Here is a 115,343-nt window from a genome sequence, read left to right as displayed (position 1 = left end):
ACCGGCATCAGAACCAGCTTCAGGGCTAGTTAAAGCGAAACAGGGAATTTCTTCACCGGTCGCTAATCTTGGTAAATAATGGTCTTGTTGTTCCTTAGTACCGTAATGCTGCAATAATTCTCCAGGTCCTAATGAGTTAGGTACACCAACGGTACTTGCTAAAACAATTGAACAGCCACTTAACTTTTGTAAAACACGCGATTGTGCATAGGCGCTAAATTCGAGGCCACCATATTGCTTTTTAATAATCATGGCGAAGAATTTATTATCTTTAAGGTACTGCCATACCTCTGGTGACAAGTCTGCTAGTTCGTGAGTTGTTTGCCAGTCGTCACATAATCGACAAACTTCTTCGACTGGGCCGTTAAGGAAGTCTTGCTCTTCTTTACTGAGTCTAGGTTGTGGATATTTGTGCAGCTTATCCCAGTTTGGGTCGCCTTTAAATAATTCTGCTTCAAACCAAGTTGTACCTGCGTTAAGAGCTTCTCGTTCTGTGCTCGACATTTGTGGCATTATTTTTTGAAATGCTCTAAGTAACTTTTCACTGATTAATTGCTGACGAAGGCTCGAAACATTGAGCGGAAGGGCAATTAAAAGAAAAATAATCCAACTAAATAAGCCGGTAAAATCAAAAAATGTACCGAGCAACATTAGCGCTGTATATACGGTAGTAAATACGCCTAAAGATGTGCGGTGATACGCTAAATAAAATGTCGCAGCTATCGATATAGCTAACCAAATTGAAAACTCCATAACTACTTCCTCGTACTACTTAAATCTTACAGGTCTGACCACTTAGTTAAAGCATAGACTGATACGGGTACAAATTCAATTAAAATTTTAACGAATTGTTTACATTAATTACCGACATAAATTATAGTTCAGCTATAGAATGTGTTACTTACTAATTTGCGTTAAGGATATGAAATGTGTGAACTGTTGGCGATGAGTGCCAATGTACCAACTGATATATGTTTTAGTTTTGCTGGATTGATGCAACGAGGCGGGAATACCGGGCCGCATAAAGACGGTTGGGGGATAACTTTTTATGAAGGTAAAGGTTGTCGAACATTTAAGGATCCGCAGCCTAGTCATCAATCTGAAATTGCTGATTTGGTTAGTAACTATCCAATAAAAAGCAAGGCGGTTGTTTGTCATATTCGCCAGGCAAATGCCGGTGCAGTTTGTCTAGAAAATACCCATCCTTTTACTCGCGAATTATGGGGAAGGAACTTTACCTATGCACATAATGGTCAGTTAGCGGGGTATAAAGAAGCATTATCGACCCACAAATTATTGTCGATTGGCAGCACGGACTCAGAACAAGCATTTGTTTGGATTTTAGAGCAGTTAAGGCTTAATTTTGGCGATCAAAGACCTGATGATTCCGCGCTATATCGATATTTAGGACAACTATCGCAACGTGTTGCCCGGTTTGGCGTGTTTAATTTGATTTTATCTGATGGTGAGTTTATTTTCGCTTATTGTGCGACTAAATTGCATTGGATAACCCGTCGAGCACCATTTGGACCTGCCAAGTTACTTGACGCTGATGTCGCCATAGATTTTAAGAAAGAAACTACAGAAAACGATATAGTGACAGTTATTGCCACCGAGCCATTAACCATAGATGAGCAATGGTTCAAAATGCAGCAAGGTAACTGGTTAGCTTTTGTCGGTGGTGAAATAGTAGGGCAGCCAGAAGCGATTATTTAACCTCAGATGTTGGTTCGACTTCGGCTTTAATCGTGTCATCTGTTACTGAAACTAGCTCGGCATGAAATTGCTTAAAGTCGCTCTCGTATAGATATAACTTTACCATTAAATAATTAAGTGACGGCGCGAACCAGACATAAGTCACTTGTTTACTGTCTGGTTTTTTTCGTTTAAGTTTGATTGCTTCAATATTGCCATAAGGCAACATTAAATCTTCTTTACCAATATATTCAAAATTATAATTTTTGATTTTTCCGTTGGTACTGATCACTTCAAAATTAAAGTTTTTGCGATTATTGATTAGATTAAAACGTGATTGAAGATGAAAGCTTAATTTACTTTGTAATCCTTCAGGCCATTCTACCTCTTGAGGTTTTGGTTTTTTCTTTTTTAAATTAGTTGCGGTTTTTTTAGCGTAATCGTAAGACCAGCCATAATACTTGTCTGAGCCAGTGCCTTCTCGACTTGAGATATAAAGTTTTGGAATAACAACACCGTCAACTACTTGATTGACCGTTTCTTCATTGCGGTGATCACTAAATATCATCCATTCAATATCAGTACGATAACTAAATTCGATATCGCCATTGTCTCTGGTTTTGAGTTTTCTGACCGCTTTACCTTTTATATCACCGCCATGGACAATGTTATATTTTGCGGTAAAGTCGTCAATTGCATTAACTACAGGAGCAGACTCAGCATGGGCAGTTAGAGCGAATGCGCTAACAATAATAAGGATTTTTTTAATAAATAATTTAGCCATAATATTCCTAGTATGGCTAAGATTTTGAATAAAACCATACTTAAGTTGCAAAAACAGTTATAAAAACTAAGTATGGTTTATTTAGTTAATTCAATTAACTAGCTAATTAATTGCTTTAACTGTCACTCGCATAGCCGTGCATTGGTAAACGCTTGTTGTCTAGCATGGCAGATTCTTCTGTCATCGTTAAGCGGTCTGAACAAAACCATTTAACCACCAAAGGGTATATTCTATGTTCTTGTTCATGCACTCGCATTGCTAAATCATCAGCGTTATCATTTTCGAATACAGGCACTTTTGCCTGTAAGATAACCGGTCCACCATCAAGTTCTTCTGTGACAAAGTGCACGCTAACACCGTGTTCGGTGTCGCCAGCGTCAATTGCTCGTTGATGAGTGTTTAAACCTTGATACTTAGGCAACAAAGAAGGGTGAATGTTCAATAATTTTCCTTCAAAATGTTGCACGAAGCTCGCTGTAAGTATTCGCATAAAGCCTGCAAGTACTACTAAATCTGGCTTGTAGCTATCGATAACGCTAATTAATTCTTGATCATAATCTTCACGGCTAGCAAACTCTTTGTGTGATAAAACACTCGAAGCAATATCATCATTCGCTGCTCTTTGCAGGCCGTATACGTCGGCCTTATTTGAAACAACGCCAACTACATTACCAGGAATTTGTTTGTCTTTGCAGGCATCGATAATCGCCTGCAAATTACTACCGTTTCCAGAAATTAATACAACAATTCGTTTGTCATTAGCCATGTTAGTTGATAACCACTTGTTCTTCATCATCGCTAGCTGCTTGGATTTCACCGATGTTCCAAGCTTTTTCGCCGTGGCTTGTTAAAATGTCGATACATTGCTGCGCTTTGTCTGCTGGAACAGCGATGATCATACCAACACCACAGTTAAAGGTACGGTACATTTCATGAGTAGTAATATTACCTTTCTCTTGTAACCAGTTGAAAATTTCAGGCCACTGCCAGCTATTACCATCAATTACTGCTTTGCTACCTTTCGGAAGTACACGTGGAATGTTTTCCCAAAAACCGCCACCAGTAATGTGAGATAAAGCATGTGCTTTCACTTCTTTCAACATTGCAAGTGTAGATTTTACGTAAATCTTAGTCGGCTCAAGTAAATGCTCGCCGATAGACTTATCACCTAACATTTCATTAGTGTCGGTATTGTTTACTTCTAATACTTTACGAATTAGTGAAAAACCGTTTGAATGAGGACCTGATGATGCAAGAGCAATTAGCACGTCGCCTTCACCAACTTGTGAACCATCAATTAGATTAGATTTTTCCGCTACGCCAGTACAGAAACCTGCGATGTCATAGTCACCTTGGTGATACATGCCTGGCATTTCAGCGGTTTCTCCACCAACAAGCGCACAACCTGATTGAATACAACCTTCAGCGATACCTTCGACAACAGACGAAGCTACATCAACATCAAGTTTTGCAGTTGCGTAATAGTCAAGAAAGTACAATGGCTCAGCACCAAGTACTAATAAATCATTTACACACATCGCAACTAAATCAATACCTACAGTGTCGTGCTTTTTAAGGTCAATTGCTAAACGTAGCTTAGTACCAACACCATCAGTACCAGAAATTAGAACTGGTTCTTTATAACCTGCTGGAATTTGACAAATAGCACCAAAGCCACCAATGCCACCCATAACCTCTGGACGAGTTGTTCTTTTTACAGCGCCTTTAATGTTTTCTACTAATGCATTACCTGCATCGATATCAACACCTGCATCTTTGTAACTTAGAGATTGTTTTTGCTCGCTCACGTTGAACCCTTAAAAATGTTTTGCGTATCTGAAATTGAAGATTTAATTCAAGTTTAGCTACTATACTAATAAAAATTGCGCCTATTCTAACAGCGCTGAGTCTGATATAAAATCTTTGTGAGAAAATATTTTCTTTTCTTGGTTAAATTCTTAACCTTTATGATAATATTTGCGTATGAATTATAAAAAATTACTCAAAAAAGCAGTTTTCTGCTGTGCATTAACTCTGAACCTTATTAGTTTTCAGACGGTCGCTGTAGAAGTGGCTAATTTATATACAGCGGAAGTTGTTCTTGATGACAGCAAGAATGCCAAAAGTAAGGCGAATCAAGTAGCACTTAAACGAGTGTTAATCAGATTGGCCGGAAGTGAGTTTGTTAATAGCAATGAACAGCTAAAAAAGGCATTGAAAAAACCGAATAGCTATTTAACTCAATTTAGTTATGGTGAGAAAAATGGCAATGCGGTGTTATTTGCTCAATTTGAAGAAGCAAAAATAAACCAACTTTTGCAAAGCGCCAAGGCTAGTATTTGGGGCAAACATCGTCCTATGATAACCATGTGGATGGTCGAAGAAAATGGGCTAGAAAGAGATATTGTTGCAGATTCATCGCAGGGCATAGCGAAACAGGTGATTGTAGAAGTTGCCAAACGCAGAGGGTTGCCACTTAATTTACCATTGATGGACTTATCCGATTCTATGGCGATCACGGTTGGTGATGTTTGGGGCCGTTTTGAAGAAAATATAAAAAAAGCGTCTAAACGTTATCAAGCGGAAGCCATCGCTGTAATTCGATTATCGAATACGAGTTTAGTGAATAATACGAATGAACAATGTGGATCAAATCCTGGATGTCAAAAAAGCGAATATGCAATCGATTGGCATGTCTTTAACAACGGTGAAATGTATACCAATAGTTTTTCAGGTAATGATCGCCAAAAGTTGATATCTAAAGCCATGACAGATATGGCGGAATCTTTGCACCAGAAAAACTCCTATGTTTTTGATGGCAGTGCAGAAAATGTATTTGATGTGGAAATTGTTAATATAGATTCGATGATTAAGTTTGTTGAGATCAAGCAGTTTTTGAATGATTTGACCTTAGTTAGTGATGTGAAGTTAATTAAAGTTGCTGGCACGAAAATGGTGTTTAGATTGGAGTTGCTTGCGAGTGTTAATGCAATTAAGCAAGCATTACAATTGGAAAAATCACTAGATACAAATAACGATTACTTTGACAGTTCATCAGAAGTACGTTTAATCGATGGTGATAATGCGCAAAGCTATACCTGGAAAGGTTAATGACTAAAATTTCTCAACTGCCATTGGCAGTTCATCTACCTGATGATGAAACATTTGAAAGCTTTTATAGCATTGATAGCGGGGCTATCTCTGGTCAGCTAAAAGCATTTATTAATAAACCAGCGGTTACTACCAATGGTTTTTATTTGTTTGGTCAACAGGGCGTCGGTAAGTCACATTTATTGCATGCAAGCTGTGCTTATGCTTCGGAAATGAAACTGACGTCTCTATGTCTGTCTTTCTCTGAATTAAAACAATTATCAGTCGAATTACTTGATGGGTTGGAACAGTTTGATCTGATCTGCTTAGACGATTTGCAATTAATTGCAGGAAATAACGAGTGGCAGCAGGCGGTATTTGATTTGTATAATAGGGTGATTGAACAAGACAAAAAGCTCATTATTGCAGGTAACAACCCTTCAAATAGTTTGCTTATCACCTTACCAGACCTTGAATCAAGAATTGGCTGGGGTTTTACTGAGCAAATTAAGCCATTAGCAGATGAAGATAAAATTAAAGCAATTCAAGTTCGGTCAAAATTACGTGGTATAGAACTAAATGATGAAACTGCTAAGTTTTTGTTAAATCGGTTATCTCGAGATATGAATAGCTTAATCAAAGGATTAGATACACTAGATAAAGCGTCGATTACAGCTCAACGAAAAATTACCATTCCTTTTATTAAAGACGTTCTGTTTTAACATGACATAGGGTTAAAAAGAATTTTAGAGTTGAAAAAGACTTTATTGTATAAAAGCAAAAGCCGGCTAAATGAGCCGGCTTTTATTTTCTAGTTCACTAATTTAATGAAACATTTAGTGAAACTTAGGTAAAGCGATTTGGTGATGCGCTTGTTTACGAACTCTAGGAATGCGCTTATTAATAAACTCCGGGTTGGTTGGTTTAGCCTGTAATGAATTTGTTCCTGAGTTCATTATCTCAAGAGTATCAACCCATCGTAAGTCTGTGTCTAATAATTGTGGTGTCGGTAGGTTGGCACTGTCAGCGTTTGCTTCATTCAATAGCTCCATCGCTGTGAAGTTTGCTCTAACACGTATGCCATCAACTTCAACACGACCTCGTTGACCCCAGTCAACAATATAACCAGTATCAGCGGTTCCTGTAACGGCTACATCACGAAAGATAGAGTAACGGTAAGACATCATCAGTTCTTCAAATAACATTGCTAAATCTTCGCGCTCTGAACTATAGCTGTAAAATTCGTTCGCAACATCACTTAAAAAGAAACCTGTGATGTCTGCTGGCAAGTAAGCTTTTTGAGTGCTTGATGGGTCTTCACCACGATAACGTACATCAGCAATTTCATCTAATTCTGTGCTCGATTTAGGGTACATTCGAGTGAGTTCATCCGAAATTTCATCTTCTTCAACTGCAGCTTGGAAGAAAATGAAACTGTCAGGGTATGTTCCCCATTCAGCACTTGGTAAATAGTCATTAGCATGAGCTAATTCATGATAAAGCAAGCTTGCTAGGTCAACATTAATATCTTCTAAGTTTCGATTTAGGCGATATTCAGGAGGGTAATAGAATGAAGCCCAATCGTTGTCTTTAACGTAGCGCCAGCGCGTTGAAAATTGCAATTCATTGCCAAAATTCGAACGATAATCAGGTGCTTCATTAATGGTGTCGCGTTCGTCTGCCGTTAACCATAAATCATTTGGATCAAGGTAGATTGCTCCTGTACCAGGCCAATAGAAGGAAGGTCTTATATCATAAGAGATAACGATAGCAGTAGTCGCGCGAAGCATGTTTTTGAAGTCATCATTATTATCAAATGCTTGTAAATACTCTCTAAATCGAGCACCCATCCAATCATGAGATACAACCACGCGGTCCATTACTTGATCTATTGTCGGTGTTTCGCCCGATGTTTCCGCACCAAGTGACGGTAAGGTGCTGAGACGGCATAAATTTGTACTATTGTTTTCGTCCCAAGTTAACCCCATTGAATATACACAAAAAGCGATGTTATCGGCATACTGCGAGTCATTGTTGTAAGCATAAACAGTTGCTAGTGCATTATCATCTAAAACGTCTTCAAATAAAGAGTCTGATGGCACGGGGTCAGTATCTTCAACTAATATGGTGACAATATCAGTAATTGTTTCGCCATTGTCAGTAGCACTAACTTCAATTTCGATAACTTCATCTTGAAATACTTCAGGCGCATCAAATATAACGATTTCTGAGGTTATGTTTTCATTATCAAAGTCTACACTAGGACCTGAAATTTGTTGCCACTGTATGGTGTCAACATCAATATCATCAGCGACAAAGGCACGTAAAGAAACACCATTATTTTCAACGACTGCGTGACCTAACTTACCAATGATTCTCGGTGTTGCTCCACTGGCACTAAAGTTAATTTCTTGTGATGATTGACTGCCGCCGTCTAAATAATTAACGGTAAAGCTATAATCTCCTGAGTCAGGAACAGTAAATGAAATAACTTTTGTTTTTGCCGTTAATAATTCAACGGCAGGGCCAGACGTTTGTTGCCATTGTATATCAGAGATGTCAGCGCTTGGATCGTGAAGAACTAGATCTACAGAGCCACCAGGAGCATACGTTTGATCAGGAGTACTTATAGTACCATCAGGAGAACTACCTCCACAGCCTGTTAATAACAAGGCCGACAGGCTTAGAGCGATTAAATTGTATTTCATTGTTTCTTACCTTAATACAGCTAATTTTAACGTTTTTATTTTTATATTATTTATGTATCTTTATTTTTCGTCTTTCTTTTTTTCAAACCTAAGCCGAGCTCTTGACCTCGGTACTTCGAATAATATGACCCGGCGAAGAACATTAAACTTGCAAAAATCAATTCTACGATAGCATAAATTCTTTCGTCAGCTGAGACCCAAAGCGTTGTAAGCGAGTGTAGAAAGTAAATCATCACAACAAAATTTGCCCAGGCAAATGTATAGGGATTACCTTTGATTATGCCTCTTAATGGAAATAATAAAGGTAAGGTAAACATGACTAACGAGAGAGTAGGCGATAGACCTTCACTTGGATGTAAAACCAAAAGCCATAACGGCATGAAAATTAATAAACCTAGGTAGCCTACTTGCGCCATTTTTCGCAAGGTTTGTGTACTAAATGTTTGCTCTTTCATTGAGATTTTATTTACCCTAAAAGTGCAAGTACATTTTCTGGCGGACGGCCAATACACGCTTTGCCACTGCCAACCACAATCGGTCGCTCGATAAGTTTAGGTGTCGCTATCATGGCGGCAACTAATTGTTCTCGGGTTAATGACTCATCTGCTAAATTCTGTTCTTTATACTCTGTTTCTTTAACTCGCATTAATTGACGAGGCTCAATCGATAGCAGTGTCAAAATATTTTCTATTGTTGCAGCCGTAGGCGGAGTTTTTAAATACTCAATAATCGTTACATCACAACTTTTCTCTTCAATCAGTTGCAATGTTTGTCGGCTCTTTGAGCAACGAGGATTATGGTAAATCGTTAATTCAGTCATTAAGTGTTCCTATATTATTTCTTTTTGAGTTGTGCGTCGTCATTGATTAAAGGCGCTTTAACTCATCCTCTTTTTCTTGAAATTGTAAAATTCTTGCTTTAATACGCTTTTGCATTAACGATTTTTTAGGCGAAAAGTTATAAGCGGTTTGCAGTTCATCGATAGCTTGTGAATATAACCCTAAGAGTGCATATACTTCAGCTTTTTGTGAATGCATTGGTGCCATTTTCTTCTGCCCTTCGTAAGCATCAGTCAGCAATTGGTTGGCTAAGAAATGATCTTTATGAACGATAATGAAGTCCATCAATAAGTCAGCCGACAATTTGTATTCTTTCGCTTCCAATGCAGCGTTTGCATAATTTAATGTGATTACCTGATTATTTGGCATGATGGTATTGAGGTCGCCAAGCTTAGCCAATATTTCTTTAAATCTTTTTTGTCCTATATAAACATCAGTTAGGCCATCAAGATAAAACAAGTTGCGGCTATCTTGCGCCAATAATTCTTTTAGTATTAATTCTGATTCTTGGTATTGCTTATCGTCAAGCAACGCTAAAGCTAAACCATATTGTGCTGCCTGCTTAATCTTATATTGCTTCTTACGAAGCATGCTGCGATAAACCGTTATTATATCGCCTTTTTGATTACCATAACGAACACTTATACGAGCTTTTGCTAATTCAAATGATAAATTTGCTGGTAATAGTCGAGCAGGGTACATTTGTGCTCGGTTACGTATGTCTGTAATACGAGATTCTGGTAATGGGTGAGTTAACAGCATCGCAGGTGGCTTCGATGTATAGCGATATTGGTCTGCCATTTTTCGAAAGAAGTTTGGTGCGCCGTTTGGATCGTAGCCACTATTAACCAAGATAGACATGCCAACTCGGTCAGCTTCTTTTTCGTTGCTGCGGGTGTAGTTGATAGAGGCTTGTTGACCAGCAGCCATAGTTGTACTTAGTGCTGCAAACCCAGCTTGCGGATTTACTAAGGCTAATAGTACGCCGGTGACCATTCCTGCTACGGTCAATGGCGAATTGTTAGCTTGCGCTTCCATCTTTCTCGCCAAGTGACGTTGGGTAACGTGAGCAATCTCATGGGATAAAACTGACGCTAATTCACTTTCCGTTTCAGCACTCATTATTAAGCCAGAATGTACACCGATATGACCGGCAAAGAATGCGAAAGCGTTTAATTCTGAATTATTAAGCATAAAGAAGTGAAACTTATAGTTTACATCATCAGCACCCAATAATAGATTGTTGCCCAAATTATTAAGATACTCAGCTAACACCGGATCTTGAATGATAGGTTGCGAGGCTCGAACTGAGCGCATCATAGCATCGCCATATAGTCTTTCTTTATCGAGTGATAACGTACTTACCGCAGCGGTACCTATATCGGGTAGTTGGTTTTTCTGTTCCGCCATCATTTCGGCGGCCGTGGCCGTAACGTTAATGTAAAATGCGCAAAAAGTGAATGTAAGAGCTTTAAAAAGGGAATGCTTCATGTAACGTATAAATACCTGAAATAAAAATAAAGAATAATCTATTGTTATAAGAGTGCGTTATAAAGCAAAAGTTGCATTTTTACTTTATAAAAAAAACGCCGCAAATATAAAACTATAGTTTGCTTGATACACATGATTTTTACAAGTTGATAAACTAGGTATTTATTTAAAGTTATGTTGTTGGTAGAATTTCGCTCAGACCTCGGAGCCGAGCGTGATAAAATCAATGGTTATTTCTAAAGAATATGATGCAAGGCATGAAAAATGTCCTCTACCACTAATAAAAACCAAGTTGTTGTTAAAGCAACTTGAAGATGGTCAGCTTATGCGTGTTTTGATTGGCGATAGCGGTTCTTATACTGACATACCAAAATTCTTATCATCCAAAAACATACAGTTCAAACTGGGAGTTTTAAAAGATGATAGCACTGAAATAATAATAACTAAGAGTGAACTTTAATGATTCAATATATAGTCAACTGGTATAAAGAAAAGTTTTCAGACCCACATGTTGTAAGTCTCTCTCTGATTATACTTGTCCTCTTTCTGGTTATTTTCTTTTTTGGCAACTTATTAATGCCGGTGATTGTTGCCACTGTATTGGCATTTTTATTAGAAAAACCCGTTCAAAGCGTGGCAAATATGGGCTTAAGTCGTTCCAAATCAGTAATGATTGTTATGCTTATTTTTGTCACAGTTTGTATGGTGTTAATTCTTGGTGTATTACCAGTGTTATGGCAACAAACGTCAACGTTGATCAGTGAAGTGCCTAACATGTTGTCTAAAGGTAATGAGTTTTTATTAACCCTGCCAGAACGTTACCCGGAGTTGATTCAAGGTGAACAGATAGTTTCGATTATCGAATCTATAAAAGCGAAATTATTAGAATGGGGCGAGCTGATCTTAGCAGGTTCACTTAATTCGATTTCAAATATAGTGGCATTACTCATCTATCTTATTTTAGTGCCGCTAATGGTGTTCTTTTTCTTAAAAGATAAAGAAGACATGCTCAATAATGCCAAAACATTTTTACCAAAGGAAAGCCGTTTAACTCGTCAAGTCGGTTCGGAAATGTATCTGCAAATACACAATTACATTCGCGGTAAAGTTATAGAGATATTGATCATTGGACTTGCCAGCACAATTGCGTTTGTGGCGTTAGATTTACGCTATGCGGTATTACTCGGTGCATTAGTTGGTTTGTCGGTGCTAGTACCTTATGTTGGTGCGGCAATTGTAACAGTACCTGTCGTACTAGTTGGCTTATTCCAATGGGGATTAAGTGCTGAATTTGGCTATGTCATGCTTGCCTACGGTATTATTCAAGTAATTGACGGCAATATATTAGTCCCACTATTATTCTCTGAGGCGGTTAACTTACATCCGGTTGCAATCATCATAGCGGTGATTATATTTGGCGGATTGTGGGGCTTTTGGGGAGTGTTTTTTGCCATTCCTTTAGCAACACTGGTTAAAGCCGTTGTTAATGCATGGCCAGAGAGTAGAGAAGTTGAAGCAGTTTAAACTGTAGACCGTTTATTAATCGATATTGCTTTGCTTTTTAAGTCAAAGGTGCAATATAAAAAAATGTTATTTGCTAATTAAGCAAATAACATCTTAATGAGTTCATTAGAATTAAAATTCCAACTATAGTTGGGCGTTTAATTCAGTAAGTGCTTCAATGACCACTTCATGATGATTTTTAGTTTTAAATTTATTAAATACTTTACTAATTTTTCCATCTAAACCAACCAAAAAGCTTAAACGGTGTATACCGTCATACTCTCTACCCATAAACTTTTTCAGGCCCCAAACGCCAAAGTCGTCTGCAACGCTGTGGTCAACATCCGATAATAAATCAAAATTTAGTTCATCTCGTAAACAAAATTTATCCAATCGCTTTACTTCGTCTGGACTAATGCCAAAAACAACAGTGTTGAGTTGCTCAAGCTCAGCTTTACTGTCTCTCAAACCTTGAGCTTGTATGGTACAACCCGGTGTCATAGCTTTAGGATAGAAGTAAACTAATACCTGTTTTTTGCCAATATAATCCGCTAATGAAATATCTTTTCCATCTTGGTTTTGTAATGTAAATAAAGGTGCTTTATCACCAACGTTTAAAGTATTCATATGTAACCTTTAATGTTATTTTTTAGTCGGCCAAAGCATACTGTTTTGAACCGATACGAGCGTGCTAATATTATTTACCATTGCTTTAGTAACTTTACCTATTGCGGTAGAGGCTAAAGAATGTGTCATTGCTTATCTGTGATATTTTCAGAGTTATTTTTGCGGTTATTGTAATCAGAAAATTGAGGGATTGACAGTTGATTGCAATATTTTCAATTAAATGTCCAATTAATGCCTTTTAATATGGGGTAAACCTTGTGTTTATAATTGATGACAAGTACCATTAAACGCATTTTTAAAATTAGCAAAATATGATTGCAAGCTTGAAACTTATTGGCTCAAAACGAGTCGTAATTATTAAGCTGAGATTTTGGTTAAAATAAACACCAAAACAATCTATAAAAATAATTTAAACCAATTACAAAATTGGTATTGGCTATATTTCTCTGGAGTTTTAATGAGTCGCCGTATTTTTTTCTATTCTTTATTAGCACTTTCGCTTTGTGCTTGTAGTAATGTTGGAACACGTAAGCAAGCTAAAGGTAGCTTTGACTATGTTGATTTACAACCTCAAAAACCATTTAACGTACCTAGTGATTTAACAAAGCCAGCTGAGCAAGAGCTATACAAAATTCCTGAAGTTACTGGCGAAGCAGGGCCGATTGGCGATAAAGTTGATGTTAGAGCACCCGCGCTAGTATTACCACTTGCATCAGGTAGTCGACTCGATGAGTTTGATAAAACCGCTGCGATTTGGTATGACAAAATTGATGACGATCGAGATCTACGTGAACAAGTAATCAAGGCTATAACTGATTACTTGGCGACTGAAAACGTAGGATTTGTCAATGCAAACCCAGAGCAAAACACTTGGGAATCGGATTGGTTCCATATTGAACAAGAAAGCGGTTATTTGTTTTGGAAGAGTATCGATATGACAGAAAGCTGGCGATTTAAATACTCTTTCGTCACTAAGCCCCATGGTCGCAGCATCGGTTTAAATGTTGAACTTGTGGATTACATGTTTACTGATGAAAAAGGTTCAACTAAGAAGATCGACCCGATTGAGCAACAACGTGTCGAAATGGGCATGATTAATGCTATTACTGCGCAACTAGATTATCAATATCGCGTTAATAACAAAGCTGATAGAGATGCAAGAGCTAGCATGGTTATAGTTACTGTTGGTGAATCGCCTAGTCAACAGCCTGCGTATATTATTGAATACCCAATTGATGACTTATGGGAATACATCCCAGGATTCTTTGAAGAATATAATTTTGAAGTGACTGATTTAAATAGAGATAGAAACTTCTTTGAAGTGAATTATACTCGAGTTGATTCAAGCCTTTGGGATGAAATCTGGGGCGATGCTGCGCCAGTAGTTGCGCTAGATTCTGGTGTATATAAGTTCAAACTAATAAAAATTAGTGACGAACAAACTGCGCTAGTAATTACTGATGATCAAGGTACATTGGTCACTAAAGAACAGCTTGAAGAGAACTTTGACGTGATGGGCGAGGCTCTTTCATTTAGATAAGAGCTCGATTAATTGTTAATTGCTATCTAGTTTTATCACTAATTAATAAAAAGATGCACCAGTTGGTGCATCTTTTTTTATGGCACTATTTCGTTAGTGATTCGAAAACTTGTTAGACAATTAATGAAGAAAGTTGAGACTAAGCTTGTTGTCTTTTTTTGCGAGCAAGAAATTTATCTATTGAACGAGCAACAGCAAAGAAACCAAAGCTTGCGGTAACATGCGTTGCCGCACCAAAACCACCACTGCAATCTAAACGAACGCCACCACTATTACTTTGCTTAGCATGGCAAACACTGCCATCGCTATTGGGATATATTAATTGCTCGGTTGAAAACACCGCATCGATAGAAAATTTACGTTTCACATTTCTTGGGAAATTATGGTCACGTCTCAATTGATTTTTAACTTTTGCTAGCAATGGATCTTGATAGGTTTTGCTAAGATCTGTGATTTCTATCTTAGTTGGATCGATTTGACCACCAGCACCGCCTATGACCATTAATGGAATTTTGTTACGGCGACAATGTGCAATTAAAGCTGTTTTAACCTGAACTGAATCAATCGCGTCAATGACATAATCAAAATTATTTGCCATTAATTCTGCTAAGTTTTCTAAGGTAATAAAGTCTTCAACTTGGTTAACCTTACAATCTGGATTGATTTGTAAGATCCTATTGTTCATTACTTCAACTTTGGATTCACCAATAGTATCGGTCAATGCATGGATTTGTCGATTAATATTACTAACGCAAATATCATCTAAATCAATCAGCGTAATTTCGCCAACGCCATTGCGAGCTAATGCTTCAGCTACCCAAGAGCCGACACCTCCGATACCAATCACACAATAATGACTGTTTTTTAAGTGTTGGGCACCAACAACGCCATAAAGACGCTCAATACCGCCAAACCGTAATTGATAATCGGACATAGAATTAGAACTTAATTGAATAACGAATAATAGGCGGCATTATAAAGCCGAAATAGGCACGATGCTAGTTGGGAAAAGCAATTGGCCTAAATTATTGAGTTAAAAGCGTTAAGTAAACTACTTAGTAGGCCGGCATAGTCACCGTAAACTCAGTATATTTTTCGTCTATGATTTTAAAACTGATCTGTCCCTTTTGCACGTCAGTCATCAGCTTAGCCGAGTATGCGCCTAAACCTGAGCCTCTAATGTGGTTTGAAGTAGAGTATTTTTCAAATAATGTATCGCGCAATTCTTTAGGGATAACACCGGTATTGGTTAACTTGAACTCAATTTGTTCGCCTATTTCGCTAATACTAATATGTATATCTTCGTTATCTGGTGATGCTTCTACAGAGTTTTTTATTAAATTATTAAAAATCGATAAACAAAGTAATTCTTCAGCATCCATATAAGTGTTTTGATGTGCAGATTCTAACTTAAACGTAATGTTCTTTTTCGTTGCCAGCGAATGTACGGCCTTCATTGCTTTATCGACTAAATTATTTAAGTCGACCATATCTGGGTTTATTGGATAGGTGCCGTTTTCTATTTTAAATATGTCTAAGGTATTGTTGATCATATTCAATACGTTGGTAACCGATTCTTCAATTGATTTTGACGCCTGTTTGTCGGCTATTTTAGGTAACTCAAACAAAATAACACCTAACGGTCCTTTTAAATCGTGATGAGTTAACTTTTCAATATCTTCACGAAGTTGTGCATTTTCGACCAACGTTGCGACTTGCTTGGTTAGTGCTTGTCTGTTTTGGCGCAATGTCACATGGGTTAAAACACGTGCTTTAAGGATCTCTGGTTGCAAAGGTTTAGTGATATAGTCTACCGCGCCTAAGTTAAAGCCTTTGGTGATATCAGCAACCTCTGCTTTAGCGGTTAAAAATATAACAGGTATATCCTTTGTGTTTTCGTTTCGTTTTAATTCTGCACAGGTTTCATAACCATCAAGCTCAGGCATCATAATATCAAGTAAAATAAGGTCGATATTACTATCGGCTTGAGCTATTTTTATGGCAATCTTGCCGTTAGTTGCTGCTTTTACTTTATAATTTTCTTTTAGTAAAGCCGACGCTAAATCAATATTTCCGGGTTCATCATCAACGACTAAAATTGTAGGCTTGTTTTCATTATTCATAAAAGTGAACGTATCCGCTTTATTGCTTATTAGATGGTGGTAATTAGCTGCGTTTATTACGACTATATAATTACCGATACTTTAATTTATTGCTAAATCACTGATAAAGCAAACATTTGATTACTTTATCAATGATTAAGTTATGCTATTAACCAATCCGAAACATAAAGGCTTATGATTTAACCTTTCACTTACTTATTTCTAGCCAATTGTGCTTTATAAAACTATCTAATACTGGATCAGTACTGGATATTTTAAATATTGTTTATCGTAATAGTTTGAACGCTCATAAATCCAACGCATTTTGTCGTTACGTTGCTCTTTAAACAAATCTCTTTGTTCGTTTTGGTCAGAGCTTTTTGTCGCGGAACTAGGAAATGCTTGTTTGAATTCAGCTAATAGCTTGTCATCTGCTAGCATTTTTTGCGCTAGTGGCACAATGACATAGGTTTCGATATATTCAGTGCGCTGAAACATTTGATTAAATGAACCCCAAGAAAATAACGAATCAGTTCCATGAGGGTCTAGTAAGGTAACGGCAAATTTACCTAGATCTTGATCTGTATTTATTCTTACCCATCGACTGTCGATTTTTTGTTCCAGTTCTTTTTCGAGAAATGTTGAACTTACGGTTTGGCGACCTTCAAATGCAGTATCATTGAACTTATGATCGACTGCGGTTAATTGTGTAAGCTTTAATCGCGTAGATTGGTCAATTTGTTCAACTTTGATGCCTTGTAATTTTAATAACTTGATCACCTCGGTATGTTCAGTACCAAGATAATACGCCTTAGGTACCTTGACTATTGTCTTTGGCTTTTTCTGCCAATATGTTGGCATGTTTTTATAGAGCTTTTTCTTACCATTCCAGTTTACATACTCAATGCCAGTTAAGTCATCGATAGCGACAGTATAATCTATCCCATGAAAGTCTTCTCGGGTTGGATTATCCATATCAAGGACAAAATCAACTACCAAATTCTTGGGGCGGTGTTTTTTATCTTTTTCAGTCGCAACTATTAGTTCTTGGCCATTGCCATTTAGCGTTACCAGCATCTGTTGCAAAAATATATAGGTACCTAATACGCGTTGTTTATAAGGTTTAAGCGAATGGTTTTCGACTAAAATAGTCGGTAGATGGCGGGCATCTCCCCAACCATTGCTAAAACGTGGACTAGCAGTCCAACCGTATATACCTTTCGAAAAATTCATACTATCAAGACCGAAAACTAACGCCGATGCTAAATGGCCATTATCTTTTAACGCATCGTCAATAGCAGGGCGTAACTTTTGCTGTAAGTATCGACTGATATTTGGCGAATAACCATGCTCTCCATTAAATCCGTAGGTGATATCATATTGATAATCTTCACCATCGGTAACGTGAATATCAATATATAAGTCTGCTGACGTTTTCTCTAGCGCTGTAATGACAGCACGCATTTCTACAGCATCAGCTTTTGCGTAGTCGCGGTTTAAGTTTAGGTTTTGGGCAGTAGTTCGCCAACCCATATTTGTTGGACCACGCTGGTTTACCCGGTTAAATTCACTACTACGTTCATGGCCATCAACATTTAATATCGGTAGGAATACGACATTGACATTATCAAGGAGTTCTTGCTGATCACCATGGATAATATCCCTCAGCAGCATCAAGCCAGCATCTTTGCCGTCGATTTCTCCTGAGTGAATTCCTGCTTGAATAAACACCGTAAATTTTGGACTTGAGGCAATGCTTTCTAGTGTCGATAGCCCATCTGATGTGGCTAAGACAACTTTAATTGCTCTATTTTGAGGGCTGTGACCTAGCTCCAATTGAACCAGTTTTGAAGATGAGTCGACTAACCTGTCGATATATTCAAACGTTTCAACGTAATTCGGTGTACTGTTCAAGCCAAATCGTTCGGCAGGTGTTTGCCATGGGTGTGACGAGTCTTTAATTAATAGTTCACTCTTACCGGTAAACTTTTCAATTGGCGGTAATAACGTTTGATCAGCATTTGCAATGTTTGTCATGAAACACGTCACACTTAACGTAAACAGAAAATTTTTAATCAAGTTTTATTCCTTCAGCGAATTTTCAAGGCATTTTGAACTAAAACTATAAGACAAACTTATAAAACATAGCAACAAAGTGAATTATTATTCATTTTGAAAAAAATTGTTTAATAGATTTTAGTGATTTTAAAGGCAATAAAAAAGGAGCATCTAGCTCCTTTTTATTTCAATGTTTTTACAAGTCAATTTTACTTATGACGTGCCAACGGCGTAAACTCTTTATTTAACTGTCCTGTGTAATTTTGACGAGGACGGCCAATTTTTTGACCAGGTTGAGTAAGCATCTCATCCCAATGTGCACACCAACCAACGGTACGAGACATGGCAAAGATAACAGTAAACATACTAGTTGGGATACCGATTGCTTTTAAAATAATACCTGAGTAGAAATCTACGTTAGGGTATAACTTCTTCTCAATGAAGTAAGGGTCTTCTAAAGCAACTTTTTCTAATGCCATAGCAACATCTAACAATGGATCTTTAATACCAAGTTCACCAAGTACTTCGTGACAGGTTTCACGCATAACTGTTGCACGTGGATCGAAGTTTTTGTATACACGATGACCAAAGCCCATTAGACGGAACGGGTCATTTTTGTCTTTCGCACGAGCGACGAACTCATCTACATTTTCTAAACTGCCGATTTCTTCAAGCATTGTTAGACAAGCTTCGTTTGCGCCGCCGTGGGCAGGGCCCCAAAGTGAAGCAACACCTGCAGCAATACAGGCGTATGGATTAGCGCCAGATGAACCAGCTAAACGCACAGTAGAAGTCGATGCATTTTGTTCGTGATCTGCATGAAGAGTGAAGATACGATCCATTGCTTTAGCTAGGATAGGGCTTACCTTATACTCTTCTGCTGGTACAGAGAACATCATGTGTAAAAAGTTTTCAGCGTAAGATAAATCGTTACGAGGGTATACGAACGGCTGACCAATGCTGTATTTATAAGCCATCGCAGCAATTGTTGGCATCTTAGCAATTAAACGGTGAGCACAACGTTTACGAGCTGCTGGGTTGTTAATGTCTAAATCTGAGTGATAGAAAGAAGACAACGCTCCAACCACACCACAAACCATTGCCATTGGGTGGGCATCGTGCATAAAACCACGGAAGAAGTTCGCTAATTTTTCATGTACTAACGTATGGTTAGTAATGATGTTTACGAATTCATCGTATTGTTCTTGATTAGGCGCTTGACCGTTTAATAGGATATAACAAACTTCTAAATAATCAGCTTTGTTGGCTAAATCGTCAATAGCATAGCCGCGGTGTTGAAGAATACCTTTACCACCGTCGATAAATGTAATTTCAGATTCACATGATGCAGTGGCTAAAAATCCTGGGTCGTAGGTGAAATAACCAGCACTTCCTAATGTACGGATATCAATTACATCATTACCAGCAGTACCACTTAAAATTGGTAATTCTGCAATATCTTGACCTGCAATGCTTAGCGTGGCTTTATTGTCAGCCATAGTTATTCCTCTATTTTTCAGTTAGTGATGATTTTGTATTGTTATTAGAGATAACAGAGAAACAAAATCTCCGCAATATTGACTTTAGTCTAATCGTTTTTAGATTTAGTTAACGTTAAGATTACAAAAGTGTAACAAAAAAGAGCTAAATGCTTATTGATGAAAAGTAAGTCAATATTCATGAATATAAATTTGGTGCGTATTTTACTCTGATTTAGGGGTAGAAAGTCAATTCAAAACTGCATCTAAAAGCATTTTTATGCAAATTTTTTTATTGGCTGGCTAAAAATACAGCAAAAAGCAATAAAAGTGGTGTTAAAATTGTAATTCAAATATTACATCTATATAATTCGACTCGTCTATTTCAGGCTATTTACATTAATCACTAAAATTGCTTGAAATGACCATTAATAATGAATGGCTATTATTAAAGTATTGTTTTGTTTACTACAATTAGTAACCGAATGGTTAGAAAAATAATGGAACTTCATTAACTAAATATTAGTTAAATACAATTTAGGCAATAACTGTGAATAAAAATAGACCTGTAAATCTTGGTTTAAGCACAATCAAGTTTCCGCCAGCGGCACTCGCATCAATACTGCATCGTGTTAGTGGTGTAATGATGTTCTTCGCTATCGGTATCCTAATCTGGGCACTTTCAGTCTCACTATCATCTGCAGAAGGTTTTGCTTCTGTTAAAGAATGTTTAAATGGGGCATTCTTTAAATTTATTATGTGGGGCATTCTTACTGCTCTGGCATATCACTTTGTCGGCGGTATTCGTCACTTAATTATGGACCTAGGTCATCTTGAAGAAAAAGGTTCAGGTCAAACAAGTGCCAAGTTTGTTATCGCTCTTTGGTTAATTATATCTGTGCTAGCAGGAGTTTGGTTATGGTAAATAACGCAGCTACATTAGGTCGCAGTGGTGTTCATGATTTTATTTTGATCCGTGCTAGCGCAATCGTTTTAGCTTTATACAGTGTATTTATGATGTGTTGGTTTATCTGCACACCAGAAGTAACTTATGAAGCTTGGTCTGGTTTGTTCTCAAACTTAGCCATGAAGATTTTCACAATACTTGCAGTTATTGCAGTACTTTTCCACGCTTGGATTGGTATTTGGCAGGTATTAACAGACTACGTAAAGAACACTATGTTACGTGGTTTACTTCAATTTTTATTCACTATTACCCTGTTCGTTTATGTTGCAGCGGTACTATTAACTGTGTGGGGTGTGTAAGTGAGCGTTCCTGTTCGTGAATTTGATGCCATTGTAATTGGCGCTGGTGGTGCGGGTATGCGCGCTGCTTTAGCAATCTCTGAATCAGGCCAGTCATGTGCCTTGATTTCAAAAGTATTCCCAACTCGTTCTCATACGGTATCAGCGCAAGGTGGTATCACTGTTGCTCTTGGTAACGCCCATGAAGATCACTGGGAACAACATATGTACGATACCGTAAAAGGTTCTGATTTCATCGGTGACCAAGACGCTATCGAATACATGTGTAAAACTGGTCCTGAAGCAATTATTGAACTTGAGAATATGGGCTTACCATTCTCTCGTACTGAAGAAGGTAAAATTTACCAACGTCCTTTTGGCGGCCAATCTAAGAATTTTGGTGGTGAACAAGCGGCTCGTACAGCGGCTGCCGCCGACCGTACTGGTCATGCACTTCTTCATTGTTTGTACCAACAAAACGTTAAAAATAAAACCAACGTTTACTCTGAATGGTACGCATTAGATTTAGTTAAAAACTCTGATGGTAATGTTGTAGGTTGTACTGCAGTTTGTATCGAAACTGGTGAAGTTGTTTACTTTAAAGCTCGTGCAACAGTATTAGCAACCGGTGGTGCTGGGCGTATCTTCGCATCAACAACTAATGCTCACATTAATACTGGTGACGGTGTTGGTATGTCACTACGTGCTGGCGTTCAAATGCAAGACATGGAAATGTGGCAGTTCCACCCAACGGGTATCGCTGGTGCTGGTGTTCTTGTTACAGAAGGTTGTCGTGGTGAAGGTGGTTACCTTCTTAATAAAGACGGCGAACGTTTCATGGAACGTTATGCGCCAAACGCAAAAGATCTTGCTGGTCGTGACGTTGTTGCTCGTTCAATGATGACGGAAATTCGTGAAGGTCGCGGTTGTGACGGTCCTTGGGGTCCACACATTAAACTTAAGCTTGATCACTTAGGTCGCGAAACATTAGAAAAACGTTTACCAGGTGTTTGTGATTTATCTAAAACATTTGCTCACGTAGATCCTGCTGAAGAACCGATTCCAGTAATTCCTACATGTCACTACCAAATGGGTGGTGTACCTTGTAACGTAAACGGTCAAGCACTAACGATTGGCGCAGATGGCCAAGAGAAAGTTGTTGAAGGTTTATTCGCTGTTGGTGAGATTGCTTGTGTATCTGTACACGGCGCTAACCGCTTAGGTGGTAACTCATTACTTGATTTAGTTGTATTTGGCCGTGCTGCTGGTAATTTCCTAGGCAAGTACTTGCATAATACTGAAAACGGTAAAGATGCTTCACAATCTGATTTGGACGCAGCACTTGCTCGTTACAATCGTTGGGAAAGCAGTGATAAGGGTGAATGCCCAACTCAAATCCGTAAAGACCTACAAAGCTGTATGCAATTAAACTTCTCGGTATTCCGTGAAGGTGAAGCAATGGCTCAAGGTATGAAAGAACTTGAAGAAATTCGTGAACGTTTACAAAATGCTCGCTTAGACGACAAGTCTTCTGAATTTAACACCCAACGTATCGAGTGTTTAGAATTAGATAACTTGATGGAAACAGCGTTTTGTTCAGCAAAAGCTGCGAACTTCCGTACTGAATCTCGTGGTGCTCATGCCCGTCAAGATTTTACAGAACGTGATGATGCAAACTGGTTATGCCATTCAATTTACACACCGGGCACAGAAGAAATGTCTAAGCGTGATGTAAATATGGAACCAGTACACCGCGAAGCTTTCCCTCCGAAAGCACGTACATACTAAGGAGTTGTCGAGATGAACCAGAAGTTTTCAATCTATCGCTACAACCCAGATGTTGACGCGAAACCATACATGAAAGAGTACACATTAGAGATCCCTGAAGGATCTGACATGATGGTACTTGATGCACTTATTTTATTAAAAGAACAAGATCCTACATTATCTTTCCGTCGTTCATGTCGTGAAGGTGTTTGTGGTAGTGACGGTTTAAACATGAACGGTAAAAATGGTTTAGCTTGTGTTACACCATTATCTGATGTTAAAGCTAAAACGATTGTTCTTCGTCCATTACCAGGTTTACCGGTAGTACGTGACTTAATTATTGATATGACTCAGTTCTACAATCAATATGAAAAAATTAAGCCTTATTTAATTAATGACGGCCAAAATCCTCCAGCTCGTGAACATCTTCAATCAATTGAAGAACGCGACAAGCTAGATGGTTTATACGAGTGTATTTTATGTGCTTGTTGTTCAACGTCTTGTCCATCATTTTGGTGGAATCCTGATAAATTTATCGGTCCAGCAGGCTTATTACATGCGTATCGTTTCTTAATCGATAGTCGTGATACAGCAACTGACGAACGTTTAGATGGTTTACAGGACGCGTATAGCGTATTCCGTTGTCATGGCATTATGAACTGTGTTGACGTATGTCCTAAAGGGTTGAACCCGACTAAGGCTATTGGGTCAATCAAATCAATGTTGTTACAAAGAGCGGTATAACTAAGCATACTTAACAACGTGTTTTGTTGTTAAATAGTATATCGCCGGGCCTATGAAAATAGGCCTGGCATTTTAGTTTTAAAGGGGCTGAATAACGCTTTTTATTTGATCAAACCTTCTTTGCTATAAGAAGATGATATAAGAAGTTGATATTTAGCAGATAAATTAATAACTGTTCGTGATAAATTACGATTAGTTTTATTTCAAAGAGGAATAACAGGCAATGCCAGAAGGTGTTATGAAGGCCTGGTTAGAGTCTTCCCATTTCAGCGGTAATAACGCTGAATACATTGAAGAATTGTACGAAATGTACCTTGAGAATGCTCATTCGGTATCCGATGAGTGGCGCAAGGTTTTCGATGATCTTCCAAAATTAGACGGCGTAACGACAGAAACCAATCATTCGATTGTTCGTGACGAATTTCGCCAATTAGCCAAAGAAGGCGTAAAGCACGTAGCGGTGAGTTCAGATGCTGATGCTAAGCAAGTTCGCGTTCTTCAGTTAATCAACTCATATCGTTTCCGTGGCCACCAGAATGCTCGTCTAGACCCATTAGGTCTATGGAAACGTGAACGTGTACGTGATCTAGAATTAGCTCACCACGAACTTTCCAAATCTGAGTTTGATAAAGAATTTAACGTTGGTTCTTTAGCCGTAGGGCAAGAATCAATGAAACTAGGGGACATCTATAAAACCCTAGAGCAAACGTATTGTGGTGCTATCGGCGCTGAATACATGCACATCACCTCAACGACTGAAAAACGTTGGTTACAACAACGTTTTGAATCAGTACGTTCAAAAGCAGAGTTTTCTAAAGAATTAAAAACAGAAATTCTTAAAGATTTAATTGCTGCTGATGGCCTAGAAAAATATTTAGGCGCTAAGTTCCCTGGTGCAAAACGCTTCTCATTAGAGGGCGGTGATGCATTGGTGCCTATGCTTAAACAACTGATCACTCGTGCCGGTGAGCATGGTACTAAAGAAGTTGTATTAGGTATGGCTCACCGTGGTCGCTTAAACGTTTTAGTTAATGTTATGGGTAAAAACCCAAGCAAATTATTTGATGAATTCGCCGGTAAGGTAGATCAAATTGGCTCTGGTGACGTTAAATACCACCAAGGTTACTCATCAGATTTTGTAACTCCAGGTGGCAACGTGCATTTAGCACTAGCGTTTAACCCATCTCACTTAGAGATTGTTAATCCGGTTGTTATCGGCAGTGTAAGAGCGAGACTTGACCGTCGTGATTGTGATAAAGGTGACTTAGTATTACCAATTACTATTCATGGTGATTCAGCTGTTGCCGGTCAAGGTGTGGTACAAGAGACCTTTAATATGTCGCAAGCACGTGCATATAAGGTTGGTGGTACGATCCGAATCGTAGTGAATAACCAAGTTGGTTTTACTACTTCGAAACCTGAAGATACTCGTTCAACAGAATACTGTACGGATATTGCAAAAATGGTTCAGGCACCAATTCTTCATGTTAATGGTGATGATCCTGAAGCCGTAATTTTGGCAACACAAATAGCGTTAGACTTTAGAAATAAATTTAAACGTGATGTTGTAATCGATTTAGTTTGTTATCGTCGCCATGGTCACAACGAAGCCGATGAGCCAAATGCAACTCAGCCGTTGATGTATCAAAAAATTAAGAAACATCCTACGCCGCGTCAACTTTATGCCGAACAGCTAGACGCTGAACGTGTATTAACATCTGCGCAATCTAAAGAATTAGTCGATGTTTACCGTAAGTTACTTGATGAAGGTCAATGTACGGTAGAACAATGGCGCCCAATGACAGAACACTCGGTAGATTGGACACCTTATTTAGGTCACGATTGGGATGATGCGTACGATCATGAAATCTCGGTCGACAAACTTAAGCAATTAGCTGAGTCAATTTCAACTTACCCAGAAGATCACAAATTACAGTCACGTGTTAAGAAAATCTACGATGACCGTAAGAAAATGGCCGCTGGCGAAAAAAATCTTGATTGGGGCTTTGCTGAAAACTTAGCTTATGCAAGTATTGTTGATGGCGGTGATCGCGTTCGTATTACCGGCCAAGATGCTGGTCGTGGTACGTTTTTCCATCGTCACTCGGTATTACATAACCAAGAAGATGCTTCAACGTACATGCCATTGCAACATATCTCGAAAGACCAAGGGCCTTTTGAAGTATACGACTCAGTACTATCTGAAGTCGCGGTGTTAGCGTTTGAATATGGTTACACAACGGCTGAACCAAGTGGTTTAACTATTTGGGAAGCTCAATTTGGTGATTTCGCCAATGGCGCGCAAGTAGTATTTGATCAGTTTTTATCAAGTGGCGAGCAAAAGTGGGGCCGTTTATGTGGTCTAACTGTATTGCTTCCACATGGTTATGAAGGTCAAGGTCCAGAGCATTCATCTGCTCGTCTTGAACGTTTCTTGCAACTTTGTGCTGATCACAATATGCAAGTATGTGTGCCTTCAACACCAGCGCAAGTATTCAATATGTTACGTCGTCAAGTTGTACGTCCTATGCGTCGTCCTCTTATCGTAATGTCACCGAAATCATTATTACGTCATCCTTTAGCTGTTTCTTCATTAGAAGAATTAGCAAGCGGTGAGTACAAAAATGTGATTGGTGAAATTGATGAGTTAAACAACAAAGATGTAACTCGTGTTGTAATGTGTTCGGGTAAAGTTTACTACGAATTATTAGAACAACGCCGTAAGAATGAACAGAAGAATGTTGCTATTGTTCGTATTGAGCAATTGTATCCATTCCCTGAAGCAGAATTAAAAGACGTTATCTCACAATATCCAAACGCGAAAGATTTCGTTTGGTGTCAAGAAGAGCCTCAAAACCAAGGCGCATGGTACTGTTCACAGCACCATTTCCGCAGTGTAATTGATAATGACTCTACCTTGACTTACGCAGGTCGCACAGCGTCAGCAGCACCTGCATGTGGCTATATGTCTTTGCATGTAAAAGAACAGCAAGCATTAGTAAATGATGCGTTAACGTTTGATAAATAATCAAATAAAAGAATTTGTGATTAAGGAATAAAAATGACGACTGAAATTAAGGTTCCAGTTTTACCAGAATCAGTTGCTGATGCAACGGTAGCTACATGGCACGTACAAGTAGGTGACAGTGTCACTCGTGACCAAGTATTAGTAGAAATTGAAACTGACAAAGTAGTACTAGAAGTACCTGCAACATCTGACGGTATTATTACTTCTATCAGTGAAGAAGAAGGCGCAACTGTACTAGGCGAGCAAGTAATTGCAATCCTAACTGAAGGCGAAGCCGCAGCTGCTGCACCAACAACAAGCACTGAATCTGCAGCACCTACAGCCGCAGCTTCAGTAATTGATATTAACGTACCTGTATTACCTGAATCGGTAGCCGATGCAACCGTGTCTACTTGGCACGTAAGCGAAGGTGAAGTGGTAACACGTGATCAAAACCTTGTTGATATTGAAACGGATAAAGTTGTTTTAGAAGTTGTTGCTCAACAAGACGGCGTGATTGGTAAAATCATTCACGCTGAAGGCGACACGGTTTTAGGCGACCAAAAAATTGGTGAATTAAACGCCGGTGCTACATCTGCACCAACATCAGCTGCAGCGCCTGTAGCTGAAGAAGCTGGTGATGACATTGCATCGCCATCAGTGCGACGTTTACTTACTGAAAGTGGTTTAACTGCTTCGCAAGTTAAAGGTACAGGTAAGGGCGGTCGTATTTCGAAAGAAGATGTTGCTGCACACTTAGCCGCTGCAAAAGCTCCTAAAGCTGAAGCACCAAAAGCAGCCGCTGCTCCAGCAGTATCGGTTGGTGAGCGTAGCCAAAAACGTGTTCCAATGACTCGTTTACGTAAAACAATTGCAAACCGTTTATTAGAAGCGAAAAACTCTACAGCCATGCTTACGACGTTTAACGAAGTAAACATGAAGCCAATTATGGACTTACGTTCACAATATAAAGACTTATTTGAGAAAACTCATAACACTCGTTTAGGTTTTATGTCGTTCTACGTAAAAGCTGTTACTGAAGCGCTTAAGCGTTACCCAGCGGTAAATGCTTCAATTGATGGCGATGATATTGTTTACCACAATTTCTTCGATATCTCGATTGCTGTATCAACACCACGTGGTCTAGTAACTCCTGTTCTTCGTGATGCAGACCAACTAGGAATGGCTGGTATTGAAAACGGTATCCGTGATTTAGCGATTAAAGGCCGAGACGGCAAGCTTACTATGGATGAAATGATGGGCGGTAACTTCACTATCACTAACGGTGGTGTATTTGGTTCATTAATTTCAACGCCAATCCTTAACTTGCCACAAGCGGCAATTTTAGGAATGCACAAAATCCAAGACAGACCGATGGCCGTTAACGGTAAAGTTGAAATCTTACCTATGATGTACTTAGCGTTATCATACGATCACCGCTTGATCGATGGTAAAGAGTCAGTTGGTTTCTTAGTAACAATTAAAGAGTTACTAGAAGACCCAGCTCGCTTATTATTAGATATCTAATCTAAAAACAAAGTTTAATAGAAAGCCGCTTTTTTATAGCGGCTTTTTAATGTCTGGATTTTGACAAATCCAAGGCAGAACTCATATAGGCTGTTAACGGTAAAGTTGAAATCTTACCTATGATGTACTTAGCGTTATCATACGATCACCGCTTGATCGATGGTAAGAGTCTGTTGGTTTCCTTGTAACGATTAAAGAGTTACTTGAAGATCCAGCTCGTCTACTTTTAGATATCTAATCTAAAAACAAAGTTTAATAGAAAGCCGCTTTTTTATAGCGGCTTTTTTATGTCTAAATTTCAGCAAATAGTTTGAAAAATGGCACTGTCATTGCGGCGTGCTTTTGGTTTTAACCTCCTGACGAATGCTGTGACTTAATTTTGTTAACCATGCAGTCGTCGTTGGCCGGGATTACGTTGTTAATCTCTGTCTGAGCTTTTAGAACCATAAGCCAATTGACAGAAACCAATTAGGTGTTTCTATGGTGTTATCATATTCACTATTAAAAGCTTTCAGGCCAAATGCTTGATGCCTATATCCAGCACTCACACTGAAATTATTACCAATTAACACTCCTGTTTCTGCAGAGAATTCATACATAATATGGCCTTCGCCACGCTCATCTTCATAATATGGTGAATCTTCATTATAGTTGATTGAAGCAAGACCAATCCCAGTATTTAAAACGAATAAAAATTGTATATCATCATTTAGATAAAATTCATTTTCGAGCCCTATATCTATAATGAACGGTAGGCTAAATCCTACAGAATATGTCGATAATTGTTCGAAGTTTTGGCTATCACCCTCTATCTGGTAATAATCAAAATACATAGGAAATTTTGTACCACCTGATAAACGCATTCCTAATGCTGAATCCCCTTCAAAAGACGCATTATAATCAACGTTTTCAAATTCACTGCTTGTCGTATAAACGCTGAAAGACATATATTTGTCTTCGGCACAAAGCCCTGTACTAAAAAGTGTCAGTAGTAGTAAATAAACTCTCATTTTACGTCCTTACATATTTTAATATTGTGAAAGATTTCGACATTATAAAAGCACAGCAATTATTGAAGTTCAGCAAGTTTTAAAAACGTATCGCTATTTGCGACCAAGGGGCTAATTATTTAATCCTTTATTAGTTTTTTGTTGTTAATTAGGATTATTGAGTCAGTATGCTTTATTAATGCGTGGTATTGCTGCAAGCGGGAACTAGTCATAAAGAAACGTGCACTTTGATAACGCATTATTGCAAGGTTTTAGAGCGAAATATGATCTCTCAATTAATGACGAATGGTAAGTGGTTGATAAATAAAGATATAATATTTGGCATAATCATTGAATACAATAATTGTTGTTTCCCATTTTTAGCATTTTATGAATTCAAAAAATACATTGTCATTAGCCAAGAAGCTTAAAGTTTTACTCGTTGAAACAGACAGAGAAAAAGCAAAAATTATCGAAGGTGTGTTGATAAGTGCTCGTTATGACGTAAAGCGAGTCGTCAACTCAGGCATTCCATTGCTTAAACAAGTTGAGAATACGCAACCTGACATCATTATTATTGATATGGAATCTCCAGATCGAGATATGCTAGAAAGCTTAAATCGTATATCTCACTCGATACCCAAGCCAGTCGTTATTTTTTCAGAGGAAGAAGACCAGAATACAATAACGCAATTGGTTAAGTCAGGCGTAAGTGCCTATGTGATAGGTGGTATAGATTACAGCAGAGTTAAATCTATAGTCGATATCGCAGTTGCACGCTTTTCACAGTACCAAAGCTTAAAAGATGAACTTAAACTGACTAAACAAAAATTGACCTCGCAAAAGAGTATAGAAAAAGCCAAGTTGTGGTTAATGCAAAGCCGTAACCTGTCAGAAAACGATGCTTACCATTTCCTTAGAAAAACGGCGATGGATAATAGCCAAAAAGTCGAAGATGTTGCTAATAACATGCTAGCGATGGCTAATATGTTTGCTGGAGATTCTGCGTAATGGTGGCTGCTCAATTACAAAGTAAAAGGCTTGAGTCGATTGAAAAAGAACAAATTACCCTTGGTTTTATGCCGCTTACCGACTGTGCTCCTTTAGTCGTAGCGAAAGAGTTAGGTTTTTTTGCGAAATTTGGTCTAAATGTTACTTTAAGTAGACAAAATTCTTGGGCAAGTATGAGAGATAAACTTGCGGCAAATGTATTAGATGCAGGGCAATTACTTGCGCCAATGCCGCTAGCTGGGGCTTTGGGTTTAGACGCTCATTGTAAAGGTTTAGTCGCTCCATTTGTGCTCAGTCGTAATGGCAATGCTATCACTTTAAGCCGTAACTTATTCGAAGCCATTAGCCCAGCTAAGATACTTACATCTTCATTAGATGCTTCCAGTCTTTGTTCTCAAGTTAAACTTAAAAAAAACAATAAACTTACTTTTGCCACTGTGTATCCCTACAGCTGTCATTATTTACAATTAATAAGTTACTTTAAGCAAGGTGGTGTAGATCCAAATGACATAAATATCGCCATCATATCGCCAGCGAATATGGTCCCTGCATTAAGGCATGATGATATTGATGGTTTTTGTGTTGGCGGCCCGTACAATGCTAAGGCGGTAAGGGAAGGAGTTGGAGTTACTGTTGCAACATCTATCGATATATGGCCTGATCTGCCTGAAAAAGTATTAGGCTTTAAGCGTCAATGGTATATCGAAAATCCAACAACAGCCTGCGCACTACTTAGTGCCTTATCATTGGCATGTGATTGGTTAAGTCAAATACCAAATCGTTTTGAAGCGGCAAAATTGCTAAGTCAAAAACAATACATTAATACATCAGTTGACGTTATTGCTCCGAGTTTATTGGGAAGCTGTTTAACGATGAGGGGCGCAGCGCCAAGAGCGGTGGACTTATATAACCGTTTTAGCAGTGATGAAACAGCTAATGCTAATCAACCTCAACAATCAGACTTTTGTCAGTTACAACAGTACTTCCTATCCGCATTTAGCCAAGCGGATTCAAATCCACGGGAGTTATCGACCATAGAGTTAAACAACATTTACAATGCCACTATCTACCAACAAGCGATGAGTTGGTTAGAAAAATGTGGGTAAGCATTAGATAAAAATGTTCTATCCAGTGCACTAAAACAGAACGATGTGAGCAATTTTGATGCATTTTAGTCCCTTTTAAATATGTGATTAACGAGGAAACCCTATAAATTCGGGAAATATCAATTTTGGCACACTATCTGCATTATATATTTTAGTTAAGTTAAATTGCTCTTTATTGCTCCAACAGCGGAGGTAAAGAGTTACGCTAAAAAGGTTCACCTTTTTAGCAAACACAAAATTCAAAAACTAATTAACTGCAACGTCGTAGTTATCTATTAGTTTGGCAAAGTAGCCTGTCACTCTCCATGTTATGTGGAACAGAGTGCCAGGCTTTTTTTATTTTTAAATTTTAGTTTTAGTTAAGAGGAATAACAGATGAAACACTCGGTTAAAAGAATAAAGCAGCAAGTTTGTCATGCTGTAATAGCGACTACTGTTGCTTTATCAACGATTAGTGTCAGCCTATCTGCTTCGGCCGAAGAGTTAGGCTACCCAGAGAAGGAAGAGTTAACCTTTGGTTTTATAAAGCTTACTGATATGGCTCCTATTGCAGTTGCTTATGAGAAAGGCTTTTTCGAAGATGAAGGTTTGTATGTGACTATCGAAGCACAAGCAAACTGGAAAGTTTTACTTGATGGCGTTATTGATGGACGTCTTGATGGTGCACATATGCTCGCTGGTCAACCGATCGCGGCGAATATCGGCTATGGTACCAAGGCAGAGATTATTACGCCATTTTCAATGGATTTAAACGGTAATGCCATTACTGTTTCGAATAAAATCTGGGAAGAGATGAAAGGTAATATACCAAAGCAACCTGATGGTCGACCGGTACATCCTATCAAAGCGGATTCGCTTAAACCTGTTGTAGAAAAATACTTAGATCAAGGTAAGCCATTTAACATGGGCATGGTTTTCCCAGTATCTACTCACAATTATGAGCTGCGCTATTGGTTAGCCGCTGGCGGTATTCATCCAGGATTTTATGCTCCTGCAAAAGGTGACACATCAGGGCAAATTGACGCTGATGTTCTACTTTCAGTAACGCCACCGCCACAAATGCCTGCAACAATGGAAGCTGGGACTATCTATGGATACTGTGTTGGCGAACCTTGGAATCAACAGGCTGTATTTAAAGGTATCGGTGTACCTGTGGTAACAGATTATGAGATTTGGAAAGATAACCCTGAAAAAGTCTTTGGTATTACTAAGGAGTTCGCTGAGAAAAACCCAAATACCACTATCCGTTTAACAAGAGCCCTGATCCGTGCGGCTAAATGGTTAGATGAAGAGAACAACAAAAACCGTGGTGAAGCAGTTAAAATTCTTGCTCAATCAAATTACGTTGGTGCTGACGCCGAAGTTATTGGCAATTCAATGACAGGGACATTTGAATATGAGAAAGGCGATAAACGCGCGGTACCAGACTTCAATGTTTTCTTCCGTTACAACGCCACTTATCCATATTACTCAGACGCTATTTGGTATTTAACTCAAATGCGCCGTTGGGGCCAAATCAGTGATGATAAACCTGATTCTTGGTACAAAGAAATTGCCCAAAACGTCTATCGTCCTGACATCTATAAAGCTGCTGCAGAGTCTTTAATTGCTGAAAAGTTAATGAACTCAAGTGATTTTCCAACCCTTGCCACAGACAACGGCTATAGAAATCCGCAAACACACTTTATCGACGGTATCGTTTATGACGGCAACAAACCTAACGAATACATCAATAAATTCGCGATTGGTTTAAAAGCCGGCGATAAAATTTAACACGCTAATAAGTATGAATACCTGGAGACTAAAATGACCACATTAATTCGCAAAATTACTGTTAGTACAGTTAATTTACCTGATTGGTTAGTGAGCATAGGACGTAAATCAACATCGCTTATCATGCCTTTTATAGGAATAGTTTGCTTCTTATTTCTTTGGTCATTGTCGGCCAACAACATAGATACGTCTCTAGGTAAGTTTCCTGGTCCTAGTGCGGTAGCTACTCAAGTAGGAAATTTATACCAAGAACATATTGATGAGCGAACCAAAGAAGAGTCGTTTTATCAACGACAAGAGGTTCGCAATAGTGAAAGGCTTGCGAAAGACCCAAGCTATGTTGCAAAAACTCGGGCATATACTGGCAAAGAAACGTTTATCGACCAAATAATCACTAGTTTGGTTACCGTGATGTCAGGTTTTATTTTTGCCGCAATAATTGCTATTCCAATGGGGATTTCAATTGGTTTAAGTAAAACCTTAAATAGTGCGATTAATCCAATCATACAAATATTTAAACCGGTTTCACCACTCGCTTGGCTGCCACTTGTCACTATGGTTGTGAGTGCGGTTTATGTGTCAGACGAGCCTATGTTTGCTAAGTCATTCATAAACTCAATGATCACCGTAACCCTATGTTGTATTTGGCCAATGGTGATCCAAACGTCTGTTGGCGTAGCGTCAATTAATGGTGATTGGCTTAATGTATCAAGAGTATTACGACTACCAGCGCTAACTCACATTCGAAAAATCGTCTTGCCAGCAACCATACCAGCAATTTTTATTGGTATGCGTACTTCGCTTGGTATTGCCTGGATGGTGCTTATTGCCGCAGAAATGTTGGCGCAAAACCCTGGACTTGGCAAATTTGTTTGGGATGAATTTCAAAATGGCAGCTCGCAATCACTAAGTAGAATTATGACTGCCGTTATTGTTATCGGTTTAATAGGTTTCCTTCTAGATCGAGGCATGTTGGTACTACAACGTAAATTATCTTGGGATAAGACGAGCGCAAGCCGCTAAAGCATAGATTGACAAGGCGACAAGGAGAAAATTATGAGTACATTTTTGGATATTAGTAAGATTGATATGGTGTTTCCAACGCCCAAAGGTGATTTTACTGCACTTAAAGAAGTAGATTTAAAGATCAACAAGGGAGAATTTGTATCACTTATCGGACATTCAGGTTGTGGTAAATCTACCGTACTGAACGTGGTTGCAGGTTTATACCAAGCCAGTAAAGGTGGGGTCATTTTAAATAACCGTCATGTTCAAGGCCCAGGCCCGGAACGAGCCGTAGTTTTTCAAAACCACTCTTTATTACCATGGTTAAGCGCATACGAAAATGTAGAGCTTGCGGTTAAAGAAGTGTTTAGTAAATCCATGAATAAGAGAGAGATGAAAGAGTGGATAGAACATAATCTTAAGCTTGTTCATATGGAGCACGCCATGCACAAACGTCCCGATGAAATATCGGGTGGTATGAAACAACGTGTGGGTATTGCTAGAGCTCTGGCGATGCAACCGCAAGTGTTGTTAATGGATGAGCCTTTTGGCGCACTCGATGCTTTGACTCGAGCTCATATGCAAGATTCACTAATGGAAATACAAGAAGAATTAAAAAATACCGTCATTATGATCACTCACGATGTCGATGAAGCGGTATTACTGAGTGACAAAATAGTGATGATGACAAACGGACCCGCTGCAACCGTTGGCGAAATACTCGAGGTAAAACTACCTCGTCCGCGCGATAGAATCGCTTTAGCTAATAATGCCGAATATAACCGCTTACGCTCTGCTGTGCTGACGTTTTTATACGAAAAACAACGCAAAGTTGAAGTAATAACCAATAAATCAGCGCCGGCAACTAAAGGTGAAAACAAAACACCTAAAATTGAAGTCGCATAATGAATATCGAATGTAAATTAAACAGATAATAATTTTTTTCAGGGAAAATAAAATGAAACTCAAAAATATAATTAACAATAATAATAAATCACTATTTGCGGTATGCGCGTTAGCGTCTAGCGTACCGTTTATTTCAACTACTGCTGTCGCTGCTGAGGCAACAGCCAACACAAGCAAATCGTTCGTCGATTTTCGCCTGCGCTTTGAATCCGTTGAGCAAGACAATGCGTTAGAGGATGCAGAAGCATTAACGTTGCGTACCTTAGTTCATTATCAAACCAAAAATTTCAATGGTTTATCGGCGGTTGTTGAATTTGAAGATTCACGTGATGTTAATGATGTTGAGGATTATAACGATGCCACTGGTAATAACACTGAGTACTCGGTTATTGCCGATCCAAATACGACGGAGCTTGATCAAGGGTTTATTCAATATAAAGGCAAGGGCATTACTGCAAAAGTAGGGCGACAAGTTATTACGTTTGATGGTCATCGATTTGTCGGTCATGTCGGCTGGCGTCAGGACAAGCAAACCTTTGATGGTGTGAGTTTTAACTATAGCAATGACAAATTAAGTGCCAGTTATGCTTACATCAACAAACGTAACCGTATTTTTGCGGAAAGCAAAGATATTGAGTCAATGGACCATTTAATTAATGCTAGCTATAAGTTAGGTTTTGGTAAGTTAACGGGTTACGGTTACTTACTTGAAGTGGACCAAGACACAGATAATGCATTAGATACGTTCGGTGTTAGCCTAGATGGTAAAGGGAAACTGTTCTCAAATGACGTTAATTACCGTTTTGAATATGCGACGCAAACCAGTGAAACGGGAGCGAGTGAATATGATGCCGATTACATTAACGTTGAAGGTGGTATCGCCCTTGGTAAGTTTAATTTCAAAATAGGGCTAGAGGCACTAGGCAGTGACGATGGTCAATACGGTTTCTCAACACCGTTAGCCACTTTGCATAAGTTTAACGGTTGGAGCGATCAATTTTTGGGTACGCCAACTGTTGGTTTAAATGATATTTATGTTAGTGCTAGTACTAAATTGCTTGGTGGAAGTGTACTTGTAGCCTTGCATGACTTTAGTGCAAACGATGATGGCTATGGTATTGATGATTTAGGCTCTGAATTAAACGTTCAATATGCAACCAAGTTTGCGACTTATTTTAATGGCGGGATCAAATTTGCGGCGTATTCTGCAGGCGATGATGCGGCTGGTAAAGTAGATACCGATAAAGTTTGGTTATGGGTAGGAGCACGTTTCTAATTCGAGTAAATAAACCAAGAAATCTAAAGTTTACGATGTTCGACCTAGATGAGCATATATAGATAATTTGTTCTTTAAACATTATCAATCGTGTACTTTATGATATCCAACCTGAATAAATTCGTTGTTTATTGGAAACCTTCTAGTAAATAGCGAATTTATTTTCACTAAAAAACTGCACTTAATTTGTGCGCCCGGTCGTTATAAGTGCAACAGCCTACCTAGTTGATTAGTCTAAAGAGTCTTAAGTTTATGTTTATAAACAAGTAATTACTAATTGGTTTGTTGGCACCAGCATTGCTTTGTAATAACTAGTTTTAAAATTTTAATAATTTTTTGGAGTTAGTTATGAGTGAACAAGCAGGCTTTAAGCTGCTGTCCTTTACCGGGAAGATGAAGACTCTTCATTTGAGTTGGATGGCATTTTTTATTACTTTTGTGGTCTGGTTTAACCATGCACCATTACTTGCTGTAATAGGAGATAGCTTAGGGTTATCGGCTAGTGAAATAAAAACACTATTAATTCTTAACGTCGCATTGACCATTCCGGCTCGTGTGATTATAGGGATGCTTACCGACCGATATGGACCTAAGATTACGTTTACCTGTGTTCTCGCCTTTTGTAGTATTCCATGCTTTATGTTTGCCCTGGCTGATTCATTTGAACAGGCAGCAATTTCCCGTTTCCTATTAGGGTTTATTGGTGCTGGTTTTGTTATCGGTATCCGTATGGTAAGTGAATGGTTTCCTGCCAATGAACTTGGCACAGCTGAAGGTATATACGGCGGCTGGGGCAACTTTGGCTCTGCAGCCGGTGCAATGTCCTTACCAGCGATTGCGTTGTTATTTGGCGGAGAAGATGGTTGGAGATATGCGATTGGCTTAACCGGTTTAATGAGCTTATTATTTAGTGCGATTTGGTATTTTAACGTAAATGACACACCAAAGGGCTCAACGTATTTTAAACCAAAACAAACTGGTGCAATGGAAGTTACAAGTAAAGGTGACTTTTGGTTACTATTAATCATGAAGCTTCCAATGTATGGTGCATTAGCGTTACTTACTTGGAAGCTTTCACCAAATGGCGTTAGTTTGTTAACAGAACAAACAGCGATAGTTGCATACATCGGTTTAGTGCTGTTATTTCTATTTGAAGTAAAGCAAACATATAAGGTTAATGGTCACGTATTTAAAAAGCCTGTCCCTGAAATTCACCAATATAAATTTAAGCAAGTTGCTGTACTCAATGTGTTGTATTTTGCCACGTTCGGCTCTGAGCTGGCTGTGGTTTCTATGTTGCCGCTATTTTTTGCTGACGTATTTAGTTTAGATATGGTTTATGCTGGCTTATTAGCTTCTCTTTATGCTTTTATGAATCTAATGTCTCGACCTGGTGGAGGCTGGATCAGCGATAAGTTTGGTCGCAAGAAAACCTTATTGATTTTAACTGCAGGCTTAGCAGCAGGTTACCTAACCATGTCTGCGATTGATAGCAGTTGGCCACTAGCGTTAGCGGTAATTGCTGCAATGGCTTGTTCTTTCTTCGTTCAAGCGGGTGAAGGTGCGGTATTTGCTGCAGTACCGTTGATCAAACGTCGTTTAACCGGGCAAATTGCCGGCATGACAGGTGCTTATGGTAACGTTGGCGCTGTGGTATATTTGACCGTTCTTTCTATGGTAAGTTATCAGCAGTTCTTCTTAGTAATTGCAGCTACTGCAGTGGTTGGTTTCATTACCTTAATGTTTATGGAAGAGCCTCAAGGAACCATTACAGAAGTAAAAGAAGATGGTTCAATTGAACTAATTAGTGTGTCTTAATACAGATATATGGGAATAAAAATCATGCTGTTTAAATTACGTCTATTCAGGAAAATGGAACAAGCATGTCAATAAATGAAGATGTCACTGTAAGTCATCAACAAAGTTCAACTGCGCAATTGCAGTTGAACTTTGGTGGTTATTCTTGTGCTGGAAAAAAATCTCAAAATCAAGATGCTTTTGCTGCATATACGCCTAACGACAATGAGTTATCTTCGAAGGGGGTCGTTGCTGCTATTGCTGACGGTGTATCGAGTGCTTCGAAAGCGGCAGAGGCTGCACAAATTGCTGTCACTCAGTTTATTGAACAATATTACTCAACCCCTGCAACATGGTCGACACAGAAATCAGCAGCCAAAGTTTTAACTAGCTTAAATCAATGGTTATATTCTCAGACCGACAATTCAACAGGGCAGGCACAGCAATGGTTGACAACCTTTTCGGCGTTTATAGCTAAATCTTCAACGGGTTACCTATTTCATTTAGGCGATACACGCATCAGCGTTTTTAAAAACAACCTGCTTGAAACCATCACTAACGATCATAATCGTAAACAAGGCGCTACCAGCGCCATCTTAACACGAGCGTTAGGAGCAGATTCTCGATTACAAGTCGATGTTCACCAAGTTGATATTCATGTTGGTGATGTATATGTATTAACATGTGACGGAGTGCACGATTTTGTATCAGCAAAATGCATTAAGCAAAAGCTATCGAGGTTAACGTCACAGCCTAGTGAGCAGGAGCTTGAAAAAGTCAGTAAAAGTATTGTTCAACGAGCGATTGCCAATGGCAGTGATGACAATGTAAGTTGTTTATTGGTTTTTGTAAAAGCTACACCTAATCGCAAGGCTGAAGAAATTGAACGTAACTTGTTGAGCCGCCGTATACCGCCTGCATTAAATGTTGGTCATAAGCTTGATGGTTACAAAATAGTTAAAGTAATTCATGCCAGTACTCGATCTCACCTTTACCTAGCTGAGCATGAAGGTGAAACTTCGCCAGTGGTAATTAAGATACCGTCGCAAAATTTTGCGCAAGATGCTATTTATCTGCAAGGGTTCATGCGGGAAGCATGGGTAGGCGAGCGGATAAATCATTGCAATGTAATGAGAGTAAAGAGCGATCAAAAGAATAGTCGCTTCCTTTACCATGTTTGTGAATATATAGAAGGACAGACATTAACAGAGTGGATGTTTGATAATCCAAAGCCGAATATTTCAGAAGTTAGAGAAATTGTTAGTCAAATTGTTTCAGCGTTAAGAACATTCCAACGCTTAGAGTTAGTGCATCGAGATCTAAAACCTGACAATATCATGATCGACAAGTATGGCAGTGTAAAGCTTATCGATTATGGCACAGCGCTTATCGCTTCTTTAGACGAAAATAATGAAACCCTTACCGAAACTGTGCCGCAAGGTTCACTGAATTATATTGCTCCAGAGACCTTGTTAGAATTAAAAGCGAATAACATTAGCGATCTATTTTCACTGGGCGTTATTTGTTATGAAATGCTTAGTGGTGAGCTTCCATTTAAACCAATGAAAACTGCGACAATAACTCAAACAGAATATCAGCAATGGCAATATCGTAGTATAAAACAGTTTCGACCAGACTTGCCTTTATGGCTTGATTTGAGCCTTATGCAATGTACACAGCCAGATCCTAAATTAAGGTATCAAGCGTTTTCAGAGTTAGAAGTTGACTTGAAAAAGCCCAATCTAACAGCGGTTGAGGAATATAAGAAGCAACCGATATTAAAGCGCAATCCTGTTAAATTCTGGCAGGGTATTTCATTGGCTTTGTTTATCTCTTTAATTATTTCTATCGCAGCATAATATAGCAACCTTAAACACTTTAACATTTTTCTAACCTGCTCAATTTATCAGAAAAATATCCTGTGTATGTTTTATATATAAAAATACAAATTAAGTATTGACACTTACTCTATCTAGATGATTAAATCATATAATACATAGAAACGCTCTGCTGCGTGTCTCTCACAATAATAATTTTTGTATAAAGGTTTAATTTAAATGCTAGATAGTCGTTTTGTATTACTCGGTAATGAAGATAACGTATTCGTTTGTTGTGAACGGGTACTTGCAGGCACGGAAGTTTGTTTAGAAGGTATCTCTGTCGCGCTTAATACTAACATTGATGTTGGTCATAAAATTGCTAGATACAACCTTAAGTCTGGCGAGAAAATAATTAAATATGGTGCGCCAATTGGCTCGACAGTTAGCAATATAAACTTTGCGGAACACATACATATGCACAATATGAAAAGTGATTATATAGCAAGTCATACACGTCAAAACAAAAGCGGAGAAGCATAATGCTAGGATATCTGAGAGCTGACGGACGTAAAGGAATACGTAATATCGTATTGGTTACCTACTTGGTTGAATGCGCGCACCACGTTGCCAGAGAAATTGTCAATCAAAGTGGTACAGATGACGTTCACTTGATTGGTTTTCAAGGTTGTTACCCTAATGAATATTCTCTAAAGCTAATGGAACAGCTATGCACTCATCCTAATATCGCTGGCGTTTTAAATGTCTCTTTAGGTTGTGAAGGATTTAATCGCGAGCAATTGACAAAAACAATAGAAGACAGCCAACGTCCTGTTGAAACGTTAGTCATTCAGAAATCTGGTGGTACAAGAACGACTATAGAAGCTGGCTTAGAAAAAGTGAAAGAGTTGAGAGCTATCGCGGCTCAAGCACCTGTTGTTGCGATGGAAACCAGTGAATTAGTTATAGGTACTATTTGTGGAGGATCAGACGGCACTAGTGGTATTGGTGCAAATCCTGCAGTCGGTCACTGTTTTGATACGTTAATTGAGCAAGGTGCTGCGTGTATCTTCGAAGAGACCGGTGAACTAATTGGCTGTGAACAAATCATGGCTGAACGTGCTATTACACCAGAACTTGGCGAAGAAATTATGAAGTCGGTTGAAAAAGCCGAAAATTACTATACCCAAATGGGATATGGTAGTTTTGCACCTGGTAATGCTGAAGGTGGATTAACCACACAAGAAGAAAAATCAATGGGTGCATACGCAAAATCTGGCAGTTCAAAAATACATGGTTTAATTAAACCTGGTGATATTCCCCAACAAGGTGGTCTGTATTTAATGGATGTTGTACCGGACGATACACCAATATTTGGTTTCCCTAATATTGCAGATAGTGCTGAAATAATGGAAATGGTAGCCTCTGGAGCACACATTACCTTATTTACGACTGGCCGAGGGTCGGTAGTCGGATCTGCAATATCACCAGTAATTAAAATATGTGCAAACCCTGAAACCTATAAAAATCTTACTGAAGATATGGATATTAATGCCGGTAAAGTTATCACCGGAGATGCGACAATAGCCCAAGTAGGTGATGAAATATTTGAACTGGTTAAAGATCTTGCCAGTGGCAAACAATCTAAATCGGAAGCGTTAGGTCATCAAGAAAGTATAATTACCTATAAAAGATTTGATGCGATTGGTCCTTCATGTTTACCAACGATTAGATAACCGATTTAGTAATAAGACTATAGAAAAAGAATAGTAAACAATGGGTAACATACATGTTTAATAAAAGGCAGATTGGTAACACCAACTTAAACGTAACTGAATTAGGTTTTGGTGCCGCAACACTTGGTAATTTATACCATGTTATGTCTGACGAAAATGCACAAAATAGTATCGCTAAAGCTATGGAATTAGGGCTTAATCAGTTTGATACTGCGCCTTATTATGGTTTTGGTTTAAGTGAACGCAGAGTTGGTGATGCATTACGAGAATATGACAGTAGTGATTATATTATTTCTACTAAAGTAGGGCGGATTTTAGAGCCATGCGCGAAAGCAGAAGATAAATACGGTTTTTGTTCGCCAATGCCGTTTGAACCGAAATATGATTATTCTTACGATGGCATTATGCGCTCATTCGAACATAGCCTTCAGCGATTGGGGCTTTCGAAAATTGATATTTTATACATGCATGATATTGGTCGCGTAACTCATGGCGATGATCATGATAGGTTGTTTAAAATAGCAATGGAAGGTGGATATAAAGCGATGGACGAGCTTCGCTCACAAGGCCTTGTTTCAGCGATCGGTTTAGGCGTTAACGAATACGAGGTCTGCGAACAAGCAATGGACCATGGCTACTTTGATTGCTTCTTATTAGCTGGTCGCTATACCTTATTAGAACAAAAAGCGCTAGAAAGTTTCTTACCGCGTTGTTTAAAAGAAAATAGTTCAATCGTACTTGGGGGTCCATATAATTCAGGGATCCTCGCGACCGGAGTGAAACGTCAAGGTGTGACTCCAAATTACAACTATGAGCCGGCGAGTCGTGAGATCATTAGCTTGGTTTCTAAATTTGAAGATGTTTGCGCAAATTACAATGTACCACTTGCAGCAGCAGCGTTGCAGTTTCCTTTAGCGCACCCTAGTGTAGTATGTGTTATTCCTGGTTTAAGCTCTGCCAGTAGAGTTGAAACTACGGTTGCACAAATGCAACATGTTATTCCAAGTGAGTTCTGGTCTGAGTTAAAAACAAATGGCTTATTGTCTCTTGATGCTCCAGTACCTTCTGGTAAATAAAGAGAAGAAAAATGCGAATTGATTCTCATCAACACTTTTGGCAAGTGAGCCGCGGTGACTACGACTGGCTTACACCAGATTTGCAGTTATTGTACAAAGATTTTTTGCCTACTGATATACAGCCCCTTTTGAAACAGGCACAAATTACCAAAACAATATTGGTGCAAGCCGCAGCAACAACACAAGAAACTGATTTTATGTTAAAGCTTGCACAGCAACATAACTTTATTGCTGGAGTTGTTGGCTGGGTAGACTTCGAAAGCGAACAAGGCTTAATTGATTTGCAACGTTTTAGTCAAAATTCCTTATTTAAAGGAGTAAGACCAATGCTGCAAGATATCGATGATGCTAACTGGATTTTAAACCCCAAATTTGCCCCGATTTTTGAAAAGCTGATCAGTAAGGATTTAACTTTTGATGCATTAGTACTACCTAAGCATTTGGATGTGATTATTACTTTAAGTAATCGTTATCCCGAATTAAACATAGTGATTGATCATGGCGCAAAGCCCGAGATTGAAAGTGGTGAAACCGCTGATTGGTATGAAAAAATGGCGGTTATTGCTGCCAGCGCTAACGTGTATTGCAAGCTTTCAGGATTAGTTACTGAGGCTGGCGAAAAACCAGAATTATCGACGATTGCGCCTTATATGCATCACTTGTTGAAGTGTTTTGGCTCTAAACGACTGATGTGGGGGAGTGATTGGCCTGTGATAAACCTGGCTAGCGATTACAACCAATGGGTTAAACAAGTCGAGAAATTTGTTTTACCTTTGACAGCGCAAGAACAACAAAGTATTTGGGCAACAACAGCACAAAATTTTTACACAATAGATTGTTAATAAAAAATAAATACAATAGGTTTTAAGATGAGTAGTAAGTTTGAAGGAAAGTTTGCATTAATCACAGGAGCAGGCAGCGGTATTGGTCAAAGCACAGCGTTAAAACTTGCAGAGCAAGGTGCCCATATCATTATTGTTGATTTAGATATTGAAGCAGCCAATGCCACATTACAAACAATAGAAGAACTTGGTGCAGAAGCAAGTGTGTACCAATGTAACATTGCTGATAATGCGCAAGTAAGTGAAGTAGTAGCGTCTATTTTGGATAAACACCCAATTGATATTCTTATTAATAATGCTGGTATCGCTCATGTTGGAAATTTAGAAAATACAACAGAAGATGATTTAGATCGGATCTACAACGTCAATGTAAAGGGCGCATACAACATGATGCACTCAGTGATTGGATCGATGAAGAAACAACAATCGGGAGTTATCTTGAATTTAGCCTCAATAGCGGCATCTGTTGGTATTGAAGACCGATTTGCCTACTCGATGAGTAAAGGCGCTGTATTAACAATGACTTATTCAGTTGCTCGCGATTACATTAACGATGGAATTCGCTGTAACTGTATTTCACCTGGTCGAGTACACACTCCATTTGTAGATAATTTTATTGAAAAAAACTATCCGGATAATCAAGAAGAAGTGTTTACAAAATTATCAAAAAGTCAGCCAATTGGGCGTATGGGTAAGGTTGACGAAATGGCTGCGTTAATTAGTTATTTATGTTCTGATGATGCTGCGTTTATAACTGGCAGTAACTTCCCGATTGATGGTGGTTTCGTCACCCTTAATAATTAAGTTTCTATTAAAAAATAAAAATTATAATAAGAAGAGAGATAACTCCATGACTGGGCAAACATTAAAAGTAGAAGACGATAGCAGTATGCTAAAGGACACACCTTCAACGTCACCTGAATTGATCCCTAAAAAATATTTAATATCATTTATTTTAGTGACATTATGTTTCCCGTTGTGGGGTTTTGCTAATGACATAACCAATCCTTTGGTTAAGGCATTTTCAAAAGTACTGCAAATGTCAGCAGCAGAGGGCACTTGGGTTCAAGTCGCTTTTTACGGTGGATATGGGGTAATGGCGATTCCTGCCGCTATTTTCATTAAAAAATTCTCATACAAAGCTGGTTTAATGACTGGACTTGCGTTTTATGCTTTGGGGGCTTTGTTGTTTCTACCAGCAGCTGGCGCTCAATCATTTACCTACTTTTTAATCGCCTTTTTCGTGATGACTTGTGGTTTATCATTCTTAGAAACAAGTGCTAACCCTTATGTGCTTTCAATGGGACCTGCGGCAACTGCAACACAACGATTAAACCTAGCACAAGCCTTTAACCCTGTAGGCTCTCTATTAGGTATGTTTGTTGCCACTCAGTTTATAATTCAAAAATTGAACCCTGCGAGTGATGCTGAACGTCGAGAGTTGGCTGCAGATGGTTCACAACAGGCGATAGAACAACTATCAGCAATTACTGCAAATGATTTGGAAGTAATACGAGATCCGTATTTAGCAATAGGGGTTGTTGTATTGTTTGTTTTAGCTGTTATTGCTTTTAAGACAATGCCAAGAACAGGTGCTAAGTCTGAAGGGGTAGATTTAACAGGTACGTTTAAGCGATTAATTGCTAATCAAAACTACCGCGAAGGTGTAATCGCTCAAATGTTTTATGTTGGCGCGCAAATTATGTGTTGGACGTTCATTATTCATTACGGCACTGAAGTATTTATGGAGCTTGGGATGACTGAGCAAGCAGCGGAGGCGAAATCACAGACGTTTAACATTTATGCCATGGTGATTTTCTGTTTAAGTCGCTTTATTTGTACGTTTTTATTGAAATATGTCAACCCTGGTAAGTTGTTGATGCTTCTTTCTGCCGGCGGCATGTGCTTTACAGCTGCGACGATATTCTTAGATGGTATTATGGGGATGTATACCTTAGTCGGTATATCAGCATGTATGTCATTAATGTTCCCAACTATATATGGTATTGCGTTAACTGGTACTGGTGAAGATGCGAAATTGGGCGCAGCTGGCCTTATCATGGCGATCGTTGGTGGTACATTCTTACCTATGGCGCAAGCAACTATTATCGATATGAATGTTGTATTTGATAGTTTCTCAGCAACCAAAGCTTCGTTCGTTTTACCATTTATTTGCTTTGTAGTTATCGCTTTATACGGCAAACGCTCTCAGCAACATATACCAAGTTAAGACTTATAATATGACCACAAGACATTGTTTTGCTTTAGATTTAAAAGATGATCCAAACTTAATAGCTGAATATAAAAAGCACCATAGTGCTAGTAATGTATGGCCAGAGATTATCGATAGTATCAAAGGGGCAGGAATAGAGTTATTGGATATTTATCTGGTTGGAAATCGTTTGTTTATGATCATGGAAGTTAATGACTCATTTTCATTCGAAGATAAGAAAAAGTCCGATGAAAATAACCCTAAAGTTGTTGCTTGGGAAGATTTAATGTGGACATTTCAACAGCAATTACCTTGGGCTAAAGGCAATGAAAAATGGTTGTTAATGGATAAAATTTTTACTCTTTAAATTTTGCTTAGCTAGGCACAATTTAAAAAACTAATTAAACAAATGTAAATAGGATTAGAAAAATGAAATTATTACGTGTAGGTGATTTAGGTCAGGAAAAACCTGCTATTTTAGATAACGATGGTGTAATTCGTGACTTATCAGCCCATGTTAACGACATTGATAGCGATTTTTTGTCGCAAGATATGGCTGCAAAAATTTCAGCAATTGATTTGTCGTCACTACCGGTAGTTGCTGATAACGTGCGTAAAGGTGCCGTTGTAGCCAACGTTGGAAAGTTTATTTGTGTTGGCTTAAATTACGCTGATCATGCTGCAGAGTCAGGTATGGATGTTCCATCTGAGCCAGTATTATTTATGAAAGCTACTTCAGCAATTATTGGCCCAAATGACACGGTTCTTATGCCGCCAAAATCAGAAAAATCAGATTGGGAAGTTGAGCTAGGTGTGGTTATTGGTAAGGAAGCTAGATATGTATCTGAAGAAGATGCATTAGATCATGTTGCTGGATACTGTGTTATCAATGACTTATCTGAACGTGAATACCAAATTGAACGTGAAGGTCAATGGTGTAAAGGTAAAGGGTGTGACACTTTCGGTCCGATCGGTCCTTATTTAGTGACCACTGACGAAGTTAAAGATACTGGCGATTTAGGTATTTGGTTAGAACTAAACGGCGAGAGAGTTCAAGATGGCAGTACCAATACTATGGTATATAAAGTACCATTTTTAGTACATTACATCAGCCAGTTTATGAGCTTGCAACCAGGTGACATCATCAGTACTGGTACCCCACCTGGCGTTGGCTTTGGTATGACTCCTCAAAAATATCTAAAAGAAGGCGATGTTATGCGTCTAGGTATCGATGGTTTGGGTGTTCAACAGCAAACTGTAGAACGTTACAAGGCATAATTAGAGTTAGTAAAGATTAGGAACCTTAAATGATCATCTCGTCCCCAAGTGATTACCGCGATGCGGCTAAGAAAATTTTGCCTCCATTTTTGTTTCATTACATTGATGGTGGTTCTTATGCTGAACATACACTTCGACGTAATGTTGATGATTTAGCTGACATAGGGTTAAAGCAGCGTGTGTTAAATGATATGTCTGAGCTAGACTTATCTACCGACATTTTCGGTGAAAAAATGAGACTACCTATTTCATTAGCACCTGTCGGTTTAACAGGGATGTATGCTCGTAGAGGGGAAGTTCAAGCGGCAAGGGCTGCAGAAAAAAAAGGCATTTCATTTACCATGTCGACGGTTTCTGTTTGTCCGATCGAAGAGGTTGCGCCCGCAATACAAAGGCCGATGTGGTTTCAGCTATATGTGCTTAAAGACCGTGGTTTTATGAAAAATGTCTTAGAGCGGGCGAAAGCTGCTGGGGTTAAAACTCTAGTTTTTACTGTTGATATGCCAATCCCAGGTGCACGCTATCGCGATATGCATTCAGGGATGAGTGGTTCTTTTGCTTCGATGCGCCGTATTTATCAAGCGATGCGACACCCTAAATGGGCGTTTGATGTTGGCGTATTTGGTAAACCTCATGATTTAGGTAATGTGTCGGCTTATCGCGGCGAAGCAACTAATTTAGAAGATTATATCGGTTGGCTAGGCAGTAATTTTGACCCTTCTATATCTTGGAAAGACTTAGAATGGATACGAGACTTCTGGGATGGGCCTATTGTGATTAAGGGCATTTTAGATGTAGATGATGCCAAAGATGCTGCAAAATTTGGCGCGGACGGTATCGTTGTTTCTAATCACGGTGGCCGTCAATTAGATGGTGTTATGTCGTCGGCAAAAGCCTTACCTGCAATCGCCGATGCGGTCAAAGGGGATATGAAGATCATTGTTGACTCTGGTATTCGCTCTGGTCTTGATGTTGTGCGAATGCTTGCATTAGGCGCCGATCATACTATGTTGGGCCGCTCATTTATTTACGCATTAGCCGCTAAAGGCCAAGCGGGAGTAGAAAATCTACTCGACCTGTATGATAAGGAAATGCGCGTAGCAATGACATTAACGGGCGCGAATAGTCTCGCTGATATTAATCAAGAATTATTGATGCAGTCATTTTAATACAGACTTGTATAAAGAAGTGATAAGAAAAAATAAACCAGCGCTATAATTAATTTTATGGCGCTTTTTTTCATTTACAGAATATTAATTTCCTAGTTTTTTATGATAAACATTACTAATTATAAGCATCCCAAGCTAACCATAAATCATTGGCAGGTTGGTAAAGCCGAGCGATGGTGCATTCTCGGACGTAACGGCTCTGGTAAGCAATATATTGATCAATTACTCACTGGTCGTATATCGCCTGCGTCTGCAAAGGAGTTGAGCCTTCCTAACCCGGATAAAGTTGCATTGGTTTCGTTTGAGACGCAGCAACAAATCTATGAAAACGAATTAAAACTAGATGCTACTGATTATATAGATACTAACGATATTGGCACTAAAGCTAAAGACTTTTTACCATCGAACAAACTCAATGAACCGATTATTGATGAACTTGGTTTAAGACATCGACTTGAATCTGGTTATCGCCAATTAAGTACAGGTGAAGGACGCAAACTGCTGATATTGCAAGCCATTTTAAATGGTGCCGAACTATTGGTTTGTGACAATCCGTTTGATAGCTTAGATGAAGAATCCTGTATTGCATTGTCAGCCGCATTAGAGCGTTTATCGAACTCTGCGATTAACGTACTACTTATGCTTAGTAATCGTCAGGATATCCCAACTTGGTGTGAGAAGGTTGCCTTTATTGAACGTGGACATTTAAATGTGATTGGTGATCTAAATAGTGATGTCACTAAGCAGCAACTAGATACATTATTAACGCCTACTCTTGATGACGTTGCTTGGCCAGAAAGAAGTAAACAGTTAACGGATTATCAATATGATTATTTAGTTAAGTTAGTACAAGGTAAGGTTCATTATAATGGTGTGGATGTTTTTTCTAATTTAGATGTGCAGATTAAGCCTTTACAGCATACGTTAATAACTGGTGCTAACGGCACTGGTAAATCAACACTCGTGCAATTGATCACGGGAGATTGTACGCAATGTTATAGTAATAATATTGAGGTTTTAGGTTATAAGCGTGGCTCAGGTGAAAGTATTTGGGAGCTTAAAAAACAGATGGGGATTGTTAGCTCTGAATTACATCGCCAATATCGAGTGAACGGCCAGCTATTAACCGTCGTTACTTCAGGATTTTTCGACTCTATAGGTTTGTATCAAACGCCTGAGAATTATCAAATTGAAATAGCTCGTCAATGGTTAAATAAAGTCGGTTTAATTGAACATCAATATACTAGTTTTAATGATTTAAGCTACGGTGAGCAGCGACTTGCACTTATTGCTAGAGCACTGGTTAAGTCGCCATATTTACTAATTTTAGATGAACCAACCCAAGGTTTAGATGAGTTAAATAGACACAGAGTACTCAATTTTATTGAACACTTAGCAACACAGAAACACAGCACTATTATTTTAGTTAGTCACCGTAAAGATGAATTTTTACCTATATTCAGTCAACATATTAGTTTGTAATTATTTATCCTCTAGTACAAAAAAGGCAACCATTCGGTTGCCTGTTACTATTAAATTAAGAAAGTATCGTTAGATTAACTTTCTAATCCATGTACGCAGCGTAAAAGCGTACTTTCGGCGCTATTTAAATGCTTTTCCATACTCATAATTGCACCGGCATTGTTATGGGTGATCAAATTGTTTAATAAATCTATATGTTCGTCGATTGCAATGGTAAATCGTTCAAACTCTCCGTTTTTATCCCACTGGTAGTGGTAGTGACAAACAAATGAAACGATATCGAAAAATTGTTTAGTAAAACGGTTTTTAGTACAGCTTTGAATTATAAAGTGTAAATCTCTATCTAAGTGTGGAAATTCTTTATAGCGACTCTCCATATCAGACCTTACTTCTTGATGTTTATTAAGAAGATCTTTTAACTCCGCCCAAACAGGGTGCTCTTTCGGCAACTTTAATAGTTCAGTAATCGCTTTCATTTCAACCATTTCTCTGAATGAAATCAACTCTCTGGCAAATTCCTCGTCAAAGGTAACCATTACCCAACGACCACGAGGAATTTTTTCAATCAGCCCATAATTTGAGAATTTGATTAAAAATTCGCGAACAGTAATGGTCGTACATCCGGAATTTTTCGCTAAACTTAGTTCTGAAAACCTATCACCAGGTAATAATTGACCAGTATTAATCAAATTTAAAAAGTACTTTTCTATTTGTTCATCTTTGGTTGAGTTTTTATTTTCAATATCGAAATAGTCTTTTGCAATTGGTTGACGCAATACTACTTTATTAGGACCGTCTCTTTTAACTATTCCTGTATCACAAAGATGCTCAACACATGATCTCACCGTGGTTCGACTGATACCTAATAATCGGGTTAACTCGATATCGTTAGGCATAACATTTTGCCCATCTGTCGAATCCACAATTAATTTAAGCATACTATTAATTGATTTTTTAAATAGGTAAGTCTTATCGCTCACAGTTACATCCTTACAGTAGTACTTGAATGGTAAATTAATATTGAAAAGGTTTTATTATAATTAATATGCCTCAGAAATTAGACATTAAATTTATATTTAAAATAAACACTATTCTTTAAGATGAAATAATACACTTAATTCACTGAAAATAAAAATTATCTTCAAGAACATACACTTCAACGAGCATGTTAATGACGGCTGACTATAGATGTTAAAATTTTCGTTTGCTTTTGTTAGTAAACAACAGCGTAGGAGTTATCAAAGGAGATGATTTAAAGAAAAATTAAATCAACTTTTTTAGAAAAATGTTTAGTAGATTTGATACGTTCATTCGTCTAGTAAAATAAGGATATTAAAAATACAAAATTAAATTAATAAATCACACGAAGTTAAGTATTGAGCAACCATAGGAAAGTCTCATGGTTGATAGCAGTATTAACACTATGGGAAGAGTAGAAGTTTTAGAACAACATACTCGTGATTAAAATAATAATACTAATAAAAAAATACTCAGGAAATGCATTAATGAATTTGAAGACTTCATTACTAATGTGGATAACTCTAACTGTAGGTATTACAGCCTGTAGTGAGGCCCCAATTAGTGCCAAAGAAAGTAGAACTGTAGTCGAAATCAAGGCTATTCTGCAGCGCGATTGCATAACTAGTATGTATGGCAAGATTTAATTATGAAATGTTTTCAAATTCACTATAAGCTATATTGATCAAACTCTTCAAAAGTATTATAGAATTTAGCAAAGTATGAAAATAATTAAAGATAGAAACATCCGATGGGGAATCATTGGGCTGGGCAGTATTGCCCATAAATTTGCTAGCGACCTTATCAAGGTTACGGGTAGTGAGCTTTATGCCGTAGCGTCACGTTCAGCGGATAAAGCACAAGCTTTTTCGAATCAATATAATGCAAGTATTGCCTATAGCAGTTACGAGCAGTTGGTCAAAGACGAACAAGTTGATGCCATTTATATTGCCACCCCGCATGCTTTACACCAAGACAATACCTTATTATGTTTAGAGCATGGCAAAGCGGTTTTATGTGAAAAACCGTTTGCCATGGATAGCCAGCAAGTAAACACTATGATTGCTTGTGCACAAAAACATAATACGTTATTGATGGAGGCGCTATGGACTTATTTTCTACCACACTATCAATTTGTATTGAGAGAGTTGGCCAATAAAACCTATGGCAACATTGTAAAACTGGAAGCAAATTTTGGTTTTTTTCGTGAGTTTGATGATAATTCTCGGCTATTCAATAAAGCCTTAGGTGGGGGCAGCCTTTTAGATATTGGTATTTATCCAATATTTACCGCGCTATCAACACTTGGCAAACCGAAAAGCATAACGGCACAGGCAAGTTATTTTGATAATGGCGCTGACTCTTCCTGCTCAATGAGTTTTGAGTATGAGCGAGCAACTGCAACCCTAGAAAGTACTTTATTAGACGACACGTCAAATAAAGCGATATTTTATTGTGAAACCGGCACTATCAAAATCAATAAGGGCTTTCATGGACTTACAACCGTTACGATTTTCGCTAATAACGATGAAGAGGTGTTTGATTTTGGCTATCAAGATCACGGTTACAACCTACATGGCTACAAATACGAAATAGAGCACTTTAATGAGTTATTAAGGCAAGGTAAAACCGAAAGCGACATTATGAGCTTTGAGTTTAGCCGAGTACTGATTAATACTCTCGACGACGTTAGACGTTTGATTGGGTTAAATTACTAAGTTTAACCGTTACTTTAGCCCTCAATTTAACCCATACCCTAGCCAATGTTTTGGCTAGGGTCCCGTTCTGAACACTGCCTTCATTAATGCACTTTTATGGAGCATTATCCCTCCAAATGAACATAGCATCTAAACAAACCATTTCTAACTAGTTGTTTAATATGAATAAAAATTTTGGCGTAATAGTTGCAACTGCACTGTTAAAACCATTGAAATAAATAATCAGTTAGGAATAGATATGTTGGTTAAGCAAAAAGTTGTCGTTGTTGGAAACGGCATGGTAGGTCACCATTTGGTGGAGCAATTACAAGCTCAATCGGACAATACAGAAGTTACGGTTTTATCAGCAGAACCTCGTCTTGCATACGATAGGGTGCATTTGTCAGAGTTTTTCTCTGGTAAAACTGCAGATGACTTATCAATGACAAATCCTGAGCAATATGAAGCATGGGGTGTTGATTTTAGAACCAATGCTAAAGTCGTTAACATTGATAAAGTAAACAAACAGGTTGTTACTGAAACCGGCGAAGTATTTAGTTACGACAAGCTAGTCCTAGCAACTGGTTCATACCCTTTTGTGCCACCAATCCCAGGCAAAGATAGAGATCATTGTTTAGTTTATCGCACGATTGATGATTTACATGCTATTTCTAAAAGCGCTGAAACTAGTAAAGTAGGTGTTGTCATTGGTGGTGGATTGCTTGGTTTAGAAGCAGCTAATGCGCTGAAAGAGCTCGGTTTAGAAACTCATGTGGTTGAATTTGCCCCACAACTTATGGGTGTGCAAGTTGATGCTGGTGGCGGAGCTGTGCTGCGCAACAAGATTGAAGAACTTGGCGTGCAGGTGCATACATCAAAAGCTACTAATGTCATTGAAGATGGTGAACAGTGTCGTTATAAGCTGTGTTTTAGTGACGACACAGTTTTAGAAACCGACTTAATTCTGTTTTCTGCAGGTATCCGTCCTTATGATAATTTAGCCCGTGAATTTGATTTAGAAATTGGCGAACGCGGCGGTATTACCATCAACAACCAATGTCAAACATCCGATGCCAACATATACGCGATTGGTGAGTGTGCTTTATGGAATAACTTTATCTTTGGTTTGGTCGCTCCAGGCTATGCAATGGCCAAAGTTGCCGCAAAACATATCTGCGGTGAAATGGATTCATTTACTGGTGCGGACATGAGTACCAAGTTAAAACTAATGGGCGTTGAAGTTGGTTCAATCGGGGATGCACATGGTAAAACTCCTGGAAGCCTTGCATATACTTATGACGATCAACCTGAAGGGGTATACAAGAAAATTGTCGTTAGCAGCGATAAAACGAAATTGCTTGGTGCCGTTTTAGTCGGTGATACCAGTAACTACGACAGCTTATTGCAATATATGCTAAATGGTATTGAATTACCGGAATCGCCAGAAAGTTTGATACTGCCAAGTGTTGATGGTGCAGTAACGTTAGGTGCGAGTGCGCTTCCAGATACTGCGACAATATGTTCGTGTCTAAACGTAACCAAAAAAGATATTGTCGACGCTGTAGACCAAGGTTGTACGGAACTTGCTCAAGTTAAAAGTTGTACTAAAGCAAGTACAGGTTGTGGCGGCTGTGCGGCGCTATTGAAAGACGTTTTTGAGAATGAGCTTGAAACTCGTGGTGTTGAGGTGAAAAAGGATATTTGTGAACATTTTGCTTATTCAAGAAAAGAATTATTCGACCTGATCAAAGTTGAACAGATAAAGACTTTTGACGAACTAATCGAAAAGCATGGACAAGGCTTAGGCTGTGAAATTTGTAAACCAACCACTGCGTCAATTCTAGCTTCTATCTACAATGACTATATTTTAGAAAAGCTACATTTACCGCTGCAAGATTCAAATGATAATTTCTTAGCTAACCTTCAAAAAGACGGTACTTACTCAGTAGTACCGCGTATCGCTGGTGGCGAAATTACACCTGATAAGCTTATTGTCATAGGTGAAGTTGCAAAGAAATATAACCTTTATACCAAAATAACCGGCGGCCAACGTATTGATATGTTTGGCGCTCGAGTCGAACAACTACCACCAATTTGGCAAGAATTAATTGATGCAGGATTTGAAACCGGTCATGCCTACGGTAAATCTGTACGTACAGTTAAATCATGTGTAGGACAAACATGGTGTCGTTTCGGTGTTCAAGATTCACTCGATATGGCTTTAGAAGTTGAAAATCGTTACAAGGGTATTCGTTCACCGCATAAGCTTAAATTTGCGGTATCCGGTTGTACTCGAGAATGTGCAGAAGCACAAAGTAAAGACATCGGCATCATTGCGACAGAAAACGGTTGGAACCTTTATGTCTGTGGTAATGGTGGCATGCGACCACGTCATGCAGACTTGTTTGCTACCGATTTGGATTCGGAAACTTTGATTAAATACATCGACAGAATCCTGGTTTTCTATATAAAAACTGCTGATAGATTACAAAGAACTTCTGTTTGGATGGAAAGTTTGGAAGGCGGTCTTGATTACTTAAAGCAAGTAGTTATCGACGATTCACTCAATATCTGCGAAGAAATGGAAGCTCAAATGGCCGCACTTGTTGGTCGATATCAATGTGAATGGAAAACAACATTAGAAGATCCAATTGCAATGCAACGATTTAAATCATTCGTTAATAGCGACGAAAGTGATGACAATATCGTCTTTGTGGAAGAGCGTGAACAAATTCGTCCAGTTCGAGAAGAAGAGAGAATTGCGATAGTAGTTGAGCCATAAACTGGCTCACTAATGTTAGATATTAAGTTCCAATGTAAAGTTAAAGATAAGGAAAACTCATGAGTAATGTAGAAAAGCAATGGGTAGAAGTATGTGAGCAAGATGCACTAGTTAAAGACGCTGGCGTATGTGCATTAGTGAAAGACCAACAAGTAGCAATTTTTCATTTAGAACGCAGTGAAGAAAAATTGTTTGCTGTGTCAAATTATTGCCCGATTGGTAAAGCAAATGTTATTTCTCGCGGTATCGTAGGTAGTGTCGCTAATGAACCAGTGATCGCATCGCCATTGTACAAACAGCAGTTCTCTTTAAAAAGTGGCCGTTGTTTGCAACAAGAAGATGCTTTGTTGAAAACTTATCCGGTGCGTTTAGAAAACGGCCAAGTACAGATCTTAGCATAGAGTAGGTTATGTCGATTAGTAGTAATGCCCAAGTCGCTTTTAAAGCAGAAAGAAAGCAAACCAGCTGCGCTTATTGTGGTGTTGGTTGTGGGTTGGATATTGAAATTCATAATGATAGCCCTGTAAAGCTTCAGGGCACTACATCACACCCTGCCAATCAAGGAAGAGTCTGTGTCAAAGGAAATAGTTTGCTCGACACGATTGCTACCAAAGGGCGTTTACTACAACCTGAAATAAATCAACAACCAGTAAGCTGGGATGAAGCGACTGAACATGTCGCTAGCAAATTCAATGATATTATTGACCAGCATGGTAAAGATGCGGTCGCGTTTTATGTTTCAGGACAGCTACTAACCGAAGATTATTACCTGGCTAACAAACTGATGAAGGGCTATATAGGTAGCGCTAACATAGATACCAACTCACGTTTGTGTATGTCTTCTGCCGTGTCTAGCTATAAAAGAGCATTCGGTGAAGATGTTGTACCCTGTGAATATCAAGATTTAGAAAAAGCCGATGTGATATTTTTTGTTGGCTCAAATGCTGCTTGGACTCATCCGGTATTATTTCAGCGCATGCAGGCCGCTAAAATCCAAAATCCAAAACTGCAATTTGTTGCACTTGATCCGAGAAAAACAGCGACAACCGAGCTCGCAGATATTCATCTACAGCTTGCACCGGGTAGTGATGCTGGTTTTTACAATGGATTACTAAAATATTTGAATGAAAGCGACGCAATTGACCAGCAATACATCGAAGATTCAACCAATGGTTTTAATGATGCTTTAACACAGGCAAATTATTGGACCTTGGATAAGGTTAGCGAATTTTGTCAGTTAGACCCGTTTGACATTGAACAGGCCTATCGTCTTTTTGCTGATCATAAAAATGTGATTAGCTTTTATTCAATGGGTATTAACCAATCGAACTCTGGTACGGATAAATGTAATTCTATTATCAATTGCCATTTGGCATCGGGCAAAATTGGCAAGTCCGGTGCAGGCCCATTTTCGATTACCGGACAACCTAATGCAATGGGCGGGCGAGAGGTTGGCGCTTTATGTAATCAATTAACTGCTCATTTGGAAGTGGAAAATAAAGAACATCAAGGGATAGTTCAATCTTATTGGCAGTCACCAACAATTGCGACTCAAGTGGGAACAAGTGCTACTGAAATTATTGAGAATATCGAGCAGGGTACTATCAAAGCAATCTGGATTATGGCGACTAACCCCGTTGTTAGTCTTCCCGATAGAGAGCGAGTAATTGCAGCATTAAACAAGTGTGAATTGGTTGTTGTCTCTGATTGTGTAGAGAAAAACGACACACTTGAGTATGCGAACGTTAAGCTACCTGCAACTACATGGCTTGAAAAAGATGGTACCGTCACTAATTCTGAACGAGTAATCTCTCGTCAAAGAGGAATGATAGATGCTCCTGGACAAGCAAAAAATGATTGGCAAATAATCTCTGAAGTCGCTAGTAAAATGGGCTTTAAAGGTTTTGATTACCAACATCCATATCAAATATTTGCTGAGTTTTGTGAGTTAACTGGCATTGCAAGTAAAGGCGAACGTCTACTTGATATTTCACCGTTAAAGCCAAACAGCAAACAGCAATTCGATACCATGATGCCGACTCGTTGGCCAATTAGTGATAGCGGTTCATCATCCTCTGCTTCGCAACTACATCACCGACCTTTTGCTAATGGCAGGTTTTCTACTAAAAGCAGAAAAGCGAATTTTATTGCCATAACTCCGGTATTGCCACAATTAGAAACGGCGCCTAAGTTTCCATTTGTGCTCAACACTGGCCGTATACGTGATCAATGGCATTCAATGACGAGAACCTCAACTGCGACTCATTTGAACCAACACATTAGCGTACCGAAATTATCGATTAATACTATTGATGGCAAAAGATTGAATATCAAAGCTAATGACTGGATCAAAGCGAAGTCATCCGTAGGTGAAGTGATGGTAGAAGCCGATTTAAGTGAAGACGTTAAGCCAGGCCAGTGTTTCATGCCAATACACTGGAATCAACAATTTGCTTCTGATGCTAATGTGAGTAACTTGTTCCCAAGTGTTGTAGATCCAGTTTCTAAGCAGCCACAGTTAAAACAGGTGAGAGTGGCAATTGAAAAGATTGATGTTAGATTTCTGACTAAAATTGAAGTTAAAAATGAGTACGCACAGCGCATTGACGTATCTGGGTTAAGTTTATATGGAAAAGCTTTATATCGAAAAACTTTATATCAACATTGCCAAAGTTACTTAGTAGCAGAAACAGAGCATGAGCGGTCAAACAATAATGCTGAAACAATCGTTCTTGAATCTACTCTAAAGCAATTAAAGTCTATGCTAGGGCAAGAAGTTCAATGGTTAAGCTTACTCGCGGCTAATGATGGTATCGGCAGGTTTGTTGGCTCAATAGACGGCACACTAGCGGTTATAGTTGAATGTTTTGATCTGAATAATGTTGATAGCATTAAAAGTGACAAGCCGATCTTTCCGGAAACCAATGTCGGTTGGTTGGAGCACGTGTTTGAACAACCGCAATTATCACAACAGCATAAAGTCGCAATATTGAAATCGGAACCGGCAGCTGAGTTTCTTAAAGGGAAACAAATTTGTAGTTGTTTTAATGTCCACCAAACGGAAATAGAAGACGCGATTATGAGTGGTTCAGACAATCTAGAAAAGCTTGCTGTTACATTAAAATGCGGTAGCGGCTGTGGTAGTTGCAAAACCGACCTAACTCAAATGATCAAAGATCATAAAACTCAGTTAAGCGGTCACTCATCTAAAACCATTCTGCCTGAAAATATCATCACAATGGGTGGTTGCTAATGTCTTTATTAAACTTTTTTCATAGCGACCGAGCTATGCCACAAACGGTGCCAATGCTTAAAAATATGTTTAAATATGCGCTTAACCATGTGTTTAAAAAAACATCGCTGAGGCAAAAAGATAATCATAACCAATCGATAATCTCTTTCAAATATTGGCGCAAAAAACTCACTAATCGCAATAGTAATTCGGCTATAAAAACAACCGATAAAAATGGCCAAGTGTATCTCATCGGTGGTGGATGTGGAGATGCAGAATTACTTACGATGAAAGCTTACCGAATGTTACAAAAAGCCGATATTATTATGGTTGATTGGTTGGTAAATCCGGATATTTATGAATTCTTTCCAAAGCATGCACAAGTTGAATTCGTTGGTAAAAAGTGTGGCAAACACAGTATGCATCAGGATGATATTTGTAACGTTATGCTTGCCTATGCGCAAGCTGGAAACACAGTGGTGCGCCTAAAAGGTGGTGATCCGAGCATCTTTGGTCGCCTTGCCGAAGAAACCGATATATTACAAAAGCATGGTATTGAGTTTGCGGTTGTACCTGGTATTACCGCGGCAACAGGATGTGCGGCCTATTCTGGTATTCCTTTAACTCATCGAGATTGCGCTCAATCAGTTCGTTTTATAACAGCATCTCTAAAAGATAAAGGAGACGAAGTAAAATGGAAGTCGATTGCTAACGAACAAGACACTTTAGTATTTTACATGGGTTTAAGTAAAGTTTCGCAGATTAGCTCAAGATTAATCCAATACGGTATGCGTAGCGATTTGCCAATAGCGATTATCGACCAAGGCACATTAAACAAACAACAAGTTGTCTGTGCCACATTAGCAACAATCGAACAGGAAAAATTGAAGTATGACTTAACCGGGCCTGCAATTATTATTGTTGGTGAAGTAGTAAATAAAAGGCAGCAGGTTGAATTGAATTTATTAGCTCATCAAAATTGCTCGACAGAATTAACCGCGGCGTAGTTATATACTTGAAAATCAGTCAAAAAGATTACCTTATGTAGACTAATGTCTAATGCTAGAGAATCCCTTATAAAATAGGTAGTTTCGAAGGTTTTTTTCAAACCTTGTAACTAAACCTTATTATTCTGTAACAATAGGCTTTAAATAGACTTACTTTATCTATATAATCACCGCAAAATTATAACCAGTTAGTGTAATTACTCAAAACCTTTGTTTACGTGCTTATTGTATACATACATAGTTGAGCAGCTACATTGACTCCATTTCAAAAAAGCAATTGGGAAACACCATGAATTTACATGAGTACCAAGCGAAGCAATTATTCGCTAAATATGGTTTACCAGTTTCTGAAGGTTTCGCTTGCGATACACCTCAAGAAGCTGCTGAAGCTGCCGATAAAATTGGCGGCGATATGTGGGTTGTTAAAACTCAGGTTCACGCAGGTGGTCGCGGTAAGGCTGGCGGTGTTAAGCTAGTTAAAACTAAAGAAGAAATTAAAGAATTCGCTCAAAACTGGTTAGGTAAGAACTTAGTTACTTATCAAACAGATGAGAACGGCCAACCAGTATCAAAGATTTTAGTTGAATCTTGTACTGATATTGCTGAAGAACTTTACTTAGGCGCTGTTGTAGACCGTGCTTCTCGCAAGGTTGTATTCATGGCTTCTACTGAAGGTGGTGTTGAAATCGAAACAGTTGCTGAAGAAACTCCAGAGTTAATTCACAAAGCAGAAATAGATCCACTAGTAGGCCCACAAGCATACCAAGCTCGTGAATTAGGTTTCAAACTTGGTTTAAACCCTGTTCAAATGAAGCAATTTGTTAAGATCTTCATGGGTCTTGCAAACATGTTCAACGATTACGATTTCGCTTTATTAGAAATCAACCCACTAGTTATTACTGACGAAGGCAATTTACACTGTCTTGACGGTAAAATTGGTGTAGATGGTAACGCGTTATACCGTCAGCCTAAAATCCGTGAAATGCACGATCCATCTCAAGAAGATGAGCGCGAAGCGCACGCTGCACAATGGGAATTAAACTACGTTGCTCTAGACGGTAACGTTGGTTGTATGGTTAACGGTGCTGGCCTTGCAATGGGTACAATGGATATCGTTAACTTACACGGCGGTAAGCCAGCTAACTTCCTAGATGTAGGTGGTGGCGCAACTAAAGAACGTGTTGCTGAAGCATTTAAGATCATCTTATCTGATGATAATGTAAGCGCAGTTCTAGTTAACATCTTTGGTGGTATCGTTCGTTGTGACATGATCGCTGAAGGTATTATCGCTGCTGTTAAAGAAGTAGGTGTAACTGTTCCAGTTGTTGTACGTTTAGAAGGTACTAACGCTGAAGCTGGTCGCGAAGTATTAGCAAGCTCTGATGTTAACATCATCGCTGCTGAGTCATTAACTGATGCTGCACAAAAAGTTGTTGCTGCTGCGGAGACTAAATAATGTCTGTATTAATTAATAAAGATACTAAAGTAATCTGTCAGGGTTTCACTGGCGGTCAAGGTACATTCCACTCTGAGCAAGCAATTGCTTACGGTACACAAATGGTTGGTGGTGTTTCACCAGGCAAGGGTGGTCAAGAACATTTAGGTTTACCTGTATTCAACACAGTGCGTGAAGCAGTAGAAGCGACTGGTGCAACTGCAACAGTTATCTACGTACCAGCACCTTTCTGTAAAGATGCAATTTTAGAAGCTATCGATGCTGGTATCGAGTTAATCGTTACTATCACAGAAGGTATCCCTACATTAGACATGGTTGATGTGAAAGTTAAACTTGAACAAACAGGCGTTCGCATGATTGGTCCTAACTGTCCAGGTGTTATCACTCCAGGTGAAACTAAAATTGGTATCATGCCAGGTCACATTCACTTGCCAGGTAAAGTAGGTATCGTTTCTCGCTCTGGTACTCTTACGTACGAAGCAGTTAAACAAACTACTGACGCTGGTTTCGGCCAATCTACTTGTGTAGGTATTGGTGGTGACCCAATCCCAGGTACTAACTTCATCGACGTTCTAGAAATGTTCGAAAAAGACGAGCAAACTGAAGCAATCGTAATGATTGGTGAAATTGGTGGTACTGCTGAAGAAGAAGCTGCAGAATACATCAAAGCTAACGTTTCTAAGCCTGTTGTATCTTACATTGCTGGTGTTACTGCACCAGAAGGTAAGCGTATGGGTCACGCTGGCGCTATCATCGCTGGTGGTAAAGGTACTGCTGACGAGAAGTTCGCTGCTCTAGAAGCTGCTGGTGTTAAGACTGTACGTTCTCTTGCTGAGATCGGTAACGCTCTTAAAGAAAAAACAGGTTGGTAATAGCTGTTTAGCTAATCAATCTAAAGAAGGTCGCTTATATAGCGGCCTTTTTTATTCGCCTTTTAAAAGGTACTGCTGACGGCTAATGTAAAGACCGGCTACTCTAGAAGCTGCAGGTGTTAAGCGCTCCCTTATTACCATCCCTAGTTCGGGAGCATAAGCACACCCTTGTGAAAAACTGTACGTTCTCTTGCTGAGATCGGTAACGTTGTTAGAGCAAATCTGAGTGCAAGATTATATAAGTCAAATACTTAAGTCTAATAGACTGACAAACCCTCGTTTATTGCATAGTGCAAGTTTATGAACTATTTTACCTAATCGGGTCTACAATGAAGATTCTATCGAACGCTCTTATAAACGTCTAATAACAAAAGTAATATCTTGCAGGAGATTTAAATGAAAATTCTTTTATCCGTCGCTTTTTTAGTTGCTGTGTCGTCCATCAATTTACATGCTGCTGAAAAAGACAAAGATGGTTTAATGAACGATAAATTGTTTGCAAGTATGAAGTTGCGCAATATTGGCCCTGCTTATATGGCGGGGCGTATTGCAGACATTGAAGTGGATTCAAAAGATCCCTCAACATGGTATGTAGCTGTAGGCTCTGGTGGGGTATGGAAGACAGACAACGGCGGAATTACTTTTAACCCTATATTTGACTCTGAAACTGTTTATTCAACCGGCGATGTCACCATAGACCCAAGTAACTCAAATATTATTTGGGTTGGTACAGGGGAAAATAATGGTGGCAGACATTTGAGCTTCGGCGATGGTGTTTATCGCTCTCTTGATGGCGGTAACACATGGAAAAACATGGGCTTGAAAGAGTCTGAGCATATTTCTGATATTATTATCCATCCAACTGACTCTAATACTGTTTGGGTGTCTTCCCAAGGACCATTATGGTCTAAAGGGGGACAGCGAGGACTATTTAAAACGACTGACGGCGGTCAGACTTGGAAAAATGTGTTAAAAATAGACGAATGGACTGGTGTTACTTCCTTAGTCATTGACTCACGAAATCCAGATAAACTTTATGCGGCTACTTGGCAACGTCAAAGAACCTTACCAGCCTATGTTGGCACGGGCAAAGGCTCAGCCATTCATACCACTGACGATGGCGGTAAAACATGGCGTAAGCTCAGTGAAGGCCTACCTACTACTGATATGGGTAAAATCGGCTTGGCTATTTCAGCTATTAATCCAGATGTAGTGTATGCAGCGATTGAATTAAATCAACGCAAAGGTGGTTTCTATCGTTCAGCGAATCAAGGTGCAAGTTGGACAAAAATGTCTGATGCCGTAGGAGGTGGAACAGGCCCTCACTATTACCAAGAAATCTTTGCTGATCCTCATCGATTCGATCGTGTCTACATGGCCAGTAACTATACCCAATATAGTGATAATGGCGGAAAAAGTTGGACGCCTATGAATGTTAAGAACAAGCATGTTGATGATCATGCGATCGCATTTCATCCTACCAATAAAGACTTCATGTTAGTGGGCAGCGATGGTGGTATTTATGAAACACGAGACGGTATGGACAAATGGCGCTTTCTAGCTAATATGCCAATAACACAGTTTTATAAAATAGCGGTGGATGATAGCCTGCCATTTTACTATGTGTACGGTGGTACTCAAGATAATTCTTCCCAAGGAGGCCCATCGCGCACTACAAAGGCACATGGAATAAAAAACAATGACTGGTTTTTAATTCTTGATTGGGATGGTCATCAGCCCGCGACTGAACCAGGAAACCCAGACGTCGTTTACGGTCAGCGTCAGCAAGGAAATCTTGCACGATTTCACCGACAAACTGGTGAGTATGTATCTATACAACCTCAAGAAAAGCCAGGTGAGCCAGCCGAGCGCTATAATTGGGATGCACCAATTTTAGTATCTGCTCACGATCCTAAGCGTTTATATCATGCTTCTCAACGAGTATGGCGTTCTGATGATCGCGGCAATAGTTGGCAGGCGATTTCAGCGGATTTGACTAAAAATCAAAACAGAATGCATATGCCTGTAATGGATCGAACTTGGTCTGTTAACTCTGGTTTTGATTTATTAGCCATGTCTAATTTTAATACTATCGCTAATATTGCTGAGTCGCCGCTAGACGAAAACATTTTGTATGCAGCTACCGACGACGGCTTGATTCAAGTAACTTCTGATGGCGGTAAAAAATGGAACACTTATGAAATTGATGATATACGAGGCATACCATCAACCGCGTATATAAATGATATCCGTGCTGATTTATTTGACAAAGATACTGTGTATGCTGCGCTTGATAATCATAAGTTCGGAGACTATAAACCTTATCTGATTAAAAGCACTAATCGAGGAAAATCCTGGAAATCTATCGCTTCCAACTTACCTGATAAGCACTTGGTTTGGCGCATAGTGCAAGATCATGTTAATCAAAATTTACTCTTTATTGGTACTGAGTTTGGTTTGTTTTTTACTGTTGATGGCGGTAAACAATGGGTTGAACTAACAGGAGACGTGCCGACAATATCGTTTAGAGATGTTCAAATTCAACGTAGAGAAAATGATCTTGTGGCAGGTAGTTTCGGGCGCGGAATTTATATACTAGATGACTACTCTCCATTGCGAACAATTACTAAGGAGAGTTTAGAAAAAGAAGCGTTATTATTTACCTCTCGTGATGCGCTTTGGTACATTCCAGAAAAGTTGCATACCGACTCAAATGGCGATTTTGAGTACCGAGCTGATAACCCAGAATTTGGCGCTACGTTCACTTATTACTTGCGCGATGGTATTAAATCGTTAAAAGATATTAGAGAAGAAAAAGAGAAGAAGGCGCTAGAAAAAGATAAATTCCCTCTTTATCCTAAATGGGAAACTATTGAAACTGAATTGAGAGAATCTGAGCCCAGTGTGTATCTGATTATAAAAGATGCTAAGGGTAAAGTTGTACGGAAGGTACATGCGGAAGCTAAACAAGGGCTTCATAGAGTAACTTGGGATTTACGGATGCCTTCAGCTAATGCGCTTGGCACTGGCCCTAGTTTCTTTGGTGATGTTGGGCCACTAGTCGCCCCAGGTACATATACGGCGCTGTTATATTCGACTGCAAATGGCATAACACGCAAATTGGCAGAATCCGTCAACTTTAACGTCAAACCGCTATTTGAGGAAATAGTACCAGGTGGCGTTACACCGCAGCAGCGTACTACCTCATTGCTAGAGGTTGAAAACCTTAGGCGAAATGTATCTATGGCAAGCGGACAAGTCGATGACTTAATGTCTAAGTTAGGGTCGTTCCGAATAGCGCTTGATCGATCATTTTCGCCTACCTCTGAACTAGAAACCAAGTATGAAGAACTTCGACAAGCAGTATTTGCGGCGCAAGAAGCTCTTCATGGAAAAACAGCAAGTAGTGGCATGGGGTCAACACCAGCGACTATTTCGAGTAGGCTATTTATGATTGAATTTGCTAGAGCAAACACATGGGGCCTTACCGCAACTCAAAAAGAGCAGATGATTATTGTGCAAGATGCTCTCAATGTATTGTTGCCAAGAATAAACAATTTAATGAGACAAGAATTTCCTGCTTATAAACAATCTTTACTTGATGCTGGCGCGCCATGGATGCCAGAGGGCTTAATGAAAGAAATGTCAGACGAGCCGGTTGAAATAGACTAATCGATATGTATAAGTTGTGTGAATAATGGAAGTTGTTACGTATCACCGGGCAAGGTCACTAAATAATATGAAAGTTATTTGTATTTAACACAATTTGTGATGCAGTAGAAATTACTGGTGTAGTTGTTGCTTTGGTTTATCTTACCAGTCTAAAGAAGGTCGTTTTAATAACGGCCTTTTTTATTGCCTCATTGAAATTACTGCTTATGACTAATGCCAAGAACGACCGAAAAATATCAATAAAGGTCGCTGTCATCCCAGCTGTTTTTTGAAGTAGCTCCCAGAACTTATACACTTTGTTAAACTGCTTTTAAGCCTTGTTAAAACTTGAAATCATTGAAACTAAATAATTACCACGGATAACGGTGTGTTTTACAAGTTACGTTAGTTATTAATTTTTTGTCTATACTGATAAAAATTGTCTGAAAATTAGTATGGAAATCATCTATGAAAATACTTGCATTAATCTCTATGTTGGCAGGGGGAGCTTTAACGTTAATCTCCAGCTTTTCATTGGCTGAAGAAGCCAATGTAAAAAGATCTGATTCTGATCCTACAATTCGTTCTTGGGGAAAAGAATATCCTGAGTATATCGAGATGTATATGCAAATGAAGGATACGACCAAACCCACTGAATATGGTGGCAATGTTCCATACAGTAAATTGATCCGCTTTCCACAATTAACAGAATTATGGGCGGGCTATGCTTTTGCGTTAGATTTTAATGAAGAGCGTGGTCATTATTATAGCCAAATAGATCAATACGAAACTAAACGAAATGATAAAGAATTTTTAAATTCTCATGGTTTAAAGAAATTTAACGGACAGCCAGGTGCCTGCATGAATTGTCATAGTGGTTGGGTGCCAGAACTTGTTAGAGAAATGGGGTGGGAAAAATTCAATAAAACTCCGTACTGGGATACCGTAGCAAAACTTAAAAAGGAGCATGGAGAGGGAATTCATGGTGCTGAAATGGGTAGTACATGTGCTGATTGCCACACACCCGATGACATGAGTTTACGAGTAACTCGACCTGCTTATATCAATGCAATGGTACAACGAGGATATGAAGCGGATAACAAACTTGGTTTAAAGGCAACACAAAAAGAGATGAGAAACCATGTATGTCAGCAGTGCCATGTAGAATACTATTTTAAAGGTCCTAATAAAGTACTCACTTTTCCTTGGGCAAACTGGCCAAAAGATAGACCGTTAAATATCGAAATGATTGAACAATACTATGACAATGAAAGAGCAAAAGAGGGTGGTTTTCAGGGGGATTGGATACATCAAACAACTAAAGCTTCGATGTTGAAAATGCAACACCCAGAAGCTGAAATGACCTCTAGTGGTCGTCATACTAAAGATGGTGTTAGCTGTGTTGACTGTCATATGCCATTAATTGAGAAAGATGGTGAACAAGTTACTGATCATAATTTAGATTCACCACTTAACGATATTATTGCCTGTAAATCTTGTCACGAAAACGAATCTGAAATTAGAAAAATGGTTCAAGATACACAACGATTCACTGCCAAAGAAATGGCTAAGGCTGAAAATGCAATTTTAGCCTTGATCGATGATATAGAAAAAGTAAGACATGAAATGGCCGATTTGGATAAATTTAGTTCGATCAAAGATAAACAAAAGCGTCAAGATGCAATATCTGAAGGAATCCAACCGGCACTAGAAATGCACCGTCGCGCAAGTATGAGGTGGGACTTTGTTGGCGCGGAAAATTCGACAGGGATCCATAGCCCACGAGAAGCATGGCGAATACTGGGTGACGCTGAAAAGTTGGCAAGAGAGGGCCAACAACTGTTAAAAGAGTCTGCGAGCAACTTTGGAATTCAGATCAGATTAACGAATAAAGGAGCGATTCCAACTGCACCAGAAGTAATAAACCCGGGCAACATTGTTGGCTCAATGCCTCCGATGACAACTATTCAAGCCGATGATCAGTGTTTATTACCATAATAGAAAAATATAATGCTGTTTATTTAGCTCCATAAAATAGACAGAATAAAGAATAGCCAAAGGCTATCAATAGAATAATTAATCAAGGATTTTTCAATGAAAACTTGGATCCCAGTAAAAGAATTTAGTTTAACAAACCGTATCGTTCATCATGTTTCAGCCGTGGCGTTTATTATTGCTCTTGGTTTAATGATATATGACCAATATTATGGCTCTTCTGATGCAATGTTTTTACATCAGTCGTTTGGTATGGTTGCTTTTTTCTTATATTTTGGTCGTATAGTGCTGATGTCGTGGTTTGGTAAACCAGAAGCATTAGGCACTCAGTTTGAAAAATTTATCGCTCATATGGCTCATATGGCACTCTATGGTATTTTATTGTTTATGCCGCTCACTGGCTTATTGATTAATTTATCGAGAGCTAAAGAAACTGTAATTTTTGGTCTATTTACTATACCCGGGTTTGAGGAGCGCAATATGGGCATGTATACCATGGCTTTAGATGCGCATTCGTTCTTAGAATACGTTTGTTATCTTTTACTAGCAGCGCACATTGGCGCATCATTCTTTCATCATTATATTTTAAAAGATGAAACGTTAAAAAGAATGTGGGGAAAAATGGATTAAACTTTGAAACTATTTAAGGCCGGAACACTTGAATAAAAAAAGGATTTTGCTTTGGCAAAATCCTTTTTCGGTTTTAACGCTTATTAAAGTAGGGCGTTTTAGTAACCTTCGTTATGAACAGCACTTACCGCACGACCAGAAGGATCGGCCATATTTTTAAATGCTTCATCCCATTCTAGTGCTTTTTCAGTAGAACAAGCGACTGACTTACCACCAGGTACACACTCAGCTGCGCTAGCAAGCGGGAAGTGCTCTTCAAATATAGTACGGTAGAAATAAGCTTCTTTTGTATCAGGCGTGTTGTGAGGGAACTTAAATTTAGCATTTGCTAATTGTTCATCACTGACTTGTGTTTCAACTAATTCTTTTAAACTATCAATCCAGTTATAACCTACGCCATCACTAAATTGTTCTTTTTGACGCCAAAGGATCTCTTTTGGTAAGTAGCCTTCAAATGCCGAACGTAGAACGTGCTTTTCAATTTTACCGTCTTTACACATCTTGTCTTCAGGGTCGATGCGCATAGCAACATCCATAAAGTCTTTATCAAGGAACGGTACGCGTGCTTCAATTCCCCAAGCAGACATAGACTTGTTTGCTCGTAAACAATCAAACATATGAAGTTTATCAAGCTTACGAACTAACTCTTCATGGAATTCTTGTGCGTTTGGCGCTTTGTGGAAATACAAATAGCCACCAAATATCTCATCAGCACCTTCACCTGAAAGTACCATTTTAATGCCCATAGCTTTAATCTTACGAGCCATTAGACACATAGGCGTAGAAGCACGAATCGTTGTCACATCGTAGGTTTCAATATGATAAATGACTTCTTTAAGAGCATCGATACCGTCTTGTACTGTAAACGTGATACTGTGGTGAATCGTACCAATGCTATCAGCAACTTTTTGCGCAGCTTCTAGATCTGGAGAGCCTTCAAGACCACAAGCAAACGAGTGAACTTTTGGCCACCAAGCATCAGTCAAACCATTTTCTTCAACGCGACGTGCCGCAAATTTCTGCGTAATAGACGAAATTAACGATGAGTCTAATCCTCCTGATAACAATACGCCATAAGGTACGTCTGTCATTAAGTGACTCTTTACTGAACTTTCTAGTGAAGAGCGAAGCTCATCAATATCGGTGCTGTTATCTTTGATCGCGTCAAATTCTTGCCAGTCACGTTTGTAATACTGCTTAATTTGACCTTCTTTACTTGATAAATAATGCCCTGGAGGAAATTCGCTAACGGTTTTACAAATTGGCATTAATGCTTTCATTTCTGAGGCAACAAAAAAGTTACCGTGTTCATCATGGCCCATATATAGTGGAATAATTCCCATATGGTCACGAGCGATAAGGTAAGAGTTGTCTTCGTTGTTATATAACGCGAATGCAAACATGCCTTGTAATTTATCAACGAAGCTGTCACCAAACTCTTCATATAAAGGTAAAATCACCTCACAATCAGATTTAGTTTGAAATTGATAATCAACATTTAATTTGGCTTCAAGTTGCTTGTGATTGTAGATTTCACCATTTACCGCTAACACATGATTTCGATTTTGATTATATAAAGGTTGTGCGCCGTGTTCGGTATCTACAATTGCAAGGCGCTCGTGCACCAAAATTGCGTTGTCATTACTATATACGCCTGACCAATCTGGTCCTCGGTGGCGTAATAAACGAGATAACTGAATTGCCTCTTCGCGCAGAGCGCTGGCATCAGTCTTTATATCAAAGATACAAAAAATTGAACACATACTGCTTCCTTTACATAATCATAATCGAAATCATTTTTACCTTATAAATCAGCCTACATGCTTTTTTTGTTTAGGCTAAAGATAAAAAAAGACGGACACCAAGTGATGTCCGTCTTTGAGAATCTTATATTTGATTGTAAAAATCAATAGCGAAATAGTCTAAATTAGAATAAATATTCGAATTTATTATCAATTGACCGTTTTTAGTACTTTTTCTTACTTTTTAGGGCGTTGAAATTCACTAGATTTTGACCATTGTGGCCATTCGTCTGAGTCTGCAATTTGAAACATAGTATCAAAAATTACACGTACATCATCGATTGCACCTTTAAGGTCCCAATTAGGATTGTATTCATCACAAACTTGGTGGTAACAACGGCGTACTTCTGGTTGAACTTTCGCTTTGTATGCTGCTACTTCATCATTTAATGGTATCGCACCACCACCAATGTACAGTGCAGGTACGCCAACTTTCGCAAAGTTAAAGTGGTCACTGCGGTAGTAACTACCGGCAGAAGGATTTGGCTCAGTCACTAAATTACGGTTTTGTTTTTTAGCCGCAACTTCTAGGAAATCTTCAATAGTAGATTTACCTTTACCTTTTACCGCCAAATCTTGAGTCTGACCTAAGATGTTCAAACTGTCCATGTTAAAAGCCGCAACTGATTTTTCAAGCGGGTAAATTGGGTTTTGAGCATAATACTTAGACCCTAATAAACCTTGCTCTTCAGCCGTAGTAGCAATAACAGTAACAGAGCGTTTAGGTGCTTCATCTAATGAACCTAATGCATATGCTAATTCAATAATACCGGCTATACCCGTTGCGTTATCGTGGGCGCCATTGTAAATTTTATCATCTGCTAACGCGTCATCCATACCCATGTGATCCCAGTGACCAGTTAGTAACACATGTTCATCTTTTGTTTCGCTACCTTCTAACGTCGCAACAAAGTTATAAGAAGTAGAGCGTTTAATTTTGCTTTCTACCGCTGCAGTGGCTTTAAGGCCAAGAGATTTGTTTATTGGACCTTGCATTGCTTTACGCTTGTAAGTTTTAAAATCTAAACCAGCTTGAGCAAAAAGATCTATAGTACTTTCTAGTGTTAACCAACCTTCAAGTTGTACACGGTCTTTATTGCCATCTTCACGATATAAAGCGTACTGTGGTCCAGTCCAGCCGTTTGTTACGACCGACCAACCGTAAGAAGCAGGTTTCGTTTCATGAACGATAATTGCAGCAGCTGCGCCTTGACGACTCGCTTCTTCATATTTATAAGTCCAACGGCCGTAATAGGTCATTGCCGTACCAGTGAATAAACTAGGAATTTGAGATTCAAAACCTGGATCGTTTACCAGCATAACAACAGTCTTACCTTTTACATCGATACCTTCGTAATCATTCCACTTGTATTCTGGTGCATTTATGCCATAGCCAACGAATACGATTTCTGAATCTTTAATCGCTTCAAGTTCACTTACTCGAGAGGAGCCAAGCACCATATCTTTAACGTAAGATAGGTTCTTAGTTTTACCGTTACCGGCAATAGTTAATACCGTATTATCGCCAGGAGTAATTTCGGTTAGTTCAACCGGTTGTAAAAAGCTACCATTATTACCTGGTTTAAAACCTGCTTGAGTAAATTCTTTAGCTAAATAATCTAATACCTTCTTTTCTCCAGCGGAAGTTGGCAGGCGACCTTCGAACTCGTCAGAAGAAATTGTTTTAATGTGTTGGTGCAGACGCTTTTCAGAGATGTTGTCGTAAGCTTGTTCAAATGTTTTTGCGCTTGAACTAAACGTTGTTAACGATAGCGCAGTTGCTGTAATAGCAAGTGCGAAAGAAGACATTATCTTCATCTTTGTATTTATCATAACTTTCATTTTGATTAGTAACTCATAGTGCTGTAAAGGCGGTTAATTTACCTGTTGTTGCAGGGAAAATAAAGTTTTGGGTTAAATAATGTTTAGCTTTAGATGTTAGAGGTTAAAAACGTGTAATAAATAGTCCGAATTGTTATTGATTTGTTGCAATTGCCTGTTAGGCTTATTTGATACCTACTTCATAATATTACTTGTAACATTATTTACGGTACATGTTTGGTTTTGAAGTTATTAAGTAGTTAACTTATAAAATATTGTTATACAAGGGATTTTGATGATATCAGTCGAAAAGCTAAGTAAGTCATTTGCATTAAAAGCACACGCCTCAGGTGAGCAAAAAAAGGACCCTAGGGAAGAAGGAAAGCAATTCCACGCATTAAAAGATGTAAGTTTTCATTGTGATAAAGGCGAAGTCTTAGGATTACTCGGCCCCAATGGTGCCGGTAAAACTACCACTTTGCGCATCCTATCTACCGCACTTAAACCAGACAGTGGCGCTATTATCGTGAATGATGTGGATGTGGTTCGTAATCCTTTAATGGCGAAGCAAAAAATTGGTTTTTTATCTGGAAAAACAGGATTGTATGGGCGATTAACCGCACGTGAAAACATTGAGTTTTTCGCAAAACTACATGGCGTTAGCGACAGCTATTTGAAAAATGATGCTGATAAAATCTATGAAAACTTAGCAATAACTAGTTACCTAGACCGAAGAGTGGAGCACTTATCCACCGGCATGCAACAAAAGATCTCTATCGCTAGAGCGGTTATCCACGAACCAGAAGTTTTGGTGCTTGATGAGCCTACGACCGGTTTAGATATTATGGCCACCGAAACCATAATGGAGTTTGTTCAAGACATCAAACAACAAGGAACAGCGGTAATTTTTTCCACACATCATCTCGATGAAATTGCTTTATTAGCAGATAGAGTTTCAGTAATAAATCAAGGAACGAGTTGCTTTGATGGCACCGTTGTCGATTTCCAAAAACATAGCCGTGAATTAGATTTACGCAAAGCATTTATGAATATTTTAAAGGGAGCAGATAGCGATGTGGCTAGTATTTATTAAAGAGTTAGTCGAGCTTTTGCGCGACAAAAAGACGTTGTTCTTTATTATCGCTCTGCCAATGGTTATTTTTCCTGTGGTTTTTGGAATATTAGGCGTACTTGGCACCAAAGCAGCGATTATCGAACAAGAAAAAGTGATTCGTTATGTCGTGATCAATCAAACAGCTGCAGCCGATTTTACCACAAAACTATTTTATCATAGTGATTTTAATGAAGTGAATGTTGATCTAACTGACGAGAGCAGCATTATTGACGCAATAGAAGCTGATAAAGTTGATTTGGTTATTAATATTGATCAAAATTTTAATGCGAACAATCAGACTAAAACATCAAAATGGAAAGTGTATTTTAATGGTGCAAGCGTTATAGGCGCTACTAAGTTTAAAGTAGATGAAGTAATTAATGAGTATATCGGCTCATTACAGCAACAAAAGCTAGACAATTTAGGTTTTAGTGAAGAACAAATAGCTGTATTTAACCAACCGATTGAGCTTGAAGAGATTGATACCGCTAATGAACGAGAAAGCTTTGGTGAAAAAATAGGTGGCCTTATTCCATATTTACTTATTCCATTGTGTTTAACCGGAGCAATGTATCCTGCAATTGATTTGGGCGCAGGTGAAAAGGAGCGGGGCACTATAGAAACGCTATTGTTAACTCCCGTTTCAAGGTTTGCATTAGTGATTGGGAAGTTTCTTTGCATAATGACAACTGCTGTGATGACCGCCCTAATAACTATATTTTCCATGGTATTCTGGTCTTTCATTATTGGCCAAATCTTGGATGTAAAAGCAGTGTCTGAAGTGCTCGCTTCGGTTGGCTGGATAGATTATGGTTTGATTGTTTTATTATTGCTGCCGGTTTCAGCAATATTTAGTGCAACGTTATTAGCAATATCTATTTACGCAAGTAGTTATAAAGAAGCACAAAATTACATGGGGCCAATGTCAATTTTTGTTATCTTTCCAGTGATCGTTGGCATGACTCCTGGTGTTTCGTTAAATACTATGTGGTCGATGATCCCAATTTCTAATGTTGCACTTGCGATTAAAGAGTTATTAAAAGGAACATTGGACTATAGCTTTCTTGTTCCAATCTTTGCGTCTACTGGAGTGTTTGCAATAATTTCAATTTGCTTCTGTGTGTACTGGTTTAACAAGGAGTCGGTACTATTTAGGTAAACTAGTTAATTACTGGGTTTGACTAGATAAATTACTAGACTTTGAGCGGCTTTAAACCGGCTAAACTAGCATAACCAATCATACCTTGTTTCACCCCGTATTCAGCGGGGTGAATTATTTCCAACAAAATTAAGGTTTTCTCTATAAATACGGCGGCATTCGTGTAAAAATACCGCCTTTATTATTTTAGGATGTTTACGCCTATCGACTAATTGCGTAAAACTATCCACAAGAAGCACTCAATAGCGACTTATTATCGCCCGAGGAGAACATGAATTTAGATGATATTATCTTGCAGGCAGAACAAGCCGTAGCAAGCGCACAGGAGCCATCAACCCTTGATGAAGTTAGGGTTGAGTTTTTAGGTAAAAAAGGTTTACTTACTCAACAGCTGAAAGGCTTAGGTAAACTTAGCGCTGAAGAGCGTCCTAAAGCGGGTCAATTGATCAACGTAGCGAAACAAAAAGTACAGAAATTAATTCATGAACGTGGTGAATTACTTCGTGCCGAGCAAATTAAAGCAAAATTAGCTGCTGAATCGATTGATGTGACACTACCGGGGAACACCATTGAACATGGCGGTTTACATCCGGTAACTCGTACAATTGAACGTATTGAAAGTTTCTTTGGTGAGTTAGGTTTTGAAGTAAAAGCCGGTCCTGAAGTTGAAGATGATTTTCATAACTTTGACGCGTTAAATATTCCTGATCATCATCCTGCACGTGCCGATCACGATACCTTCTATTTCAACCCTAAGTTGGTATTACGTACACAAACTTCTGGTGTTCAAATTCGTACTATGGAAGCTGAAAAGCCGCCATTAAGAATTATTTCTCCTGGTCGCGTATACCGTAATGATTACGACCAAACTCATACTCCAATGTTCCATCAGGTTGAAGGTTTGATGGTTGATAAAGACGTGAGCTTTACGCACCTTAAAGGTATTTTGCACGATTTCTTGCATAACTTCTTTGAAGAAGATTTAGAAATTCGTTTCCGCCCATCTTATTTCCCATTCACTGAACCATCAGCTGAAGTTGATGTTATGGGGAAGAATGGCAAATGGTTAGAAGTATTAGGATGTGGCATGGTTCACCCTAATGTATTACGTAGTGTTGGAATCGACCCAGAAGTATACACAGGCTTTGCTTTTGGAATGGGTGTTGAACGTTTAAGTATGTTGCGTTATGGCGTAACGGATTTACGTTCATTCTTTGAAAACGATCTTCGCTTCTTAAAACAGTTCAAGTAGGAAAGCCAATAATGAAATTTAGTGAATCATGGTTAAGAGAGTGGGTTAATCCTGCAATTTCTTCAGATGAGTTAGCTCATCAAATTACAATGGCTGGCCTAGAAGTAGACGGCGTAGACCCAGTTGCTGGTGAGTTTACCAATGTGGTTGTTGGTGAAGTTATCGAGTGCGGCCAACACCCTGATGCTGACAAATTACAAGTAACCAAAGTAAACGTTGGTGATGAAGTTGTTGATATCGTATGTGGTGCCAAAAACTGTCGTCTTGGTTTAAAGGTTGCTGTTGCTAAAGTTGGCGCAGTATTACCTGGTAACTTTAAAATTAAAAAAGCTAAACTTCGTGGCGTGCCTTCACACGGTATGTTGTGTAGTGAATCTGAAATTGGCTTAGCAGACAGTTCTGATGGCATTCTTGAGTTACCTCAAGATGCGCCAATTGGTACTTGTGTTCGTGAATATCTAGATCTAAATGACGTAACGATTGATGTTGATTTAACGTCAAACCGTGGTGACTGTTTAGGTATAAAAGGCTTAGCTCGTGAAGTTGGCGTTTTAAATTCTATGGCAGTCAATGAAGTAGAAATTACTGAGAATGTTGCGACTATCGATGACAAAATCGCAATTAACATTAGTGCTGGTCAAGCGTGTCCAAGATACCTTGGTCGTGTGATTAAAAATGTTAATGTGAAAGCACAGACTCCATTGTGGATGGTAGAAAAGCTTCGTCGTTGTGCTACTCGTTCAATCGATCCAGTAGTTGATGTAACTAATTATGTGTTACTTGAACTTGGTCATCCGATGCACGCATTCGATTTAAGTAAAATTGATGGCGGTATTAATGTTCGTTTTGCTAATGATAAAGAAGAGCTTACGTTACTCGATGGCGCAGAAGTTAAACTTTCAAAAGAAACGTTAGTAATTGCCGATGATAACAAAGCGTTAGCGATGGCAGGTATCTTTGGTGGTGAAGAGTCAGGTGTAACGACTGAAACAACAGATATATTATTAGAAGCTGCGTTCTTTGCCCCATTAGCGATTTTAGGTAAAGCACGTCAATACGGCTTACACACTGATTCATCGCATCGTTATGAGCGTGGTGTTGATCCGCAATTACAATTTACCGCTATGGAACGTGCAACCGCCTTGTTATTGGACATTGTTGGTGGTGAAGCAGGGCCTATCGTTGAAGCTGTTAGCGAAGAAAATATCCCTTCTGTAAAACAAGTTAGTCTGCGTCGCAGCAAGCTTGATTCTCGCATCGGTATTCATATTGAAGACGACAAGGTTACTGATATTCTAACTCGTTTAGGCTTAACTGTAAGTTTCGCTGACGATGTTTGGACAACAACCGTACCAGCTTATCGTTTTGATATTTCTATCGAAGAAGATTTAACAGAAGAAGTTGCTCGTATGTTTGGCTATAACAACATTCCAAACGTATCGCCGGTTGCTAAGTTAACTATGCGCAATCATAACGAAGCGCAATTAACGATCGGTAAATTCCGTAACGCATTAGTTAATCGCGGATACCAAGAAGCAATTACATACAGCTTCGTTGATCCTAAAGTTCAAAGTCTATTGCATCCAGAAGAAGAGGTGCTAACTTTACCACACCCAATTTCATCTGAGATGTCAGTGATGCGTTTAAGTTTATGGACTGGTTTATTACAGTCGGTAATCAATAACCAAAACCGTCAACAGTCGCGCGTTCGTTTATTTGAATGTGGTTTACGTTTTGTTCCTGATACAGAAGCAGAAAACGGTGTTAACCAACAAGCAATGCTTGCCGGTGTGATCACAGGTCTTAAATCTGGTGAACATTGGAACCTGGAGAAAGTTGGTGTTGATTTCTTTGATGCGAAAGGCGATGTTGAAGCGTTATTAGCATTAACGAGCAATGCTGATGCATACACTTTTGTTGCTGCTGAAAATCCAGCATTACATCCTGGTCAAACAGCTGCTATTTATCGTGGTGATAATTTAGTTGGTTACGTAGGAACAGTTCACCCAGAGCTAGAACGTAAACTAGGTTTAAATGGTCGTACTCTTGTTTTTGAACTTTTACAAAGTGAAATTTTAACTCAGAAAATTCCACAAGCGGCAGACATTTCTAAGTTCCCAGCGAACCGTCGAGACATTGCTGTTGTTGTAAAAAATGAAATAAATGCAAAAAAAGTGCTACAACTCATTGAAAAGATTGGCACAAATCATTTAGTTGGCCTAGAATTGTTTGATGTATACCAAGGAAAAGGCATCGAACCTGGTTTTAAGAGCCTTGCAATCGCATTAACATTGCAAGATACCGAGAGAACACTTGAAGAAAAAGATATCTCGGCAGTTGTAACTAAGGTAGTCGATGCGCTAGAAGTTGAATTCAACGCTACGTTAAGAGACTAAAAATATGGCGCTAACCAAAGCAGAAGTATCAGAACACTTATACGAAGAATTGGGACTTAGTAAACGCGACGCAAAAGTGTTAGTTGAAGAGTTCTTTGAGCAGATCAGAAGTTGTTTAGAAGCAGGCGAGCAAGTTAAGTTATCAGGTTTTGGTAATTTTGATTTGCGAGTTAAGAATGAACGACCAGGACGAAACCCTAAAACAGGTGAAGACATTCCAATTTCTGCCCGTAAAGTAGTAACGTTTCGACCAGGCCAGAAACTTAAAAGCCGAGTTGAAGAAGCTAACAACGGTTAGCAGCAATATATTAAGTAATCAAAAAAGACTGCCTATGGCGGTCTTTTTTATATGTAAAAAACTTTAACGTAGAGCTTGTTGTGAAAAAAATCGTAATTTTTGGAAATTCTGGTTCAGGAAAGTCTACTTTAGCAAGGCAATTATCATCCAAACATAACTTGCCGCACTTTGATTTGGATACCATTGCGTGGGAGCCTGTGTCACCGCCACAGCGGATGTCTATTGATAAATCGTCGGTATTAATAGAGCAGTTCGTTAATGAAAATGAACAATGGATTATTGAAGGATGCTATAGCGACTTAATTGAACTCGTTCTACCAAAAACAAACCAAGTTATATTTTAAAATTTATCGATTGATGATTGTATAGCAAACGCTAATAATCGACCATGGGAACCACATAAATACCATTCTAAAGACGAACAGGATAGCAACCTGAATATGTTGATAGACTGGATAAAAGATTATGATAATAGAGCCGATACGTTTTCTAAAGCTGCTCATCAGGCATTATATGATAGTTTTAAACTAGAGAAGATAATGTATGACAGTAATGTTAGAAACTAATATGAGTTACTCATTCAGATAATCAAAATAAAAACCTTAGGTTCACTAATTAGTCTAAGGTTTTTTGTTTTATTCACCGGTGTAGGCTATCTAAAGCTATCGTTAATCGTTCCTAACACTCGTTCACCAGGGCAAAGCAAGTCTTGCTTGATTTTATTCAAAGGAGTGTCTGTAGTGTTGTTTAGCTCATGGAATGTACTCGCCGTAGGATCGATATAAAGCAATCCTGTTAAGATCTCACCTTTTTGCTTATGCTCTTCAATATCATTCATCGCTTTATAACGATTTGATGTGTCGTAATCGTTTTTAACTTTATGAAGTCGTAAAACAGAGCCATCGTGTAGACAAATGTCTTCAAACTGACCAGCTGGTATTTTCGTGGTGATCTCTTCTTTTACCGGTACAAAATCAGTTACTGCACCTGTTGCAACATGTTCTTGCACATAATCGTACGAACGGGTAGAACCTGGGTGATTATTAAAAGTGACACAGGGGGAAATAATATCAATAAAAGCAAAGCCTTGATGAGATATAGCAGCTTTTAATATCGGCACCAATTGTGCTTTATCGCCGGAAAAACATCGTGCAACGAACGAAGCGCCCATTTGCAGTGCTGTGGTGCATAAATCGATGTCAGTAAATAAACTTAAATCGCCACCTTTGTTCTTAACGCCTTTATCTGCGGTAGCAGCAAGTTGTCCTTTTGTTAATCCATATACGCCGTTATTCGCGACAATATAAACCATGTTCAATTGTCGACGAACGACATGCGCAAATTGGCCAAGGCCAATTGATGCACTGTCACCATCACCGGACATCGCGATATAGGTGAGGTCGTCATTAGCTAAATTCGCTCCGGTTGTTACCGATGGCATTCGACCATGAACAGAGTTAAATCCGTGAGCATTATTTAAAAAATAATTAGGCGCTTTAGATGAACAACCAATACCTGACATCTTAGCGATTTTATGTGGCTCAATTGAAAGCTCAGCACAAGCATGAACAATCGCCGATGAGATAGAATCATGGCCACAGCCCGCACATAACGTTGATAATGCACCTTCATAGTCACGATAAGTTAACCCGAGATCGTTTACAGGTAATTTTTTATGTTGAAATTTAGACTTAGCAAAACTCATATTAAACTACCTCTTGTTTTGGCTGTTTTTTTGCCATTGTTGTGCAAACAATGTCTGATATTTCCTGCGCGGAAATTGAAAGCCCGTCGTAGCAAAGCACTGGGTTTAATTTAGCCGGGTCAATTTCAAGTTCATTGGTTAATAACATCCGCATCTGCCCGTCGCGGTTTTGTTCAATAACAAAAACCATGTCATGGCTTTCAATAAACGGTTTTATTTCATTACCAAATGGAAATGCTTTGATGCGCATTAAATCGACTGGGAAACCTTTCTCTTGCAACAAGTGTTTAGTTTCGTTAATCGCTTGACCACTAGAACCATAATAAACAAGGCCAATTTGAGCGTTACTCAGTCCACTACTCATTTCAGCCTTAGGCATTAATGTGGCGGCTGTTCTGTATTTTTTTTCTAAGCGTTGCATGTTTTCAACGTAATCTTCCGATTTCTCAGAATATACAGCTTTGGTATTTCTCGAGGTTCCGCGGGTGAAAAATGCTCCCTTTGATGGGTGTGTACCAGCTAAAGTGCGATAACAAATACCATCGCCATCGACATCTGTATAACGACCAAAATTTTGCGCTTCATCAAGCTCACGTATCGATAATACTTTACCTAAATCGTATTTTTGTTTGTCATTCCATAAGAACGGCGGGCTGAGATGATCGTTCATGCCTAAGTCCAAGTCAGTCATGATGATCACTGGCGTCTGCAAACGATCGCTTAAATCAAATGCTTGTGCTGTCATGTCAAAACATTCAGCAGGTGACTGGGGGAACAACAGTATATGTTTGGTATCACCATGAGATGCATAAGCACACGATAATATATCGGATTGTTGGGTTCGTGTTGGCATACCCGTTGACGGACCAGCACGTTGCACATTGACTAACACCACAGGAATCTCAGCAAAGTATGCTAATCCTAAAAACTCTTGCATTAATGAAACACCAGGACCACTTGTTGCTGTAAATGCTCTAGCGCCGTTCCAACCGCCACCAATGGCCATACCAATTGCCGCTAATTCATCTTCAGCCTGAACAATGGCAAAGTTCTTCTTGCCTGTTGCAGGATCAATGCGCAAACGTTCACAATAACTTGCGAATTTTTCAATGACTGAAGTTGACGGTGTAATAGGGTACCAACCAACGACTGTGGCACCGCCGTATACTGCACCTAATCCACAACCGGTATTGCCATCAACCATAATACGATTATCAATAAGATCGCGGCGCTCAACTTTATAGCGTAAAGGGCAGCTAAAGTGATTAGTCGCATATTGATAGCCTAATTCTAAGGCATATATATTCGGGGTGATCAGCTTCTCTTTGCCTTTGAATTGATCGCCAACCAAAGTCTTTAGCACATCAAATTCTATCTCTAGTAATGCCGCTAATGCGCCGACATATATTACGTTTTTAAACAGTTGGCGTTGTCGAGGGTTTTTATATTCTTTCAAGCAAATAGCCGAAATAGGAATACCTAAATAGTTTATGTTTGAATGAATTAAGTGCTCAGGTAACTTTTTCGATGAATCGTAGAGTAAATAACCACCATCTTTGACGTCTTCGAGATCGGCGACAAAACTTTGCGCATTCATAGCAACAACAATTTCGGTTTTACCACCACGTCGTCCTAAAAAGTTATTTTCATTAATTCTTACTTCATACCAAGTGGGCGCGCCTTGAATATTGGATGGGAAAATGTTTTTTGCACTAACCGGTATACCCATTCTCATTATTGCTTTTGCAAACATGTTATTTGCGCTCGCTGAACCTGTACCATTAGTGTTGGCAAATTTTACGACAAAGTCATTAACTACATTGCTATTCATCATTTAATGGTCGCCTCTATGTTATCAAGCGTTAATTTTTGCATGTCCCAAGCACCCGTAGGACAGCGCTCAGCACATAAACCACAATGCAAACAAACATCCTCATCTTTAACCATGATATTGCCAGTCTTCATTTTGTCAGATATCAGGTAGTCTTGATCGTCGTGAGCTTTCTCAACTTTTAATTTACCCTTCAATAACTCTATTGCCGGTGTGGTGTCATCGTCGATGTCGGGAATAAAGTTGATACAATCGGTAGGGCAGATGTCTTCACAGGCAGAACATTCGATACAGGTACTTTCAGTAAATACGGTGTGAATATCACAATTTAAACAGCGGCTTGCCTCTTCGAGAGCGAGTTTTTCATCAAAACCCAACTCAACTTCTGTGGCAAGTTCTTTAACTGCTTCTTCCCAGCTAATATGCGGTACAGCTTTGCGGTTATCATGGTCAATAATGTTGCCATAACTCCATTCGTGCATACCCATTTTTTGGCTAAGCAAATTAAATTTACTGTCTGGTCGAGTGGTTGGGCTGATGCCTTGACAAAATAAATCGATAGAAATAGCCGCTTTATGGCCATGAGCCACTGCTGTAATAATATTTTCCGGGCCGAAGGCGGCATCGCCGCCAAAGAATACTCTATCAATGGTCGATTGCAGCGTAGCTTCATTTAGTACGGGTTGATCCCATTCGTTGAAGTCGAGGCCTATGTCGCGTTCAATCCAAGAAAACGAAGTATCTTGGCCAATGGCGACCAACACTAAGTCACATTCAGCGAGTAACGTTTTCCCTGTCTTCTTCAAAACACGTTTACCACCGCGGTCATAAAATGATTCTACTTCATCAAATAGTACGCCTTTGAACTTACCATTTTCGACCACGTATTCCTTAGGTGTATGGTTGACAATAATTTCGATGTTTTCTGCAGCAGCATCTTCTTTTTCCCATGGAGAAGCTTTCATTGCTTCGTAACTTGAACGAACAATGACTTTAACATCGGTAGCGCCAAGTCTCTTGGCAGTTCGACAACAATCCATCGCGGTGTTACCGCCACCTAAAACAACCACACGTTTCGGCGCTTCGTTGATGTGTTCAAACGTCACATTTGAAAGCCAATCAATGCCAAGTGCAATGTGATCTTTTGATTCTTGGTAACCATCGATATTCATCGGGCGACCTTTAGGTGCTCCGGTACCGACAAATATTGCATCGTAGTTTTGCTGCAATAAATCGTGCAAACTGTCGACATTTTTACCGAATACGGTTTTAACGCCCATATTTAGGATGTAATCAATTTCTTCATCGAGTACGGTTTCTGGAAGACGAAACGCTGGTATTTGCGAGCGCATCATACCACCGCCTTTTTTGTCACGATCATAGATAGTAACATCATAGCCAAGCGGCATTAGATCACGAGCAACGGTTAGTGATGCAGGGCCTGCACCAATTAACGCGATATGTTTACCATTTTTTTGTTTTGGAATTGAAGGCAATCTGTCTTCTATATCTTCTTTGTAATCTGAAGTGACTCGTTTCAAACGACAAATTGCCACAGGTTCTTCTTCTACACGTCCTCGGCGACATGCTGGTTCACAAGGCCTATCACAGACCCTTCCTAGTACACCGGGAAAGACGTTTGATTGCCAATTTAACATGTAGGCATCGGTATAACGTTTATCAGCAATAAGTCGAATATATTCAGGAACCGGCGTATGGGCAGGGCAAGCTTGTTGACAATCAACCACTTTCAAAAAATGGTCATAGTTTGAGACATCTGTTTTCTTCAAAATAAATTCCAAATAAAAAACTATGTGTGTCCTATTATTTACATAAAATTAACTATTTTTTAAGCTTTTTCTTCTTCGTTTATCTAATAAATTGTAAGTTATTTGAATTATTGCCTGTAAAAGAGTCGCTAAGATAAGACCACAGCCAGCTGCTTCAACGGTTAAAGGAATGTTTAATTGATGATCTTGCAACGTCGCTCTCGCAATGTCGGCATCAATATTTGAGACAAAATAGTAGAGCTTAGTAACAAAAGTCGAAGAAGAGAGTTGTTCTACATATTGCGATAACATAGTCACGCGCATATCCAAATTTGCAATGATTTCACCCGATGCACTAATACCTGGATCGCTATTTTGCTGATAACGCTTTGTCATTAAAGATAGGTCACCTTGATAATGCAAATTTGCAATATCTTGGTACTTACTCAGTTGATATTTAGCTTCTGCTAAATGCCCCGATATACGCTGTAAATAAGCTTGAATAAAGCCTGGCAGTTGAGTACCAGCAATAAAAAATATGGAAAAGTTTATTTTATCAATTATTGAACCAATAAATCTGAACATTCGATAACTTATTAATTAGATAGATAAACATACTATTGACTATGGTTGAGAAGTTTACAAGTCTCTGTGTTTTTTTTTAAATTGATAGTAAATTTATGTGGCTATTGTTGTTACAATACGTAAAGTTTAAAAATTGTTAAAATACCAGCCAAGATTATGTACAGCGATAAACAAATAATAAATCAGTGTAAAGCCTGGATTGAAGACTTGATCATAGGGCTAAATTTTTGTCCTTTCGCTAAGAAAGAATTTGTACAAAATACCATTGCCTATCCAATATTTCGCAATGTAGATATTGAATCTGCACTTGAGAGTGTGATCAATCAATGCCAAACGTTAGATCAAAATAATGATATAGAAACCGCGTTATTGATATACCCAGAACAGTTTCGATATTTTGACGACTATTTAGATTTTTTATCGATGGCCGAGCAACTTATAATCGAACAGGGTTATGAGGGAGTTTATCAAATTGCTAGTTTTCATCCTGATTACTATTTTGCTGATGTCGACCCAAGTGATGTAAGCAACTATACCAACCGAGCTCCTTTTCCTATATTGCATTTGATTCGCGAGGCATCTATGGAGCGAGTTATTGCTGTGCATCCTGATGTTGAAGGCATACCGCAACGTAATATGTCGTTATGTGAGCAAAAGGGCGAGAAGTATTTTATCGAGTACTTTAAGCAATTAGCACATAAAGATAGCTAAGCCAGATTCAGACAATAAACGGTAAAATTAACAATTAACAATGAACAAATACGATATCAACGTCTTTAGTTTTAGACTACCTAGGGTGAGAATTTCAAATGGATCTTAGTTTATATTACGCCGAATTTTTAACGATAGCGGTGATTCATTTTTTTGCCGTTGCCAGCCCTGGCCCTGACTTTGCGATTATCGTCAAGCAATCTATTACTCGAGGTCGTGCAGCTGCACTATATACCAGTTTAGGTATCGGAACTGGCATATTACTGCATGTGACTTATTCGCTTGTCGGTATTGGTTTGCTTATTGCTAGTAATCCCAAATATTTCAATATTCTCTCGTATATAGCAGCGCTTTATTTAGCCTACATCGGTTATATGGGCATAAAAGCAAAGCCAGGTAACCATCAACAACGTATCGAAGAAAGCAAAAATAAAACACAATCGAATGCAAAAGCGTTTGCCATAGGGTTCTTAGTTAACGGCCTTAATGTAAAGGCGACGTTGTTTTTCGTTTCTTTATTTTCTTTAATAATTTCAGCTAATACGCCAATACAAGTGCAAGCGTTTTACGGTGTATATATGGCGATAGCGACAGCAATTTGGTTTAGCTTTTTATCGTTTATGCTGACAATTCCTGGGTTTAGAGAAAAGTTATTAAAACACGGCTATTGGTTTGACCGTATTATGGGCGTGTTACTTATCGCTTTAGCCATTCAATTAGTGATTTAAACCTACTTAATTAAGCCATTTGACTGTAGATTAAAGTGATTTAACTCTAATGTTGTATTAACGTCAGTTGAGTTTGGTATACTGACTATCATTAAAAATTTAATAAGTGAAATTTCGTGGAAGAGAAAAAAGTAATCGAAATTGGTTCATCGCCAGAAAAAGCCGTTAAAGGTGACTATAAGCTTGATGTTGGTAATATTTTTAAAGAAGCCATAACGATCACAAAAACAAATATGACGCCGATAATTAGTGGTTTTATTATGGTGGTTTTACTTGATCTTATTATCGATTCGTTCGCTGCAGATTTTCTTGATAGCGTATACACGGCAATGTTGAGCCAACCGCAAGATATGGAAAAGCTCAATGAGCTATTGCCGCAAATGTTCATGTACTTTTATCTTAAGATTATTATTATTTGGCCATTTTTAATTGGTTTAGAAATGATGGGGATATCTCATTCAGTAGGCATTAAAACTCGAACAGGGTTTGTATTCTCTTTTCTCAAACGAGCCGCCGTTGTTTCTTTAGTCGGTGTGTTAACTTTTACCATGGTAATACTAGGGTTATACCTATTTGTTATACCTGCTATTTATCTTGCTATCGCACTGTCGTTAGCAACGCCATTAGTCATTGAAAAAAACATGACGCCATTTGCCGCAATATGGCTATCGCTTAGAGCTACACGATTTCAATGGTTTAAGTTACTACAAACCTATTTATTATTGGCAGTGGTTTTCGTGTTTATGGCGATAGTGATTAACGTACTGTTTCAAGCTAACTTAGTTGTAAATCAATTCTTTATCATGTTGTTGACGCTAGTTATGGCGCCGCTTTATTACAACGTAAAAGGAATTTTATATAGAGAGATATTTGGTGTTCGAATGCAAGTTGTCAATAAAAAAGACGGCGGTCAAGACACCTACTTTTCAGCCTAAAGGAGTTATGGCATGGTAAGGAAACGTTCTAAAGTTAACAATTCAGTAAGAGGGTTATTGCTCATTGCCATTGCGGTGATGGTGATATTCCCATTTATCTATATTACTGAATCAGTAATTGAAGTCATTGAAGAAGAGCAAAGAACAGCGAAAGAAGCCGAAAAAACGTCAAAGGATACTGATGTCGTTAAAGTAGAGCAACCATTGCATGATGTCGACTTACCCGATTTTGCAGCAATAAAAGATATTCCGCAGCGAAAGCAGCGCTTCTTCGACTACTTAAAGCCTGCAATTGATGCGGAAAATAACCGCTTAGCTGACCTTAGGCTTGAAATTGCAGAACTTCAAGCGGCGATAGATACTCAAAAAGAGCTATCAAAAAACCAAAAGCGCCGCCTCAAATTGTTAGCAAAAAAATATAAAGTGACAGCAAAAACTAAGGAGCAAAGACTTGAGGAGTTGCTCAAACGAGTTGATCAAATCCCACGAGAATTGGTGTTAGTGCAAGCTGCAAACGAATCGGCATGGGGCAGCTCTAGATTTGCTCGTATCGGGTTAAACTTCTTTGGTATTTGGTGTTATAAAAAGGGCTGCGGCTTAGTTCCAAATGGGCGCGATGAGGGTCTAAATCATGAAGTCGCTTCTTTTGATAGTATTGACGCAATGATTAAACATTATTTTCACAATATAAACACCAACCAAGCGTATGATATGTTTCGTCAGATCAGACAACAATTTAGAGAGAATGATCTGCCTTTAAGACCTGATGTATTAGCGACTGGTTTACTTCCTTATTCCGAACGAGGCATAGATTATGTTGTAGAGATCAACACTATGCTCAGACACAACCACAGATATATTAAAAGCTAATGAAATTTAAACAACTAATGCAACCTAGAAAACTAATGCAATCAAAACAGCCAAAGCAATTTAAAAAACTAATCCAAGCTAAGAAGCTAGGTTTTATCAGTGCATTATTAAGCACTGCAATTTTTACTTCTGCGCCAACATTTGCGGTAGATCTTGAGTACAAAGGCTTTTATCAACGCCTTAGTCTTATAGAGGAAAATGAACTCGATAAAATTACAATGGGATTCTATTTGGTTGACTCTTATCACCGTACCCGTTGTGAGCTTGAAACTGCAACTATGCTCGGTAAAGAGGTTACGCCTAAGGAAATAGAGATCGCTAACGATGGTCAGTTATTGGTACCATTGTCGGAGACTCTGTATGACAAGTTTGCATTTTTACGGGTGAAACAAAAAGATGAACGCCAAAACTGTACATTGCAAATGCAAATCCAAGTAAAAGATAAAGCTAAAAAAGAATTTAGTTTTAAAGAACTTGCTGTCGTTGCAATTCAAATGCAAGAGCTGGTCGATGATTTTGGTTCGTTTTTATGGTTTATGATGCCAGACGTTTCTGGTGTGACGATAGAAGTCGCAGACAAAGAAGATATAGTGTTTATAGATAAATCACTTACTAAGATGATGAAATGTGATGATAGCGGCTTAAAATGCCAATTAGCGGTTGATATGGAGCTTGAAACCGATAAACCGGCAATTAAATTTAAAACCGCACCCAAAGTGATATCACCATTTATAGAAAAGTAGCGGCTTACAAAGCATTTATATAACTAAATATTAAAGGCTTCATTCTGTAAAGAATGAAGCCTTTTTAATTCATTATGAATGGTATTTAAAACCTACAAATGAACCTTAACGATTAAACTGATAACTGATTCATCATCAACTGCTACCGGCGCAAATACAGCTTGATCCCAAGCAACTTTGGCACCGAATTTATTTACCCAATAAGAATATTCAACACCAGCTTCAAACTTCTTTGGTGCGCCAAAGTATTTCCCGATATCCATTCTAAGCTGCGGGTTAAAATGGAAGTCTGCAGCGTGAGTTTCTTCGGCAGATGACCAATCAATGTAGCCATCGAACATAAAGTCTGCATTGCCAACGCTGAACGGGTAACCCCAAGCAACAGTTAATTGTGTGTCATTGTCGATTAATTCATTGTTAGCTTGGTAAACGTTAGCATTTAAAAATGCAAATCCAGACACTTTTAAGTCAACGCCAACACCAACTAGATAGTTATCAAAACTTTGATTGAATCCTGGCGATGTGAATGAACTATGTTCCCAAGTGGTCGCAACAAATACGTCAGAAATCATACCAAACTGAAGTTTTGATCCTGTTGCATAACTTAAACTTAATCGAGGAGATAATTCAGAGTAAGTTTCTTTTGCTTCGTCGTAATTACTGTCTTCTTTAAACTCTAAGCGATCAGCAAAGAAAAACAAATCTCCCCAGTTATGGCCAGATGCGTGCTCTAATGTAACAACGGCAACATCATCGTTTTTATTAATTTCAAATTCGCTTGTATTCTTAAGCAATGTAATTGAGTTGTCGCTCCAAAACATTTCTGCATTAGCATTAAATGTAGTTAAGCTAGCACCGGCTACTGCAAGCGCTGCTACTTTTTTAAGTGTCGTGTTCATGGTTTTCCCTGAAATTTTAAGTATTAGATACTAATACTTAGCTTTTATTAATTATTTTGTTCTAAAGTTAGGGCGAATATTATTTTTATTTCACCCTAATTAGAACCGTTAACTCTTGTTGTTAATATTATTGTTAACTATTGTTTTTATATTTCTTATTGTTCTATTTTTTAGTTATCTAATGTTATTAGTCGCGCAGGCGCTAGTTACATAAAGACAAACTTAGCGATAAATAATGCCGCTAAGAACCAAACGCTTGGACTTATTTCGTCAAATCGACCGCTAAACACTCGTACTGCAGCGTAACTAATAAATCCTAATGCAATACCTTCAGCTATCGAGAACGTTAATGGCATAGTGATTAGAATAACGACAACCGGTACCGCATCCATTAAATCATCCCACTTAACGTGCACTAAACCGGCAACCATTAACACGCCAACGAAAAATAATGCACCGGCCGTTGCATAAGCTGGAACCATGCCTGCAAGAGGCGAGAAGAACAACGCTGCGATAAAACATAACGCGACAACTACCGCAGTTAACCCTGTACGACCACCAGCAGCAACACCAGCAGTACTTTCAACGTAACTAGTCGTTGTTGAAGTTCCTAACATAGAGCCTGCAATCGTCGCTGTAGAGTCAGCTAATAGCGCTTTTTTAAGGCGAGGTAAGTTGCCGTCTTTATCTAGTAAGTTACCGCGCTGAGCGACAGCTACTAAGGTACCTGAAGTATCAAACAAATCAACAAATAAGAAGGCAAAGATAACGCTTATCATCGCCACATCAAATGCGCCAGCTATATCAAGTGCTAAAAACGTAGGTGCTACCGGTGGTGGCATTGACATAATACCTGAGTAGGTAACATCACCAAAAATCAGACCAAGAACAGTAATGATTAATATCGTGATCATTACCGCACCATTAACGTTTAGGCTTACTAAGCCGACGATTAAGAATAATCCCAATATGGCCATTAAAGGACCAAACGAAGTGATATCGCCTAAAGTCACTAATGTCGCGGGGCTTGCTACAATAATGCCTGAGTTTTTTAAAGCGATTAACGCTAAGAACATACCGATACCGGCTGCAATACCAAAACGCAATGCGTGTGGAATTGAGTTTATTATCCATTCACGTATTTTAAAAATACTTAGCAAGGTGAAGATAACGCCTGAAATAAATACGCCACCTAAAGCAACATTCCATGAATGTCCAAGCTCCATTACTACAGTAAAGGTGAAAAATGCGTTAAGACCCATACCAGGGGCTAATGCGATAGGGTAGTTAGCGTATAAGCCCATGATTAAACAACCGATAGCGGCTGCAAGACAGGTTGCAACGAATACTGCGCCCTGATCCATTCCGGTCATTGCTAACATCGAAGGGTTTACAAAGATAATGTAACCCATAGTTAAAAAAGTGGTGAAGCCAGCAATAAGTTCTTTTTTTATTGTGGTACCGTGCTCTGCTAATTTAAATAGCTTTTCAAACATATTATGTTCCCTGGTTTAATTTAAATATTTATTAGTTTTATTGTTTTAATCAAAATGCTGCTTAGGCATTTTAAGTAATAAGTTTTTGGCACTGAGTTTTAATGATGTTGTATCTACGCCGCAATGTTGACGAATTTTACGCTAAATGCCACTAAAATCACAGAAAAAGCTGTGCATTGATACTAACTTACCGACTTAATGCCTTATGAGGCCTATTTTACTTTACTTCGATAATGTCTAAACGATTAACTTCTTCGATTTTTAGTGTTGTTGTGATATTTGGCGCTTTAATTTCTTCTTTATCAAACGCCAAGTCACCACCGTTGATCACACCCGACGACAAATCAACATTTTTAAAGTCATACAAACAGTGATCGGCTAGATGTGATGGTGCTACATTTTGCATCGCAGTAAAAATTGATTCAGCTCGTCCCGGAAATTGCACATTCCAATCTTTAAGCATCTTTTTCACATTTTGACGTTGTAAGTTTGGTTGACTTCCGCAAAGGTTACACGGAATAATCGGGAATTGTTTTAGCGCAGCGTATTGCTTTATTTCAACTTCTTTACAGTACGCTAAAGGACGGATAACGACATGCTCGCCATTGTCTGAAACAAGCTTTGCAGGCATGGTTTTTAAAGTACCATTGAAGAACATATTAAGCATTAAGGTTTCTATCATGTCATCTCGATGGTGACCTAGCGCTATTTTGGTTACGCGTAACCTCTTTGCGGTACTGTATAATATGCCACGACGCAAGCGAGAGCATAGGCTGCAGGTGGTTTTGCCTTCTGGGATCTTATCTTTGACGATAGCGTAAGTATCTTCTTCAATTATGTGGTATTGGACACCTAAATCCTCTAGATAAGCAGGTAAAATATGCTCTGGAAAGCCTGGTTGTTTTTGATCTAGGTTGACCGCAATAATATCAAAATGAATCGGTGCAGAGGCCTTCAATTTTAACAATATATCAAGCATCGTATAACTATCAGCACCACCTGATAGACAGACCATAACTTTGTCACCGTCTTCGATCATGTTGTAATCGCTGATCGCTTTACCTGCATTGTGACGAAATCGTTTCTCTAATTTGCTAAGTTTTGCTTTAGCTAACTTTTCGTCGCTTTTCTCGGTGCTAACGTCTATAGACATGCTTGAAGCCTTTGCATTTATGATTAAGTTTAAAAAGCGCGCATTATACCTGAGCAAAGTGCTCAGGCAAAGTAGGACTCGGTTATTTTAAGGTTAACGATAAGTTAAATGTTAGTGATCCGTGTGATAAAACTGGAGTAATCACACGGGGTGTTTGGATAGATTGTTAAGCAATAGTCGCAATAAATATAATGAATTGGTTATTTCAAGAATGGTGATTCATAACCGTCAGGCTTTAACGCCAATAAATCACAGTTAAGTCTGTCTATTACATGCTCAGCAGTATTGCCGATAAGTACAGCTGAAAGACCTGTACGACCCACTGTACCAAGAATGACGAGTTCTGCATCGATGTCGTTAGCTACTTTTTCAATAACATCCTCTGGTAATCCTTCTTCAACGTGCAGAAAATCATAATCAATGCCAAATTTATCAGCATGTTCTCGCATTACATCGCGGTGATGGTTCTTCATTGCTTGGTTATATTCATTGGCGTCAAATTCCGGAATTTCTATAGCAATATTTATAGGTGTTCCAGGGTAAGAATTAACAAAATGAGTATCTGCGGTGATCAACTTACTAAGATTAAGGGCTTCTTCGGTAATTTTGTTATTTAGCGATTGATGCTCGAGTTCTTCGCTACCAACGTTAACGGCAGCAAGTACATGACCATTTTCTGGCCATTGATGTTCTTTAACAAGTAATAAAGGTACCCAACATTTTCGAATTAAATGCCAATCCGTTGGTGTGAATATCACTGACTGCAGTGCAGGGTGTTCATGAGTACTTTTTACTACTAAATCGAAGTTATTATCACGGATTTCACTTAATATCGCGTCAAAAGGTCGGTTGTGCCATACCGCTTTAGTGCTAATATCACACGGCATGTCTTTAATGAGGTCTTTGAGCCATAGTTCTCTGTCATTAACTACAGTTTCTCGCATTGCCTCTCGTTCTTCACCTGACAGCATTGTGGTCATTTCGTATGAAAAGTCGTAGATAGTTAAAAAAGCAGTAATCCTTGCGTTGGTTTTGCTCGCAAGGGTGCATGCCCTTGCCAATGCTTTTTGGTCTTCTGTAGTCGGGTCAATAACAACGAGGATATTTTGATAACTTTCCATGAGTCTGGCCTTAATTAACGAGAATTTGTATAAATAAACGGTATATTAAGCTTAATCGCTTCTATTGATTGTTACAAATTTGTTAGCATTAAAAATAGTAATAATCATAGCTTATTGATTCGTATCAAATATTTTAAAAGATTATGTGATTTTAAACACAAAAAAGGCACCGTTTAGGTGCCTTATGTAAAGAGTTAGTCCTCGGCTATTTATTAAAGCCTGCAAGTTGGTATAACGCGTCCTTATCAATAATCGTTATAAACTTATTTTCGACTTTAATAAGGCCTTCTTTTTGAAACCTTGTCATTAAACGAGAAATAGTTTCAATTGTTAAGCCAATATAATTACCAATTTCACTGCGAGTCATCGGCAGGTTGAATTCCATATTTGATAAATTACGACTACCTAAACGATGGCCATAACTTGCTAAAAATGTAGCAAGTTTCTCTTCGGCATTTTTACGGTTTAATAATAAAATCATCTCGCTAGAGCAGAGTATTTCGTTGCTCATTAAATTCATCATTTGTGCTTTAAGCTTAGGGATTTTATTAGATAGCGTATCTAATACTTCAAATGGGATCTCACAAACCATTGACGTTTCTAACGCTTTCGCGAAACTTGGATGTTTTTTCTTAGAAAGCGCATCGAATCCCATTAAATCACCAGCTAAGTGAAAACCAGTGATTTGTTCTTCACCTTGTTCTGAAATTATAAACGTTTTAAAAGTACCTGAACGGATGGCATAGAGCGTATGAAGGTTTTCGCCGGCTTTAAATATTTGTGTATTTTTTTGAATCGGTTTTTTACGAGAAATGATGTCGTCAAGTAAGTTAAGCTCTGATTCATTTAAACTAAAAGGAAGACACAATTCACTTATGCTGCAATTTTGACACTTAATATTATTCGCAACCGGGATTGTTTGAGGCATAACTACTAACTTCTATAAACTATTAATTAATCGTTAAATTTTACTAAAATATTTGTTGTAGAGCAATCATTAATGAATAACCGCCATATGCAATTAGAAGTAGAGCGGTTAGGGTTCGAAAAATGTCACTGCGTAAGGTTGTGGTGATAAATGCAAATCCTGACGCTAAAGTTAATAGAGCGGGTAACGTTCCTAAACCAAAGGCAGCCATAATTAATGCGCCATTTAGCCAATCAGCGCTTGCTACAGACCATGTAAGGGTTGAGTACACAAGGCCGCAGGGTAACCATCCCCAAATTGCACCTAACCCCAATGCTTGCTTGATATTTGTTACCGGTATAAATCGTTTCGAGAATGGTTGTAGGTACTTCCATAAATACGAACCAATGGCCTCAACACGATTTAATAAGAATGACCATTTGGCAATGTATAGACCAAGTAATATAACAAAGACTGCAGCAATAACTTTAAGCCAAATAATATGATCGCCGATGGATTTTGCCGCTAACGAGCCTGTTAAACCAGCAATAGCGCCGGCGATAGCGTAGGAAGAGATGCGTCCTAAGTTATAGCTTAAAAGTAACGAAAAGTTTAGCTTACGTTCACCGGCAATTGATGACGTCAACATTGTGGTAATGCCACCGCACATTGCGACGCAGTGTCCTGCACCCGCTAAACCAATCAAAAATGCCGATAAAAAGTCTAAGCTCATTTTTTCTTTTCTAGTTCTTCGTTGCTAGAGGTTTGATTATTTTCGCGAGTGTTGTTTTGTTGCTTATCATCGTCAAATAGAATGCTCATGCCTTGTTTCTCAAGATCATCAAATTGTTCTGTTTTAACCGCCCAGAAAAACAAATAAATGGCAATCGCCGTAAAGACCAGAGCAACAGGGATAAGAATATAGATCACGCTCATGACTTTAATAACCTTAGTGAATTGGTAACCACGATAATAGAGCTTGCTGACATACCTAATACTGCCATATATGGCGTGATAAAACCACATACTGCCAGTGGCAGGATTATCGAGTTATAAGCAAACGCCCAAGCAAAGTTTTGTTTCACAATTCTAGATGTTTTATTGGATATGCGGGTGAGATTTAATAAGCTTGAAAGTTGGTTATTAAGTAAAATAACATCAGCCCCACTTTTTGCTATTTCCGTACCGCTACCCATTGCTATTGAAATGTGAGCTGCGGCAAATACTGGTGAATCGTTCACACCATCGCCAACCATAGCAACGTTTTTTCCGTATTCTTGTTTTTGCTTGATAAGAATTAGTTTATCAGTCGCTGTGCAGGTATGGTGGACCTCTCTGATATTAACTTGTTGGCAAAATTTATTTACACCGGCTTCACTGTCACCACTGATCAAAAGAGCGTCGTTGCCTTTTGACGTCAATTCTTGCAATACGTGCTTAGTATCATCGCGAAGGGTATCTTCTAAATAAAATACGGCAACCAGCGTATTGTCTATCGTCATTAAGCATTGAGCATTATAATATTTTTCAGCAATGTCGCATGTTTCATTTATCCAACTTACTTTGCCGATATTTACCGTGCTTGGCATTTGGTTGCTATCAATGAGTGTCGCACTGATGCCACAACCTGGGATCACGTCAATATTTTTAGTGTTAATGTTAAAGTCACGATATTCACTAAACGCCTTGGCAATAGGATGCTCAGAACGCGTTTCTATTGCGGCGGCAATGGCGAGTAATTGTTGCTCATTATAGTGCTCGCTAAGTACCTCGACTTTGGTTATCGCAAATGCGCCATTTGTCAACGTACCGGTTTTATCGAACGCATAACAATTGATCGTAGGCATTGTTTCCAATACATGACCACTTTTTATCATGATGCCTTCACGGTTTAATCGAATTGTGCCGCAGGTAAGAGCGGTAGGGGTGGCCAACGACAATGCACATGGGCAAGTTGCTACTAATACCGATAAAGTTATCCAGAAAGCTTCCTGAGGCGCGTTAAAGTACCAATAGGTAGCAGTTGCGATTGCAGTTACTAATATTATGGCAACAAAATACTGGGCGATGAGATCAGATAATTGGGCTATTTTAGGTTTGTGTGCTTGCGCTGACTCACTTAACCTGATCAGGTTAGTTAAAAAGCTGTCTGAATTAGTTTGGCTGATCTCTACGGTAATATTGCCATCACCATTAACTGTGCCAGCAAACACTTGTGATCCTAAGCTTTTATTCACCGGTGAATGTTCACCAGTTAACATCGACTCGTTAACGCTGGTGTTGCCTGAGTGAACAATTCCATCGCCTGGTATAGTTTCGCCTGGCTTGACGATTACAATGTCGGCAATTTGTAGTTGTTTAGCACTAACGATCGTTTCTTCGTTATTAATCAGCTTAGTTGCGCTTAACGGCATTAATTTTAGTAGGTTCGCTGATACTTCAGCGGCGCGAGCCCTCGCTCGAAATTCCAAAAACTTGCCGATAAGTAATAAAAACGTAAACATCGACAGTGATTCAAAATACACTTCTCCAGTTTCGAAGAATGTTGCATAGGTACTTGCGCTAAAGGCCAGTATTATCGCAATTGAAACAGGAACGTCCATTGATAATCTGCGCGCTCTTATGGCACTGTAGGCGCCAATATAAAATGGTAAGGCGCCATAGGTTATTATTGGAAATGATAAAACAAAGCTAGTACCGCGCAAGTAAGTGAGGTTGTGATCGGAAAGATCGCTAAATGCGCCGAAATATAAGCCTATAGCAATCATCATAACTTGCATGGTTAGAATGCCTGAAATCCCCAGACGTCTGATAAAGGCTTTCGATTGTTTGATGTTACGCTGTTCGGTTAAATCGGCTTTAAAAGGTAATGCTTGATAACCAATTTGACTGATTGCAGAGAGAATTTCGCTGAGCTTTATTTGTTTATTATCCCAAACGATAGTGGCGCGTTGAGTTGTTGCATTAACTTGCGCTTTAGCGATACCATCTTTATGACCTAGCTGCTTTTCAATTAACCAAGCACAGGCTGCACAAGACATACCGTCTATAGATAAAATTGCTTCTTTGCAGTCATCTATATCAAAGGTGAACTCACTTTGTAAAGATTCATCATCGACGAATTGATTGTCGAGTAGGGCATCGGGCACTGAGGCATCAATCTTTTTGCCTTTTTCACTTCGAAAACGATAATAATCTTGTAAGTCATTATCAACGATTGCTTGCGCGACAGCTTGGCAACCAATACAACACATGTGTTGTTGGTTGTTATCAATCTCCACGTTTAAGTTTATTCCTGGTGGAATTATTTCACCACAATGAAAACAATCGTTAGCCATAATGTCTTTAGGTATGGTTAGTACTGTAATTGAAATTCAACAAAATCTTTAGCAGGGAGGCCGATCTTGGTTTGCATTTTCCATTTGTCATCGTATGGCGTAACAATAACGCGCCATTTACCGTTAACGTCGGCATCAAAACTTGCACGCATCCAACCGTTGCCATCTGGCGTAAGTTTGACGTCAAAGTCACGTTCGGCAATGGTGACATGATTAAAACTCACATTAAGAACAGAAAATGTTTTTTCGATGCCAGTCGGTTTTAATACGATCTCGTTATCAGTCACTTGCATATCAAACTTGATACCAAGCTTTTGCGCCATTTTATACTTACCGATATCTTGGTTAATGGCTTTACCTTTTTTGTAGTAATCATCTACAACAACAGTATCAGCATTATCATTGGCGACCATAAATACAGTCGTACCAACACAGACAGAAACCAATGGCAGACCAAATACTAAATAAGTCCACGGCTCTTTATACCAAGGTGTATGCATAAAATTATTTCTCTGTTTCTTAGTCTCTTTTTATCAAAAATTGATTGTAAAGAGGGTTAAGTAAATTAATATTTGTTTAGTCAGTAGGCTAGTCACAGTGATTTTAGCGAACTAATTAAATAAATAGTAATTTATTAATCAAACTTAGTCTGTTGATTTTAATTCTAGTCTAAGCAAAATAAAACCCTGTGTAGCGATTGCTATACAGGGTTTTCTAAAGCAGTTATTAACTAATCTTGATTAGATAAACTGTAAACATAAGCACTGATAACGTGTACTTTATCTTCACCTAAGATGTTTTTCCAAGCAGGCATTACACCAGCACGACCGTTACGGATTGATTGTTGAATGCCTCGTTCTGAGCCACTGTATAACCAAATGTTGTCGTTAAGTGCAGGAGCGCCTAAAGGTATACCCATTGCAGTACTACCTTGGCCTTCACTACCGTGACAAGCCGCACACATTGCAAACTTTTCTTCGCCTTTTGCTGCAAGGGCAGAGTCGACTTTCGATGCGCGCTCAGGGTTTAAGCTAATTACGTAAGCCGCAACTTCTTTAACACCTTCTTCGCCACCTAGCATAGTGTCCCATGCGATCATACCTTGCGCTACACGACCATCAAGAATTGATGTTTTAATTGCATGTGCGTCGCCGCCATATAACCAATCGTTATCGGTAAGGTTAGGGAAGCCTTCTGTACCTTTAGCATCACTGCCGTGACATTGTGAACAATTTTGTAAGAATAAACGTTGGCCAATTTTTAGCGCAGCTTCATCTTTACTTAATGTTTCAATATCTTGTTCAGCAAATGCAGCGAATATAGGGCCAAATCTTTCATTAGCTCTATCTACTTCACGGTCATACTGAACGTTTAAACCAGCTTCTTTCGCCGCAGCAATTTGTGCTTTAGAGTCAGCTAAACTAACTACGTCTTGGTTTGAGCTTTTCCAACCTAATAGACCTTGGAAGTTACCTAAGCCAGGGTATAAAGCTAAGTAGCCAAAACCCCATATAATGGTAACTAGGAAGAAAGTACTCCACCATTTTGGTAGTGGGTTATTTAATTCTTCGATGCCATCAAACTCATGGCCCATTGATTCCCCTTCAGGAACACCTGCGAAGTTTTTGAGACACATGCGTAATAGTAACCAGCAACCTACTAAGGTTCCTAGTGTTAACACCCATATCCATATACTCCAAAATGTAGACATTATTTGTCTCCTTCGTTCTTATTCACTAAGTCGTTATTTTTATCGTTAACGTCAAATATAGAATTGGCGGCTTCATCAAATGATGTTTTACGTTTTTTGTTGTATGCCCAAAGTACTATGATGATAAATAGTACGAAGATTAATACCGTAAAAATGCCTCTTAAAGTGCCGTAATCCATAATTATTTCAACGCATGACCAAGTGATTGTAAATAAGCAATAAGAGCGTCCATTTCTGTTAGACTGCTCTGTCCCGTAATACTTTTGGTGGTAGCAAATTCTTTACCTGCATTTGCGATATCTTCGGCACTATAAAGTGGAATAGGGTTACCATTCTCGTCTTTATGGCTTCGATTTTTCGTAAGCATGTTAAAGATTTCCATTTTTCTTGCAGATAACTCGTTTGAGATTGGAGTTTCTGCTAACCAAGAATATGAAGGCATATTTGATTCAGGTACTACTGAACGTGGATCCATAAGATGAGCATAATGCCAATCATCTGAATAACGTTGTCCAACACGAGCTAAATCAGGACCAGTACGTTTTGAACCCCATAAGAACGGGTGTTCCCAAACTGATTCACCGGCAACACTGTAGTGGCCGTAACGTTCAGTTTCTGCACGTAAAGGGCGGATCATTTGTGAGTGACAGTTGTTACAACCTTCACGAATATAAATGTCACGACCTTCCATTTCTAACGCCGTATATGGACGAAGACTTTCAACAGGAGTGGTTGTTTCTTTTTGGAAAAACAAAGGCGTAATTTCTACTAAACCACCGATACTGATCGCAGCGATTGTCATTGAGAAGAACCAACCTAAGTGCTTTTCTACTTTTTCATGTTTATTGTGCATAGGTCTGCTCCTTAAGCCGTAACTTCTTGTTGTTCTAAACTACCGTCTTTAGCGCCGATAGTTTTGAACATGTTGTATGCCATTAATAGGAAACCAGCAACAACCAAACAACCACCAACAAAACGGATGAAGTAGAATGGGTATGACGCTTCCAACGACTCAACAAAGCTATAAGTTAACGTACCGTCGGTGTTAACCGCACGCCACATTAAACCTTGCATTACACCTGAAATCCACATTGCAACAATGTATAAAACGATACCTGTTGTATGTAACCAGAAGTGTACGTTGATTAATTTGATAGAGTACATGCGACCTTGGTTAAACAATACTGGGATCAAGTGGTACATCGCACCGATTGAAACCATTGCAACCCAACCTAGAGCGCCTGAATGTACGTGACCAACAGTCCAGTCAGTGTAATGTGATAATGCATTTACTGATTTGATTGCCATCATTGGACCTTCAAACGTACTCATACCGTAGAAAGATAACGATACGATTAAGAAACGTAAGATAGGGTCGTGGCGAAGTTTATGCCATGCACCTGAAAGGGTCATAATACCGTTGATCATACCACCCCATGAAGGAAGGAATAATACGATAGACATCACCATACCAACACTTTGCGTCCAATCTGGAAGTGCCGTGTAGTGTAAGTGGTGAGGACCAGCCCAAATATATAGCGATACTAGTGCCCAAAAGTGAACGATTGATAAACGGTAAGAGTAAACCGGACGTTCAGCTTGTTTTGGTACGAAATAATACATCATACCTAGGAAACCAGCGGTAAGTAGGAAACCAACGGCGTTATGACCATACCACCACTGCATCATCGCATCGATGGCGCCAGGGTATAGAGAGTATGATTTGGTTAACGTCAATGGCACAACCATTGAATTACCAATATGTAATACGGCAACGGTAATGATGAAACCACCAAAGAACCAGTTTGCTACATAAATGTGTGAGGTTTTACGCTTTAATAGAGTACCGAAGAATACAATCGCATAAGACACCCATACTAAGGTAATTAGAATATCGATTGGCCATTCTAGTTCAGCATACTCTTTAGAAGAGGTTAAGCCTAATGGTAACGTTATCGCTGCTGCTACAATTACTGCCTGCCATCCCCAAAATGTAAAAGGAATTAACTTGCCACCAAATAGGGCAGTTTTACAGGTACGTTGTACAACATAGTAAGATGTTGCAAACAGAGCACTTGTACCAAAGGCGAAGATTACCGCATTAGTATGTAATGGGCGTAAACGAGAGTATGTTAACCAAGGTGTTTCGAAGTTTAACGCAGGCCAGATTAACTGTGCTGCAATCAAAACACCAACTAAGGTGCCAACAATACCCCAAATTACAGTCATTACAGTAAATTGGCGCACAACTTTGTAGTTGTAATCCATTTCTGTCATATTGCTTTGACTCATATTAAAGGTTCCACATTTATATTTATAAAGTTGATGTGAGTATACTTAATTAATAGATTTTTGCTCTATAAGACAAAAGTCTACTAACTTATAGTTATAGTTCAAAAAAACAACACTTTATAGTTTGTTATTTTTCGGGGGCGATAATAATGCCTCAAAGCTACAATGTCACGTCATCTTGTTTAAAAATATGACTTGGATCAATAAAATGTGTAAATGTGTAACTAAAATGTACAATAAGTCGAGTTTTTCACTTAATGGAGCGGGATAAAATGAAAAAAGTGCGCAAAATATATACAGCCATTATGTTGATTTTTATCATTTTATTTTTCGTTGCCTTTAATATTCGATTTGACCACGTAGATGATCCACCTTTATCGAGTAAAGTCTGTGATTTTGAACAAAGCAGTTGTGTTAAGCGTACCAAAATGGGGCGTTTTGTTTTAAATGCGAATCCAAGCAGAATAAAATCAGAAACTGAAGTAAATTTTAAATTGACCTCAAAAAATCATTCACGAATAAAAATTAAATCGGCTTGGTTAGAAGGTAAAGACATGTATATGGGCAAGATCCCATTATTTTTTGAAGCCAATGAGCAAGGTTTTATTGCAGATAGCATGATTGGCGCTTGTACAGATGACTCAATGGTGTGGCAAATGGTCGTTAATATTGAAAAAAACAACATTACTCAAAAGCTTACCTTTGATTTTGTCAGTTACCGATAAAAGATACTGAACTCACCTCAATTAGCCAAGAGCTAACCATAGCGCAACACCGAACATTAACGTGCCTGAAATACGATTCATCAAACGTACGTTTTCAGCTTTAGCAATCAGTAAGCCTAGTGATTTACCGCCAGTTGCATAAATCATCATACAGACAAATTCTGAAATTAAGATAATGCCAACTAATAACACCAGTTGAATCGCGATAGATTTTTCTGCGTCAATAAACGGTGGTAGTAGGGTGATCATAAACGCCCAGCCTTTTGGATTGGCGATAGCAGTGACCAAACCCTGTAAAAACAATCCTCTACGAGAAACGGTTTGGGTAACTTCTTGATTCTGATGAATCGCCATCTTGCCCTTAGATAACCACATTTGTGTGGCCAAATAGGCAAGGTATAAAGCACCGACAATTTTAAATACATTAAAAATGCTAGGGAATTGCAGCATTAACGCGGCAACACCTAAGACAGCCGCAACAGCAACAATGGCAACACCGAGTAACTCACCCAGCATCATCCACATAGTGCGACGAACACCAATTGTCATGCCCAAGGTAAGAGCAAGCGTCATACACATTCCTGGGGTGATGCTAACAAAGAAAAATGTCGGGATGAAAATGGCTAGTACAGTGAAATCCAATTATGTAAACCTTTGTTGTTTAATGTGATTTATAATTATGTTGTGTTTTTAGTATGTTTATTAATAGTACACTTAATTAGATGAGAAAATTAACGTTGTTTGTATTAGCTCACTGAGGCGTTATTAATGTATGACATTTTATCATTTATTTGCAGTAATAAAATTTTTAATTAATTTACTTTAACTTATTGTGTTTGTTGTATTAGTTATGAGGCAAGTAATTAAAATGAAACCTTAAAATAGCTTGATTTTCTACTTTAAATTTGAAATATATAGATCACTAATAACAAATGAAAGTGAACTATTATGGCTAGAAAACCTCATAAAAAACCAATACATAGTAAGAAAAGCAGTAAAAAAGGTGATAACGTGGTGTTTTGGTCTGCGGGTATTTTTATCGCTATTATTCTGGTTTTTGTTATTGCTTCATAATATTTTGAATCGAAAAGCTTTTAGCGCTAACACATACTCACATAACCATCAGTTTCACTGATCCGTTTACACCATGCTTGTGTATTAGGGTAGTTATTCAAATCGAAGCCGCCTTCATCGGCAACATGGGTATAAGCATACAGAGCGATATCTGCGATAGTCAGTTGTTCAGTAACCAAATATTGATTATTTTCTAACTGAATTTCGATGGTTTGTAGCGCTTTGTTACCGCCTTCTTGTAATGATTCATATTGCGCTTTTCTATCATCAGGCAAACCTAAATAACGTTTAATAAAGCGAGCGACAGCAACAAAAGGCTCGTGACTGTATTGTTCGAAAAACATCCATTGATATACCTTAGCGTTTAAAAATCTATCATTAGGTAGGTATTCGGTGTCTTTTGCAAAGTAAGATAAGATCGCATTTGACTCGGTTAGTGTTTTGCCATCATCGAAAACAACTACAGGAATTTTGCCGCTCGGGTTAATGCTGAGGAAATTATCTGATTTGGTTTCTCCTGCAATAATGTCGACATGCTGCCATTGATGCTCAATACCTAATAGAGTTAATAGCAGTTTTACTTTGTAACAGTTACCGGAATTTATATCGCCGTAAACAATCATGTTTCTCTCTTTTATTATTTAAATTAATGTAGTTTTGATGGATTTGTGGAATAACATTCAATTTCTTGCAAAAAAAATAGCACTAAATAAAAAGATTTATTCAAAACGTACGGCAAGTCAATTAATATAGCGCGCAATTAATTACGCTTAATACTTACATTTTATACATACATTTTATACATACATTTTATACATACATTTGGGTTTCATCTATGAACAAACGTTTTAACTTTGCATCTGTTACGGCAATTTCTTTAGTTACGTTAGCGTTATCGTCGTTTACAACGACTGTCTTCGCTAAGTCTGCAAATTTTACCGAACAACAAATTAAACAAGTAGAACATATTAAAGAAGAAGCGCTTAAAAGCGACTTAGCTTGGGATATTGTTGAATCACTGACCACTGAAGTTGGTCCTAGAATGCCTGGTACACCTGGTGATGAAGCTGGTGTTGCATGGGCTGTCGCTAAATTCAACGCTATGGGCTTTGATAAAGTATGGACAGAGCCAGCGACGTTTCCTAAATGGATCCGTTACTCTGAATCTGCGTCTGTTGTAAGTCCTTCTCCACAAAAACTTCATATCACTGCGCTTGGCGGTAGTATTAGTACGCCAAAGGATGGTGTTGAAGCAGAAGTGATCGAGTTTGAAACCTTGGCCGATCTTGAAAATGCGCCAGAAGATGCAGCGAAAGGGAAAATTGTTTTTATTAACTATCGTATGGATAGACATCGTGATGGTAATGGCTATGGACCAGCAGTTAAAGCACGAAGTGGCGGCGCCGTTGCTGCTGCTAAAAAGGGAGCGGTCGGTTATGTGATGCGCTCTGTTAGTACTGCCCATCACCGCTTTGCACACACTGGCGGTAGCCACTATAAAGAAGGTGTTACTAAGATTGTGTCTTCTGCAATTTCAAATGCAGATGCAGATCAACTACAGCGCTTAATAGCGCTAGGTAAACCGGTAACTATCAATATAAACGTGCAAGCAAAATCAATGGGCGAAGGTACGTCTTACAATGTTATTGGTGAAATTACTGGTCAAGAATTCCCAGAAGAGTACGTTTTAATTGGTGGTCACTTAGATTCATGGGACCTAGGTACTGGCGCTCTAGATGATGGTGCAGGCGTTGCTATAACAATGGCAGCGGCAAAATTTGCAACAGCGCAGGAAAAACCAAAAAGAAGTGTTCGCGTAGTGTTGTTTGCTGCTGAAGAGTTCGGTTTATGGGGCGCTAAAGCATACGCTAAAGCACATGAAAGTGAATTGTCTAATATCGTTGCCGCTGCTGAGTCGGACTTTGGTGCGGATAAGATTTGGGGAATTGAATCAAATGTTGATGACAATTCATTGCCAGTGATCAAAGAAATCGCACAGATGTTAGAGTCTTTGAATGTTGAGTACATTGAAACAAACGCTGCTGGTGGTGGACCTGACTTAGTTCCTCTGCGTCCATTTAAAGTGCCGTCGTTTCGTTTAGCCCAAGATGGTACTGACTATTTTAACTATCATCATACCGCTGATGACACACTTGATAAAATAGATCCTGTGAAGTTACGTCAAAATGCTGCGGTATATGCCGTATTTACCTATATGGCAGCAAATTCAAAAACCAAAATCAGTGGTAAAAAGTAACTTAGCTATTTTCTGACAACAATTAATCCCCTCGTTATGGACCGGTGAAAGCCGGTCCAATTACTTTTCTAATAAAATTTTTACCGTACGTATTCTCTATTTATTTTTCTATGCCCTTACGTCATGGGGTGTGTGGCTATGTATTCCTATTAGGAATACTCCCTTGGAATATGTGTCATTTGTGTTAATAAAAATAATCGTTACTATTAACGGCATAAACTAATTAACACTTAATCAAAAGGTAAATGTTATGCAACTTAAACAGTCTCTAATCGCCCTATCTATTATCGTTGGTCTTTCTGCTTGTACTCAATCTGAAGCTCCAACTACTGAACAGTCTAATACTGTAGCAGCTCAGCAAATGTCTTCTGAAGGTACAATAATTATCACAGAAGAGAATTTTACTCATGCAGAAACTGCGCGTAACTTCCGTAATTGGACCGCATTAGGTGCAAACAAACAATTTGCTATGATGAGAGGGTTACCACCTCGCGGTAAAGATGCACCAACAGTTCAAATGAATGACGATACACTTTACGGCGTTGCCATTGTTAAAGCAGTAAACGGGAAAGTAACGTTCTCTATACCTCAAACTGATAACTATATGGCTGTTCAAGTGGTAACTGAACGTGGTCATGGTCAACATTATGTTGTTGAAGATGGTAAATACGACGTTGAAGTAGAATCAGGTTATGCATTCTTAATCTATCGCTCTGGTACAGAAAACGGTATTGATGCTGCGGTAGCAGGTCTAGAGAAAGTAAATGTTGCTGATTTTAATTTTGGTACTGACTACCAGGTTCAACCATACAACTATGATGAAGTTGAGCAATGGGTGCAAAAATATACGACTGAAGTAAACAATATGAGTAAGTTTACTTACACATTCCCACGTACATCAGACTTAGTAACTGATTTACACCAGTGGAACTTAGAAAACGCAGCAGGTTGGGGTGGTGCTAGCCCAGAAGCGTTTGTAGGTAACAAGTATTCAAATAGTCCTAAAATGAAAGCTGATGTTTGTTATACGACTACATTTGAAGACCCTGAAAATGAATTTTTCACTTCAATTACAGCGTATGATTCTGCTAAGTACTTAATTCCTGAAGTGAATAGCATTAGTTCTCATACTTGGGACAAAAATGCTGACGGTACAGTAACGATTTCATTTAACTGTGGCGATAGTGCTATGAACAATATTGATACACAAGGTCAAGATTTTACGTTTACTACTCGTCATTACGGCGTAAACCCTAAAATTATCGAAGCGTCAGACGACCCGATCATTGCCGGTGTAAAAGCAAAATAGTATAAGCATTGATTAGTTAAAACCTCAAAACATTGAGGTTACTATTTAAAAAGAGAGCCTTCAAAGGGCTCTTTTTTTGTTTGTCGGCATCGATATTGTTTAAGAATTTCAACGCGATAAGGTTACGGATGTTTTGTTTTACAATCGTTGTGTTAGTATTGTTTTTAGCAATCAACTGCTATATCGGATATAACAAATGAATAAACCATCGTTTAATGACAGTCGAATTTTAAACTACTTAAAGTCAGGTCGTATTCTGTTATTAGATGGTGGCATGTCTAACCAATTAGAAGCTCAAGGTTTCAATTTAAACAATGAACTTTGGTCTGCAAAAGTGCTGCTTTCAAACCCCCGCGCAATTGTAGAAGCACACCTTCATTATCTTGAAGCAGGTTCTCAATGTGTTATTACAACGAGTTACCAAGCATCCATCTCAGGATTGATCAAAACTGGATTAAATGAAACTCAAGCAAAGGATCTAATTCTTAGTTCTGTTACTCTCGCTGAACAAGCTGTTGAAGAATATATGGTAAGTAATCCTTGTGCTGAAAGACCATTTGTTGCGGCAAGTATTGGTCCTTATGGTGCAAGTTTAGCCGATGGCTCTGAATATCATGGCGATTATGGCGTGGCAGATGCCGTGCTAATTAAACATCATAAAAAACAAATTGGGCTGCTAGCGGCAACTAATGCAGATATATTCGCCTGTGAAACGATACCAAGTTTGCAAGAGGCCCTAGTGTTAAAACAGTTATTAGCCGAGCAAAAAAAGCCAGCTTGGATAAGCTTTTCATGTAAGGACGATAGGCACTTATCTGATGGTACGCCGATTGAAGACTGTGTTCTTGAATTTAATCAATGCTCTAACCCAGTAGCGTTAGGCGTTAACTGTACTAACCCTAAGTACATGGTTAAGCTCATAGAAAGAATTAAAGTAACTTGCCCTGACAAATTCATTGTAGTGTATCCTAATTCTGGTGAAGTTTTCGATGCGACTAATAAAACATGGCATGGCACTGCATCCCCAAATGAGTGTGGTTCGGCATCAACAAAGTGGCAAAAAGCAGGGGCTAATATAGTAGGGGGCTGTTGCCGTATGGGGCCGGAGCATATTGTTTCAATCAAACAGGCTTTAAAGTAAGCTTGATTTGTAGAGTCTCATCTAAACTACTAGATATTTGACGTTAACTATCTGAAAAGGTTAAGGTCTCTTATGAGCGAATAGCGGAAATCGGCAGAATAAGGAATTAGTTATGTATGTGATAAGGAATGTTGGAATTAGCTTTCTAATTTGCTTTTTTATGATTGGCTGCGTTGCTTTGCCAAAAGAAGACAAGGCACATATCGATACTTGTGATCTTGATAGCAAACGAAAAAGGGTTGAAATAGTTGGATTAGGTAAGAATCTTGGGCACGCTAGCGATTCAGGTTCCCTTATACTAATTGGCCCTATCACGAGCGTATTCACTACTATTTATGTGGGAGTCAACAATACCTATCATTACGGTGAAGAACTATTGAAGTGCAGTGAGACGTAACAACCTCAAGGCGTTAACAGCAGAGAATGTCGTATTTGCTTCGGTCATGAATCTAGCGTAAATTATTGATTAATAAATGCAGAGGCGAGCGACCGCTGCGAGCGATAAACGGAAGAAAGAATTTAACTATGAAACTATACAAAATCGTTTTATTTTTAGCTTTTTGTCTTACTGGATGCAGTGCTAGCTTAGATGTAAATGAATTAGAATCTGTTGGCAATTCTAAGCCTATAGAACTGAGAGAAAACGAATTATATGCTATGACTTTTACGGTCAATAAGGTAAATTATTATTATGCATCTTATCATGTTAAGCCATACGACAAATACCTAGAAATCTTATGGGAGAATGAAAAGGTAGTATCGGTTTCTGAGTTGACTACACGAAAAGAAGCCACAGTACCTGAGCTAACGTCTTGTACACACTTCCCATTTAATCCAGGCATTGATGTAGATTCTTGTTTAACCAATAAAACCAAAAACATAAAAAAATCTAACTCAGCACATTGGCAAGAATCAATTTCTGATAATGGACATTATAAAAGTAAACACACTCCAAACATCTTAGATATCTACATTGGTATTCCCCTAGTGGTAATAGCATCTCCATTTATTTTACATGATGATTATTCAATTCGAAAAGCAAGAGAAAACTTTCCATTAACATTAAGCAAAAACAATAATTTAAGAAAGTTTTTAGATGAATTGCCAGAAGAGCGAGTGTCAGAAGTTGAGAACAAGGGAACTGCTTATATAGGCAAGGGTTTACTATATAAAGTGCCATCTATTGCTTTTGGTTATGAAGGTGAAAATATCCAATGGATAGCATACTCTCCCAAATGGACATGCTCTCCAATTGTTTTTCGTGGCGCTACCTGTGAAATAGTTAGCAATAAGGAAAGTTAGTAATCGTTTGCGTCTTTTTGCTAACTAAAGTAAGTTAAATCAATTACCTAACGGCTATAAAGAGCGATAAGCGGAAATTAATACATGGTTGGCACAATGAATGGATTTATTAAGTATCAATTAGCATTACTACTGACGCTCCTTGCTACAAATGCACATTCCAGCGATATTTCATGGTTCCAAGGAAAATGGATAACAGACTGTAAGGAATCATTGAATAAAACTTTTCCTGAAACGAAAAACCCCACTACATTCGAAATTAATAGTGTATGCGGTATCAGGTGGTATATTACTCAAGGAAAAATAGTATCTACCAATCATGTTACGACTGATACTGGAAAGTTTGAGTTGCAACCTCTCAGTGAAAGTGAGTTTAATCTATTGATTGGCGATAAAGGGAAAAAGCTTACTTTGAAAGTAAAAAGGAATGATTCTGGATATTGTGCTCAACACAGTCCAGTTGAAGTATATTCCAACGGACAGTATGAAACTGTTCAACCTCCTGAAGTATTATGTTTTATACGAGATGATAAATAACTCTACTTCCGCTTTTGGCACAAAGCAGCCATTAAGGTTCTCTTTATTTAGGACAAAAAAAGCCCGCTAGTTAGCGGGCTTTTCTTATTTGGCTCCTCAACCTAGGATTAAACTAGGGAGAAACGGCTATTTTACATCAGTCAGTCCGTTGTATTGCAACGATTAATATAAAACGCACTTTAATGTGGCTCCTCAACCTGGACTTGAACCAGGGACAAACGGATTAACAGTCCGTTGCTCTACCAACTGAGCTATTGAGGAATAATTTTTTTAAGTAGTATTATTAGCTACTTTTAATGTGGCTCCTCAACCTGGACTTGAACCAGGGACAAACGGATTAACAGTCCGTTGCTCTACCAACTGAGCTATTGAGGAATAATTTTTTTAAGTAGTATTATTAGCTACTTTTAATGTGGCTCCTCAACCTGGACTTGAACCAGGGACAAACGGATTAACAGTCCGTTGCTCTACCAACTGAGCTATTGAGGAATTGTTCTTTCTTTGATTTAACTAAGTCTTATTTGAGTGCTTTGTAAATCATGTAACGGTCAATTTAACCATCACTAAATATTTGGCTCCTCAACCTAGAATTAAACTAGGGAGAAACGCTGATTTTAACATTTGCCAGTCCGCTCGGACTGTCGTTTGTAAAATCGAGTGACCGTTATATTAACCATCACTAAATATTTGGCTCCTCAACCTGGACTTGAACCAGGGACAAACGGATTAACAGTCCGTTGCTCTACCAACTGAGCTATTGAGGAATAATCGTAAGCAATTGCTTATCGGGGCGGAATATTAGCTATCTAATTCGGCACTGTCAACAGGAAAAATGATAATAAATTGGATCAAGGTGTCAATTGCTTGTTTTGCATACAAATAGTATGGCTTTTAGACGGTTAAATAAGAAATAAATTTTGCTTAAATAAAGGGGAGTACATCTTTTAAACGATAAAAAGTTATCCACTGTTTTTGTGGATAACTATGTTGATGGAAGTGTAAACCAATTGTACAGCCTTGATTTTGTTAATAAATGGCTTTTCGTCTAATTAGGTGGTGTATTGTAATTATGTTTTAAAACAACAGGTTATCGTTTTTGGGTTGTTTTTTAACTGATATTGACTGTTTTATGTTCAGCTTGTAAGAATTATGTTTGTCTGTGTATTAATTTTGTGATTTTAAGAAAAATACAAACCATCTAATTATTTCGTTAATTATTAAATATTTAATTAGCGACTTTTGTGACTATATTTTACAATAGACGACTTTCTTTATTTAATGCACCTCGTTTTCATGACAAAAACAAATAATCGGACAAAAAAAGACTTACTTAATGATCCGGTAAATTCGACGTTAAAAGATATGACCATTCCAATGATATTTGGCATGGTTTTATTAATGACATTTAATTTAATCGATACGTTTTTTGTTGGTTTACTAGGTACTCAACCGTTAGCTGCCATTAGTTTTACTTTTCCGATCACATTTACCGTAATAAGCCTATCAATTGGCTTAGGTATCGGAACGTCTGCTGTCATCGCGAAAACCTTAGGTACAGGTAATGATGACGAGGCAAGAGATATTGCTACCGTCGCCCTTATTATTACCTCCGTCATTGTTATTTTATTATCTTTCGTTGGTTATATTTATTCCGACGAAATATTTTTATTGTTAGGCGCAAAGCCGAGCCTGCTTGGTTTAATACATGACTATATGGATTTATGGTTTCTTGGTAGCGTTGGCTTAGTTGCGCCAATGATTGGTAACGCAATCTTGAGAGCATCCGGTGATACTCACACGCCAAGTATCGTGATGGGCAGTGCAGGTTTGATCAACGCTATATTAGATCCTATTTTTATCTTTGGTTTTGGACCAGTTCCAGCGATGGGTATACAAGGGGCGGCGCTTGCAACAGTAGTTTCTTGGGGATTTGGTTTAGCTTATATCACCTACATTCTAGGTTTTCAACGAAACCTTATTCACATAACGTTACCAGCGTTTAATGTTATTAAAGAATCGAGTGCTAAAATCCTTAAAATCGGATTACCAGCGGCTGGTGCTAATATGCTTACACCGATTGCAGCAGCGATTATGACGGCTATTGCTGCAACCTATGGTGAATCAGCGGTTGCTGCTTTTGGTGTTGGTTCAAGAATAGAATCTATCGCTTGCTTAGTGGTGTTAGCGATGTCGATGACATTACCGCCGTTTATCAGCCAAAATTTAGGGGCGAATAAACTTGATAGAGTAGAGTCAGCGTATCGTGTATCGGTTAAGTTTGTCATGCTTTGGCAAATAGGCATATACGCGGTATTGATGTTACTCGCACCGTTTATTGCTTCAGTGTTTTCAAAAGAGCAAAGCGTAGCAGATTTAATCACCTTGTTTATGTGGATTTTACCGTTAGGTTATGGTCTGCAAGGTGTTATTATTTTAACGAACTCTTCATTCAATGCATTGCATAAACCAATGATAGCGTTAGTGTTGAGTGTTCTCAGATTGTTCGTATTTTACGTACCGTTAGCTTATCTAGGCAGTAAGTTATTTGATATTGAAGGCTTCTTTGTTGGCGCTGTATTGGGTAACTTAGGTATGGCAGTAGTGTCGTATTACTTGTTTATTAAACAGTTTAAAGACAAAAGCTTATTGAAATTGCAAAAGAGTCATAATGAGTAAAGATTTAGAGTTAGTTTCAGATTATAAACCAAGTGGCGATCAGCCGACCGCTATCGCGCAATTACTTGATGGTTTAAATGCAGGTCTAGCACATCAAACATTGTTAGGTGTAACAGGATCAGGTAAAACTTTTACCATTGCTAACGTCATCGCGACTCAAAATCGACCGACCATGATTCTAGCGCCGAATAAAACACTTGCGGCGCAGCTATATGGTGAGATGCAAGAGTTCTTCCCAAATAACGCGGTAGAATACTTCGTTTCTTACTATGATTATTACCAGCCAGAAGCCTACGTTCCAACGACAGATACGTTTATTGAGAAAGATGCATCAATAAACGATCATATCGAACAAATGCGACTATCAGCGACCAAGGCGCTGATGGAACGTAGAGATGTTATTATTATTGCGTCTGTTTCGGCTATCTACGGGTTAGGTGATCCTGATTCCTATTTAAAGATGATGCTGCATTTAAGACAAGGCGACATCATTAATCAGCGCGATATTCTACGTCGATTAGCAGAGTTGCAATACACTCGTAATGATGTCGCATTTCAACGTGCTACCTATCGTGTACGTGGTGATGTGATAGATATCTTTCCTGCGGAATCGGATAAGTTTGCCATTCGAGTGGAATTATTTGATGAAGAATTAGAACGTATCAGCCAATTTGATCCATTGACTGGACAAGTAGAGCGTATTCTTCCAAGGGTAACGATTTACCCTAAAACGCACTATGCAACGCCTAGAGAAAAGATTCTAGCGGCAGTTGAAAACATCAAAGTTGAACTAAAAGAACGTGCAACCCAACTAAAAGAAAACAATCGTTTAGTTGAAGAGCAACGTATCGTACAACGTACGCAGTTTGATATAGAAATGATGACAGAGCTAGGGTATTGCTCTGGTATCGAAAACTACTCTCGTTATCTATCAGGCAGAGGCGAGGGCGAAGCACCACCAACATTATTTGATTATTTACCTGACGATGGATTACTCATACTTGATGAGTCGCATGTTACCGTGCCGCAGATAGGCGCGATGTATAAAGGTGACCGATCACGTAAAGAAAATTTAGTAGAATACGGTTTCCGTTTACCATCAGCGCTTGATAACAGGCCGATGAAATTTGAAGAATTTACTGCAATATCGCCACAAACTATCTATGTATCTGCAACACCAAGTGTTTATGAGATAGATAAATCCGATGGCGAAGTGGCTGAACAAGTTGTAAGGCCCACAGGATTACTTGATCCTGAAATTGAAGTACGCCCAGTTGAAACGCAAGTGGATGATTTATTATCTGAAATACGTGTTCGAGTTGAACGCAATGAACGAGTATTAGCAACGACGCTTACCAAGCGTATGGCGGAAGATTTAAGCGAATACTTAACTGAACATGGCGTAGCGACACGTTATTTGCATTCCGATGTCGATACGGTTGAGCGTATGGAGATCATTCGCGATTTACGTTTAGGCAAATTTGATGTTCTGATCGGTATTAACTTGTTGCGAGAAGGATTAGATTTACCAGAAGTTTCGTTGGTCGCAATTTTGGATGCTGATAAAGAAGGTTTCTTGCGTTCAGAACGTTCATTAATCCAAACCATTGGTCGTGCCGCTCGTAACTTAGATGGTAAAGCAATTTTATATGCTGACCGTATTACCGGTTCGATGAAAAAAGCAATTGATGAGACTGTGCGACGCCGAGCGAAACAACATGAATTTAACGTTAAACATAACATTGAGCCAAAAGGCCTTGTTAAGAAAATACGCGATGTAATGGGCGTTGGCTCAGGAATTACCGACAAAGCTGCAGGGTTAGGTGTCGCAGAGCCTATTGCTGATAAAGTTGAAATGACAACCGCAGAAATAGATAAAAAGGTCGCAAGCCTAGAAAACGAGATGTTTGAACATGCTCGTAATCTTGAGTTTGAAAAAGCGGCTGCGACACGTGATGAAATTGCTAAGTTAAGAGACTTACAGTTAAAAACTTAGCGGCGAGTAATTAGGCCCGAGAAGCGTAGAATCCTATGATTTGTGAAATGTCTTCAACATTGCACTTAGGTAGATTAGAAATCTCATTAATGATCTTGTCTTGAATATCGACAGGAAATAGCATTAATTGTTCTAAAAATAAGTGTGCTTGAAGTTCATCATTGGTGTCTAACAGCTTGGCCAAATATGAAGCATGGTTGTCCCAAATGGAACCCATAATGTCCTCCTATAAACGAATTAATCGTTTTATAATTCTAGTTCAAATCTGCGGTAATGCTAGGTTTGGAGCCAGAATTGTCGGCGGTTGTAGGCTGATAGACCACAATCAGAGAAGCAAAAACACAACAATGTAATAGCTTTGTTTTCGCTAAGTCATTGTTTAGTATTTGATCTCTAATTTATTTGGGATCTCTTTTATAAAGTAAAAAACTAACCATTTAAATTGTATTTTTCTAATCGATATAAGAACGCTTTATAAGACATTTGCAAGTAACTAGCTGCTTTCGTTCTATTGCCATGATGTTTGTTTAATGCTTGTGCCAGACAATGACGTTCAAAATTGTCCCAATTAAATCCTACGTTTGGTAAATCAAATTCTGGAATTGTCGCGTCAGCAACATAATCACTGTTTTGAATTGCGCTCAGAAGTTCTTCTTCATCATTAAGTAATACTAAGCGCTCGATACGGTTAGAAAGCTCTCGCACATTTCCTGGCCAATGGTAATCTAGCAGTGCTCGATAGATATCTTTATTAAGACTGGGTACCACCACACCATGACGCTTACTGTGCAACGTTATAAAGTGATCACAAAGGATTGGAATGTCTTCACTTCGTTCTCTTAATGGTGGCATGACTAAAGGGACTATGTTTAATCGGTAAAATAAATCCTCACGAAAATTGTTCTTGCTTACTTCTTTTTCTAGATCTCGATGAGTTGCAGCGATGACTCTAACGTCCAATTGAATTTCATTGTTGCTCCCTAAACGGGTTATAGTGCCTTCTTGTAAAAAGCGAAGTAGTTTAACCTGCACATTGGCGGTTAACTCCGCGATCTCATCTAAGAAAATTGTGCCACCATTAGCAGCCTCAAATTTTCCTAATTTAGACGTTGCACCGGTGAATGCGCCTTTTTCTGAGCCGAACAATTCAGCCTCTGCAATCGATTCAGCAATAGCTCCACAATTTATTGCAATAAAAGCTTCATTACTGCGATTCGATGATTGATGTAGTGCTCGCGCAGCAAGTTCTTTACCCGTACCAGTTTCCCCGTTAATCAACACAGTTGCGTTGGTTGCAGAAACACGTTTAATACGGTCATAAACTTTTTGCATGCAATTGGCTTTACCGACTAAACCAATTAATTGCTGCTGCTCTTGTAATTGATTGTTTAAGCTATGATTTTGTGCTCGCAATTGCTTTGCGGTTAACGCTTTTTCAATTGTAATTAATAGCTCTTGTCGTTGAAAAGGCTTCGCAATGTAATCATCAGCGCCTTTGTGCAACGCTTTAACTGCATGAGAAATTGTGCCGTGAGCGGTAGCAATAACAAATCCTAACTCAGCGCTTTGTTTCTTGGTATCTGGATTTTTAACGTAATTTAGTAGATCTATGCCAGAAAGATTTCCGAGCTTCCAATCAGAAAAGACAACATCTACGGCATGCTCTTTTAA

Annotated in this window: 98 protein-coding genes, 4 tRNA genes and 1 pseudogene (2 of these 103 only partly in view); 61 read left to right on the top strand and 42 right to left on the bottom strand. The window is 38.6% G+C overall.

Going from position 1 to position 115,343, the window contains the following annotated elements; translation table 11 throughout:
• Positions 1-753 carry the start of an acyl-CoA dehydrogenase FadE gene (fadE, locus tag LT090_RS09500; protein ID WP_068545488.1) on the bottom strand. It extends 1,746 nt beyond the left edge of the window, so 753 of the gene's 2,499 nt are visible here — the first part of the coding sequence; the start codon lies at positions 751-753; its stop codon lies off the left edge, out of view.
• A 174-nt stretch (positions 754-927) separates the two neighbouring features.
• Between fadE and LT090_RS09495 the strand changes: the two genes are divergently transcribed.
• The gene (locus LT090_RS09495; RefSeq protein WP_068545489.1) at positions 928-1,716 is read left to right on the top strand and encodes a class II glutamine amidotransferase; all 789 of its coding nucleotides are present in this window, start codon (positions 928-930) and stop codon (positions 1,714-1,716) included.
• Here LT090_RS09495 and LT090_RS09490 read toward each other — a convergent pair.
• From LT090_RS09490 to purM, 3 genes are all read right to left on the bottom strand, one after another.
• Positions 1,709-2,479, bottom strand: coding sequence for a DUF3108 domain-containing protein (locus LT090_RS09490; RefSeq protein ID WP_068545490.1), 771 nt, complete (start codon positions 2,477-2,479; stop codon positions 1,709-1,711). The two genes, LT090_RS09495 and LT090_RS09490, sit on opposite strands and share 8 nt — an antisense overlap.
• 115 nt (positions 2,480-2,594) lie before the next feature.
• Positions 2,595-3,245 carry a phosphoribosylglycinamide formyltransferase gene (gene purN / locus LT090_RS09485; RefSeq protein WP_068545581.1) on the bottom strand — a complete coding sequence of 217 codons (651 nt, stop codon included), beginning with the start codon at positions 3,243-3,245 and terminating at the stop codon, positions 2,595-2,597.
• Between the two features lies 1 nt (position 3,246).
• The gene (gene purM / locus LT090_RS09480) at positions 3,247-4,287 is read right to left on the bottom strand and encodes a phosphoribosylformylglycinamidine cyclo-ligase (protein ID WP_068545491.1); all 1,041 of its coding nucleotides are present in this window, start codon (positions 4,285-4,287) and stop codon (positions 3,247-3,249) included.
• A 175-nt stretch (positions 4,288-4,462) separates the two neighbouring features.
• Between purM and LT090_RS09475 the strand changes: the two genes are divergently transcribed.
• Complete coding sequence (locus LT090_RS09475; RefSeq protein ID WP_068545492.1) at positions 4,463-5,590, top strand: DUF2066 domain-containing protein; 1,128 nt, start codon at positions 4,463-4,465, stop codon at positions 5,588-5,590.
• Entirely contained in the window at positions 5,590-6,291 is a 702-nt protein-coding gene (gene hda, locus LT090_RS09470) for a DnaA regulatory inactivator Hda (protein WP_068545493.1), read from the top strand. Before LT090_RS09475 ends, hda begins: the two co-directional genes overlap by 1 nt.
• A 114-nt stretch (positions 6,292-6,405) precedes the next feature.
• Here hda and LT090_RS09465 read toward each other — a convergent pair whose 3' ends face one another.
• The 4 genes from LT090_RS09465 to bepA are packed head-to-tail and all read right to left on the bottom strand — an operon-like array spanning position 6,406 to position 10,607.
• Positions 6,406-8,277 (bottom strand): hypothetical protein, encoded by a 1,872-nt coding sequence (locus tag LT090_RS09465; RefSeq protein WP_068545494.1) that lies wholly within the window; start codon positions 8,275-8,277, stop codon positions 6,406-6,408.
• 50 nt (positions 8,278-8,327) lie between these two features.
• Complete coding sequence (locus LT090_RS09460) at positions 8,328-8,732, bottom strand: DUF2069 domain-containing protein (protein WP_068545495.1); 405 nt, start codon at positions 8,730-8,732, stop codon at positions 8,328-8,330.
• An 11-nt stretch (positions 8,733-8,743) separates the two neighbouring features.
• Positions 8,744-9,097: an arsenate reductase (glutaredoxin) gene (arsC, locus tag LT090_RS09455; RefSeq protein WP_068545496.1), complete on the bottom strand. Its 354-nt coding sequence runs from the start codon at positions 9,095-9,097 to the stop codon at positions 8,744-8,746.
• Positions 9,098-9,143: 46 nt separating this feature from the next.
• Positions 9,144-10,607, bottom strand: coding sequence for a beta-barrel assembly-enhancing protease (bepA, locus tag LT090_RS09450; protein WP_068545497.1), 1,464 nt, complete (start codon positions 10,605-10,607; stop codon positions 9,144-9,146).
• A 214-nt stretch (positions 10,608-10,821) separates the two neighbouring features.
• Here bepA and LT090_RS09445 point away from each other — a divergent pair, with 214 nt between their 5' ends.
• Positions 10,822-11,067: a sulfurtransferase TusA family protein gene (locus LT090_RS09445; protein ID WP_082897088.1), complete on the top strand. Its 246-nt coding sequence runs from the start codon at positions 10,822-10,824 to the stop codon at positions 11,065-11,067.
• Entirely contained in the window at positions 11,067-12,131 is a 1,065-nt protein-coding gene (locus LT090_RS09440) for an AI-2E family transporter (protein ID WP_068545498.1), read from the top strand. The genes LT090_RS09445 and LT090_RS09440 overlap by 1 nt, the downstream gene beginning before the upstream one ends.
• A 123-nt stretch (positions 12,132-12,254) precedes the next feature.
• Here the strand turns inward: LT090_RS09440 and bcp are convergent, their stop codons facing one another.
• On the bottom strand, positions 12,255-12,737 hold the full coding sequence (gene bcp / locus LT090_RS09435) for a thioredoxin-dependent thiol peroxidase (RefSeq protein ID WP_068545499.1): 483 nt from the start codon (positions 12,735-12,737) through the stop codon (positions 12,255-12,257).
• 457 nt (positions 12,738-13,194) lie between these two features.
• Here bcp and bamC point away from each other — a divergent pair, with 457 nt between their 5' ends.
• Complete coding sequence (gene bamC / locus LT090_RS09430) at positions 13,195-14,277, top strand: outer membrane protein assembly factor BamC (RefSeq protein WP_070795937.1); 1,083 nt, start codon at positions 13,195-13,197, stop codon at positions 14,275-14,277.
• A 139-nt stretch (positions 14,278-14,416) separates the two neighbouring features.
• Here bamC and tcdA read toward each other — a convergent pair whose 3' ends face one another.
• The 4 genes from tcdA to LT090_RS09410 all read right to left on the bottom strand — a co-directional run bounded on the left by tcdA (position 14,417) and on the right by LT090_RS09410 (position 19,936).
• The gene (gene tcdA, locus LT090_RS09425; RefSeq protein ID WP_068545501.1) at positions 14,417-15,211 is read right to left on the bottom strand and encodes a tRNA cyclic N6-threonylcarbamoyladenosine(37) synthase TcdA; all 795 of its coding nucleotides are present in this window, start codon (positions 15,209-15,211) and stop codon (positions 14,417-14,419) included.
• A 121-nt stretch (positions 15,212-15,332) separates the two neighbouring features.
• Positions 15,333-16,400: a hybrid sensor histidine kinase/response regulator gene (locus LT090_RS09420; protein ID WP_068545502.1), complete on the bottom strand. Its 1,068-nt coding sequence runs from the start codon at positions 16,398-16,400 to the stop codon at positions 15,333-15,335.
• Between the two features lie 228 nt (positions 16,401-16,628).
• Positions 16,629-18,416: a M14 family metallopeptidase gene (locus LT090_RS09415; protein WP_068545503.1), complete on the bottom strand. Its 1,788-nt coding sequence runs from the start codon at positions 18,414-18,416 to the stop codon at positions 16,629-16,631.
• A gap of 230 nt (positions 18,417-18,646) precedes the next feature.
• The gene (locus LT090_RS09410) at positions 18,647-19,936 is read right to left on the bottom strand and encodes a citrate synthase (RefSeq protein ID WP_068545504.1); all 1,290 of its coding nucleotides are present in this window, start codon (positions 19,934-19,936) and stop codon (positions 18,647-18,649) included.
• A gap of 529 nt (positions 19,937-20,465) precedes the next feature.
• On the opposite strand from LT090_RS09410, the gene sdhC reads away from it, so the two are divergent.
• The 7 genes and pseudogenes from sdhC to LT090_RS17255 form a co-directional block, all read left to right on the top strand.
• Positions 20,466-20,840: a succinate dehydrogenase, cytochrome b556 subunit gene (gene sdhC, locus LT090_RS09405; RefSeq protein ID WP_068545505.1), complete on the top strand. Its 375-nt coding sequence runs from the start codon at positions 20,466-20,468 to the stop codon at positions 20,838-20,840.
• Positions 20,834-21,181: a succinate dehydrogenase, hydrophobic membrane anchor protein gene (sdhD, locus tag LT090_RS09400; RefSeq protein ID WP_068545506.1), complete on the top strand. Its 348-nt coding sequence runs from the start codon at positions 20,834-20,836 to the stop codon at positions 21,179-21,181. The genes sdhC and sdhD overlap by 7 nt, the downstream gene beginning before the upstream one ends.
• A complete protein-coding gene (gene sdhA, locus LT090_RS09395) occupies positions 21,182-22,948 on the top strand; it encodes a succinate dehydrogenase flavoprotein subunit (RefSeq protein WP_068545507.1) in 1,767 nt (588 codons plus the stop codon).
• A gap of 12 nt (positions 22,949-22,960) precedes the next feature.
• A complete protein-coding gene (locus LT090_RS09390) occupies positions 22,961-23,671 on the top strand; it encodes a succinate dehydrogenase iron-sulfur subunit (protein WP_068545508.1) in 711 nt (236 codons plus the stop codon).
• Between the two features lie 223 nt (positions 23,672-23,894).
• On the top strand, positions 23,895-26,699 hold the full coding sequence (locus LT090_RS09385) for a 2-oxoglutarate dehydrogenase E1 component (protein ID WP_068545509.1): 2,805 nt from the start codon (positions 23,895-23,897) through the stop codon (positions 26,697-26,699).
• Between the two features lie 33 nt (positions 26,700-26,732).
• Entirely contained in the window at positions 26,733-28,205 is a 1,473-nt protein-coding gene (gene odhB / locus LT090_RS09380; protein ID WP_068545510.1) for a 2-oxoglutarate dehydrogenase complex dihydrolipoyllysine-residue succinyltransferase, read from the top strand.
• Between the two features lie 104 nt (positions 28,206-28,309).
• Positions 28,310-28,393, top strand: a pseudogene (locus LT090_RS17255) (2-oxo acid dehydrogenase subunit E2); the annotation flags it as partial.
• Positions 28,394-28,642: 249 nt separating this feature from the next.
• Here the strand turns inward: LT090_RS17255 and LT090_RS09375 are convergent.
• Positions 28,643-29,215 (bottom strand): hypothetical protein, encoded by a 573-nt coding sequence (locus tag LT090_RS09375; RefSeq protein ID WP_068545511.1) that lies wholly within the window; start codon positions 29,213-29,215, stop codon positions 28,643-28,645.
• A gap of 369 nt (positions 29,216-29,584) precedes the next feature.
• Here LT090_RS09375 and LT090_RS09370 point away from each other — a divergent pair, with 369 nt between their 5' ends.
• The 18 genes from LT090_RS09370 (at position 29,585) to LT090_RS09285 (ending at position 49,680) form a co-directional block, all read left to right on the top strand.
• Complete coding sequence (locus LT090_RS09370) at positions 29,585-30,205, top strand: ANTAR domain-containing response regulator (RefSeq protein ID WP_068545512.1); 621 nt, start codon at positions 29,585-29,587, stop codon at positions 30,203-30,205.
• A complete protein-coding gene (locus LT090_RS09365) occupies positions 30,205-31,311 on the top strand; it encodes a CmpA/NrtA family ABC transporter substrate-binding protein (RefSeq protein ID WP_068545513.1) in 1,107 nt (368 codons plus the stop codon). Before LT090_RS09370 ends, LT090_RS09365 begins: the two co-directional genes overlap by 1 nt.
• Positions 31,312-31,686: 375 nt before the next feature.
• Positions 31,687-33,084 (top strand): CmpA/NrtA family ABC transporter substrate-binding protein, encoded by a 1,398-nt coding sequence (locus LT090_RS09360; protein WP_068545514.1) that lies wholly within the window; start codon positions 31,687-31,689, stop codon positions 33,082-33,084.
• 33 nt (positions 33,085-33,117) lie between these two features.
• Positions 33,118-34,107, top strand: a complete 990-nt coding sequence (locus tag LT090_RS09355) for an ABC transporter permease (protein ID WP_068545515.1) — start codon at positions 33,118-33,120, stop codon at positions 34,105-34,107.
• Positions 34,108-34,140: 33 nt separating this feature from the next.
• Positions 34,141-34,995: an ABC transporter ATP-binding protein gene (locus tag LT090_RS09350; RefSeq protein WP_068545516.1), complete on the top strand. Its 855-nt coding sequence runs from the start codon at positions 34,141-34,143 to the stop codon at positions 34,993-34,995.
• Between the two features lie 52 nt (positions 34,996-35,047).
• Positions 35,048-36,271, top strand: a complete 1,224-nt coding sequence (locus LT090_RS09345) for an alginate export family protein (RefSeq protein WP_082897089.1) — start codon at positions 35,048-35,050, stop codon at positions 36,269-36,271.
• 348 nt (positions 36,272-36,619) lie between these two features.
• Entirely contained in the window at positions 36,620-38,089 is a 1,470-nt protein-coding gene (locus LT090_RS09340) for a NarK family nitrate/nitrite MFS transporter (protein WP_068545517.1), read from the top strand.
• Positions 38,090-38,154: 65 nt separating this feature from the next.
• Complete coding sequence (locus LT090_RS09335; RefSeq protein WP_068545518.1) at positions 38,155-39,927, top strand: bifunctional protein-serine/threonine kinase/phosphatase; 1,773 nt, start codon at positions 38,155-38,157, stop codon at positions 39,925-39,927.
• 198 nt (positions 39,928-40,125) lie between these two features.
• On the top strand, positions 40,126-40,428 hold the full coding sequence (locus LT090_RS09330) for a UxaA family hydrolase (protein ID WP_068545519.1): 303 nt from the start codon (positions 40,126-40,128) through the stop codon (positions 40,426-40,428).
• Positions 40,428-41,621: a UxaA family hydrolase gene (locus tag LT090_RS09325; protein WP_068545520.1), complete on the top strand. Its 1,194-nt coding sequence runs from the start codon at positions 40,428-40,430 to the stop codon at positions 41,619-41,621. Before LT090_RS09330 ends, LT090_RS09325 begins: the two co-directional genes overlap by 1 nt.
• Before the next feature lie 53 nt (positions 41,622-41,674).
• The gene (locus LT090_RS09320; protein ID WP_068545521.1) at positions 41,675-42,697 is read left to right on the top strand and encodes an aldo/keto reductase; all 1,023 of its coding nucleotides are present in this window, start codon (positions 41,675-41,677) and stop codon (positions 42,695-42,697) included.
• An 11-nt stretch (positions 42,698-42,708) separates the two neighbouring features.
• A complete protein-coding gene (locus LT090_RS09315; RefSeq protein WP_068545522.1) occupies positions 42,709-43,539 on the top strand; it encodes an amidohydrolase family protein in 831 nt (276 codons plus the stop codon).
• A gap of 27 nt (positions 43,540-43,566) precedes the next feature.
• The gene (locus LT090_RS09310) at positions 43,567-44,343 is read left to right on the top strand and encodes an SDR family NAD(P)-dependent oxidoreductase (protein ID WP_068545523.1); all 777 of its coding nucleotides are present in this window, start codon (positions 43,567-43,569) and stop codon (positions 44,341-44,343) included.
• Positions 44,344-44,389: 46 nt separating this feature from the next.
• Positions 44,390-45,769, top strand: a complete 1,380-nt coding sequence (gene fucP, locus LT090_RS09305) for an L-fucose:H+ symporter permease (protein ID WP_198360659.1) — start codon at positions 44,390-44,392, stop codon at positions 45,767-45,769.
• A gap of 10 nt (positions 45,770-45,779) precedes the next feature.
• Positions 45,780-46,118 carry an L-rhamnose mutarotase gene (locus LT090_RS09300; RefSeq protein WP_068545524.1) on the top strand — a complete coding sequence of 113 codons (339 nt, stop codon included), beginning with the start codon at positions 45,780-45,782 and terminating at the stop codon, positions 46,116-46,118.
• Positions 46,119-46,180: 62 nt separating this feature from the next.
• Positions 46,181-47,029, top strand: coding sequence for a fumarylacetoacetate hydrolase family protein (locus tag LT090_RS09295; RefSeq protein ID WP_068545525.1), 849 nt, complete (start codon positions 46,181-46,183; stop codon positions 47,027-47,029).
• 29 nt (positions 47,030-47,058) lie between these two features.
• On the top strand, positions 47,059-48,198 hold the full coding sequence (lldD, locus tag LT090_RS09290; RefSeq protein ID WP_068545526.1) for an FMN-dependent L-lactate dehydrogenase LldD: 1,140 nt from the start codon (positions 47,059-47,061) through the stop codon (positions 48,196-48,198).
• Positions 48,199-48,300: 102 nt separating this feature from the next.
• Positions 48,301-49,680 carry an ATP-binding cassette domain-containing protein gene (locus LT090_RS09285; protein WP_068545527.1) on the top strand — a complete coding sequence of 460 codons (1,380 nt, stop codon included), beginning with the start codon at positions 48,301-48,303 and terminating at the stop codon, positions 49,678-49,680.
• Positions 49,681-49,754: 74 nt separating this feature from the next.
• On the opposite strand, the gene LT090_RS09280 is transcribed toward LT090_RS09285, so the two are convergent.
• A complete protein-coding gene (locus tag LT090_RS09280; RefSeq protein ID WP_226996459.1) occupies positions 49,755-50,660 on the bottom strand; it encodes a GntR family transcriptional regulator in 906 nt (301 codons plus the stop codon).
• A 759-nt stretch (positions 50,661-51,419) separates the two neighbouring features.
• On the opposite strand from LT090_RS09280, the gene LT090_RS09275 reads away from it, so the two are divergent.
• The 10 genes from LT090_RS09275 (at position 51,420) to LT090_RS09230 (ending at position 68,019) form a co-directional block, all read left to right on the top strand.
• Positions 51,420-52,415, top strand: coding sequence for a Gfo/Idh/MocA family protein (locus LT090_RS09275; protein WP_068545529.1), 996 nt, complete (start codon positions 51,420-51,422; stop codon positions 52,413-52,415).
• Between the two features lie 238 nt (positions 52,416-52,653).
• Positions 52,654-55,176: a nitrite reductase large subunit NirB gene (gene nirB, locus LT090_RS09270; RefSeq protein WP_068545530.1), complete on the top strand. Its 2,523-nt coding sequence runs from the start codon at positions 52,654-52,656 to the stop codon at positions 55,174-55,176.
• Positions 55,177-55,235: 59 nt separating this feature from the next.
• The gene (gene nirD, locus LT090_RS09265; RefSeq protein WP_068545531.1) at positions 55,236-55,577 is read left to right on the top strand and encodes a nitrite reductase small subunit NirD; all 342 of its coding nucleotides are present in this window, start codon (positions 55,236-55,238) and stop codon (positions 55,575-55,577) included.
• Between the two features lie 8 nt (positions 55,578-55,585).
• Positions 55,586-58,429, top strand: coding sequence for a nitrate reductase (locus LT090_RS09260; RefSeq protein ID WP_068545532.1), 2,844 nt, complete (start codon positions 55,586-55,588; stop codon positions 58,427-58,429).
• Positions 58,429-59,415 carry a uroporphyrinogen-III C-methyltransferase gene (gene cobA / locus LT090_RS09255; RefSeq protein WP_068545533.1) on the top strand — a complete coding sequence of 329 codons (987 nt, stop codon included), beginning with the start codon at positions 58,429-58,431 and terminating at the stop codon, positions 59,413-59,415. The genes LT090_RS09260 and cobA overlap by 1 nt, the downstream gene beginning before the upstream one ends.
• A 289-nt stretch (positions 59,416-59,704) precedes the next feature.
• Complete coding sequence (gene sucC, locus LT090_RS09250) at positions 59,705-60,871, top strand: ADP-forming succinate--CoA ligase subunit beta (protein WP_068545534.1); 1,167 nt, start codon at positions 59,705-59,707, stop codon at positions 60,869-60,871.
• Positions 60,871-61,743: a succinate--CoA ligase subunit alpha gene (gene sucD / locus LT090_RS09245; protein ID WP_068545535.1), complete on the top strand. Its 873-nt coding sequence runs from the start codon at positions 60,871-60,873 to the stop codon at positions 61,741-61,743. The genes sucC and sucD overlap by 1 nt, the downstream gene beginning before the upstream one ends.
• A 396-nt stretch (positions 61,744-62,139) precedes the next feature.
• Positions 62,140-65,415: a VPS10 domain-containing protein gene (locus LT090_RS09240; protein ID WP_068545536.1), complete on the top strand. Its 3,276-nt coding sequence runs from the start codon at positions 62,140-62,142 to the stop codon at positions 65,413-65,415.
• Positions 65,416-65,862: 447 nt separating this feature from the next.
• Positions 65,863-67,392, top strand: a complete 1,530-nt coding sequence (locus tag LT090_RS09235; RefSeq protein WP_068545537.1) for an ammonia-forming cytochrome c nitrite reductase subunit c552 — start codon at positions 65,863-65,865, stop codon at positions 67,390-67,392.
• A 96-nt stretch (positions 67,393-67,488) separates the two neighbouring features.
• Entirely contained in the window at positions 67,489-68,019 is a 531-nt protein-coding gene (locus tag LT090_RS09230) for a cytochrome b (RefSeq protein ID WP_068545538.1), read from the top strand.
• 98 nt (positions 68,020-68,117) lie between these two features.
• Here LT090_RS09230 and asnB read toward each other — a convergent pair whose 3' ends face one another.
• Together asnB and LT090_RS09220 are read right to left on the bottom strand one after the other, a co-directional pair.
• Entirely contained in the window at positions 68,118-69,782 is a 1,665-nt protein-coding gene (gene asnB / locus LT090_RS09225; protein ID WP_068545539.1) for an asparagine synthase B, read from the bottom strand.
• A gap of 216 nt (positions 69,783-69,998) precedes the next feature.
• On the bottom strand, positions 69,999-71,639 hold the full coding sequence (locus tag LT090_RS09220) for a M28 family metallopeptidase (RefSeq protein ID WP_068545586.1): 1,641 nt from the start codon (positions 71,637-71,639) through the stop codon (positions 69,999-70,001).
• Positions 71,640-71,937: 298 nt separating this feature from the next.
• Between LT090_RS09220 and LT090_RS09215 the strand changes: the two genes are divergently transcribed.
• The 6 genes from LT090_RS09215 (at position 71,938) to LT090_RS17250 (ending at position 78,205) form a co-directional block, all read left to right on the top strand.
• Positions 71,938-72,735: an ABC transporter ATP-binding protein gene (locus LT090_RS09215; RefSeq protein ID WP_068545540.1), complete on the top strand. Its 798-nt coding sequence runs from the start codon at positions 71,938-71,940 to the stop codon at positions 72,733-72,735.
• Positions 72,716-73,915, top strand: coding sequence for an ABC transporter permease (locus LT090_RS09210; protein WP_068545541.1), 1,200 nt, complete (start codon positions 72,716-72,718; stop codon positions 73,913-73,915). The genes LT090_RS09215 and LT090_RS09210 overlap by 20 nt, the downstream gene beginning before the upstream one ends.
• A 271-nt stretch (positions 73,916-74,186) precedes the next feature.
• Positions 74,187-75,167: a phenylalanine--tRNA ligase subunit alpha gene (gene pheS, locus LT090_RS09205; RefSeq protein ID WP_068545542.1), complete on the top strand. Its 981-nt coding sequence runs from the start codon at positions 74,187-74,189 to the stop codon at positions 75,165-75,167.
• Positions 75,168-75,178: 11 nt separating this feature from the next.
• On the top strand, positions 75,179-77,563 hold the full coding sequence (pheT, locus tag LT090_RS09200) for a phenylalanine--tRNA ligase subunit beta (protein WP_068545543.1): 2,385 nt from the start codon (positions 75,179-75,181) through the stop codon (positions 77,561-77,563).
• Positions 77,564-77,567: 4 nt separating this feature from the next.
• On the top strand, positions 77,568-77,861 hold the full coding sequence (gene ihfA, locus LT090_RS09195) for an integration host factor subunit alpha (protein ID WP_068545544.1): 294 nt from the start codon (positions 77,568-77,570) through the stop codon (positions 77,859-77,861).
• Positions 77,862-77,941: 80 nt separating this feature from the next.
• The gene (locus tag LT090_RS17250) at positions 77,942-78,205 is read left to right on the top strand and encodes an AAA family ATPase (protein ID WP_332452280.1); all 264 of its coding nucleotides are present in this window, start codon (positions 77,942-77,944) and stop codon (positions 78,203-78,205) included.
• 308 nt (positions 78,206-78,513) lie between these two features.
• Here the strand turns inward: LT090_RS17250 and LT090_RS09185 are convergent, their stop codons facing one another.
• From LT090_RS09185 to LT090_RS09170, 4 genes are read right to left on the bottom strand one after another with little or no spacing between them, the layout of a single operon-like run.
• On the bottom strand, positions 78,514-79,566 hold the full coding sequence (locus LT090_RS09185; RefSeq protein ID WP_068545545.1) for a 2-oxoacid:ferredoxin oxidoreductase subunit beta: 1,053 nt from the start codon (positions 79,564-79,566) through the stop codon (positions 78,514-78,516).
• A gap of 1 nt (position 79,567) precedes the next feature.
• Positions 79,568-81,400: a 2-oxoacid:acceptor oxidoreductase subunit alpha gene (locus LT090_RS09180; RefSeq protein WP_068545546.1), complete on the bottom strand. Its 1,833-nt coding sequence runs from the start codon at positions 81,398-81,400 to the stop codon at positions 79,568-79,570.
• Complete coding sequence (locus LT090_RS09175; protein ID WP_068545547.1) at positions 81,397-83,187, bottom strand: FAD-dependent oxidoreductase; 1,791 nt, start codon at positions 83,185-83,187, stop codon at positions 81,397-81,399. Before LT090_RS09175 ends, LT090_RS09180 begins: the two co-directional genes overlap by 4 nt.
• A 48-nt stretch (positions 83,188-83,235) precedes the next feature.
• Entirely contained in the window at positions 83,236-83,751 is a 516-nt protein-coding gene (locus tag LT090_RS09170; RefSeq protein WP_068545548.1) for a DUF2937 family protein, read from the bottom strand.
• 156 nt (positions 83,752-83,907) lie between these two features.
• On the opposite strand from LT090_RS09170, the gene LT090_RS09165 reads away from it, so the two are divergent.
• From LT090_RS09165 to LT090_RS09145, 5 genes are all read left to right on the top strand, one after another.
• Positions 83,908-84,462, top strand: coding sequence for a DUF1415 domain-containing protein (locus tag LT090_RS09165; protein ID WP_068545549.1), 555 nt, complete (start codon positions 83,908-83,910; stop codon positions 84,460-84,462).
• Positions 84,463-84,560: 98 nt separating this feature from the next.
• Positions 84,561-85,190, top strand: coding sequence for a LysE family translocator (locus tag LT090_RS09160; RefSeq protein ID WP_068545550.1), 630 nt, complete (start codon positions 84,561-84,563; stop codon positions 85,188-85,190).
• A 116-nt stretch (positions 85,191-85,306) separates the two neighbouring features.
• On the top strand, positions 85,307-86,125 hold the full coding sequence (locus LT090_RS09155) for a hypothetical protein (protein WP_068545551.1): 819 nt from the start codon (positions 85,307-85,309) through the stop codon (positions 86,123-86,125).
• A 12-nt stretch (positions 86,126-86,137) separates the two neighbouring features.
• On the top strand, positions 86,138-86,995 hold the full coding sequence (locus tag LT090_RS09150) for a glucosaminidase domain-containing protein (RefSeq protein ID WP_068545552.1): 858 nt from the start codon (positions 86,138-86,140) through the stop codon (positions 86,993-86,995).
• Between the two features lie 35 nt (positions 86,996-87,030).
• Complete coding sequence (locus tag LT090_RS09145) at positions 87,031-87,738, top strand: DUF2987 domain-containing protein (RefSeq protein ID WP_157726600.1); 708 nt, start codon at positions 87,031-87,033, stop codon at positions 87,736-87,738.
• Between the two features lie 92 nt (positions 87,739-87,830).
• Here LT090_RS09145 and LT090_RS09140 read toward each other — a convergent pair whose 3' ends face one another.
• The 13 genes from LT090_RS09140 to ccoN form a co-directional block, all read right to left on the bottom strand.
• Positions 87,831-88,637 carry an outer membrane protein OmpK gene (locus tag LT090_RS09140; protein WP_068545554.1) on the bottom strand — a complete coding sequence of 269 codons (807 nt, stop codon included), beginning with the start codon at positions 88,635-88,637 and terminating at the stop codon, positions 87,831-87,833.
• Positions 88,638-88,843: 206 nt separating this feature from the next.
• Positions 88,844-90,133, bottom strand: a complete 1,290-nt coding sequence (locus LT090_RS09135; protein WP_068545555.1) for an NCS2 family permease — start codon at positions 90,131-90,133, stop codon at positions 88,844-88,846.
• A gap of 217 nt (positions 90,134-90,350) precedes the next feature.
• Entirely contained in the window at positions 90,351-91,286 is a 936-nt protein-coding gene (gene ttcA, locus LT090_RS09130; RefSeq protein WP_068545556.1) for a tRNA 2-thiocytidine(32) synthetase TtcA, read from the bottom strand.
• 200 nt (positions 91,287-91,486) lie between these two features.
• On the bottom strand, positions 91,487-92,407 hold the full coding sequence (gene uspE, locus LT090_RS09125) for a universal stress protein UspE (protein ID WP_068545557.1): 921 nt from the start codon (positions 92,405-92,407) through the stop codon (positions 91,487-91,489).
• Positions 92,408-92,612: 205 nt separating this feature from the next.
• A complete protein-coding gene (gene fnr / locus LT090_RS09120) occupies positions 92,613-93,335 on the bottom strand; it encodes a fumarate/nitrate reduction transcriptional regulator Fnr (RefSeq protein WP_068545558.1) in 723 nt (240 codons plus the stop codon).
• Positions 93,336-93,378: 43 nt separating this feature from the next.
• Positions 93,379-94,047 (bottom strand): sulfite exporter TauE/SafE family protein, encoded by a 669-nt coding sequence (locus tag LT090_RS09115; protein WP_068545559.1) that lies wholly within the window; start codon positions 94,045-94,047, stop codon positions 93,379-93,381.
• Positions 94,044-94,250 (bottom strand): cbb3-type cytochrome oxidase assembly protein CcoS, encoded by a 207-nt coding sequence (gene ccoS, locus LT090_RS09110; protein WP_068545560.1) that lies wholly within the window; start codon positions 94,248-94,250, stop codon positions 94,044-94,046. Before ccoS ends, LT090_RS09115 begins: the two co-directional genes overlap by 4 nt.
• Positions 94,247-96,652 carry a heavy metal translocating P-type ATPase gene (locus LT090_RS09105; RefSeq protein ID WP_068545561.1) on the bottom strand — a complete coding sequence of 802 codons (2,406 nt, stop codon included), beginning with the start codon at positions 96,650-96,652 and terminating at the stop codon, positions 94,247-94,249. Before LT090_RS09105 ends, ccoS begins: the two co-directional genes overlap by 4 nt.
• 17 nt (positions 96,653-96,669) lie before the next feature.
• A complete protein-coding gene (locus tag LT090_RS09100) occupies positions 96,670-97,152 on the bottom strand; it encodes a FixH family protein (RefSeq protein WP_068545562.1) in 483 nt (160 codons plus the stop codon).
• A 230-nt stretch (positions 97,153-97,382) separates the two neighbouring features.
• The gene (gene ccoP, locus LT090_RS09095) at positions 97,383-98,363 is read right to left on the bottom strand and encodes a cytochrome-c oxidase, cbb3-type subunit III (RefSeq protein ID WP_068545563.1); all 981 of its coding nucleotides are present in this window, start codon (positions 98,361-98,363) and stop codon (positions 97,383-97,385) included.
• Complete coding sequence (locus LT090_RS09090) at positions 98,363-98,542, bottom strand: cbb3-type cytochrome oxidase subunit 3 (protein WP_068545564.1); 180 nt, start codon at positions 98,540-98,542, stop codon at positions 98,363-98,365. The genes ccoP and LT090_RS09090 overlap by 1 nt, the downstream gene beginning before the upstream one ends.
• A gap of 2 nt (positions 98,543-98,544) precedes the next feature.
• Positions 98,545-99,216 (bottom strand): cytochrome-c oxidase, cbb3-type subunit II, encoded by a 672-nt coding sequence (ccoO, locus tag LT090_RS09085; RefSeq protein WP_068545565.1) that lies wholly within the window; start codon positions 99,214-99,216, stop codon positions 98,545-98,547.
• A gap of 11 nt (positions 99,217-99,227) precedes the next feature.
• Complete coding sequence (ccoN, locus tag LT090_RS09080; RefSeq protein ID WP_068545566.1) at positions 99,228-100,655, bottom strand: cytochrome-c oxidase, cbb3-type subunit I; 1,428 nt, start codon at positions 100,653-100,655, stop codon at positions 99,228-99,230.
• A gap of 272 nt (positions 100,656-100,927) precedes the next feature.
• Between ccoN and LT090_RS09075 the strand changes: the two genes are divergently transcribed.
• Entirely contained in the window at positions 100,928-101,380 is a 453-nt protein-coding gene (locus tag LT090_RS09075) for a hypothetical protein (RefSeq protein WP_068545567.1), read from the top strand.
• A 21-nt stretch (positions 101,381-101,401) separates the two neighbouring features.
• On the opposite strand, the gene LT090_RS09070 is transcribed toward LT090_RS09075, so the two are convergent.
• Complete coding sequence (locus LT090_RS09070; protein ID WP_068545568.1) at positions 101,402-102,022, bottom strand: LysE family translocator; 621 nt, start codon at positions 102,020-102,022, stop codon at positions 101,402-101,404.
• Between the two features lie 306 nt (positions 102,023-102,328).
• Here LT090_RS09070 and LT090_RS17205 point away from each other — a divergent pair, with 306 nt between their 5' ends.
• Entirely contained in the window at positions 102,329-102,454 is a 126-nt protein-coding gene (locus tag LT090_RS17205) for a hypothetical protein (protein WP_257785269.1), read from the top strand.
• A gap of 26 nt (positions 102,455-102,480) precedes the next feature.
• Here LT090_RS17205 and LT090_RS09065 read toward each other — a convergent pair whose 3' ends face one another.
• Complete coding sequence (locus LT090_RS09065) at positions 102,481-103,077, bottom strand: glutathione S-transferase family protein (RefSeq protein WP_068545569.1); 597 nt, start codon at positions 103,075-103,077, stop codon at positions 102,481-102,483.
• 212 nt (positions 103,078-103,289) lie between these two features.
• Between LT090_RS09065 and LT090_RS09060 the strand changes: the two genes are divergently transcribed.
• From LT090_RS09060 to LT090_RS09035, 5 genes are all read left to right on the top strand, one after another.
• Positions 103,290-104,711 carry a M20/M25/M40 family metallo-hydrolase gene (locus LT090_RS09060; protein WP_068545570.1) on the top strand — a complete coding sequence of 474 codons (1,422 nt, stop codon included), beginning with the start codon at positions 103,290-103,292 and terminating at the stop codon, positions 104,709-104,711.
• A gap of 250 nt (positions 104,712-104,961) precedes the next feature.
• Entirely contained in the window at positions 104,962-106,020 is a 1,059-nt protein-coding gene (locus LT090_RS09055) for a DUF1214 domain-containing protein (protein ID WP_068545571.1), read from the top strand.
• 196 nt (positions 106,021-106,216) lie between these two features.
• Positions 106,217-107,161: a homocysteine S-methyltransferase gene (mmuM, locus tag LT090_RS09050; RefSeq protein ID WP_068545572.1), complete on the top strand. Its 945-nt coding sequence runs from the start codon at positions 106,217-106,219 to the stop codon at positions 107,159-107,161.
• A gap of 525 nt (positions 107,162-107,686) precedes the next feature.
• Positions 107,687-108,463, top strand: a complete 777-nt coding sequence (locus LT090_RS09040; protein ID WP_068547904.1) for a hypothetical protein — start codon at positions 107,687-107,689, stop codon at positions 108,461-108,463.
• A gap of 84 nt (positions 108,464-108,547) precedes the next feature.
• Positions 108,548-109,000 carry a hypothetical protein gene (locus LT090_RS09035; protein ID WP_068547903.1) on the top strand — a complete coding sequence of 151 codons (453 nt, stop codon included), beginning with the start codon at positions 108,548-108,550 and terminating at the stop codon, positions 108,998-109,000.
• Between the two features lie 185 nt (positions 109,001-109,185).
• Here the strand turns inward: LT090_RS09035 and LT090_RS09030 are convergent.
• The 4 genes from LT090_RS09030 to LT090_RS09015 all read right to left on the bottom strand — a co-directional run bounded on the left by LT090_RS09030 (position 109,186) and on the right by LT090_RS09015 (position 109,764).
• Positions 109,186-109,261 (bottom strand) — tRNA-Asn (locus tag LT090_RS09030).
• Positions 109,262-109,299: 38 nt separating this feature from the next.
• A tRNA-Asn gene (locus tag LT090_RS09025) sits at positions 109,300-109,375 on the bottom strand.
• A 38-nt stretch (positions 109,376-109,413) separates the two neighbouring features.
• Positions 109,414-109,489, bottom strand: a tRNA-Asn gene (locus tag LT090_RS09020).
• Between the two features lie 199 nt (positions 109,490-109,688).
• Positions 109,689-109,764: transfer RNA gene (locus tag LT090_RS09015), tRNA-Asn, on the bottom strand.
• Positions 109,765-110,293: 529 nt separating this feature from the next.
• Between LT090_RS09015 and LT090_RS09010 the strand changes: the two genes are divergently transcribed.
• Complete coding sequence (locus LT090_RS09010) at positions 110,294-111,676, top strand: MATE family efflux transporter (RefSeq protein ID WP_068547651.1); 1,383 nt, start codon at positions 110,294-110,296, stop codon at positions 111,674-111,676.
• Complete coding sequence (gene uvrB, locus LT090_RS09005; RefSeq protein WP_068547652.1) at positions 111,669-113,672, top strand: excinuclease ABC subunit UvrB; 2,004 nt, start codon at positions 111,669-111,671, stop codon at positions 113,670-113,672. The genes LT090_RS09010 and uvrB overlap by 8 nt, the downstream gene beginning before the upstream one ends.
• Before the next feature lie 10 nt (positions 113,673-113,682).
• Here the strand turns inward: uvrB and LT090_RS09000 are convergent, their stop codons facing one another.
• On the bottom strand, positions 113,683-113,889 hold the full coding sequence (locus LT090_RS09000; protein ID WP_068547653.1) for a hypothetical protein: 207 nt from the start codon (positions 113,887-113,889) through the stop codon (positions 113,683-113,685).
• A gap of 212 nt (positions 113,890-114,101) precedes the next feature.
• Positions 114,102-115,343, bottom strand: the 3' portion of a protein-coding gene (locus LT090_RS08995) for a sigma-54-dependent transcriptional regulator (protein ID WP_068547654.1). The gene runs 132 nt beyond the window's last position; 1,242 of the gene's 1,374 nt are visible here — the last part of the coding sequence; its start codon lies off the right edge, out of view — the gene reads right to left on this strand; its stop codon occupies positions 114,102-114,104.

The sequence above is a fragment of the Thalassotalea crassostreae genome, assembly GCF_001831495.1.
Taxonomy (GTDB): domain Bacteria; phylum Pseudomonadota; class Gammaproteobacteria; order Enterobacterales; family Alteromonadaceae; genus Thalassotalea_A; species Thalassotalea_A crassostreae.
This window is presented reverse-complemented; position numbering and strand designations above follow the sequence as displayed.

What these genes read in the sequence shown, in the direction of transcription:
- LT090_RS09340 (WP_068545517.1), top strand. Translation starts at nt 36,620, where the DNA reads ATGAGTGAACAAGCAGGCTTTAAGCTGCTGTCCTTTACCGGGAAGATG.
- nirD (WP_068545531.1), top strand. Translation starts at nt 55,236, where the DNA reads ATGAGTAATGTAGAAAAGCAATGGGTAGAAGTATGTGAGCAAGATGCA.
- fucP (WP_198360659.1), top strand. Translation starts at nt 44,390, where the DNA reads ATGACTGGGCAAACATTAAAAGTAGAAGACGATAGCAGTATGCTAAAG.
- LT090_RS09315 (WP_068545522.1), top strand. Translation starts at nt 42,709, where the DNA reads ATGCGAATTGATTCTCATCAACACTTTTGGCAAGTGAGCCGCGGTGAC.
- asnB (WP_068545539.1), bottom strand. Translation starts at nt 69,782, where the DNA reads ATGTGTTCAATTTTTTGTATCTTTGATATAAAGACTGATGCCAGCGCT.
- LT090_RS09475 (WP_068545492.1), top strand. Translation starts at nt 4,463, where the DNA reads ATGAATTATAAAAAATTACTCAAAAAAGCAGTTTTCTGCTGTGCATTA.
- LT090_RS09285 (WP_068545527.1), top strand. Translation starts at nt 48,301, where the DNA reads ATGATAAACATTACTAATTATAAGCATCCCAAGCTAACCATAAATCAT.
- LT090_RS09150 (WP_068545552.1), top strand. Translation starts at nt 86,138, where the DNA reads ATGGTAAGGAAACGTTCTAAAGTTAACAATTCAGTAAGAGGGTTATTG.
- LT090_RS09135 (WP_068545555.1), bottom strand. Translation starts at nt 90,133, where the DNA reads ATGTTTGAAAAGCTATTTAAATTAGCAGAGCACGGTACCACAATAAAA.
- LT090_RS09035 (WP_068547903.1), top strand. Translation starts at nt 108,548, where the DNA reads ATGGTTGGCACAATGAATGGATTTATTAAGTATCAATTAGCATTACTA.
- LT090_RS09440 (WP_068545498.1), top strand. Translation starts at nt 11,067, where the DNA reads ATGATTCAATATATAGTCAACTGGTATAAAGAAAAGTTTTCAGACCCA.
- LT090_RS09385 (WP_068545509.1), top strand. Translation starts at nt 23,895, where the DNA reads ATGCCAGAAGGTGTTATGAAGGCCTGGTTAGAGTCTTCCCATTTCAGC.
- LT090_RS09220 (WP_068545586.1), bottom strand. Translation starts at nt 71,639, where the DNA reads ATGAAGATAATGTCTTCTTTCGCACTTGCTATTACAGCAACTGCGCTA.
- LT090_RS09115 (WP_068545559.1), bottom strand. Translation starts at nt 94,047, where the DNA reads ATGAGCTTAGACTTTTTATCGGCATTTTTGATTGGTTTAGCGGGTGCA.
- LT090_RS09295 (WP_068545525.1), top strand. Translation starts at nt 46,181, where the DNA reads ATGAAATTATTACGTGTAGGTGATTTAGGTCAGGAAAAACCTGCTATT.
- LT090_RS09235 (WP_068545537.1), top strand. Translation starts at nt 65,863, where the DNA reads ATGAAAATACTTGCATTAATCTCTATGTTGGCAGGGGGAGCTTTAACG.
- tcdA (WP_068545501.1), bottom strand. Translation starts at nt 15,211, where the DNA reads ATGTCCGATTATCAATTACGGTTTGGCGGTATTGAGCGTCTTTATGGC.
- ccoO (WP_068545565.1), bottom strand. Translation starts at nt 99,216, where the DNA reads ATGCACAATAAACATGAAAAAGTAGAAAAGCACTTAGGTTGGTTCTTC.
- nirB (WP_068545530.1), top strand. Translation starts at nt 52,654, where the DNA reads ATGTTGGTTAAGCAAAAAGTTGTCGTTGTTGGAAACGGCATGGTAGGT.
- hda (WP_068545493.1), top strand. Translation starts at nt 5,590, where the DNA reads ATGACTAAAATTTCTCAACTGCCATTGGCAGTTCATCTACCTGATGAT.
- arsC (WP_068545496.1), bottom strand. Translation starts at nt 9,097, where the DNA reads ATGACTGAATTAACGATTTACCATAATCCTCGTTGCTCAAAGAGCCGA.
- cobA (WP_068545533.1), top strand. Translation starts at nt 58,429, where the DNA reads ATGTCTTTATTAAACTTTTTTCATAGCGACCGAGCTATGCCACAAACG.
- LT090_RS09320 (WP_068545521.1), top strand. Translation starts at nt 41,675, where the DNA reads ATGTTTAATAAAAGGCAGATTGGTAACACCAACTTAAACGTAACTGAA.
- sucD (WP_068545535.1), top strand. Translation starts at nt 60,871, where the DNA reads ATGTCTGTATTAATTAATAAAGATACTAAAGTAATCTGTCAGGGTTTC.
- mmuM (WP_068545572.1), top strand. Translation starts at nt 106,217, where the DNA reads ATGAATAAACCATCGTTTAATGACAGTCGAATTTTAAACTACTTAAAG.
- LT090_RS09065 (WP_068545569.1), bottom strand. Translation starts at nt 103,077, where the DNA reads ATGATTGTTTACGGCGATATAAATTCCGGTAACTGTTACAAAGTAAAA.
- LT090_RS09165 (WP_068545549.1), top strand. Translation starts at nt 83,908, where the DNA reads ATGTACAGCGATAAACAAATAATAAATCAGTGTAAAGCCTGGATTGAA.
- LT090_RS09420 (WP_068545502.1), bottom strand. Translation starts at nt 16,400, where the DNA reads ATGAATAATGAAAACAAGCCTACAATTTTAGTCGTTGATGATGAACCC.
- sdhD (WP_068545506.1), top strand. Translation starts at nt 20,834, where the DNA reads ATGGTAAATAACGCAGCTACATTAGGTCGCAGTGGTGTTCATGATTTT.
- LT090_RS09210 (WP_068545541.1), top strand. Translation starts at nt 72,716, where the DNA reads ATGTGGCTAGTATTTATTAAAGAGTTAGTCGAGCTTTTGCGCGACAAA.
- LT090_RS09100 (WP_068545562.1), bottom strand. Translation starts at nt 97,152, where the DNA reads ATGCATACACCTTGGTATAAAGAGCCGTGGACTTATTTAGTATTTGGT.
- ccoS (WP_068545560.1), bottom strand. Translation starts at nt 94,250, where the DNA reads ATGAGCGTGATCTATATTCTTATCCCTGTTGCTCTGGTCTTTACGGCG.
- LT090_RS09040 (WP_068547904.1), top strand. Translation starts at nt 107,687, where the DNA reads ATGAAACTATACAAAATCGTTTTATTTTTAGCTTTTTGTCTTACTGGA.
- LT090_RS09415 (WP_068545503.1), bottom strand. Translation starts at nt 18,416, where the DNA reads ATGACAAACATTGCAAATGCTGATCAAACGTTATTACCGCCAATTGAA.
- LT090_RS09330 (WP_068545519.1), top strand. Translation starts at nt 40,126, where the DNA reads ATGCTAGATAGTCGTTTTGTATTACTCGGTAATGAAGATAACGTATTC.
- LT090_RS09180 (WP_068545546.1), bottom strand. Translation starts at nt 81,400, where the DNA reads ATGATGAATAGCAATGTAGTTAATGACTTTGTCGTAAAATTTGCCAAC.
- LT090_RS09335 (WP_068545518.1), top strand. Translation starts at nt 38,155, where the DNA reads ATGTCAATAAATGAAGATGTCACTGTAAGTCATCAACAAAGTTCAACT.
- bamC (WP_070795937.1), top strand. Translation starts at nt 13,195, where the DNA reads ATGAGTCGCCGTATTTTTTTCTATTCTTTATTAGCACTTTCGCTTTGT.
- LT090_RS09300 (WP_068545524.1), top strand. Translation starts at nt 45,780, where the DNA reads ATGACCACAAGACATTGTTTTGCTTTAGATTTAAAAGATGATCCAAAC.
- LT090_RS09495 (WP_068545489.1), top strand. Translation starts at nt 928, where the DNA reads ATGTGTGAACTGTTGGCGATGAGTGCCAATGTACCAACTGATATATGT.
- pheS (WP_068545542.1), top strand. Translation starts at nt 74,187, where the DNA reads ATGAATTTAGATGATATTATCTTGCAGGCAGAACAAGCCGTAGCAAGC.
- LT090_RS09310 (WP_068545523.1), top strand. Translation starts at nt 43,567, where the DNA reads ATGAGTAGTAAGTTTGAAGGAAAGTTTGCATTAATCACAGGAGCAGGC.
- uspE (WP_068545557.1), bottom strand. Translation starts at nt 92,407, where the DNA reads ATGGAAAGTTATCAAAATATCCTCGTTGTTATTGACCCGACTACAGAA.
- LT090_RS09010 (WP_068547651.1), top strand. Translation starts at nt 110,294, where the DNA reads ATGACAAAAACAAATAATCGGACAAAAAAAGACTTACTTAATGATCCG.
- pheT (WP_068545543.1), top strand. Translation starts at nt 75,179, where the DNA reads ATGAAATTTAGTGAATCATGGTTAAGAGAGTGGGTTAATCCTGCAATT.
- LT090_RS09140 (WP_068545554.1), bottom strand. Translation starts at nt 88,637, where the DNA reads ATGAACACGACACTTAAAAAAGTAGCAGCGCTTGCAGTAGCCGGTGCT.
- bepA (WP_068545497.1), bottom strand. Translation starts at nt 10,607, where the DNA reads ATGAAGCATTCCCTTTTTAAAGCTCTTACATTCACTTTTTGCGCATTT.
- LT090_RS09230 (WP_068545538.1), top strand. Translation starts at nt 67,489, where the DNA reads ATGAAAACTTGGATCCCAGTAAAAGAATTTAGTTTAACAAACCGTATC.
- LT090_RS09215 (WP_068545540.1), top strand. Translation starts at nt 71,938, where the DNA reads ATGATATCAGTCGAAAAGCTAAGTAAGTCATTTGCATTAAAAGCACAC.
- LT090_RS09490 (WP_068545490.1), bottom strand. Translation starts at nt 2,479, where the DNA reads ATGGCTAAATTATTTATTAAAAAAATCCTTATTATTGTTAGCGCATTC.
- ccoP (WP_068545563.1), bottom strand. Translation starts at nt 98,363, where the DNA reads ATGTCTACATTTTGGAGTATATGGATATGGGTGTTAACACTAGGAACC.
- LT090_RS09465 (WP_068545494.1), bottom strand. Translation starts at nt 8,277, where the DNA reads ATGAAATACAATTTAATCGCTCTAAGCCTGTCGGCCTTGTTATTAACA.
- purN (WP_068545581.1), bottom strand. Translation starts at nt 3,245, where the DNA reads ATGGCTAATGACAAACGAATTGTTGTATTAATTTCTGGAAACGGTAGT.
- LT090_RS09075 (WP_068545567.1), top strand. Translation starts at nt 100,928, where the DNA reads ATGAAAAAAGTGCGCAAAATATATACAGCCATTATGTTGATTTTTATC.
- LT090_RS09460 (WP_068545495.1), bottom strand. Translation starts at nt 8,732, where the DNA reads ATGAAAGAGCAAACATTTAGTACACAAACCTTGCGAAAAATGGCGCAA.
- LT090_RS09410 (WP_068545504.1), bottom strand. Translation starts at nt 19,936, where the DNA reads ATGGCTGACAATAAAGCCACGCTAAGCATTGCAGGTCAAGATATTGCA.
- LT090_RS09090 (WP_068545564.1), bottom strand. Translation starts at nt 98,542, where the DNA reads ATGGATTACGGCACTTTAAGAGGCATTTTTACGGTATTAATCTTCGTA.
- odhB (WP_068545510.1), top strand. Translation starts at nt 26,733, where the DNA reads ATGACGACTGAAATTAAGGTTCCAGTTTTACCAGAATCAGTTGCTGAT.
- lldD (WP_068545526.1), top strand. Translation starts at nt 47,059, where the DNA reads ATGATCATCTCGTCCCCAAGTGATTACCGCGATGCGGCTAAGAAAATT.
- LT090_RS09170 (WP_068545548.1), bottom strand. Translation starts at nt 83,751, where the DNA reads ATGTTCAGATTTATTGGTTCAATAATTGATAAAATAAACTTTTCCATA.
- LT090_RS09240 (WP_068545536.1), top strand. Translation starts at nt 62,140, where the DNA reads ATGAAAATTCTTTTATCCGTCGCTTTTTTAGTTGCTGTGTCGTCCATC.
- LT090_RS09390 (WP_068545508.1), top strand. Translation starts at nt 22,961, where the DNA reads ATGAACCAGAAGTTTTCAATCTATCGCTACAACCCAGATGTTGACGCG.
- LT090_RS09000 (WP_068547653.1), bottom strand. Translation starts at nt 113,889, where the DNA reads ATGGGTTCCATTTGGGACAACCATGCTTCATATTTGGCCAAGCTGTTA.
- LT090_RS09370 (WP_068545512.1), top strand. Translation starts at nt 29,585, where the DNA reads ATGAATTCAAAAAATACATTGTCATTAGCCAAGAAGCTTAAAGTTTTA.
- bcp (WP_068545499.1), bottom strand. Translation starts at nt 12,737, where the DNA reads ATGAATACTTTAAACGTTGGTGATAAAGCACCTTTATTTACATTACAA.
- LT090_RS17205 (WP_257785269.1), top strand. Translation starts at nt 102,329, where the DNA reads ATGGCTAGAAAACCTCATAAAAAACCAATACATAGTAAGAAAAGCAGT.
- LT090_RS09275 (WP_068545529.1), top strand. Translation starts at nt 51,420, where the DNA reads ATGAAAATAATTAAAGATAGAAACATCCGATGGGGAATCATTGGGCTG.
- uvrB (WP_068547652.1), top strand. Translation starts at nt 111,669, where the DNA reads ATGAGTAAAGATTTAGAGTTAGTTTCAGATTATAAACCAAGTGGCGAT.
- LT090_RS09160 (WP_068545550.1), top strand. Translation starts at nt 84,561, where the DNA reads ATGGATCTTAGTTTATATTACGCCGAATTTTTAACGATAGCGGTGATT.
- LT090_RS09105 (WP_068545561.1), bottom strand. Translation starts at nt 96,652, where the DNA reads ATGGCTAACGATTGTTTTCATTGTGGTGAAATAATTCCACCAGGAATA.
- LT090_RS09145 (WP_157726600.1), top strand. Translation starts at nt 87,031, where the DNA reads ATGCAATCAAAACAGCCAAAGCAATTTAAAAAACTAATCCAAGCTAAG.
- ttcA (WP_068545556.1), bottom strand. Translation starts at nt 91,286, where the DNA reads ATGTCTATAGACGTTAGCACCGAGAAAAGCGACGAAAAGTTAGCTAAA.
- LT090_RS09355 (WP_068545515.1), top strand. Translation starts at nt 33,118, where the DNA reads ATGACCACATTAATTCGCAAAATTACTGTTAGTACAGTTAATTTACCT.
- LT090_RS09365 (WP_068545513.1), top strand. Translation starts at nt 30,205, where the DNA reads ATGGTGGCTGCTCAATTACAAAGTAAAAGGCTTGAGTCGATTGAAAAA.
- LT090_RS09350 (WP_068545516.1), top strand. Translation starts at nt 34,141, where the DNA reads ATGAGTACATTTTTGGATATTAGTAAGATTGATATGGTGTTTCCAACG.
- ccoN (WP_068545566.1), bottom strand. Translation starts at nt 100,655, where the DNA reads ATGAGTCAAAGCAATATGACAGAAATGGATTACAACTACAAAGTTGTG.
- LT090_RS09055 (WP_068545571.1), top strand. Translation starts at nt 104,962, where the DNA reads ATGCAACTTAAACAGTCTCTAATCGCCCTATCTATTATCGTTGGTCTT.
- LT090_RS09375 (WP_068545511.1), bottom strand. Translation starts at nt 29,215, where the DNA reads ATGAGAGTTTATTTACTACTACTGACACTTTTTAGTACAGGGCTTTGT.
- LT090_RS09360 (WP_068545514.1), top strand. Translation starts at nt 31,687, where the DNA reads ATGAAACACTCGGTTAAAAGAATAAAGCAGCAAGTTTGTCATGCTGTA.
- ihfA (WP_068545544.1), top strand. Translation starts at nt 77,568, where the DNA reads ATGGCGCTAACCAAAGCAGAAGTATCAGAACACTTATACGAAGAATTG.
- fnr (WP_068545558.1), bottom strand. Translation starts at nt 93,335, where the DNA reads ATGCCTCAAACAATCCCGGTTGCGAATAATATTAAGTGTCAAAATTGC.
- LT090_RS09325 (WP_068545520.1), top strand. Translation starts at nt 40,428, where the DNA reads ATGCTAGGATATCTGAGAGCTGACGGACGTAAAGGAATACGTAATATC.
- sucC (WP_068545534.1), top strand. Translation starts at nt 59,705, where the DNA reads ATGAATTTACATGAGTACCAAGCGAAGCAATTATTCGCTAAATATGGT.
- LT090_RS09260 (WP_068545532.1), top strand. Translation starts at nt 55,586, where the DNA reads ATGTCGATTAGTAGTAATGCCCAAGTCGCTTTTAAAGCAGAAAGAAAG.
- LT090_RS09185 (WP_068545545.1), bottom strand. Translation starts at nt 79,566, where the DNA reads ATGAGTTTTGCTAAGTCTAAATTTCAACATAAAAAATTACCTGTAAAC.
- LT090_RS09345 (WP_082897089.1), top strand. Translation starts at nt 35,048, where the DNA reads ATGAAACTCAAAAATATAATTAACAATAATAATAAATCACTATTTGCG.
- LT090_RS09060 (WP_068545570.1), top strand. Translation starts at nt 103,290, where the DNA reads ATGAACAAACGTTTTAACTTTGCATCTGTTACGGCAATTTCTTTAGTT.